The following is a 115,343-nucleotide window of genomic DNA, read 5'->3' on the forward strand; positions in this document are numbered from 1 at the left end:
TCAAGCAACGCCTGTTCGATGGTCTGCTGCAGCATCCGAATACGTTGTTCCATGCTCGCCGCGTAGTCACGCGTCTTCGCTTTTTCCTGAGCTAATTCATAGCTGATGTTCAATGCGGCAATGAAAACCAGCTGCTCAGTATTTGTGACTCTAGTGCGAACTTTTAGATCTTGCAACCGCTGATTAAGATCGTCCGCTGCCTGATTCAACGCATCCTTTTGTTCAGGCGGGCAATTCACTCGCAGTGAACGGCCAAATATTTGGATATCGACGGGTTGTGCAGACATGCCACCTTCCTGCTGATTGACTGCGCTGCCTTCGTCTCCGGACCCTGGGTCCGCGAAGGGGCGACACTATAGCTACCCTGGTATGAAGATACAAGCCCTTTTCTGGTTCACCAGGGTCCAAAGTGGTAGCATATCATGAATATCCTCCCTTTGATGACGAATGCTTATGTCTATACAGAACGAAATGCCTGGTTACACCGAAATGAACCAGTTTTTGAACCAACAAGGGGCAGGACTGACCCCAGCCGAAATGCACGGTTTGATAAGCGGGATGATTTGTGGCGGCAACAACGACAGCTCCTGGCAGCCGCTGCTTCATGACCTGACAAACGAAGGTCTGGCCTTTGGTCATGAACTGGCGCAAGCATTGCGTAAAATGCACGCCGCGACCAGCGATGCGCTGGAAGATGACGGCTTTCTTTTTCAGCTTTTTCTGCCTGAAGGAGACGACGTCAGCGTGTTCGATCGCGCCGATGCACTGGCAGGTTGGGTCAACCACTTTTTGCTCGGCCTTGGCGTCACACAGCCTAAGCTCGACAAAGTGACGGGTGAAACCGGCGAAGCGATTGACGACCTGCGCAACATTGCGCAGTTGGGTTATGACGAAGACGAAGATCAGGAAGAGCTGGAGATGTCGCTCGAAGAGATCATCGAATATGTGCGTGTTGCGGCGCTGCTGTGTCACGACACCTTTACGCGTCAGCAGCCAACTGCGCCGGAAGTGCGCAAACCGACCCTGCACTAAGAACGAAAACGCCAAGGAGAGTGTTATGAGCGAACTATCCCTGCAAGAATACCTGCGTCGTCGCCAGGCACTGCTGGCGCAAATGCCGCCTGGCAGCGCGGCGCTGATTTTCGCCGCGCCAGAAGCGACGCGTAGCGCGGACAGCGAGTATCCGTATCGCCAAAGCAGCGACTTCTGGTATTTCACCGGTTTTAATGAACCGGAAGCTGTGTTGGTGCTGATTAAAAGCGATGACACTCATAACCACAGCGTTTTGTTTAACCGGGTTCGCGACCTGACTGCGGAGATCTGGTTTGGCCGTCGTCTTGGGCAAGATGCCGCGCCAGAAAAGCTGGGCGTGGATCGTGCGCTGGCGTTCAGCGAAATCAACCAGCAACTCTTCCAACTGCTTAATGGCCTGGATGTGGTGTATCACGCGCAAGGCGAATATGCCTGGGCGGATGAGATTGTCTTCACTGCGCTGGATAAGCTGCGCAAAGGGGCACGTCAGAATCTGAAAGCACCTGCGACGCTCACCGACTGGCGCCCGATGGTGCATGAGATGCGCCTGTTTAAATCAGCGGAAGAGATCGCCGTAATGCGACGTGCCGGAGAGATCAGCGCGCTGGCGCATACACGGGCGATGGAGAAATGCCGTCCGGGCATGTTTGAGTATCAACTGGAAGGGGAGATTCACCACGAATTTACGCGTCACGGCGCGCGTTATCCTTCCTATAACACCATTGTTGGCAGTGGCGCAAATGGCTGCATCCTGCATTACACCGAGAATGAAAGTGAAATGCGCGATGGCTCGCTGGTGTTGATTGACGCCGGATGCGAATACAAAGGGTATGCCGGGGATATCACACGAACCTTCCCGGTCAACGGCAAGTTCACCTCCGCCCAGCGCGAGATCTACGACATTGTGCTGGCGTCGCTGGAAACCAGTTTGCGCCTGTACCGCCCGGGCACCTCCATTCAGGAAGTGACCGGCGAGGTGGTGCGCATTATGGTAACTGGCCTGGTGAAACTGGGCATCCTGAAGGGCGAAATCGATCAACTGATCGCCGATAACGCCCATCGACCTTTCTTTATGCATGGCCTGAGCCACTGGCTGGGGCTGGATGTGCATGATGTCGGCACCTATGGTAAGGATCGCTCCCGTCTGCTTGAGCCGGGTATGGTTCTGACCGTGGAGCCAGGTCTCTACATCGCACCGGATGCTGACGTACCGGAAGCGTATCGCGGTATTGGTATCCGAATTGAAGACGACATCGTCATCACACAAACCGGTAACGAAAACCTGACCGCCAGCGTAGTGAAAAAAGCCGACGACATCGAAGCCTTAATGGCTGCGGCGCGCCAACAATGAGCGTGATTATCGTAGGCGGCGGGATGGCTGGGGCGACGCTGGCGCTGGCAATCTCTCAATTGAGTCATGGCAAGTTGCCGGTGCATCTGATTGAAGCGACGGCGCCTGAAGCCCAGGATCACCCGGGTTTCGACGCCCGGGCGATCGCCCTGGCGGCAGGCACCTGTCAGCAACTGGCGCGGATGGGTATCTGGCAGGCGATCGCCGATTGCGCAACGGCCATCAATACCGTTCACGTTAGCGATCGCGGGCATGCCGGGTTTGTGACTCTGGATGCGCAAGATTATCGTATTGCGGCGTTAGGGCAGGTCGTTGAGTTGCACGATGTCGGTCAGCGCTTGTTCGGACTGTTGCGCAAAGCGCCGGGCGTGACGTTGCATTGCCCTGATCGCGTCGCCACGGTCTCGCGCACGCAGGAGCAGGTCAATGTCACGCTGGAAAACGGTGATGTGATTACCGGCGACGTCCTGGTTGCGGCTGATGGCACGCGTTCTGCGCTGGCAACGGCCTGCGGTGTGGACTGGCAGCAAACGCCATACGAACAGTTAGCGGTGATCGCCAACGTGGCTGTCTCTGTGCCCCATGAAGGGCGTGCGTTTGAGCGCTTTACCCAACATGGCCCACTGGCGATGTTGCCAATGTCCGGGGAGCGTTGCTCACTGGTGTGGTGCCATCCGCTTGAGCGACGTGATGAGGTGATGGCCTGGTCTGATGAACAGTTTTGCCGTGAATTGCAGAGCGCATTTGGCTGGCGACTGGGACGTATTACCCAAGCGGGGAAACGCAGTGCCTATCCTCTTTCGCTGACGACGGCGGTCAAAGCCGTCACCCATCGTACCGTGCTGGTGGGAAATGCCGCGCAGACACTGCACCCTATCGCAGGACAAGGGTTTAATCTTGGATTACGCGATGTGATGAGCCTTGCCGAAACGCTGACCCAGGCATGGCAAGCAGGCGAAGACGTCGGCGAATATCGCGTGCTGTCGCGTTATCAACAGCGTCGACAGGCAGACCGTGAAACAACAATTGGTGTGACGAACAGTCTGGTTTATCTGTTTGCCAATCACTGGGCGCCGTTGGTTGTCGGACGCAATGTCGGGTTGATGGCAATGGAATTATTGACACCGGCACGCGATGTGCTGGCGGAGCGGACCCTGGGTTGGGTAGCGCGTTAAATATGACCTGTAGGCCGGATAAGGTGAAGCCGCCATCCGGCAGGGTTACCCGCACAAATGCCTGATGGCGTTACGCTTATCAGGCCTACGGATTACAGGTTTCGGTTTCGAGGAGCAAACAGTGCAAAGTGTTGATGTAGCTATTGTGGGTGGAGGCATGGTAGGTCTGGCCGTCGCCTGCGGCTTACAGGGTAGCGGTTTACGGGTCGCCGTGCTGGAACAGCATGTCCCTCAGCCACTGGAAAATGATGCTCCACCGGCGCTTCGCGTGTCGGCCATTAATGCTGCCAGCGAAAAATTGCTCACGCGTCTCGGCGTGTGGTCAGATATTGTTGCCCGTCGGGCCAGCTGCTATCACGGCATGGAAGTCTGGGACAAAGACAGCTTTGGACGCATTGCGTTCGATGATAAAAGTATGGGCTACAGCCATCTTGGGCATATCGTTGAAAATACGGTGATCCACTATGCTCTGTGGCAAAAAGCGCAGCAATCCTCGGATGTTACTCTGATGGCCCCCGCAGAACTGCAGCAGGTGGCCTGGGGGGAAAATGAAACGTTTCTGACCCTGAAAGACGGCACGATGTTAACCGCTCGCCTGGTGGTTGGAGCGGACGGCGCGAACTCCTGGCTGCGCAGCAAAGCAGATATTCCGCTGACCTTCTGGGACTATCGCCATCATGCGCTGGTCGCAACCATTCGTACCGAAGAGGCGCATGATGCCGTTGCACGCCAGGCGTTTCATGGCGAAGGTATTCTCGCGTTTTTGCCCCTCGTCGACCCGCATCTCTGCTCTATTGTCTGGTCGCTTTCGCCACAAGAGGCTGAGCGGATGCAACATGCGAGCGAAGAGGAATTCAACCGGGCATTGAATATTGCGTTTGATAACCGGTTGGGGTTGTGTCGCGTGGAAAGCGAACGCCAGGTATTCCCGCTGACGGGGCGCTATGCGCGCCAGTTTGCCGCCCATCGTCTGGCACTGGTCGGCGATGCCGCCCATACCATCCATCCGCTGGCGGGGCAGGGGGTTAACCTCGGCTTTATGGATGCTGCGGAACTTATCGATGAACTGAAGCGTTTGCAGCGTCAGGGCAAAGATATCGGTCAGTATCTGTATTTGCGTCGTTACGAGCGCAGCCGTAAGCACAGTGCCGCCATGATGCTGGCAGGTATGCAAGGTTTTCGCGAGCTGTTTGCTGGGGAGAATCCGGCGAAGAAATTGCTGCGCGATATTGGTCTGAAACTGGCCGATACCCTCCCTGGTGTAAAACCGCAACTTATCCGTCAGGCAATGGGGTTGAATGATTTACCTGAGTGGCTTCGTTAACAAATCCCCCCGCTTCTAAGAGTTTGAGACCCGTCACACTTTCTTCTCCCGGCCTTCGCGCCGGGGGACTTACCTCATTTGAAATAATCTAATTCCACGCTGTTTTTCGCATTAGATTTTTTTATATCACTATTTTCTCTAGTCTCGATTTTTGACATTTTTTTAGAATTTAATATCGATTCAGTCGGTTTTTTTCGCCTGTGATTTGTGTGTTATAGGCGTGTTAATTATATTTTTGGTTTTTTGTTCTGTGGTCTGCTTTGCCATTTTTTGGCATAAGCTAATGTGATAGTTAATTTTACCTTATGGTTAAGCGTCAGTTTCGGTGGTAAGTTCAATGGAAAAGAGAACGTTTGCGTTGAGGCCATGACGTGGCTTCGATGACGGGTTTCGTGGCGTAAATTTCATCACGAAATGGTTGCAAGCCCTGCTTATTCAACGAGGAAAAGATGGCTCAACAGACTCCTTTGTACGAACAACACACGTTATGTGGCGCACGAATGGTCGATTTTCATGGCTGGATGATGCCGCTGCATTACGGTTCCCAGCTCGATGAGCATCATGCTGTGCGCACCGATGCCGGTATGTTTGATGTTTCGCATATGACGATTGTCGATCTGCGAGGCAGCCGCACCCGGGAGTTTTTGCGTTATCTGCTGGCAAATGACGTGGCAAAGCTAACGAAGAGCGGGAAAGCCCTCTACTCCGGTATGCTTAATGCCTCGGGCGGCGTGATAGATGACCTTATCGTCTACTACTTCACTGAAGATTTCTTCCGCCTCGTTGTTAACTCCGCCACCCGCGAAAAAGACCTCTCCTGGATTTCCCAACACGCTGAACCTTATGCCATCGACATTACCGTCCGTGACGATCTGTCGTTGATCGCCGTACAGGGACCAAACGGGCAGGCTAAAGCCGCCGCGTTGTTTACCGAAGAACAGCGTCGCGCAGTCGACGGGATGAAACCGTTCTTTGGTGTCCAGGCGGGCGATCTCTTCATTGCGACAACCGGTTATACCGGTGAAGCGGGCTATGAAATCGCCATGCCAAATGAAAAGGCGGCAGATTTCTGGCGTGCGCTGGTGGAAGCTGGCGTGAAACCGTGTGGTCTGGGTGCGCGTGATACGTTGCGTCTGGAAGCTGGCATGAACCTGTACAGCCAGGAGATGGACGAAAGCATTTCTCCATTAGCCGCCAACATGGGCTGGACCATTGCCTGGGAACCGACTGACCGTGATTTCATCGGTCGCGACGCGCTGGAAACGCAGCGTGAAAAAGGGCACGAGCAGTTGGTCGGTCTGATCATGACGGAAAAAGGCGTGTTGCGTAATGAGTTGCCGGTTCGTTTTATCGATGCGCAGGGCAACACGCAGGAAGGCATTATCACCAGCGGCACGTTCTCTCCGACGCTGGGCTACAGCATTGCGCTGGCGCGTGTGCCAGCAGGCATTGGTGAAACGGCGATTGTGCAAATCCGTAACCGCGAGATGCCGGTAAAAGTAACGAAACCTGTTTTTGTGCGTAACGGCAAAGCCGTCGCGTGATTCATCCTTTTTTGGAGATTGATTGATGAGCAACGTACCTGCAGAACTGAAATACAGCAAAGAACACGAATGGCTGCGTAAAGAAGCGGACGGTACTTACACCGTGGGCATTACCGAGCACGCTCAGGAACTGTTGGGCGACATGGTGTTTGTCGATCTGCCAGACGTCGGCAGCACCGTTAGCGCAGGCGATGATTGCGCGGTCGCTGAGTCCGTCAAAGCGGCCTCTGATATTTATGCGCCTGTGGGGGGCGAGATCGTGGCCGTTAACGACGCGCTCAGCGACTCTCCGGAGCTTATCAACAGCGAACCGTATGCGGGTGGCTGGATTTTCAAAATCAAAGCCAACGACGCGAGCGAAATCGACGCGCTGCTGGATGCCACTGCATACGAAGCCCTGTTAGAAGACGAGTAATGTTGTGCCGGATGGCACTGCGTTTATCCGGCCTACAGGTCACCGTAGGCCCGGTAAGCGTTAGCGTCACCGGGCAATTGAGTTAGAGACAATCACGATTCACTGCACGTTTCAGGAACCATCGCCCATGACACAGACGTTAAGCCAGCTTGAAAACAGCGGCGCTTTCATTGAACGCCACATCGGACCGGACGCTGAGCAACAGCAAGAAATGCTGAATGCCGTTGGCGCCGAGTCGTTAAACGCGCTGATCGGCCAGATTGTGCCGAAAGATATTCAGCTTGCGACCCCGCCGCAGGTGGGTGAAGCTGCGACCGAATATGCTGCGCTGGCAGAACTCAAAGCTATCGCCAGCCGCAATAAGCGCTTCACGTCTTACATCGGCATGGGCTACACCGCCGTGCAATTGCCGCCGGTTATCCTGCGCAATATGTTAGAAAATCCAGGTTGGTACACCGCGTATACGCCATACCAGCCGGAAGTCTCTCAGGGGCGTCTGGAATCACTGCTGAACTTCCAGCAGGTGACGCTGGATCTGACCGGCCTGGATATGGCCTCTGCGTCTCTGCTTGACGAAGCGACTGCGGCGGCTGAAGCGATGGCAATGGCGAAACGCGTGAGCAAGCTGAAAAACGCTAACCGTTTCTTTGTCGCCTCCGACGTACATCCTCAAACGCTGGACGTAGTTCGCACCCGTGCGGAAACCTTCGGTTTTGATGTGATCGTTGATGATGCCGCAAAAGTGGTTGATCACCAGGATGTGTTTGGCGTGCTGTTACAGCAGGTGGGCACGACCGGGGAAGTACACGACTACAGCGCGCTGATTACTGAGCTGAAGTCGCGCAAAATTGTGGTCAGCGTCGCCGCCGATTTTATGGCGCTGGTTCTGCTGACCGCGCCAGGCAAACAAGGCGCAGATATCGTTTTCGGTTCTGCACAACGCTTTGGTGTGCCGATGGGCTACGGCGGCCCGCATGCGGCATTCTTTGCCGCGAAAGATGAATTCAAACGCTCTATGCCAGGCCGTATTATCGGCGTATCAAAAGATGCGGCGGGCAATACCGCTCTGCGTATGGCGATGCAGACTCGCGAGCAGCATATTCGTCGCGAGAAAGCGAACTCCAATATCTGTACCTCTCAGGTGCTGCTGGCCAACATCGCCAGTCTGTATGCGGTTTATCATGGTCCGGTAGGGCTGAAACGCATTGCAAATCGCATTCATCGCCTGACCGATATTCTGGCAACTGGCCTGCAACAGAAAGGGATGAAGCTGCGTCATGCGCACTACTTTGACACGCTGTGCGTTGAAGTGGCTGATAAAGCTGCGGTGCTGGCGCGCGCGGAAGCGGCAGAAATCAACCTGCGTAGCGATATCCATAATGCAGTAGGCATCACGCTGGATGAAACGACCACCCGTGAAAACGTGCTGGCGTTGTTCTCCGTACTGCTTGGCGATCATCATGGCCTGAATATCGACACGCTGGACAAAGACGTCGCGTATGACAGCCGTTCTATTCAGGACAGCATGTTGCGTGAAGATGATATCCTGACCCATCCGGTGTTTAACCGCTATCACAGCGAAACCGAGATGATGCGTTACATGCACTCTCTGGAACGCAAAGATCTGGCGCTGAATCAGGCGATGATCCCGCTGGGCTCCTGCACCATGAAGCTGAACGCGGCTGCCGAGATGATCCCTATTACCTGGCCGGAATTTGCTGAACTGCATCCTTTCTGCCCGGCGGATCAGGCGGAAGGGTATCATCAGATGATCAGCCAGCTTTCTGAGTGGCTGGTTAAACTGACCGGTTACGACGCCGTGTGCATGCAGCCAAACTCAGGTGCGCAGGGCGAATATGCGGGTCTGCTGGCGATTCGTCATTACCACGAGAGCCGCAACGAAGGGCATCGTGATATCTGCCTGATCCCGGCGTCTGCCCACGGTACTAACCCGGCGTCCGCGCAAATGGCGGGGATGCAGGTCGTCGTTGTCGCGTGTGACAAACAGGGCAACATCGATCTGGCGGATCTGCGTGAGAAAGCGGAACAGCACGGCGACAGCCTCTCCTGCATCATGGTGACGTACCCGTCCACCCACGGCGTGTATGAAGAGACGATCCGTGAAGTGTGCGAAATCGTTCATCAGTTTGGCGGCCAGGTTTACCTTGATGGCGCAAACATGAACGCACAGGTCGGTATCACCACGCCTGGCTTTATCGGCGCAGATGTATCGCACCTCAACCTGCATAAAACCTTCTGCATTCCGCACGGCGGTGGCGGCCCTGGTATGGGTCCTATCGGGGTGAAATCGCATCTGGCGCCGTTTGTGCCAGGTCATAGCGTGGTGCAAATCGAAGGCATGCTGACCCGTCAGGGCGCGGTTTCTGCAGCTCCGTTCGGTAGCGCATCTATTCTGCCTATTAGCTGGATGTACATCCGCATGATGGGCGCAGAAGGCCTGAAAAAAGCAAGCCAGGTGGCTATTCTCAATGCTAACTACATTGCCAGCCGTCTGAAGGATGCTTATCCGGTGCTGTACACGGGCCGTGATGGCCGCGTGGCGCACGAATGCATTCTCGATATTCGCCCGCTGAAAGAAGAGACGGGCATCAGTGAACTGGATATCGCCAAACGCCTGATCGACTACGGTTTCCATGCGCCGACCATGTCCTTCCCGGTTGCGGGTACGCTGATGGTGGAACCGACGGAATCCGAAAGCAAGGTTGAACTGGATCGCTTTATCAATGCGATGCTGGCGATTCGTGCTGAAATTGATCGCGTGAAAGCGGGCGAGTGGGCACTGGAAGATAACCCTCTGGTTAACGCGCCGCACACTCAGAATGAGCTGGTGGCGGAGTGGAATCATGGGTACACCCGTGAAATCGCTGTGTTCCCTGCAGGCGTAGAGAACAAATACTGGCCGACAGTAAAACGTCTCGACGATGTTTACGGCGACCGTAATCTGTTCTGCTCTTGCGTACCGATGAGCGAATATCAGTAATTTTTCGCTTCAACTATCTTTTAAAGGCGCTTCGGCGCCTTTATTTTTGGGGGGAAGGGGATGGCAATCGCACTTGTAACGGGAGGCAGTCGCGGGATCGGGCGAGCAACCGCATTGCAACTGGCGACAGAGGGGTACACCGTCGCAGTCAACTTTCATCACAATATTCGCGCGGCAACGGAAGTGGTCAACACGATTGTCGCTGCGGGCGGTAAGGCATTCGCCCTGCGTGCTGACATTAGCGATGAAAGCCAGGTGATGGCGATGTTTGAATCTCTCGATCGTACCGGCGAACCGTTGACTGCGCTGGTGAATAACGCCGGGATTTTATTTGAACAAAGCACGGTAGAAAACCTGACCGCCGAACGGATTAATCGCGTGCTGGCCACTAACGTGACCGGTTATTTCCTCTGTTGCCGGGAGGCCGTGAAGCGGATGTCGCTTAAACATGGCGGCAAGGGCGGGGCGATTGTGAATGTCTCTTCGGCGGCAGCAAGGCTTGGCGCACCTTTCGAGTATGTCGATTACGCGGCGTCGAAAGGGGCGGTAGATACGCTCACTACCGGGCTGGCGCTGGAGGTGGCGGCGCAGGGAATCCGCGTGAACTGCGTGCGCCCAGGCCTTATCTATACCGACATGCATGCTTCCGGCGGTGAGCCAGGCAGGGTTGATCGCGTTAAGTCTACGTTACCCATGCAGCGTGGCGGGCAACCGAAAGAGGTTGCTCAGGCGATTGTCTGGCTTTTGAGTGAGAAAGCGTCGTATGTGACGGGCAGTTTTCTTGAGCTGGCGGGTGGAAAATAGTTTTTTGTCGGGTGGTGGCTACGCCTTACCCGACCTACAACTGGATGTGTAGGCTGGATAAGGCGGCAAAAAAATTAGCGCGTCTCGCCGTTGCTGGCAATCACCTCTTTATACCAGTTGAAGCTCTTCTTACGTGAGCGTGACATATCGCCAGTGCCATCGTCATGCTTGTTCACATAGATAAAACCGTAGCGCTTGCTGTACTGTCCGGTGGTGAAAGATACGCAGTCGATGCAGCCCCACGGTGTGTAGCCCATCAGATCCACGCCATCATGCGTTACAGCTTTCATCATCTCTTCGACGTGGGCACGCAGATAGTCAATACGGTAGTCATCGTTGATGCTGCCGTCTTGTTCCACTTTGTCGTAGGCACCAAACCCGTTTTCCACGATAAACAATGGTTTCTGATAGCGTTCATACAGTTCGCAAAGCGCGTAACGCAGACCCGTCGGGTCAATTTGCCATCCCCAGTCTGAGGCTTTCACGTGTGGATTTGGGACACTGCCTTCGAAGCCGGAAATCGCATCGCCACCGCCGCCTTCGGCCTTCACGGCGTTGGTCATGTAATAGCTGAAACCAAGATAATCACAGGTACCTTCACGCAGAACCGCGTCATCTCCCTCTTCCATTTTGATGTTAAAACCACGGCGTTCCCATTCGTTTAACACATAAGAGGGGTAGTAACCGCGAAGCTGAACGTCGGTAAAGACATAGCGCTCACGCATGGATTCCTGGGTGAACATGACATCTTCGGGTTTGCAGGAGAAGGGATAAAGCGGCACCATCGCCAGCATGCAGCCGACTTTCATTTCAGGATTAATACGGCGTGCCGCTTTCACTGCCAGGGCGCTGGCGACAAACTGGTGGTGCAGTACCTGATACAGGGTCTCTTCCGGGTTTTCATGCTCGGTGTAGACCACGCCGGAACAGCAGTAGCCAAACAGCGGCGCGCGCCAGTTCCGCTGATTGTTTATCTCGTTGAAGGTCATCCAGTATTTGACTTTGTGCTGGTAGCGTTCAAACACCACTTCAGCGAAACGCACAAAGAAATCCACCACCTTACGGTGAGTCCAGCCCCCGTACTGCTGTACCAGATGCAACGGCATTTCGAAGTGGGAGAGGGTGATAACGGGTTCGATATTGTATTTGAGTAATTCATCGAACATATCGTCGTAGAACTTCAGCCCTTCTTCATTCGGCTGGGTTTCGTCACCTTGTGGAAAGATACGGGTCCAGGCGATCGAGGTTCGGAAGCATTTAAAGCCCATTTCAGCGAAGAGCTTAATATCTTCTTTGTAGTGCCCATAGAAATCGACCGCTTCGTGGTTGGGATAGTATTTTCCCGGCACCACTTGCTGGGTGATTTCACGTGGAACGCCGTGTGCGCCGCCGGTCAGTACGTCACAAATGCTCGGTCCTTTGCCGCCTTTGTTCCAGCCGCCTTCAACCTGGTGGGCAGCGACTGCGCCGCCCCATAAGAAATCTTTCGGTAAGGTGAGTTTTTTCATCTGGGCTCAATCTCAAATTAATGATCTTCTGATTTTGAGTCTAACAAAGGGAAATGAAATGTCACGATATAACAAAATAGCCGTGATGTGACTTGTTACATCGAAAAAACAAATTGTTTTTTACGCTAATTTTTTCGCCAGTTTACGACCTAACGTCTCGAGAATATAAATAACAGGGATCTGCGTCGTAATATCATAAACACCGGCAACACGCGTTTGCGGCACATGCCAGGAGAGATTAAAGTCGGCCAGTTTTGCCAGTGCGGAGTGTTCATGGCTGGTAACGGACAACACTTTGCAGTTATGCAGGCTGAACTGGCTGGCAAAACGCAGGATCTCTGCGGTTTCTCCGGAAACCGAAAGCACGATCGCAAGGGCGTTTCTGGCCATATCATTGGTGACAGGGAAATAAGGGTCATCAATATGGTTACTGAATTTCCCGACGTTTGAGAAAAAGCGCGCGCCATATTTAGCTAAGGCCCCGGAGGTTCCGGCGCCGACGAATATAATTCGCTCGGAAGATAAAATAATCTCAACCGCGTGATCGAGTAATTTATCAAATTCGTCGTTATTCACACTTTTAAAAAAGCTGATAATTTCGCTGGCACCGAAATTAGCCTGTTGCGGTTCATTCTGCTCTAAATATAATTTAAACCGCACGCGAAACTCAGAGTAGCCATCACAGTTCAGTTTACGGCAAAAGCGCAGCACCGTGGTGGTCGAAACCCCTGCAGCATCAGCCAGTTCGCGAATGGTCATGTAGACGACGTTATCGCGGTTTTTGATGACATAGTTGTAGACCAACATCTCAAGATTGTTGAGACTGGCGATGGCAGCGTGGGAGAACATACTCACAATGGCAATACTCACTCATCAGACTTCATCTTCAGGAAATAATAACATGCAGCCAAACGACATTACTTTTTTTCAGCGCTTTCAGGATGACATTTTGGCAGGGCGGAAAACCATTACCCTGCGGGACGCCTCAGAGTCTCATTTTAACGTGGGGGATGTTCTGCGAGTGGGACGCTTTGAAGATGACGGCTATTTCTGCACGATAAAAGTCACAGGAACCTCTACTGTGACTCTGGACACGCTCAGTGAAAAACATGCGCAACAAGAAAACATGTCTCTTGATGAGTTGAAGCAGGTGATTACGGAAATATACCCGGGGCAGTCACAATTTTATGTGATTGATTTTAAATGCCTTTGATTATCAAGAACAACTGTTAGTTGAAAATATTAATTTAATTGTATGATTTATAACGATTATTTTAAATTGGAAATTTATTTGAGCTAACAGGTGTTCACTGGAACCATTCTCAGCTACGCTAGTGTGGCAATCACGAACGTGAACGTTTCTCCGGAGTAGCTCATGGTTGAAAAACCTTTAATAAAACAGGGATATTCTCTGGCAGAAGAAATTGCCAACAGCGTCAGCCACGGTATTGGGTTGGTATTTGGCATTGTGGGTCTGGTTCTGCTGCTGGTACAGGCTGCAGACAGCCATGCCAGTGTCACGGCGATTACCAGCTATAGCCTGTACGGCGGCAGCATGATTCTGCTGTTTCTCGCCTCTACGTTGTATCACGCAATCCCCCATCAACGAGCGAAAGTGTGGTTGAAAAAATTCGACCATTGCGCGATTTACCTGTTGATTGCGGGCACTTACACACCGTTTTTGCTGGTAGGGTTGGATTCACCGCTGGCGCGCGGACTGATGATCGTAATCTGGAGCCTGGCGCTGCTTGGCATTCTGTTCAAGTTGACCATCGCGCATCGGTTTAAAGTGCTCTCATTGGTGACGTATCTGACGATGGGGTGGCTGTCGCTGATTGTGGTGTATCAGCTTGCGGTCAAACTGGCGGCGGGTGGTGTGACGTTGCTGGCGGTCGGCGGCGTGATTTACTCACTGGGTGTGATTTTCTACGTCTGCAAACGTATTCCCTATAACCATGCAATCTGGCACGGTTTTGTGCTGGGAGGCAGCGTCTGCCATTTCCTGGCGATTTATCTGTATGTCGGACAGGCATGAGCCGTTGTTGCCGGATAACGCTTGCGCTTATCCGGCCTACAAAATTTCATCGTAGTCCGGATAAGGCGTAAGCCGCTATCCGGCATTAATGTCTTACTCTTCCAGCGAATACGGTAGCGGTTCGATGTGCAATGTGTTGGCATCGTCGCGGACGCGAAATACGCTGTCGGCTTCCATGTCGTTATTCATCACAACCTGTACCCGCAACCGGCCATCGTCTAGCTGTACTGCGGCGAGAACCGTACCGGTACGACGCCAGTTTTCACCCATCTGCAGTTCAAGATCTTCTCCCGCTTCCGGCACCCGACTGGCAACACCCACCAGAGACCACAGCGCGCGTTTGTTCGCGCCGCGGAATTTCGCACGAGCAACCATCTCCTGACCGGTATAGCAGCCTTTCTTAAAGCTAATTCCCCCCAGCGCCTGAAGGTTGGTTGCCTGGGGAATAAACTGTCCGCTATTTACCGTGTCAATGACCGGGATACCAGCTTCAATATCCAGCGCAAGCCACTGCTGGCTGTTGTTGAGAGCGGCTTCGCCACGTAATTTTTCGGTCAGCGTTTCTGCCGTGGCGACATCGGTTACCAGCAGGAAGCGCTCTGACGGATGTTCAAACCACAGCAAAGTAGAAGCCCCTTTCGTCACCACTTGGTTTTCGGCGTCCGGCAGTTCACTAAAGAGAGGTGCCAGCGCTGCGCGTGCCTGAAAACCAGCGACGCCAAGCAGAACGCGTTCATCATCAGGCGCTATGACGACTTTAGAGAACACGGCGTACTTTTTCAGTTCAGTCAGTTGGGCATCGCGCAGACTGCGGCGCTCAATCCAGGCAAATCCGTCGCCATCACGGAACAAACGAAGATTGCTCCACATCTTTCCTTTGGCGTCGCAATGGGCGGCCAGGACATGGTGATGCTCTGTCAGTTGACTTACGTCGGCAGTGACCTGCCCCTGGATATATTTTTCGCAGTCTGCACCGGTAATGGTGGCCAGCGCCCAGTCATCTAATGTGATCAACGTCAGAGGCAAACGCGCCGACGCTGAAGGCTGACGAGGAGGAAAAGGTGTAAAAGCCATAATAATGTCCTGATTTGCTTAACGCCGTAATAATGACTAATGGTAAAAGAGCTATTGCCCATTGCAAGCGCTTTAGACATTCCATTTGTGCCCTTTCGTCTGCTTTGCGAAGCGCCATGCAAAATGGATGAAGCATTTGACTCAATGTCTTTATATTTAGCGATCGTGCTTCCGATGATGGAGATTCCCGCAAAATAACATGAAAAACACGTTACAATAGCCGGGTACTTCATTTTCGCGAGACAGGAAGAAGAACATGGATATTAACAACAAAGCACGTATTCACTGGGCATGCCGTCGTGGTATGCGTGAGCTCGACATTTCCATCATGCCGTTTTTCGAACATGAGTACGATAGCCTCAGTGATGATGAAAAACGCATTTTTATTCGTTTGCTGGAATGCGATGATCCGGATTTATTCAACTGGTTAATGAATCATGGTAAACCGGCAGATGCAGAACTGGAGCAGATGGTGAGACTCATCCAGACACGGAATCGGGAACGTGGTCCTGTGGCAATCTGATTTACGCGTCTCATGGCGCGCACAGTGGTTGTCCCTGCTTCTTCATGGGTTGGTCGCCGCATTGATTTTGTTGATGCCCTGGCCATTGAGCTATACCCCTCTGTGGCTGATATTGCTCTCACTGGTGGTGTTCGATTGCGTACGCAGCCAGCGGCGTATCAATACTCGTCAGGGTGAGATTAAATTACTGATGGATGGGCGTTTGCGCTGGCAGGGGCTGGAGTGGGTGATTCAGAGAGCACCCTGGATGCTCAAAACGGGCATGATGTTGCGTTTGCGCTCGGATAGCGGTCGACGTCAGCATTTATGGCTGGCGGCGGACAGCATGGACGAAAAAGAATGGCGTGAGTTGCGTCGGGTAATGTTGCAGCAAACGGAACAAGAGAAGCACTGACGAACGGGCGGAATGCCTGATTCGTCAGTGAGAAGCGTCAGAAAGCGATCTTTTCATGGCGATGGTTTCAGGAATAGTGTTCAGCCATCTCACTGAGAATTTGCTCGCACCAGACCTGAATGCGCTCGTCGCTAAGATCGTACTGATTGGTTTCATCCAGCGCCAAGCCGACAAACAGTTGCCCATCGGCAATCACCGGTTTAGGGCTGGTGAACTCATATCCTTCCGTTGGCCAGTAGCCGACAAATTTCACCCCTTTGGTGGCGAGTTTGTCATGCAGCATGCCAAGCGCATCCAGGAACCATTCACCGTATCCCAACTGGTCGCCCATACCGTAAAGCGCGACGATTTTGCCTTCCAGATTGAGAGAGTCCAGCTGTTCCCAGACGGCTTCCCAGTCCTCCTGAATTTCACCGAAATCCCAGGTAGGGATACCTAAAATGAGCACATCGTACTGCTCCATTAAGGTGGGGGCGTCATCCTTGAGGTTGTGCAATGTCACCAGCTCTGGACCCAGAATATCGCGGATTTTTTCTGCCGCCATTTCGGTGTAACACGTGCTGGAACCGTAAAAAAGACCCATGTTCATTACGTAACATCTCGATTCTGCTGTAGCGTTGCGGGTAGTGTACCAGAATCGCTGCATTCACGGCACAATGAGGCATAATGCATCAAAAATGAGAGTGGAATAAGGGGCGAAAGTGGAACAGGATCTGGCACGCATCGAGCAGTTTCTTGATGCCCTGTGGCTGGAGCGAAATCTGGCGGAAAATACGTTAAGCGCGTATCGTCGCGACCTGTCGATGGTGGTCGAATGGTTGCATCATCGTGGGGTATCGCTGGCGACGGTGCAAAGCGACGATCTGCAAGCCTTACTGGCGGAACGGATGGATGGCGGCTATAAAGCCACCAGTTCTGCACGTTTGTTAAGCGCCATGCGACGTTTTTTCCAACATCTTTATCGTGAAAAGTTTCGTGAAGACGATCCGAGCGCGCAACTGGCGTCACCTAAACTTCCGCAGCGTTTGCCAAAAGATCTCAGTGAAGCGCAGGTAGAGCGTTTGCTGCAAGCGCCGCTGATTGAACAACCGCTGGAGCTACGCGACAAAGCCATGCTGGAAGTGCTTTACGCAACGGGACTCCGTGTCTCTGAACTGGTGGGGCTAACGATGAGCGACATCAGCCTGCGCCAGGGGGTTGTGCGGGTCATCGGTAAGGGAAACAAAGAGCGGCTGGTTCCACTGGGCGAAGAGGCGGTGTACTGGCTGGAAACGTATCTCGAACACGGCCGCCCCTGGTTGTTGAACGGTGTGTCGATTGATGTGTTGTTTCCCAGTCAGCGTGCGCAGCAGATGACGCGCCAGACGTTCTGGCACCGAATTAAACACTATGCCGTGCTGGCGGGGATCGACAGCGAGAAATTGTCGCCACACGTTTTGCGTCACGCCTTTGCCACGCATTTGCTCAATCATGGCGCGGACTTACGCGTTGTGCAGATGTTGCTCGGGCATAGCGATCTCTCGACGACGCAAATCTATACTCATGTCGCGACCGAGCGCTTGCGTCAACTTCATCAACAGCATCACCCAAGGGCGTGAATGCTGACAGTAAAGGATAGGTTATGAAAAAAAGTATTGTGATGTTCACCCTGCTGGCGACAGCGTTTACGGGTATGGCCCACGCCGACGACGCAGCGATTCGCCAGTCGCTGGCCAAACTGGGTGTACAGAGCACGGAGATTCAGTCGGCGCCGGTTGCCGGAATGAAAACGGTGATGACCAATAGCGGCGTGCTGTACGTTACCGAAGACGGTAAACACATCATCCAGGGGCCAATGTATGACGTCAGCGGCGCTCATCCGGTCAACGTCACCAATAAATTGCTGATGAATCACCTGAACGCGCTGGAAAAAGAGATGATCGTCTATAAAGCGGCGCAGGAAAAACACGTCATTACCGTTTTCACCGACATCACCTGCGGCTACTGTCACAAGCTGCATGAAGAGATGAAAGACTATAACGCGCTGGGGATCACCGTGCGTTATCTGGCTTTTCCGCGCCAGGGGCTGGCAAGCCAGGCCGAGCAAGATATGAAGTCCATCTGGTGCGCAAAAGACAAAAATAAAGCCTTTGACGATGCGATGGCTGGCAAGAGCGTCGCCGCCGCCAGTTGCGATGTGAATATCGCTGACCACTATGCGCTGGGCGTGCAGTTTGGCGTCAGCGGTACGCCGGCAATCGTGTTAAGCAACGGCTATGTCGTTCCCGGATATCAGGGCCCGAAAGAGATGAAAGCGTTTCTTGACGAGCACCAGAAACAGACCAGCGGTAAATAATTCGCGTGAAACAACAGATACAACTGCGTCGGCGTGAAGCCGATGAGACGGCGGACCTTCCAGACGATTTGCCGCCTTTGCTGCGACGTTTGTACGCCAGCCGGGGAGTGCGCTGCGCGCAGGATCTTGAGCGTAGCGTTAAAGGCATGCTGCCGTGGCAGCAACTGAGTGGCGTCGAAAAGGCCGTTGAGATCCTCTATAACGCATTTCGTGAGGGGACCCGCATTATCGTTGTGGGCGACTTTGATGCGGACGGAGCGACCAGTACTGCGCTCAGCGTGCTCGGAATGCGCGCGCTGGGCTGTGACAACATCAGCTATCTGGTGCCTAATCGCTTTGAAGATGGTTATGGTTTAAGTCCAGAAGTGGTGGATCAGGCGCATGCCCGTGGCGCGCAACTGATCGTAACTGTCGATAACGGCATCTCCTCCCATGCGGGCGTGGAACATGCGAAAGCGCTGGGTATCCCTGTCGTCGTCACCGATCACCACCTGCCGGGCGACACACTGCCCGCCGCAGAGGCCATCATCAACCCGAATTTGCGGGACTGTACATTCCCGTCAAAGTCACTGGCGGGCGTCGGCGTTGCATTTTATTTGATGCTGGCGCTGCGGACTTTCCTGCGTGATAAAGGGTGGTTTGACGAGCGCGGCATTGCGCCGCCGAATCTGGCGGATCTGCTGGATCTGGTCGCGTTAGGGACGGTGGCGGACGTGGTGCCGCTCGATGTGAATAACCGCATCCTGACATGGCAGGGGTTGAGCCGTATTCGGGCGGGCAAGTGCCGTCCGGGTATTAAAGCGCTGCTGGAGATCTCAAATCGCGATCCGCAAAAACTGGCTGCCAGCGACCTGGGCTTTGCTCTGGGACCGCGACTCAATGCGGCAGGTCGACTGGATGATATGTCCGTTGGCGTGGCGTTGCTGCTGTGCGACAACATTGGTGAAGCACGCGTACTGGCCAACGAACTCGATGCGCTGAATCAGACCCGTAAAGAAATAGAGCAGGGCATGCAGGCTGAAGCGCTGACGCTGTGCGAAAAGCTGGAGCGCAGCGGCGAAACGCTTCCCGGCGGTCTGGCGATGTACCATCCCGAGTGGCATCAGGGGGTCGTTGGGATTCTGGCTTCTCGCATTAAAGAGCGTTTTCACCGCCCGGTGATTGCTTTTGCCCCTGCAGGCGACGGCACCCTAAAAGGGTCCGGTCGTTCGATTCAGGGACTGCATATGCGTGATGCGCTGGAGCGTTTAGACACGCTCTATCCGGGCATGATGCTGAAGTTTGGCGGCCATGCGATGGCGGCAGGATTATCCCTTGAGGAAGCCCAGTTTGAACGCTTCCAGCAACGTTTTGGCGAGCTGGTCACTGAGTGGCTTGATCCCGCGCTCTTGCAGGGAGAAGTGGTATCCGACGGTCCGCTAAGCGCGGATGAGATGACGATGGAAGTGGCGCAACTGTTGCGCGATGCCGGACCGTGGGGACAAATGTTCCCTGAACCGTTGTTTGACGGACGTTTTCGTCTGTTGCAGCAACGGCTGGTGGGTGAGCGCCATCTGAAGGTGATGGTCGAACCCGTTGGCGGCGGTCCATTGCTTGACGGTATCGCGTTTAACGTCGACACGACGTGCTGGCCGGACAACGGTGTGCGCGAAGTGGAACTGGCCTACAAGCTGGATATTAATGAGTTTCGCGGCAATCGCAGTTTACAGATTATCATTGATAACATCTGGCCGATTTAGCATCACTTTCACTGTAATTAAAGGGCGAAATCCGCTACTATTCCGCCCTTATAACCGCATTTTGACTCGTCCAATAAAAGAAATCAGACCATGTTTGAAATTAATCCGGTAAATAACCGCATTCAGGACCTCACGGAACGCTCCGACGTTCTTAGGGGGTATCTTTGACTACGATGCCAAGAAAGAGCGTCTGGAAGAAGTAAACGCCGAGCTGGAACAGCCGGACGTCTGGAACGAACCTGAACGCGCTCAGGCGCTGGGGAAAGAACGTTCTTCCCTTGAGGCCATTGTCGATACGCTCGATCAAATGTTGCAGGGCCTGGAAGATGTTTCCGGCTTGCTGGAACTGGCTGTAGAAGCCGACGACGAAGAAACCTTTAACGAAGCCGTTGCTGAACTTGATACGCTGGAAGACAAACTGGCGCAGCTGGAATTCCGTCGTATGTTCTCCGGTGAGTATGACAGCGCGGATTGCTACCTCGACATTCAGGCGGGCTCCGGCGGTACTGAAGCGCAGGACTGGGCAAGCATGCTGGAGCGTATGTATTTGCGCTGGGCAGAAGCGCGCGGCTTTAAAACAGAAATTATCGAAGAGTCGGAAGGCGAAGTGGCAGGGATCAAATCCGTGACCATCAAGATCTCTGGCGATTACGCGTATGGCTGGCTGCGCACCGAAACAGGCGTTCACCGTCTGGTGCGTAAGAGCCCATTCGACTCCGGCGGTCGTCGCCATACGTCGTTTAGTTCTGCGTTTGTTTACCCGGAAGTGGACGATGATATCGATATCGATATCAACCCGGCTGACCTGCGTATCGACGTCTATCGCGCATCCGGCGCGGGCGGACAGCACGTTAACCGTACGGAATCCGCGGTGCGTATTACCCACATTCCGACCGGGACGGTCACCCAGTGCCAGAACGACCGTTCTCAGCACAAAAACAAAGACCAGGCCATGAAGCAGATGAAAGCGAAGCTTTATGAACTGGAAATGCAGAAGAAGAATGCCGAGAAACAGGCGATGGAAGACAATAAATCTGACATCGGCTGGGGTAGCCAGATTCGTTCATATGTCCTTGATGACTCCCGCATTAAAGACTTGCGTACCGGGGTTGAAACCCGTAACACGCAGGCGGTGCTGGATGGCAGCCTGGATCAATTTATCGAAGCAAGTTTGAAAGCAGGGTTATGAGGAACCAACATGTCTGAACAACACGCACAGGGCGCTGACGCGGTAGCCGATCTTAATAATGAACTGAAAACGCGCCGCGAGAAGCTGGCTGGCCTGCGCGAGCAGGGTATCCCGTTCCCGAATGATTTCCGCCGCGATCACACCTCAGACCAACTGCATGCTGACTTCGACGCGAAAGAAAACGAAGAACTGGAAGCGCTGAACATCGAAGTGTCTGTGGCGGGTCGTATGATGACACGTCGCATCATGGGTAAAGCGTCGTTTGTTACGCTGCAAGACGTCGGCGGCCGTATTCAGCTGTACGTTTCCCGTGATGATCTGCCGGAAGGCATCTACAACGAGCAGTTCAAAAAATGGGATCTCGGCGACATCCTCGGCGCGAAAGGTAAGCTGTTCAAAACCAAAACGGGTGAACTGTCGATCCATTGCACCGAGTTGCGTCTGTTGACCAAAGCGCTGCGCCCACTGCCGGATAAATTCCACGGTCTGCAGGATCAGGAAGCACGCTACCGTCAGCGTTATCTGGATCTCATCTCTAACGATGAATCCCGCAACACCTTTAAAGTGCGTTCACAGATCATGGCGGGTATCCGTCAGTTCATGGTGGGTCGTGGCTTTATGGAAGTTGAAACCCCGATGATGCAGGTGATCCCAGGTGGTGCCGCTGCACGCCCGTTCATCACCCATCATAATGCGCTGGATCTGGATATGTACCTGCGTATCGCGCCGGAACTGTATCTGAAACGTCTGGTGGTAGGTGGTTTCGAACGTGTATTCGAGATCAACCGTAACTTCCGTAACGAAGGGATCTCCGTTCGTCATAACCCAGAGTTCACCATGATGGAACTCTACATGGCTTATGCGGATTACAAAGACCTGATCGAACTGACTGAATCTCTGTTCCGTACGCTGGCGCAGGACGTTCTGGGTACTACTGAAGTGCCTTACGGTGATGAAGTCTTCGACTTTGGTAAACCGTTCGAAAAACTGACCATGCGTGAAGCCATCCAGAAATATCGTCCAGAGACGAATATGGCGGATCTGGACAGTTTCGATTCTGCTAAAGCGATTGCCCAAAGCATCGGTATTAAGATCGAGAAGAGCTGGGGTCTGGGCCGTATCGTGACCGAGATCTTTGAAGAAGTGGCGGAAGCACACCTGATTCAGCCGACCTTCATCACTGAATATCCGGCAGAAGTCTCTCCTCTGGCGCGTCGTAACGATGAAAACCCAGAAATTACTGACCGCTTCGAATTCTTCATCGGTGGCCGTGAAATCGGCAACGGTTTCAGCGAGCTGAATGACGCCGAAGATCAGGCACAGCGTTTCCAGGATCAGGTTAACGCGAAGGATGCGGGCGATGACGAAGCGATGTTCTACGACGAAGACTATGTGACGGCGCTGGAACACGGTTTGCCGCCGACGGCGGGTCTGGGCATTGGTATCGACCGTATGGTTATGCTGTTCACCAACAGCCACACTATCCGCGACGTGATCCTGTTCCCGGCGATGCGTCCGGTTAAATAAGCCTCACAGCGTCAGATAAATCCAACCCCGGCAAATGCGTCGGGGTTTTTTATTTTTGGCGGCTGTAATTTAATAATGCTTCACGCGCGGCTTCGTTCGATGCCTGCATCACCATCCACGGACTGAACGCCCACGGCGTGGCGCCAATCCCCTCCAGAACATTCTCCAGAGCGCTCCACTGGTACTCCATCACCTCATCGTTATTCACGCTGAGCTCGCTGACCATTCGCGCCGCATAGACCGGGCAAACTTCGTTCTCCACGATCCCGTTTGGATCGGTAGCGCGGTAACGAAAGGCAGAATAGACGGGGGTCAGGCTGGAGATCTCTACGCCCAACTCAAAACGGCAGCGTCGAATAATGGCGTCTTCAATGCTTTCTCCTTCCTGTGGATGGCCGCAAACCGAATTCGTCCAGACGCCAGGCCACGCTTTTTTCGATAGCGAGCGGCGGGTGACCAGAAGCTGGCCTTGCGTGTTGAACAACCAGCAAGAGAAGGCGAGATGTAAAGGGGTATTGAGGGTGTGCCCCGCATACTTTTCCAGCGTACCGGAAGGCCTGGCCTGCTCATCCAATAAAATAATGTGTTCCTGTTGCATAATGTCTCGCCGTGAATGTTAAGCACACACCATTATAGGGTATGAAATATCGCGACAGAATGATTTCTCAAGAATGTATGTGATGGTGAGGGATTCGGCACCCGCGTCATTTGACGCGGGTGTCGGGAGAAAAAGAGGATTTAGAAAAACAGCAGCATGAAATTGAACCGACTTTCAATGCCCAGAGCAATACCTTCAGAAATGGCGGGTATCGAGATCAGCATGAGCAGCAGAACACTCAGAATACAGCGCAATAAAATATGCATTTTATTCATCCTGCTGGTTTTTTTTCAGTTTGCGCATCAGCAACCACATACGGACGGTCCTGACCTTTAATTTTTTGTCGGAGATCGATTCTTGCGCCAGCTCGGTGTGATGCTGATAGCCGTTAAAGAAGACATTCAGTACGACAGCGCTGACCGTTGCCAGCATTATGCCGCTGTGGAGTAGCGGCTGGAGGACGGCGGGTAGCTGGGAGAAAAAGTTATGGGACAGCGTGGGAGTCATGCCGACGCCAAGGCTAATCGCCACAATGTAGAGGTTGTAACGATTGGTGGTGTAGTTACAGCGTGACAGAATGCGAATCCCGGTTGCCAGCACCATGCCAAACATCACCAGACCCGCGCCGCCGAGGACAAATTGCGGAATTGAGGCGACCAGTACTGCCATTTTAGGCACCATGCCAAACAGAATTAAAATGATACCGGAAGCAATGCAAACCCAACGGCTGTGCACGCGCGTCACGCTGACCAGACCGACGTTCTGCGAAAATGAGGTATGAGGGAAGCTGTTAAAAAGCCCGCCAATCATTGTTCCTACGCCGTCCACACGTAACCCGCGAATAATGTCTTGTGAGGAGAGTTTACGACCCACAATCTCCCCGAGTGCCAGGAACATCCCCATCGATTCAATAAAAACAATGATCAGTACTGCCGTCATCGTCAGAATTGAGACGGGATCAAAAACCGGTGTGCCAAAAGCCAGCGGTGTAACTATAGCGAACCATGAGGCATCGTGCAGGCCTGACAGATTAACTTCATTCATCATCCACGATAACGCAAAGCCAAATACAATGCCGAGTAAAACGGCAACGTTGGACATAAAACCTTTGGCATAACGTGTAATGAGTAAAATAAAAATTAATACGGCAAAAGAAATGCCTAAATATATCGGGTTGCCATATTCAGGATTTCCTTTCCCTCCCGCCGCCCAGTCGATGCCGACCTGAATAATACTCAGTCCAATAGAGGTAATCACCACGCCGGTGACCAGGGGGGGGAATAATGGCATTAAACGCCCGATAAGTGGTGCTAATAGCGTTGTGATAAAACCCGCCGCAATTGTCGCGCCAAAAATACCCAGCAAACCGATATCCGGATTCATACCGATAGCAATCATTGGTGTAACGGCGGCAAACGTAACCGACATAATCACCGGCAGGCGAATTCCCATAAAGCGACCGATGCCGATACATTGCAGAAGCGTTACGACACCACAACAAAAAAGATCGGAGCTAATGAGCAGAGCAATTTCCGCTTTGCTGAGCCCGAGTCTGTCGCCAATCATCAACGGTACCGCGACCGCGCCAGCGTACATGACAAGGACATGCTGGAGACCGAGTATGAAAAGCTTTCCTGGAGATAGTATGCGGTCAACCTCATCGCCAGGGCGGTTTTGACCCGAGGATGAGGGCAATTGAGAATCTATGGCGCTCATGCGTTTTTCTCCTTTAACTCGCCTGAGTAAAAAGCAACCGTTTACGTTTGCTAAAACAGTAAAAGGACATGCTCGTGGGATGCCAGTTTTAGTCTGTGCGGAAAGGTATAGGGTGGAAATGCGGAAGAAATCACACAATGACTAATTTGGGGAACATCTGGTAAAGAGATACGACCTGGATTTGATCTTTTGTTTTCTCATATTGATAAGTATTTAATCATTATGGAATGGAGTGATTCATTTTTTATTACCCTGTAAGCATATATTTCCAGACCTATCTCTATGAACTTTTAAGAATCAGCAATGAGGTTAATTAAAGAAGGCTTCACAGGCAGCCATTTTTTAGTTTGATGTAAGTCGCAAAATATCAAATAACTTTCCCTGCTTGCAAAGATATGCCCATTTATTGCATCGCGGTATCTGAAAAAATAACCAATCAGATGAAAAGGACGCAAATGAACACATTTATTGTTGCCGATGCGATGGAATGTATAGGCTGCCATGCTTGCGAAATCGCCTGCGTTTTGGCTCATCATCAGGAAAACTGGCCACAAAATCGGTGTGACTTTTTACCCCGAATCCATCTTGTGGGGAAAGGAGAGATCACCCGCACTGTTACATGTCATCACTGTATTAACGCCCCCTGTGTTGCATCCTGCCCGGTGGATGCGCTCACCTTTCACGCTGATAGTGTACAACTGGACGAGCGGCGCTGCATCGGTTGTAAAAGCTGCGCAATCGCTTGCCCCTTTGGGGTTATCGAGATGGTCGATGCTGTTGCGCAGAAATGTGACCTTTGCCATCAACGTGTTTCGGGTGGACAAGCCTGCGTTGAGGCATGCCCCACAAAGGCGCTGCGCTTGATGGATGACAAGGGATTGCTGCAATTGCAAAAGGTTCGACAGCGCAGGAGTGCAGAAGGTGATGTAGCGGGAGGCAGCAGGCTTTCCCGTCGTGAAATGTTACTTTCCGCTGAGCCACGTAAGGGGGCGGAGAAACGTTCCGCTGCGGAGCGGAAAACACATTTTGGCGAAATTTATTACGGTCTGGATCAGCAGCAGAGCGTTTATGAAAGCGGGCGCTGTGTCTATTGTGCTGAAAAAGCGAATTGTAACTGGCACTGCCCCCTGCATAACGCGATTCCCGGTTATGTGCGTCTTGTGCGTGAGGGACGCATCATCGAGGCGGCGGAACTCTGCCACCAGACCAGTTCTCTGCCGGAGATCTGTGGTCGGGTTTGCCCGCAGGATCGTCTCTGCGAAGGCGCCTGCACGTTGAAGGATCTCTCTGGCGCAGTCTCAATAGGCAACCTTGAGCGATACATTACTGACACCGCACTGGCAATGGGCTGGCGTCCCGATCTTAGCCGCGTCGCTTCTCGCCCGCAGCGTGTGGCGGTGATTGGCGCAGGACCCGCAGGTCTCGGCTGTGCAGACGTATTGACGCGTGCGGGCGTGCAGGTCGATGTTTATGATCGCCATCCGGAAATTGGCGGCATGCTCACCTTTGGTATCCCACCTTTTAAGCTGGAAAAAAGCGTTCTGAGCCAGCGGCGGGAGATCTTTAGTGCGATGGGGATCGATTTTCACCTGAATTACGAAATTGGTCGTGACATTCCCTTCCATTTTCTCACCGAAAAGTACGATGCCGTTTTTATCGGGGTGGGAGCTTACGGACTCATGCAGGCCAATTTGGCGCAGGAAGATGCCCCGGGCGTGATCCAGGCGCTGCCCTTCCTGACCGCGCATACCCGACAGCTTATGGGATTGCCCGAGGTTGCGGAGTATCCGCTTACCCCTGTCGACGGGAAACGGGTTGTGGTGCTGGGAGGCGGCGACACCACCATGGATTGCCTGCGTACCTCTATACGGCTGAACGCTGCCAGCGTGACCTGCGCCTACCGTCGGGATGAAGTCAGCATGCCAGGCTCGCGTAAAGAGGTGGTCAATGCCCGCGAGGAAGGCGTCGAATTTTTGTTTAATGTTCAGCCGCAATATATCGCGTGTGATGATGACGGACGGGTCGCCGCGGTGGGGTTGATTCGTACCGCGATGGGGGAACCTGGCCCGGATGGCCGTCGTCGGCCACGCCCTGTGGCAGGCTCTGAGTTCGAACTGCCTGCCGACGTTCTCATTATGGCGTTTGGTTTTCAGCCGCATGCCATGCCCTGGTTGCAGGGGAGCGGCGTTCAGCTCGATAAACATGGTCTTATCAAAACGGGTGAAGCAGGGCGTTTATCCACCCAGACGCATCTGGAAAACGTGTTTGCTGGCGGTGATGCGGTTCATGGCGCGGATCTGGTTGTTACAGCAATGGCCGCCGGGCGACAGGCCGCACGCGATATGCTGGCCATGTTCGAACGACAGGGGGGCTGACGGATATCTTCAGGGACAGGCTCCGCGCAGACTTGCGCGGAGCCTGTTTATTTATATCGCCCACCCACCTGCGTAAAATGCGACCAGTGCGACGGTGATGATGACGGTTCCGATATTCAGCTTATGCCACTCGCGTGCGAAAACGCGACCCACGACCAGGGTGACAAAACCGAGCATAATCCCTGTAACGATGTTGCACGTCAGGACGATAAAGACGGCGCAAACAAGTCCGGACATGGCATCAATAAAGTCGTTGAAATCCAGCTTCGATACGTTACTCAACATCAATAACCCCACATACATCAGCGCAGGGGCAGTCGCGTAACCTGGGATCAGGTACGAGAGTGGTGATAAAAACAGAATCAGCAGGAACAGACAGCCGACGATAGTGGCGGTCAGCCCGGTTTTGCCACCGGCAGCGGTGCCCGCCGCAGATTCGATATACACGGCGGCAGGCGCAGCGCCCACCAACCCGGAGAACACGGAGCTAATGGAGTCGCTGGTCAGCGCTTTGCCACCATTGATTATCTGGTTGTCTTTGTCTAACAGATTCGCCTGGCCAGCGACGGCGCGGATCGTACCGGTGGCATCAAACACCGCCGTCATGACCAGCGCCAGCACGCTGGGCAATACTGCTGGCTGTAATGCGCCCATGATATCAAGACTGAAAATCAGTGATTTTCCATCTGCATCGCTCAGACTGGGCATCGCGACCAGACCTTGGTATTTGACTGCAGGATCAAAAATCAGGCCGATAACGGAGATGGCGATAATGACCAGCAGGATCCCGCCAGGGACGCGACATTTCTCCAGACCGAAAATCACCGCCAGTCCCAGCAGACTCATCATGACCGGAAATGAGGTGAATGCACCGAGCGCCACCGGCAACCCTTCCAGCGGATTTTTAATGACCATACCAACACCGTTAGCCGCGATGAGCAGCAGGAACAACCCAATACCGATCCCCGTACCATGGGCGATCCCCATCGGCAAATTACGCAGGATCCAGGTGCGTATGCCGGTGACGGAGATGGCGGTAAAAATTACGCCCATCAGGAAGACGGCACCAAGGGCGACAGGAATACTGATATGTTGTCCCAGTACCAGACTAAACGCAGTAAAGGCGGTCAGAGAGATCGCGCAGCCGATCGCCATAGGCAGGTTTGCCCATAACCCCATCAGCAATGAGCCGAATCCAGCGACCAGACAAGTGGCGACGAATACTGCGGCAGGCGGGAAACCCGCTTTACCCAGCATTCCGGGGACAACGATGACGGAATACACCATGGCAAGAAAAGTGGTTAATCCGGCCAGCACCTCCTGGCGAACCGTGCTGCCCCGGGCTGAAATTTTGAAATAAGCATCCAACGCGCCGCGAGATTTCGGTGAGTCGGTGTTTTGCAGTAGATCTCCAGACATAATAATGTCCTCAGCAGAGAGTAAGTGTTAAATCAGGTCCGTTCGTAAACCAGACGACCGTCGACGTAGGTGCGATAAATTGAGCGGTCGTCGCCCAACGTCATCATCACGAACAATTTGTCGACCAGAGATACCGAGTTGTCATAGCGCAGCTGTTGGAGAGGCGTCGCCGTAGGCTCCAGCACCACGAAGTCCGCCTCTTTACCTGGAATAAAATTGCCGATCAGGTTGTCGAGCCCCAGCGCTTTCGCCCCGCCCAGCGTGGCAAGGTAGAACGCTTCATAGGCCGAGAGTCGATATCCCTGCAATTGCACGACCTTGTAGGCTTCGTTAAGCGTCTGCAGCATGTTGAATGTTGTTCCTGCACCAATGTCAGTGCCCATGCCGACTTTAATTTTCTTACGCCAGGCTTTTTGCAGATTAAATAAACCGCTGCCGAGGTAGAGGTTGGAGGTCGGGCAGAAGGCGATGCTGGAGCCGGTTTCACTCAGGCGATCCCACTCTTTTTCCTCCAGATGTATGCAGTGGGCAAAAACACAATTTTTACCGGTTAAACCATACTGGTGATACACATCCAGATAGCCGTCATGGTCGGGGTAGAGTGCGTTCACCCAGGCTATTTCGTCTTTGTTTTCACATAAATGGGTATGCACCCAGGTATCGGGATACTCTTCCCGCAGGCGCTGAGCCATCGCCATCTGCTGTGGCGAGGAGGTCGGTGCGAAGCGCGGCGTGATGGCGTACAGCAGGCGACCATTTTTGTGCCAGCGTTCAATCAGCGCCTTACTTTGCAGGTAGCTGCTTTCGGCATCATCCAGCAGATAATCCGGCGCGTTGCGATCCATCATCACTTTGCCGGCAATCATGCGCATATTGATATGACTTGCGGCTTCAAACAGCGCATCGACCGATTGTGGATGAACCGTACCGAAGACCAGAGCGCTGGTGGTGCCGTTACGTAATAACTGCTTGATGAAAAAAGAGGACATCTCGCGGGCGTATTCCAGATCCTCGTAGCGACGCTCTGTGGGGAAAGTGTGTTTATTCAGCCACTCCAGCAATTGCTCGCCATAAGCGCCCACCATTTCGCTCTGTGGATAGTGGATATGGGTATCGACAAACCCCGGCACGACCAGTTTTCCACGATAGTCGCGGATGCGGATGGAGTCAGGAATTAAATGTTTTCCCTTTTCCCACTCGCCAAACCACTCGACTTTCCCCTGTCGAATCAGCAACAGTCCGTCTTCAATAAACCGCAGCTCCGACGCGATCTCTTCGGGGTCTTCAACGGTACGGGCGACATCAATAAAGCTGCCTCGTACTGCTTTTAACGTGTGTTCTCCTGACATCGTATACTCCTTTACAGTTAATCCGTCTCTTCCACCGCAGCGATGCCCGATAAGACTTCTTCTTGTCGGTAGCCGCCGGGGAGGATGATATTCAGTAGAATGGCTGTCAGCCCGCCAGCGCAGATGGGGTTTTCCACTAACACGTAAATTGAGGCAGGCAATATTTTGAAAATTTCCGGGTCATAGGAGACACCCAGTCCAAGCCCTAGCGAGGTGGCGACAATGAGCGTTTCGCGACGTTTAAGCCCGTTGGTGATAATGATGCGGATCCCGGCGATGGCTATCATCGAGAACATCAACGTCATTGCGCCGCCAAGTACCGCCGAAGGAATGGTGGTAAAGAACCCGCCGATCATCGGAAATAGCCCGAGGATCACCAGCATCACGGCGATCGAGCGTCCGATATAGCGTGAGGCGACGCCAGTCATCTGAATCACCCCGTTGTTCTGTGCAAAGGTCGTTAACGGTAGAGAACCTACCGCCGAGGCGATGACCGATACCAGACCGTCTGCCAACACGCCTCCCTTCAGGCGCGACTGATACTCATCTCCCTGAATAGGGCGTCTGGACACCATCGCCGTCGCGGTGATATCGCCCACCGCTTCCAGCACGCTCAGTAAGTAGATGGTGCCGACGACCAGGAAGTGATGAAAATTGAACTGAAAACCATATTTGAAGGGGAGAGGTATGGTGACCAGCGGCAGGTTTTGCATACTGCTGAAATCCACCATGCCAAGACATAAGGAGACGATATATCCAACGCACAGCCCGATCGCGATACCGCCCATGCGCAGTAGCGGGCTGCGACAGCAGTTGAATCCGATGACCACGACCAGTACCAGCAAACCGACGCCAATATTTTCGTAATTCCCGTAGGTGCCGCTGCTTTTTGCCGCGAAACCGCCGCCAAAATCGATAATGCCAACCTTAATCAGGCTCAGGCCAATCATCAGCACCACAATCCCGCTGACGGTTGGGGTAATCACTCTGCGCAAATAAGGCAGGATAAAAGAGGAACCCACCACCAGAAAGGCGCCGACGAAAGAAACGCCGAGCAGAGACGACATGATCAACTCTTCATGAAAACCGTCGCTTTTCATACTGCTGCCAAGCGCAATCATGACAGTCACAAACGAAAAATTAACGGATTGAATGGAGAGTAAGCCGGACCCGACAATACCGTAACGGTTTACCTGTAGCCATGTGCCGATGCCGGAGGCGATCATCGCCATTGAGACCAGATAGGCGGTCGTTTCTGCAGAGAGCTGTAGCGCGGTGCCAACGATTAATGCTGGCGTGACCATCGGCACGAAGATGGCCAACAGATGGGTAATAGCGGCAATAATGGCCTGGTGAAAGGGAGGGCGATCCTCCAGTTCGTAAATAAGGTCTGAGCCTGCACGAGTTAAATCAGACATCCCTTCACTCCTTATAAGCAAATTTGATCATCTGAATCAGCAGGATTAAATTCTGCGAATTTAAGGCGTAGGACGCCCTGAGAACGGCTTATCTCATTTCCGCAGACGGCATTTAATCGTTATTGAATCATGGAAACGGGCCGCCGAAGCGGCCCACGTTGTTACATTTTTTCCAGTGCGGTCAGTATTTTCTCCGGTGTGAAATGCCATTCCCGCAACCAGACGCCACAGGCATCATGAATCGCGGTAGCGATAGCGGGTGCTGCACCGTTAACACCGATTTCAGAGATGGATTTGGCGCCAAAGGGGCCGACTTTATCGTCACTCGGCACCAGGACGGCACGAAAATCACGCGGAATATCACCTATTTTGGGTGCGCCGTAGCTGCGCAGATCGCGGGTCAGCGGATGGCCTTGCGTGTCATAGATAATTTCTTCGGTCAGGCTATGGCCGATAGCACGCATCGACGCCCCGTAAATCTGCCCCAGTGCTAACTCTGGGTTTACCGGTGTGCCGCAATCCAGCAGTGCGTAGAATTTATCCAGGCGGATTTCACCAGTACGCGTATTGACTGCGACTTCGGCAAAGTTTGCGCCATACGGGAAGGCGAAATCGGGGGTGATATAGCTGGCGGTGGCAACCAGGGTACCAAAGCCGGTGCCTGTCTCCGCTTTATGGGCGATTTCACCGTAGCTGACCTCTCCTTGTTTACCGCGTACGACGCCAGGCGCGGCCAGCTGAACGTCGGCCAGTGGCTCTCCCAGCATTTGCGCGCCGTGGAAGAGGATTTTTTCCCGCAGATTCTCCGCCGCTTTACGCGCCGCATTACCCGAGAAGCAGGTACCGGACGAGGCGTAGGCACCTTTGTCGAAGAGCGCATGGTCGGTGTCGCCTGAGATGACGTGAACCTCTTGCGGCGCGCAGCGCAGCACTTCCGCTGTCAGTTTCGTCACCACGGTATCGAGTCCGGTCCCAATATCAGCGCCACCGGAGTGAACGATAAAGGTGCCATCCGATTCCAGTTTGATCATGCAGTTGGCCTGATCGATATCCGGAATCCCCGATTTCTGCATAATGATGGCGACCCCACGACCTGTGTGCCAGTCACCGTCCTGTGGTTTGGGGGAAGACCAGTTAATCATTTCACGCCCCTGGCGCAGGATCTCCTCCAGTGCACAGCTGGCGGCGGAAGGGACAGAGGTCGGGGCTTTACCTTCACCGATCGCACCGAGTATTTTCAGTTCCTGCCCTTCGTGAACCCGATTGCGTTCAATAATCTCCAGTTGGTCTATTTGCAACTGTTCAGCCAGCTCCGCCAGCGCCATGGTCATGGCAAACGTGCCTTTTGGCGCGCCGTAACCCTGATAAGCACCGGTAGGGCAAATGTTGCTGTAGTAGGTGGTGACCTGGAAATCGACGTTGTCACAGGGGTACAGCGGCAGCGAAAGCGCAGGACCGTTACACGGTACGGTGAGCGAATGGTTGCCATAAGGCCCTGTATTGGCGCGGAAATCCATTTTTACCGCTGTCAGACGACCGTCTTTCTTCGCCCCCAGTTTCACCGTCACTTTCGCGACATGGCGGGAAGTATTGGCAATAAACTCCTCTTCACGGGTATAGCGGAAATAAACCGGGCGTCCGGTCACGCAGGTGGCCCAGGCGCAGACCTCTTCCAGCAGGATGTCCTGCTTGGAGCCAAAGCCGCCGCCCACGCGTTCCTTAATGACATGCACCTTGTGCTGCTTCAAGCCGACAAGACGCGCAACCTGACGGCGAAGGTGCCACGGAACCTGGGTTGAAGCGTGGATCACCAGGCGGTCGCCGTCCATACGTGTAAAGCAGATATGAGTTTCTGCCGGGCACTGTTGCGCCTGAGTGGAGGAATAGGTGCGTTCGATAATGACATCAGCATCAGCAAAACCCTTTTCCATATCGCCGATATGACCGTGAATGCTGGCCGCAATATTTTTTCGGGGACGTGAGCCAATCGGGAAGTTAATGATCATGTGCTCGCCGCGCTGCGCCGCGTGGCGGTTATCTTCTTCCAGCGTGTCTGGCGCACCGGCGACATACACGACCGGTTCATCGTGAACCACCGGCGCGTCTTCCGCCATGGCTTCATCAATCGACATGACCGGCTTGAGCACTTCATATTCGACGTGGATGAGCTTCAATGCCGCCAGCGCAATCTCTTCGCTTTCCGCGACCACTGCGGCAACACGATCGCCGACGTGACGCAGTTTCTTACCAAACATACGGCGGTCGAGAGGAGAGGGTTCCGGCGCGCTCTGGCCGCCCGGTGTGTAATAGATGTCCGGGCAGTTAAGATGGGTGATGACGTGAACCACGCCGGGCAGCGCTTCTGCTTTACTGACGTCCAGATGCGTAATGAGCGCGTGTGCGTGCGGGCTTCGTAACATTTTGATGACGCAGGCATCTGGTGTAATGCGGTCTTCCACATAACAGGGCTTGGCCTGCACCATTTTAGCGGCATCTGTTTTTGGAAAGAGCTTGCCAACCACGGCGAGGTCATCACGGAAGGTGGGCGCAATATTGATACTGGCCTGCGGGTCGTTTTTACGCGCCACCGCCAGTTCTATCACCTGATAGTATTGTTGCCAGCCCGCATCGCGGCTGAATAAACCGGAGAGCGCATCGTCGATCTCTTCACGGGTGGGGATGGCGATACGATCGAGCAGATCGCTGATAATCAGGGCGGCTGCCGGATCGTTGTACCCGGATTGCACTACGCCGGTATCCACCATTGCCTGTTGCACCAGGCTCAGTTCATTCCATTTACCCAGGGATTCTGTAGTGCGGATCTCTGCCTGGTCTAACTGAGCCGCTATCAGCAGGGAGGCGTTGACGATGCGACCGTTATAAAGAATCGCGTCGGAACCGGCGAAGCCGAAGCCGTCGTCACTGTTGCGTACTGAGTGCATGCCCAGGTTGAACAGCAGTGCTTGCGCGTTTTCGCCAGGATTCACTTTCATCTCCTGCGCCGCGCCGTTTAACGTAAAGTGAATCATCATACGGCTTCCTCCCCGGCCTGTTGGCAGTCGGCAAACAGATCGGCCACCAGGACTCCTGTGATATAGCGTTTATACGCTACGCTGCCTCGTACATCTTCCTGCGGGAATATTGCGTTAGCCACCGCGTGTTCCAGCGCGCTGCCTTCCAGTTTCTGCGTTTCCACATCGCGTAACCGCAGCGCTTTGTCCGCCACGCCATCCAACGCGATGCGCATGCCGTCGTGCTCTGTCAGCGCAACGGCGGCGGTCACGACGGTTAATCCTGCCTGTGAGCGGCTGATTTTGCGGGTAGCACAGGGGAGGTAAGGATCTTTAATGATAATTTCAGTCAACAGGCGATCGCGCGGATCGGCCAGATAGCTCTCCAGTGACAGGTTTTCGCCGTTACCAAAAACCAACTGCGTATCCAGAGCCAGCAGCACGGGGAGTAAAACGGATTCTTCCTGCAGGGCGGCGATCTCACCGCCGATTGTTGACTGGTTGCGTAAATGGCGGGAGTAGATAAAACCTAACGCCTCCCGTAGCGCTGCCGGGAGATAGCGGGCATCACGTAAGGGTTGCAGGCGAGTCATCGCCCCGATGCGCAATGCGCCGTTGTCCCAGTCCACCCAATCCAGCTCCAGATCTTGCAAGGAAATGGCAATATGTTTCTCGGTACGAGTTGGCGTGGCGTTGAGTTTGCTGCCCCCAGCAAACCAGATGGCATCATCCTGATAGCGGCGCTTAAGTTCCAGCGCCTGTTCTACGGAGTCGGGCCTGAAAAATTGATCAATCATCATCTTTCCTCATCAATCCCTCTCCTCAGAAGGAGAGGGCGTGGGCTATGCCAGTGCATCCATCCGGCGCCACATACTGGCGGCGACTTTTCTGGCCTGCGCATAAATTGAATCGCAATCGAAAGTGAACTGGCGGTCCTCATAGACCATCACGCCATTTACCATGACGCTATGCACGCTGCCTGAACCGAGACCGAAAGCGATATGCCCGGCGACGTTCTCCGCCACCAGCGGGGTGGGCGCTGAATAATCGAAGAGGGTTAAGTCAGCTTTGTAGCCTGCTTCCAGTCGACCAAAGTTCGCCCCGAAGTTACGACTCAACAGTTCGTTACCGTTAGCCAGCGCTTTAGCAAAACTGTCTGGCCAGAGCGGTCCGCCCGCGTCGCGATGCTTGAAGAAGGCAAATTTCATCTCTTCAAGCATGTCGGAGCCGATACCGTCAGTTCCCAGCGCCAGATTGCGGATGTGGGTAAGGTGATGGTTGTAGCCGACATGGTTATTCATGTTGGAACGGGCGTTATGCACCAGGAAGGCATCCTGCTGATTCAGCAGGGCGATATCCTCTGCAGACAGATACAGGCCGTGCGCCACCAGCGTTTTACTGTCGATAAGGTCGTATTCGGCCAGCCTGACCAGCAAATCTTTGCCGTACAGGTGGTGGCTGTGGGAAACGTCGTAAAGGTCTTCTGCGGCATGGATATGTAACCCACGCTTCGTCGCTTTGACCGCCTCGCGTAGCATCTCCAGTCCGGCGTCCGGTACCGTAAAGGGTGCGTGAGCGCCAATATGCGCTTCCACCAGATACGGCTCGGTTCCGGTTTTACGCGCGTCGTCTATCTGGCGAGCGAAACGAATATTCTCTTCGACGCCTTCCTGTAACTCTTTGATTCCATTGTTACGGTCAGTGGTTTCAAAGCAGGTCATGGCGCGCAGGCCAACGTTTAAAAATGCGCTGCGCAGCGTGGAGAGCGACCCGCCGATGTATGCCGGGGACGCATGGTGATCGATGACCGCTGAGCATCCGCTCTTAATGGCCTCCATTGAGCAAATCAACCCGCTGTAGTAGAGCGACTCCTCATCCAGCGCACGATCCAGTCGCCACCAGAGGTTTTTCAGCGTCGAGATAAAGTCCGGGCTGGGGGCGATGTTCGCCATGATCCCGCGTGATAAACCGGAGTAAAAATGGTTATGCGCGCAGACCAGTCCCGGCATCACAATCCGACCATGCATCTCTTTCCACTGCGCTGCAGGGTAGCGCTGCGTCAGTGCATCGCCGACATCGACGATAACGTCTTTTTCGATTGCAATATCAACGCCTTCCTGCACTTTTGCCGGGTGGAGCTGTACGGCGGTGACATTTTTCAGAATCAACATGATTACGCCTCCACGCGACCCAGCAGGTAATGATGATGCTGGTGGACATAGCTGATGATGCGACACATTTCATCCAGCTCTGGCGGTATGCTGGCGAACTGACCTTCGCTATTAATGTTTAATACCCAGTTTTGACTATTGAGCCGTACCCGCACCTGGTCATCTACCACCAGGAATCCCGGGTTGCTGCTGTTGTTGAAATCCTGTGGCAGACTGAAGACAGTGACCTTGTCCTGGTACGGTTTCCCTTGCCACGGGCAGAATTGAGCGCAGTTGCCGCATTCGTTGCAATACGCGTCCAGGTGCAGTGTCTGGAAGCGGTTCTGGAAGCCGGGAACCGGAATCGAAACGTTGGCGCGGTTCGGGCAGACGTCAACGCACTTGCTGCAGACATAGTTACATTCAAGGCAGCGTGCCGCTTCCTGTGCAACAAACGCGTCGCGATCGTCTTTGTCGACCATCGCCACGGATATCGCGCCTTTGCGTTGGTAGATCTCTGCGGGGCTGACGTTGCTCCAGCGCTTATCTCCGTGGTGGGAACGAATATTTTCCCGATAGAGGATAGTATCCGCAGCCCGACGTGCAGAGCCGATAGCCGCAACGATGGAAGAGGGACCGCGCTGGACGTCGCCAATCATAAAGACGTTGGTAAGACGTGTTTCACCGCTATTGTTGACCTCCGGCCAGCCATTTTTATCCAGCGGTACACCCATTGCATTCAGCGCCTCAGTATCCTGCTGTTCGCCAATGGCAGTGATCAGGCTATCAGCATGAAGGGTCAGGGTTTCGCCGGTTTCAACGGGACGGCGTCGACCTTTCTCATCGGGTTCGCCAAGTGACATCACACGCAGCGTTAGCGTGCCGTCGGCATCAAAACGTTCCGGATTGTTCAGGAAGCGGAATTCAACGCCATCATGCAGCGCTTCTTCGTACTCTTCGCGCCATGCGGGCATTTCCTGCAATGAACGGCGATAAACGACGGTGGCTTTTTCCACGCCGGGTACGCGTAGCGCGGCACGTGCGCAATCCATCGCGGTGTTACCTGCGCCGACGATCACCACATGTTTGCCCAGCGTCAGGTCTGCTCCCTGGTTGTATTCGCGCAGGAAGGGGAGTGATTTCCAGATGTGCGGATTATCCCCCTCTAGCTTCACGCCGCTGTTTTTATCCGTACCAGTCGCGATCAGGACATACTGGTAGCCCTGATTTTTTAACTGTTCAACGGTCAGATCCGGCGCGCAGCCATACTCAAACTTCACGCCGTGAGCGGCGACAAAGTCGATATCGTGCTGAATTAACTCCGCCGGAATACGGAACTGAGGAATGATATTTTTCACCACGCCGCCCGCATTTGCTTCACGTTCGAACAAGGTGACTGAATGCCCTGCCCGGGCGAGGAAGTAACCTGCAGCAAGCCCCGCAGGGCCCGCGCCAATCACCGCGACAGGATGACGTGAACCGGAACCGGCCGGTTTATGCCAGCGCTGTTTGTACTCTTCCCAGCCCTTCTCCAGCGCGACTTTTTTAAGTTCGCGGATATTCAGCGCGCTGTCATAGTCCAGTCGGGTACAGTTGTACTGACACTGGTGATCGCAGATATGGCCTGTGATGGCAGGGAGGGCGTTGCGTTGGTAGATGAGTTCCAGCGCGTCGGCATAGCGGTGCTCGCCGAGCAGGCGAATGTATTCCGGAATATCCTGTTTGATGGCGCAGGCTGTAATGCATGGCGCGACATAGCAGTCGGTAAGCGGTAAACCTTCAGCAACGTCGATACGCTCTTCCGGCTTCCAGTGTTTCTGCGTGTACTCCATGGTAATGGCGTCTTCCGCCAGCTTGTTCAGGCGTGCGACATCGACATGTTTCATCTCCCACGCATCTGATGATTCCAGTTCCCGCATGCATGCGCTCAGGCGCAGGTAACCACCGGGTTTCAGCAGGTCGGTTGCCATGGTGATAGGGCGAATACCGGTATCAAAGATATCGCGGATCGTCAGTTGACTTGCTCCGCCGGAATAGGAGATCGGTAATTTGCCGTCGAAGGCGCGGGAAAGTACGGCGGCCACATTGATGGAGAGTGGGAACAGCGCCCGACCAGACATGTACATCTCTTCGCCGGGAAGGGCGCCTTTGTTATTGATAGTCCCCAGCGTGTTAGTCAGTTTTACGCCGAAACCGAGCGATTTTTCTTTTGCCAGTACCATCAGCCGTTGCAGCATTTCCAGGGCCTGAGCCAGCTTAAGATCGTGCTCGAACGATTCCTCTTTCAGTCCAATGTAACCGAAGCCGCAGTTATCAAGAATTTCACGCACTCTCTCGTAGCCCAGTAGCGTTGGGTTGAGCTTCACGAAGGTATTCAGCCCTTTCTCTTCTAACATGTAGCGGCAGATGGCTTCGATTTCGTGCGGCGGACAACCGTGCATGGTCGAAAGCGTAACCCCCTGTACCATGCTGGCAGGGATGCGGGCAGGTAATGCCTGCAGATTTTCTCGTTGCTGGGTCAGGTCGTGAAGAGCCAAAAATGCGTCGTCATGCAGCCACTGGTGGAGCGTGTCGCGGTATTGCGCAAACTTAGGATGCGCCGATGCGTCCATCATATTGTCGATGAACTGTTGCATCGGCGGCTGTTTAATTCCGTCAAGGTTGTAGCCGACGCTCATATTAAAGATAAATGACTTACCCGCATCGGAGTCGGAAGGCTGCAGTAACTGTTCCATCAAGTGCAGGGCAAACCAGGCTTTGAGGTATTCATCCCAGGCTTTTAGCAGTGTGAACTCGGTGGACCATTCGGTGTTGAAGCACTCATCTTCAGCATCAATGCAGGGTTTTTCCAGTTCCAGACGATCCAGAATCTGGACTGTTTTGAGTTCAATGAAGCGACCACCGGTTAGCCAGGAGGTGATGATGTTTTGGGCAAGCTGAGTGTGCGGGCCAGCGGCGGGGCCGACGGGGGTGGCACAGGTTTCACCAAATACGCTGACCGACTTCCCTTTTACTGGCGAGTAAAACTGTTGTTCGGGAATACCAAAGATAGAGCGTTGTTGCTGGTATTCATCAAATATGCGCGTCAAAAGCTCCTCAAACGGAATGGGACGCATAATATCCCCCATAACCCTCTCCTTAGCTTATACAGATATCATTGGTTGACCGGTAGAGATAAATCCGGCGGTTTGGGGATATAGAGCAACATTCGCACCAGTCTGCCGAGTCAACGGCATAAAAATAAAATTTTGTGAGGGGGTTCTAATCTTAGTTGTGCTTTGTGAAATATCTCACAGATACCAAATGAGAATTAAAATCAGTCTTAGTGGATATTGGCTATGTGTGCTTCATTGGTTTGCTTTATTTTCTCAAAATTATCGAATTCTTATCATTATGATAAGAGAGAATAATGCGGTGAAATTATTTGAACGCAATCGTTTAACTCAGTTGGTTGGTTTTTTTATTGCTTTTTCTGTGCATTAATAAAATCCTCGGGGGTATCGATATCTAAAGTAACGCCAGCCTCTGTCATTTCAATCGTATAATGTTCGCCCAACAGTAATGCCTGGCGCATACTACTGACATTGGGTTGGGATATCGCCTGTATCAGACACGTTTTCGGTAATAAAACAGGGTGTCCTGGCCTGCCTTTATAGTATGGAATGAGTGCGCCATTGTTACGTAACGACCAGAGTTTACTAAAGATATTCGCATTCAGGTTGGGCATGTCACCGTGGGTGATAAAGCAGTATTCGCTGCTCACCGCGGTAGCTGCCGTTTGTATTGACGAAAATAATCCATGGGCATATTCTGGGTTGTGAGTAATAGTGATATTCGACAGGTTTGCATAACGATGATGAAGTTCATCGGCGCGATGGCCGGTGACTAAAATAATTCGGCTGCAAAATTGCAGCGCATTTTTGATACTTGCATCAAGAATTGTTCCCTCTTGCCAGGGTAACATCATTTTCCATTTTCCCATTCTTGATGATAATCCGGCGGCAGTAATTATGCAGTCGATATCTGGCATAGTGATTCCTTTATTTGGTTGTTATGGCATGACCAGAGAATGTCGTCACCACAGAGGCTCATGAAGGATAGTGAAGAGTATAATAACCCCCACATCTTTATTCTTTGATTTGGGTGTACAGAAACACCCGTCGATTATTTCGGTTGTCGGTGCGGGGGGAAAAACCAGTACCCTTTTCTGGTTGGCTCAACTTTTTCACGCCTGTGGTCGACGGGTGTTGATCACTACCACTACGCATATGTTTCTGCCCCAGATACCCTGGCCGGTTATCTTCTGCCACGAACCCGCGAAATTACCTCATCAACAACTTATGCAACCCATACAGGTTTATTTCCACGCGTGGAAAGCGCCGTTGGGGAAAGCACGTGGCTTTCAGCCCGCCGTGATTGATGCGTTGGTTGAACGGCCAGAATGTGACGTGATTCTCGTCGAAGCTGATGGCGCCCGTGGATTCCCACTGAAAGCGCCGGATGAGCACGAACCTTGCATACCTGAATGCAGTTGCAGTGTGATTGCCGTTATGGGCGGGCATACCCTGGGGAAAAAAACAGGGGCAGACAATGTGCATCGATGGCCGCAGTTTGCTGGGATCACTGGCCTGAGGGCAGATGTTCCCCTACAACTGAGGGATCTAATCCGGCTGGTTCAACATCCGCAGGGCGCATTTAAGAACGCACCGCCAACCAGTCGGCGGATCTGGTTCATCAACCGTTTTTCTCAATGTGAGAATAGCGTTGATGAAAATGAACTGATTCAACCGCTATTACAGGGAGATGTTGATGCCGTCTGGTTGGGGGATGCTCAGGAACGCCCTGCAATCACACGCAGATTTGTGAGATAGCGACCCCGGGAAACCGGGTTACCGAAAGGATATCCATTGAGGTTTTTATGAATATTTTCACAGAGGCTGCAAGACTTGAATCGCTAAATTGTCCATTTGCGCTGGCGCAAATTGTTGATAGCCGGGGTTCAACACCCCGCCATTCCGCACAAATGCTGGTACGTCAGGATGGGTCTATCATCGGTACCATTGGCGGTGGGATGGTAGAACGAAAAGTTATTGATGAAGCGCTACAGGCGTTGCAAGAAAGAAAGCCGCGTCTGTTTCATGGGCGGATGGCGCGTAACGGCGCTGATGCCGTGGGATCGGATTGCGGGGGCGCGATGTCAGTGTTTATTAGTGTGCACGGTCTGCGACCTCGTCTGGTATTAATTGGCGCCGGGCATGTGAATCGCGCAATCGCGCAGGGCGCAGCGCTGCTGGGGTTTGATATTGCCGTGGCGGATATCTATCGCGACAGTTTAAACCCGGATTCCTTTCCTCCTTCTGTCCACTTGTTGCATGCCGACTCCTTTGCCGCCGCAGTGGATGCACTGGATATCCGGGAAGATAATTTTGTACTCATCGCGACGAACAATCAGGATCGGGAAGCGCTGGATAAGCTGATCGAACGACCCATTGCATGGCTCGGCTTGTTGGCGAGTCGCCGCAAGGTCCAACTTTTCATGCGCCAGTTGCGGGAAAAAGGCGTCAGTGAAGAACACATTGCCCGCCTGCATGCTCCGGTGGGTTATAACATTGGCGCTGAAACGCCGCAGGAGATTGCTGTAAGCGTGCTGGCGGAGATCCTACAGGTAAAAAACAATGCGCCTGGTGGGTTGATGATGCGGGCGGCGCATCCGTCTGGACATCAACGTGTGGTGATTCGTGGTGCGGGGGATATCGCCAGTGGTGTGGCGTTGCGTTTGTTCCATGCCGGATTCAAAGTGATCATGCTGGAGGTGGAAAAACCGACGGTGATTCGCCGTAGCGTAGCATTTGCTCAGGCTGTATTCGATGGGGAGATGACGGTAGAAGGCGTGACGGCGCGGCTGGCAACCACCTCAGAGGACGCCATCATGCTGTCGGATCGCGGTTTTATTCCCGTATTGATTGATCCTGCCTGTACGCTGATTGATACGCTGAAACCTGTTTGCGTGGTGGATGCTATCCTGGCAAAACAAAACCTGGGTACACGCTCCGATATGGCGCCAGTGACGATTGCCCTTGGGCCTGGATTTACTGCGGGCGAAGACTGTGATGCGGTGATTGAAACAAATCGCGGGCACTGGCTTGGACAAGTCATTTACGCCGGTTGCGCGCAGGAAAACACTGGCGTTCCTGGAAATATTATGGGGCATACTTCCCGGCGCGTGATCCGTGCGCCAGCTGCGGGCATCATGCGAACCCACGTTAAATTAGGCGACCTGGTGGAAGAGGACGACGTGATTGCCTGGGTTGGCGAAAGTGAAATTAAAGCGCCGCTGTCGGGAATGGTGCGTGGATTGTTAAATGACGGTCTGGCGGTCGTAGGCGGTTTTAAAATTGGCGATATTGACCCCCGTGGCGAGACGGCTGATTTTACCAGCGTATCTGATAAAGCAAGGGCGATTGGCGGTGGTGTACTGGAGGCCTTAATGATGCTGATGCATCAGGGCGTGAAATCGACTAAGGACGTACTGGAAGTTGCCTGACGCCGAATCGCCGGCTGGTTCTGTGCTTATCTTATCGGACCTACAGCATATGTTCGCAATGTAGGCCCGATAAGACGTGTTAGAGTTGCTACCTGGCGAACGGGTTACTGGCAAATGACCGTGCCGGTTTTCCCTTCAATCCCTTCTTTCGCTTTGCTCAACACCGTAATCAAGGATTCGCGTCCTGGACGTGAACGGGCAAATGCGGCAGCTGCTTCGACTTTTGGCAGCATTGATCCTTTGGCAAAATGGCCTTCGTTGATAAAACGCTCTGCATCGTTTAGTGACAGGCGATCCAGCCACTGTTCATTTTCTTTACCAAAGTTGATAGCCACTTTTTCGACAGCGGTCAGGATGATGAGCATATCCGCATCGATAATCTCTGCCAGTCGGGCACTGGCCCAGTCCTTGTCAATGACAGCGCTGGCGCCACGTAGATGAAAACCTTCACGGATCACCGGAATACCGCCGCCGCCAACCGTAATGACGACATGACCCGCTTCCACCAATGCTTTGACCGTCTCTTTTTCGATAATGTCTACCGGTTTAGGGGATGCGACTACGCGGCGGTAACCACGCCCCGCATCTTCTTTCAGCGTATAACCTTGCTTCTCCAGTTGTTCTGCTTCCTGCTGAGTGAAGAACGAACCGATCGGTTTAGTCGGGTTGAGAAAGGCGGGATCGTTGGCGTCGACTTCTACCTGAGTTACCAGCGTTGCAACCGGATTGTGCATACCGCGAGAGAGCAACTCTTCGCGTAGCGCATTTTGCAGATCGTAGCCGATATAGCCCTGGCTCAACGCCACGCAGACGGACATCGGTAGCATGGGGGAATGCGCTTCAGTTTTTGCTGCGGCTTCAAAAGCCTGGTTGATCATTCCTACCTGAGGTCCGTTGCCGTGGGTGACAATCACCTGATGACCTTGCGCAATTAAATCCACAATGGCCTGGGAGGTAATTTTAACCGCCTGCATCTGCCCCGCCAGATCTTCTCCCAGCGCATTCCCACCCAGCGCGAGAACAATTTTCTTACTCATTTTTCCTCACTCATTTTATTCCGTTGTCTGTTTCATGAATCCCGGGCTGTGATGACATCGCGGGAGGCGTAAATGGTTTGCGTCGCAGGAATCGCCCGCGACCCGCTTTACCTGTAAAAACACCATCGCAGAAGAGGGTTTCACCACGGGAGAGTGTTCTGACAATCGCTCCCTGACAGTGGAACCCCTCCCAGGGGGAGTAACCGGCGTTATCGTGCAGGTTGGTATGGCGAATCTCCTGGCGCTGTCGCGGATCGATAATGACCACATCGCCATCAGAACCTGGCGCCAGCCGCCCTTTCTGCGGCCACAGACCGAACAGTTTGGCGGGCATTGCGCTGGTTAAATCGACAAAACGCTCGGGCGTAATACGCCCGCTCATAACGCCGTGGGAGAAAAGGAGCTGCATACGGTTTTCCACACCGGGTAACCCATTGGGGCAACGGCTGAAATCTCCGCCGGAGATCTGCTGGCGCTGCGCCATCGAAAATGTACAGTGATCGGTAGCCACCACATCGATCGCGCCGTCGCTGATGCCGCACCAGAGTTTGTCCTGCTCGCGGACATTGCGTAATGGCGGGCTGAGAATGAACTTCATGCCGTCTTCTGCGTCATAACGCCGCTCATCGAGCAGGAGATACTGCGGACAAGTCTCTACCCACACCGGTTGATGGTTGGCTCTGGCCAGACGTAAATAGTCCAGCCCTAATCCGTTGGACAAGTGGACGATATACAGCGGTGCGTTGCCGGCGAGCTGAGCAAGATTGATCATCCTGGCGATAGCTTCAGCTTCACACTCCAGCGGTCGACTCAGCGCGTGATAGCGTGGGGACGTTAACCCTGCTGCGATAAACTCCGCGCGTTTACTGGCGATAGCGGCGTCATTTTCCGGATGTACGGTGGTCAGCGCGCCGGACTCATGCAAACGGCGCAGCGCCTGCAGCGTTTCGTCATCGTTGAGTTTGTACTGATAGGTCAGATACAGTTTGAAACTGCTGATCCCCTCATCAACCATCATCGGGATCTCATCGAGGATGGCGTGATTGATATGCTGAATGACGCCGTGGAAGCTGTAATCGATCACCGCTTTGTGCGCGGCATAACCGTGATAAACCTCCAGTTGATGACGCAACCGGCATCCTGTCGGCCCAAATCCCATATGGTCGATAATGGTTGTTGTACCGCCACACGCCGCCGCGCGGGTACCGGTAAAAAAATCATCACAGCTACGGGCGAGTCCTACGTCAATATTGAAATGTGTATGCACATCCACGCCACCGGGGAAAACGTAACAGCCTGCAGCGTCAATAACTTCACAGGGGAGCTGCAGCGTAATTTCTGTGTCCAGTTGGCGTACGATGCCGCTCTCAATCAGTAAGTCTTGTTTTGCTTGTCCGTCAGCGTTAACGACAGTGCCATTTTTGATTAATACGCGCATAGCAGACTCCATGTTCCCCCCGGCGAACCGGAGGGAGACGCGAGAAGGATAATTATTGTGTTGCCAGCCAGCTCAGTGGAATAGCCGCGTACATTGCTGCGCAGGTGACCAGATGAGATTTCCAGGTTTTCTCGTTCGGCGCATGGGCTTCTGGTTCTTTGCCTGGTCCAAAGCCGATAACCGGGATTCCGTGACGTCCCATGATCGAGACACCGTTGGTGGAGAAGGTCCATTTATCAACGACCGGCGTTTTACCAAACAGCCCTTCATAGGCGCTGACAAGCGCTTTAACGGTGAAATGATCTTCTTCTACTTTCCAGGTCGGGAAGTAGCATTCGGTCGGGTAAACCAGCCCGGTCCAGGATGGACGGTCGTAGTTGTACATGGAGACCACGGCGTTTGCGCTCTTGACCGCAGGCAGGGCGCGGATTTCATCCAGCGCGCCTTCCCAGGTTTCACCCCAGGTCAGGCGGCGGTCGATAGAAACAGCGCAGCTGTCTGCAACGGCACAGCGACTGGGTGACGTGAAGAAGATTTCAGAAACGGTCAGCGTGCCTTTGCCGAGGAATTCGTCATAGCCCAGATGTTGTGAAAGATCCTGTAATTCGTTGAGGATCGGGCCCATTTTGAAGATGGCGTTATCTCCGCGTTCCGGTGCCGAACCGTGGCAACTGACACCCTGCACATCGATGCGAATTTCCATGCGGCCGCGTTGTCCGCGATACACCTGGCAGTCGGTAGGTTCGGTACTCACGACGAATTCCGGACGGATGCCTGACTGCTCGATGATGTATTGCCAGCACAGGCCGTCGCAGTCCTCTTCTTGCACCGTACCGGTGACAAGCAGCGTGTATTCATCTTCCAGACCGAGATCTTTAATGATCTTGCCAGCGTAAACCATTGACGCCATACCGCCTTCCTGATCAGACGTACCGCGCCCGCCGATCAGTTCATCGGTTTCCATCCCTTTATAGGGATCAAATTCCCAGTTTTTGATATTACCGATACCTACGGTATCAATGTGGGCGTCCATCGCGACCAGGCGTGGGCCGTGACCGATATAGCCGAGGATGTTGCCCATCGGATCGATTTCTACTTTATCGAAGCCGACTTTTTCCATCTCTTCTTTAATACGATGTATGACGCGTTTTTCATCACAGCTTTCGCTGGGGATGGCGACCATATCGCGCAGGAAGCGCGTCATATCGGCCTGGTAGTCTTTTGCTTTTTCCAGAATCAATTTGAATGGAATGTGCTTAGCCATTATTTTTCTCCAGTATTTAACCCCGTATCTCCTACGGAGTCTGTTCCAATAGGGTGATTACGGTGCGACCGGATGTTTGCCTTCCCAGACGACTTCACGATAGTGCTTCACATCGGTATCGCCTTCAGTACTGATAACCAGCACGACGGAGTCTTTATTCAACGCCAGTTTTTCCATCAGGGTCTGACGCAACGGGTGGTGGTGAACCGCCGCCAGAACGCCTAAGCCAACAGCGCCTGACTCGCCAGAGATGACTCGCGGATCGTTGCCCAATGGATTGCCCAACACGCGCATCCCCAGCGCGGCAACGCTGTCCTGGCAGGAGATAAACTGTGTGGAGCAGTTACGCAAAATTTCCCAGCCGAGCGGGTTCGGTTCACCACAGGCCAGACCGGCCATGATGGTGGCCATATCGCCGCCGACATTAACGATGTCGCCTTTTACGCCTGAACGATAAATGCAGTCGGCTTTATCCGGCTCGACGATGATGCTGCGTAGCTGTTGCGGAGTGTAGACATCCACCAGGTAGCCCAGTACGCCGCCCGCCATTGCGCCAACGCCAGCTTGCAGCAGAACGTGGGTAGGTGTAACGCCCATCTCACGCATCTGCTCCACCGCTTCATCAGCCAGAGTGGCGTAACCCTGCATAATCCAGGTGGGAATTTTGGTATAGCCTTCCCAGGCGGTATCCTGCACCACTTCCCAGCCATTTTGTTGGGCATGCTGCATGGTCAGGCGAACGGTATCGTCATAGTTCATGTCGGTGACAATACACTCTGCACCGAGGTTGAGAATGGCATCAACCCGTTCCTGGGCGGAGCCTTTAGGCATGTAAATAACCGCATTTTGCCCGAGTTGTTGGGCTGCCCATGCGATGCCACGACCATGGTTACCGTCAGTGGTTGTGGCGAACGTCATTTTTTCGCCAATGGTTTTTTTGAGCTGCTCGAAGGACAGCGTCTCTATATCAAGATGATATTTTTCGCAGAGCAGTCGGGCGATGGCGTAGGCACCACCGAGCATCTTGAATGCGTTAAGTCCAAAACGTTGTGATTCATCTTTGACGAGGATTTTTTTCACGCCAAAGAGGCTGGCAAGGCAGTCCAGCGCGCGGAGCGGCGTCGGATGATATCCTGCGATTTTCTGGTGGAACTGGCGTGCCACTCTGGCTTGTTTCTGCGAAAAGAGCGGTGACGTTTCGCCAGTATAAAAATGGTTATCGGCAATATCGATCTTCAATGAGAACACGGACATATCCTATCCTTTTGGCCTCCAGAAATGGAGAGCCGACCGGCAGGTCGGCTCGGGATTTTATTTCATGCGTACTTGTGCTTCTTTCAGCAATTGCTCAAGCAATGCGCCTGGTTTTGGATATTTACGGGACAGGATCATCGCGGCGATGATGTACGGTTTCCAGCTGGCTTCTTTGTAGGTGGCAATGCGATATTTTTCGAACACTTCCTCGGTGACTTCCCCCTCTTTGCAGGAGACGCCGCTGATATCTGCTGGCAGGCAGTGCATGTAAAGTGCCTCACCATCGCGGGTGAGCTTCATCATCTCTTCAGTGCAGTGCCAGTCTTTATGCTTCGCGTTCTGTTCCAGACACTGTTTTTCCAGATCTTTCAGGGCTGCGTGATCGTCAGCGCGCAGAAGTTCCGTGCGTTTTTCCATCACTTTGTACGGGGCCCATGACTTCGGATAAACGATGTCGGCGTCCTTGAATGCCTCTTCCATACTGGTGACCTGACGGAAACTGCCGCCTGAGGCATTGGCGTTGTTTTTCGCGACTTCGATAACATCTGGGATCAGGTCATAGCCTTCAGGATGCGCCAGCGTGACGTCCATGCCGAAGCGGGTCATCAGACCGATAATGCCCTGCGGTACGGAAAGGGGTTTACCGTAGCTGGGTGAGTAAGCCCAGGTCATGGCGATTTTTTTACCTTTCAGGTTTTCCAGCGAGCCAAAGTGTTCGCGCAGCCAGGCAAGGTCGGCCATCGCTTGGGTCGGGTGGTCGATGTCGCACTGTAAGTTGACCAGCGCTGGACGCTGCGGCAGGACGCCCTGTTTGTAACCGTCATCAAGCGCGGCGCCAACTTCGCGCATATAGGCGTTGCCTGCGCCAAGATACATGTCGTCGCGAATGCCGATAGCATCGGCACAGAAAGAGATCATGTTGGCCGTTTCACGCACGGTTTCACCGTGAGCGATTTGTGATTTTCCTTCGTCGAGATCCTGCTGAGCCAGACCGAGCAGGTTGAGGGCGGAGGCATAAGAGAAGCGAGTACGGGTGGAGTTATCGCGGAAAACAGAGATACCTAATCCACTATTGAAGACCTTCGTCGCGATATTCTCGGCACGCAGTATTTTCAGCGCCGCAGCAACATCCAGTACTTGTTTTAGTTCGTCCGGCGTCTGCTCCCACGTTAACAAAAAGTCCTTCTCATGAAGGTGTGAGGTCAGCGAATTGATATCCTTTATCAGCTCATTAACAGTTTTCATCGTAAGGTCCCGGTAGTGGAATGACAGGCAAAAAACGGTTTATTTTGTTTCACTGTGACTAAGCCTCCTGATTGGGGTTATCACAGCCATACCTGGGACTAACAATAAGTGTGCCAGAATTATATAAATGGCGGCGAAAGGATATTTTGTCAGACTATATGTGCTCCTGATCACAAATTATGCTGAAGCATCCTAAAGGAATGAATAAACGAAAACGTTTGGCTTTTAAATATTGCATTCGTCACTGTGGGTCGTCGTAAGAATTAATGTTGGTGCGTACGTTACGACTCGTCAGTTTGATAAACTAATGCCGGTAATTCTCATATTGATATGGAAATGTGATTTCTCTTCCATAATTTCATTAGAAAATGATAAACAGCCCGTGTTTCTATCAAAGTAAATTCTGTCTGAGTTAATATCATTATATTTTACGAACCATAAATGTCCTAAATGATCAGTCATTTAAGCGATTCGGAAGGTAAAACATGGTGCTTGCAACTACGCAGTCCGTTTTGATGCATATTCAACCGACAATTCAGCGTTTCGCCAGAATGCTTGCCAGCGTTTTGCAACTTGAGGTTGAGATCGTTGATGAGAACCTGTGCCGAGTCGCAGGTACTGGCGCTTATGGAAAATTTCTCGGTCGTCAATTGAGCGGGAATTCCAGACTTCTGAGCTATGTTCTGGAAACAAAAAAAGAAAAAGTCGTCACACATTCCCGATTTGATCCGCTGTGCGAAGGGTGCGACAGCAAAGAAAATTGCCGTGAGAAAGCCTTCCTGGGAACCCCGGTTATTTTACAGGAGCGATGTGTGGGAGTGATAAGCCTGATTGCCGTAACGCATGAGCAGCAAGAACATATCAATGACAACCTACGGGAATTTTCAGATTACGTTCGCCATATATCCACGATCTTCGTTTCGAAACTTCTGGAGGATCAGGGAGGGAGTGACAGTATCAGTAAAATATTCTCTACGATGATTGAGAATATGGATCAGGGCGTGTTGGTTATTGATGAAGATAACCGTGTGCAGTTTGCGAATCAAACGGCGCTGAAAATACTCGGTGTTGTACAGAATAATATGGTTGGCAAATCAGTCAGGTTCAGGCCGTTAACGTTTGAAAGTAATTTCACCCATGGACATATGCAACATATTGTCTCATGGGATGATAAAAGCGAGCTGATTATTGGTCAGTTACATAGTGTTCAGGGGCGGCAATTATTCCTGATGGCATTCCACCAGTCGCATACCAGTTCGTCCGTGGCGATTGCTCCGGACGAACCGCATATTGAGCAACTGGTTGGCGAATGTCGGGTTATGCGCCAGCTTAAGCGGTTGATTGGCCGCATCGCCCCCAGTCCTTCCAGCATTATGATTGTGGGGGAAAGCGGTACAGGAAAAGAGGTTGTTGCCAGGGCTATCCACAAACTGAGTGAGCGACGAAATAAGCCCTTTATCGCCATTAACTGTGCTGCTATTCCGGAGCAGTTGCTGGAAAGTGAACTGTTTGGTTATGTGAAAGGCGCGTTTACCGGCGCATCTGCTAACGGAAAAACAGGTCTGATTCAGGCGGCTAACACCGGAACGCTGTTTCTGGATGAGATTGGCGATATGCCGTTAATGTTGCAGGCGAAATTGCTAAGAGCTATTGAAGCGAGGGAGGTTTTGCCCATTGGTGCCAGTAGCCCGGTACAGGTCGATATTCGTATTATCTCGGCCACTAACCAGAACCTTGGGCAGTTCATTGCTGAGGGGAAGTTCCGCGAAGACCTCTTCTACCGCCTGAACGTCATTCCGCTCACGTTACCACCCCTACGCGAACGCCAGGAGGACATCGAACTGTTGGTGCATTACTTCCTGCATCTGCATACTCGCCGTTTGGGGCTGGTTTATCCGGGTATCGCACCGGATGTTGTGGCTCTGCTCAGGCACCATCGTTGGCCGGGCAACCTGCGCGAGTTGAGTAATCTAATGGAGTATCTGGTTAACGTTGTTCCCTCCGGTGAAGTGATAGACAGTACGCTTTTACCACCGAATCTTACCAGCAATGGTAAAGCGCCAGACACAGAAGGGGTTGTCACCAGCGCCACGCATCTGCTGTCTGATGATGCCGGAGGTACTGCGCTGGAAGAGATGGAAAAACAGATGATCCGTGAAGCGCTGTCCCGACACTCGAGTAAAAAGCAGGTGGCAGATGAGCTCGGCATCGGTATCGCCACGCTGTATCGCAAGATCAAAAAGTATGAGCTGTTGAACGTATAAATCTTTTACTATCCGGCCTGCACTCAGACCGGATAGTAGATTATTTCTGCTCTTCACAGCGTTGCACGGTATCGACGATCATCTGATAACCGGTGCAACGACACAGATTCCCTGCCAGGCCACGGCGGATCTCAAGAATGGTTAGCGGTTGAATACGCGGTTTAGCCAGCATCGCGGTTGTCGCCATGATCAAACCTGGCGTGCAAAAGCCGCACTGTACGGCGCCGGATTTCGCGTAAGCCATTTGAACGTGGGAAAGCTGACCGCCAACCGATTCGCCTTCCAGAGTGCGGATATGCTTTCCTTCCGCCCATGCCGCCAGATACAGACAGCTGTCGATGGCAGTTCCGTCGACAAGTACGGTACAAGCGCCGCACTCACCCACACAGCACCCTTGCTTCACGCTGAGCAATCCCTGTTCGCGTAACAGTTCGGAAAGCGGCATCCCCGGCATGATGCTTAGCTGAAAAGGGATGCCATTGATTTCGCATTCCATCGCGATTCTGTCGGTGTGGTTCATTGCAGTACTCCCCCCGCCGCGACGACGGCTTCACTGATCACTTTTTTCGTCATTGTCTGGATGAGATGTAGACGAAACTCCTTACTGGCACGCCAGGAAGAGCGCGGAGCGACGTCCTGTATGACGGCTTCGCTGATGGCGTCCAGCGTTTGCTGGGTTAATGGTGCATTTTGCGCTGTCTGTTCGGCATGCTGACAGCGGATTGGCGTTGGTGCAGCGACGCCAAAAGCCAGCCTTAACTCACTGAAATTACTGTTATCCAGTCGACAGAATGCTGCGCAACCGATGGTGGATATATCCATGGCGTCACGCATTGCATATTTAAAATGCGCGCTGCCGCTATGGGTTGCAGGCTGCGGTGGGAAGTGGAAGGCGACCAGAATTTCATCATGCTCAAGAGAAACCTTGCCAGGACCGGTGTGAAAACCGTTAATCGCGGCGAAACGCACCCCTTTTGGTGAGTGAATCTCAAGTGTGGCGTTATAGATTAAGGTTGGCGTCGCAGAGTCTGCGCTGGTCGCGCCGTTGCATATATTGCCGCCGTAGGTGGCGACGTTACGGATTTGCGGCCCGGCAATGGAGGCGGCTGCGGCGCACAACGCAGGGAGATGACGTTGCGTTAAAGGGTGTTCAATCAGTTCGTTAAAGGTGGTGGCGGAGCCTATTCGCAGTGCGCCATTGTCGTTAATCGTAATCCCTTTCAGCTCCGCCAGATTGTGAATATCGACAATATGGCGATAGCGGTCATTGTGATGATGAAGTTGAATCAGCACGTCGGTCCCACCAGCCAGCAGTTTCGCTTGCGGATAGCTTGTCAGCAGGCTGATGGCATCGGAAATAGCCGAAGCGCGGTGGTAAGAAGCAAAATCAAACATGGTGATATCCTCAAATCAAACCTGCCAGATGGAACTCCTCAAACAGACGTTTCGGCGTCAGGGGCAGCGTGTCTATCGCTACGCCTGTTGCCATTCTTACTGCATTGCGAATGGCCGCTGCGACGGGAATGATGGGGGGTTCACCCAGCGATTTATGTCCGTAAGCGGATTGCGGCTCCTGCGTTTCGACAAAGGCGCTTTCCAACTGCGGGAGGTCGGGCATGGTGGGCATTTTGTAATCCAGAAGGTTGGGATTACGCACAATGCCGCTGTCTGCATCGATGATCATCTCTTCAAACAGCGACCAGCCAATGCCCATCCCCATACCGCCGTGGACCTGACCTTTCGCCAGCAACGGGTTCAGGATGTGCCCGGAATCGTGGACGTTAAGGATTCGGTTGATGGTGACCTTGCACAACGCGATATCGACCGTCAGATCGACAAACGTGCAGCCAAACGCGGGCGGATTCGAGGTTGTCTTTACCGAGCATTCTGCCGATAGTTGACCGCCGCGTTCCGGATGATAAAACGTATCCATGGCCAGATCTTTTAATGACAGTAACGGATCGTCTGGACGATCGGTGAGGACGATATTGCCGCCCTTCAGCGTCAGACTCATGGCTGACTGGTGCACTATTTCAGCTGCATGCGCCAGGATCTTTTCCCGCAACTGCAATGCCGCTTTACGCAGTGCCGGAGCGGCAACATAACTCTGGCGAGAGGCGAATGCGCCTGGGTCGAACGGCGTAATATCGGTGTCCTGTGTTGAAATGACGTGCACATCGCTGACCGGTACGCCGACGGTTTCAGCCACCATCTGCGAGAACACGGTATCGGCCCCCTGACCAATTTCGGTAGCGCCGCTCTGAACGTTGATCGTTCCGTCCTGATTCATCAACAGACGGGCGCCGGAGATCTCGACCCCTACAGGCCAGGTGTTGGACGTATAACTAAAGCAGGCGACGCCAATCCCCCGACGGATATTACCCTGCGGATGGTTCTGGCATTCAGCGCGGCGCGTATCCCACTCGAACAGCTCGCGGCCTTTTTCCAGACATTCCGGGAGTCCTGCACTGTAGATGCGTTTTCCCGTTATTGGATTCGAATCTCCCTCTCGGGCAGCATTACGTAAACGGATGTCTACCGGATCGATGCCCAATGCGGCGGCGGCGTCATCCAACATGGATTCTACGGCGAATACCACCTGTGGCGCGCCATATCCGCGCATCGCGCCTGCGGAGGGGAGATTGGTGTAGCACGTCGTGGAGCGGTAAGCGTAAGCGCTGCGAGGATAAAGATACGCGACCTTATTACCACCGGCGGAAGCGATGGAGTGGCCGTGCGAGGCGTAGGCACCGGTATTTGACAGGACATCAAGACTGTAGCCTTTCAGCGTGCCGTCACGGTTAATGCCCAGTTGCCCGCTAATCGTAAACGCATGGCGGGTGCGCGAAGCGAGGAAACACTCTTCGCGGCTGAGAGACACTTTCACTGGAATGCCGCCGAGTTTGCTGGTCAGAAATGCCGCCATCGGTTCTTCCAGCACATCCTGCTTGTTGCCAAAACCACCGCCGACATACGGTTTGATAACACGAACGCACGACCACGGAATACCAAGCGCCTGACCAACTACCCGACGCACAATATGGGGGATCTGTGTGCTGGAGACGATTGAAATCCGGGAATCCTCTTCCATCCAGGCAAAAGAGGTCACGCTTTCCATATGGCAATGCTGAATGACGGGAGTCTGATAGCGGCCCTGAATCTTATAGTCCGCCGCATCAATCGCTTGCTGTACATTACCGGTTGTCATTTCGCTCTGTTTAAGCAGATTTCCACCGGCATGAATCTCGACGGCGTCAGGCGCCAGAGCCGCTTCCGGCGTGGTAATCACAGGTAGCGATTGCCATTCGACGCTGACCAGCAGCGCTGCTTTTTCTGCGGTTAATTCATCTCTTGCCACGACGATAGCGACAGCATCTCCGTGATGGCGGACGTGGCGGGTCAGCAGATAACGGTCGGCAACATCACGTTTCTTGTCATCCAGGCTCCATGCATGACCTGCTGTCGCAAACGGAATATCAGGCACATCCTCCCAGGTAAAGACGGCCAGCACCCCAGGCAAATTTTTGGCCTGGTCACAGTTGATGCTGGCGGCATAACCATGGGCAATAGGGCTACGAACGTATTTCGCGTAGCACATGCCCGCCATAACATAATCATCAGTGTATCGAGCCCGCCCGGTGACTTTCGCAATGGCATCCACGCGCATGCATGATTCCCCGGTTGCGGTTGCTTCCCGCGCTTCCATAGACGTCCCCTTGATTTGAACATTTGGTTCTTAAGGCCATGTATTCGTCAAATCAGGCAAGAATTACGCCAGAAGCCCAAATTGGCGGCAGGATGTCAGGGAAGTGTGATGATGTTAAAAATATAACGCTGCCATGATGGTAATAACCGCAGAATTCTGTCTACTCCACTTATCATTATGAGTTTAATCAAATCATTGTGATACACGGGCGTCACGTCGTGATACCGCTCATGGCGAGCCTTTCCGGACGCAATACATTGGGCATCCGGCTTCTGGCTGTTATTATAGGGTGTCTGGAAATATTGCGAGGAATGGTTTTGAGTGCGGGATGCCTGAACAAAAATAGCCTGAGTATTGCGATGTTACTGTGCGCGGGGCTGCTATTAGCCGGTTGCTCCAGCGATCAATCCTCTGATGCAGGCAGCTATTCTGGTTCTGTTTATACTGTGAAGCGCGGGGATACGCTCTATCGCATTTCGCGTGTGACGGGAACCAGCGTTAAAGAAATTGCGCGTCTTAACGGAATTTCGCCGCCTTATACCATCGAAGTAGGGCAAAAACTGAAAGTCAGCGGCGGAGCCAAAACCAGTACAGCATCCAGCAAAAAGACAACGAAATCCTCGACAAAAACGGCTGCTGTTACACCGTCTTCTGCGGTGCCGCAGTCTTCCTGGCCACCGGTGGGGCAACGTTGCTGGGTATGGCCAGCCAACGGTAAAGTTATTCTGCGGTATTCGACAGCGGATGGCGGTAATAAAGGGATTGATATTTCCGCCGCGTCTGGAACCCCTATCTATGCGGCGGGCGCCGGGAAGGTGGTGTATGTCGGCAACCAATTGCGTGGCTACGGCAACCTCATCATGATTAAACACAATGAGGAATACATCACTGCGTACGCGCATAACGACACGATGCTGGTGAATAACGGGCAAAACGTGAAAGCCGGGCAGAAAATTGCCACGATGGGGAGCTCTGACGCCGCTTCCGTGCGGCTGCACTTCCAGATCCGCTATCGCGCTACGGCGATCGATCCTCTGCGATATTTACCGCCGCAAGGGAGTAAACCAAAATGCTGACGGCGAATTAATCGCCAGTCAGTGTGCGAGTCCCTTGCTAACAAGAGCGTAAGGTTTATAATGCCTTACGCAATTCAAAGCGGGCGTAGTTCAATGGTAGAACGAGAGCTTCCCAAGCTCTATACGAGGGTTCGATTCCCTTCGCCCGCTCCATGACCATTCTTTCAGTACCTATCTCATTGAATCCCTTAGGGACGTGGCGTAAAGCCTCCCAACAGTAGCTGACTGTAACCTACTGTGTAACCCAAATCGGGCTACAAGCATGATTCAAATAATCCGTTTGGCTGGACTGCAAACGCTAAGTTTTAGCGAACGTTTGACAAAGCCCAGAAAGTAAGCCCAATCATTATGATGATTCCTATGATGTAAATCGCATTAACCGAATTCTTTGTTGCCTGGTTGTAGCCTTTTCCTCTACCAGTATTGGCATGACACCAATCACTGAAAGCCTGGTGATGTTTTAGCTGTGTTTCAGAGGCTGGCTTTGTGAATTGCCCGTTGCGGGGTTTATAGAGCAAAACCATGTCTTCTACGATCACAGTCGCATCAGGTGGGAAGTCTTGCGGAATATCATTCATCTTTTCGGGGAAGAGCTTGCGAAATTCTTCGGCTAACAACTTTCTTTCGCCGTAGGCATAGATTTCATTTTGGCTCCCATACTTTAGCTCAATGTCGCTGAAACCACGGCGCACCATGTCATCAAGTTTCGGGGCTATTTTCTCGTAAGTTTTAGTGATCGTGACCATTGCTGGCTCTTCCTGAGTATTTGACACTTGTTAATCTAACATTCAGCTTAATGTTTGAATATAATTACGGAGGGGAGTAGGTCAGTAAAATAGCTCGAAAAAGATTTGATTCGGCATTATCTAAGTCAGAATCGCTGAAAATAAATAGATGAAAAATTCTTTAAATGAAATCTCTGATAGCCCTGCTATCATTTTTCTCTGGTTACTGTATCTCTGCACCGTAACCATCCCGCATAATCGTACCATTCACATTTCGAGATCTTCCGGCATACCCAGTCTTATAACTCCAAATTCTGTACCAGGTAATCAATAAACTTGCGGCATTTAAGGCTGATCCGATGGTCACCAGCGTAGACAATAGTGATGTCCTGAACCGGCAGTTTATAATCGGGAAAGAGTTGTACCAGTTTGCCGCTGGCGATTTCAGATCTGACTAGCCATTCGGGTAATACGGCGATACCGAGTCCGGCGCAGGCCATAGATTTAATCGCTGTTGAGGTATTTGAGTGGAATCTGGCAACTGCGCGGACATCAAACGGTTGCCCTTTTTCATCTGTCAGCGTCCATTGTGTCGGGGCCTGTAAATTGCTGTTGGCGATCCACGGCGCGGTATTCATATCTTCTGGTGAACTGAGGGGATTATTTTCAAGCCAGCAGGCAGAGGCGACCAGAACAATCGGGTAACTTGCCAGTTTTCGGCTTTTCAATGAAGAATCGCGTAAAGAGCCCAGTCGAATTGCCAGATCAAGCCGCTCAGTCACTAAATCATTCATTGAAGAGTCGGCATAATAATTAATATTTAAATTCGGATTAAGCTGGCAAAACTGACTTATCATCGGCAACAAATAATATTCACCAAATTCAGTTGTTGAAGTAACACTTAGCGTACCTGAGAGCGAACGATGGCTGTCGGATATATTTTCCAACGAAGTCTGGATGTTGACGAAGATCTCGCGAAAATCGTTGTACAGCACTTCTCCTGCTTCTGTCAGCGAAATGCCGCGCGTATTGCGGATGAGCAATGGCACATTCAGCACTTCTTCAAGCGATTTCACATGGATACTGGCCATTGCCTTGCTGATGAACAGGCGCTCTGCGGCTTTGGTAAAGGAGCCACAATCTACAACGGAGATGAAAGTTTGAATTCGATTAAGGTGATTAAACATTAAGCGTTAAATTTTAGTAAACAACGTGTTTAATCTAGTTTAATCGACGCCGCTGGTCAAGCCAGTCTAGACTGCGCAGCGGAGGTCAAAATGACATATCGTTATCGCGTTGCGACGCTATTTTTAGCCGGTTTTTTCATCGATTGCATAAATATTTTTATGTCAGCAATCGCCTTGCCGGATATTTCCCGTCAGTTGCATGTCTCTGAATCCAGCGTGGCGTGGGTTGCCAACAGCTATATTTTAGGTCTGACCCTGATAATCCCATTAAGTACCTGGATCGCCAGCCATATAGGGGTGCGGATGACCATGATGGCCTCAATGGCGGTATTTACTGTGGGGGCGTTGTGCGCCGGATTATCAACCGACTTTAACGGGTTGATTATATTTCGCTTTTTACAAGGTGCAGGCGGAGGATTATTGATTCCGGTCGGTCAGACGCTGACATTTGGTTTGTTTCAAAAAAACGAGCGGGCCAGGATCTCAACGCTGATTATGGCCGTCGCACTGATCGCACCCGCGATCTCACCTGCGGCGGGCGGCACGATTGTTGATCACTTCTCTTGGCGCTGGGTTTTCCTGTGTAATATTCCGTTCAGCCTGCTCACTGCTGCTCTGGCATGGTGGTGGATTAACGCTGAGAAAACCACAGCCCAACGCCCGGATCTTGCCGGTCTGGTGCTGGTAAGCCTTGCTCTGGTGGCTTTGTTGATGGGGATGTCGCTTTATGCAGATGCGACAAATCCGGCGTTGCCGCTGGGGTTGGTGATAGTGGGCGTCATTTTTGCCGCGCTGTATGTGCGCCATTATCGTCGACAGCCTGATGCTATTGTGGATCTCAGTGTGTTGAGCAATCCGCGAATGCGCTTCTCTGTGCTGGTGTATTACGCCGTGCCGGGCATTTTTACGGGTGTGAACCTGCTTAATATCTTCTTCCTACAACAGGTGATGGGGTGGGGTGCCAGTGAAACCGGGCTACTGATGGTGTTGTACGCAGCCGGATCGTTCTGTGCTATGAGCGTCTGTGGTCGTTTCTATAACCGTGTTGGTGCGGCAAAACTCTTTCTCCCTGGTTTGATCTGCCATGCGGCGGGTATTGCGCTGTTGTCGCTGGTGGGTGCCGACTACGGGTTGCCTGTGCTGGTACTGGCATATTTGCTAATGGGTATAGGTGGCGGTATTGGCGCAAATACCGCACAAACTACCGCGATGATCGACTTCAGCGGCGAACATTTGTCCCGGGCCAGCACGGTCTGGAACCTCAACCGACAGATGTCATTTAGCGTTGGTGCTGCGCTTTTCACACTGTTGTTTAATCTGTTGCAGCAACACACTACGACAACATCTGCTTATCACACGGCCTTCCTTATTGCTGCGCTGCTTGGCCTGCTGCCCCTGCTTGCTCTTATGTCACTCAATAAACAACCGGAGTCGTTATGCAATCAAAAAGAGAATTAATTGCACATCAAAGCGTAGTAGAGCTGCATCAATGGATTGAAGAGGTGTTCGCGGGGCGCTCTGATTATCCCGCCGCGTTGAATCGCCTGCTCGGCAGTTTCAGCCCGTCGTTCAAAATGGTGACCATGAAAGGGCAGAATATTGGTTTTGCGGAGGTGGAAAACCTGTTTCGCAATAACACAGGTGGTCGCCCGAACCTGCAAATTGACATTGATAGCTTTGAAACCCTTCAGTTGTCGGCGTCTTCAGTCATTTGCCGTTACCGTGAAACTCACCGCAATGAGGGCAATGTGCACTCTCGCTGGTCGGTTGCTGTGATTGATATCCAGAATGAGCAACCCTGCTGGCATTATCTGCATGAAACAGCGATTGCGGACTGATGATGAAGTCATATTACCTTGAACAGTTCCGAAATCTGACTGACCACATACAGGAAAGGGCGTCCATCACATCACTACATTTGATGTTTCAAGGGCGGCTGTAGTTGCGATTTTTGAATGATATTATGTGGCGAGCATTAAATGCCGTTAGATTGCAGGGTGAGGTTAATTATCAGAATATCTCATCTTCGAATAACTCAGTATTCCGTAGCTATGTCATTATGAACTTAATTGCTGACAGGACGAAATACATTGAACATGCGATTTGTATTACCCGGAACCCCCATCTGACATAGCGCCATTGATGCCGTTCTCTGGCATCAGCCTCTGCAATAGCAGGGTCGCTATGCTCTTTTTTTCGCTTTGTCCTTAGAGCATCAACGGCCCACAGAACAAGGATCGCGGCAACGATTGTTTTCAGGAGAAGGCTGATATCCACGGTAAAGAGGTCCGGCTTATCTGTTTAAGAAACCAGACTAACCGAAAGGCCCTATTATAACCATGGTTAAATGTGATATTAGTTCATTGCAATTTTAATCATCCCGGTTATTAGTTTAGGTCAGAAGCGGAAAGCCCCTATCTCTGGGCGAATACATGACTCTGTCAGAAATGACGCGCTTAAACTGATCTGCGTCCTTGAGTAACACGGCTTTAAGCCTCCTGACCGTTTCACTTCCTTCTCATCGCCGTTATTAAATAGCGTGCAGCGGTCAACCAGACCCAGCCACAGAATAATCAGACTGCCGCATTTAAGTCAGGGGAGAATGAGGTCGCCTTTAAGGATAAGGAACTGGCACCTTACAGGTCGATGGTGGAAGAGGGATTGAGCGATTGTGCCAGCGTGTCCCTCATGGATGCTGCGAGGGTCGTCCCTCATCAACCGAGTAATGATCTAATCACAAATTTGCTGAGTACGTTACGATTTCCCTGATGCAGGAGTGGCACATCATCATGACTATCGTTGACCATACCATTGCTGGTTATCCCGATTTTGAGCTAGGTCTGAGCCCCCAGCGCGCTGTGCCTTATCGAATCTACCAACCCGAACGGGGAAGTAATGGGCTCGTCGTCTATTTACCGGGTTTTGGTGCTGATCTTGGTGGTTATACCCAGGCCTTCTGCGAAAAGGTTGCCGGGCGTCACGGCTGTGCGGCTCTGAGCATCGAATATTTTTGCATGCGTTCACGTCCTCAGGTCGGAGCCAAAGTCACGTTTGAACCTGAAGACCGTCGTCAACTCGAAGCGCATTTACCGCTCAAAATTGCCCGTTATGGCACAGATGAACAGGTGTTAAAGGCTGTTTGCGCCCTCAAACCAGACGTGCCTCTTACGCTTACCGCCTCGTTGACGCCACCGGATGGTTCCTACCAAAACTTTGGCATCATGGCCGCACTGGACATTGTGGCTGCCATTAACGACGTCCTGACTCGTTATCCGATCAATCGTGACAACATCATACTGGTGGGCGCATCCTACGGGGGATATCTTGCACAATTGGTGAATAAACTCAGGCCAGGCTTGGTTCGCGCGCTGTTTGATAACTCCTCCTGGGCTGAGCCTAACCTTACCTATGTCTTCGGGCGCGAAATAGGGGCATGTGAGTACTCCGCCGGGGCCAACGAACGGGTGACGCTGGCGATGAGCGTAAATTCTCCCTGGCGCAAAACCGCGGGGCACCCCCATTACTTCGGTCCGAGTGAATTTCTGATCCGGGGTTTTAGTCGTTCACAACTGGAGCAGATGGTCAGTCAGGGGGCTAATCAGACCTTCTGTCTGATGGTTCATTCTGCTGAAGATCGCAATATCGCCCCGCTGGCGGCTAAAGTGGAAATGGCGCAGACCATGCTGGAGCTGGGCTGGGCTGTTGAAATGCTGATCTATGATGCCAGCGACATTGATGGTAGCTACATCAAAAATACCGATCATGGCATGGGTCTTTCTATGTTTACCTTTTTCGAGCGCGGCTGTGAGATGCTTCACACCATAGCCCGCCCTTTCAAATACGCCGCCGCTGAGCACGTTATCTATCACGCCGGAAAGTATCGGTACGAATTTGACTATCGCCATGGCGATATCCGGGCCAGGCGCTGTTTACTCGACTGATCCGTGCCCAATAAAGCTGGTGATGAGAGCCTGTCAATCCATTACCAGCCCTGCATCGTCTCATCTTATTCAGGGGCATGCTGCACAAGAGGGGGATATCTCATCCCAGTTCAGCCTTAGAAAGCAGTGCCGGTGGTACTGGTTGGCCGGGCTGCCTTACCAGTTTTTTAGCGGGAATGCTGGAATTGAAGGATTTTGAAGTATTAAAAACACCGGTTTTGATAACGCGTGCTGGTCTCTGGGTTCCCCGTAAACAGCAGGCAGCCAAGGCCTCTCAATTATTTCATGCAAATACCTCAAGTTAGCTGCGTTCTGGCTAGTCAGGATTTCGTCTTTTAGCTATTAACGTAAATTTATACCCAACTGGGCTGATATGATTTTTACTGAATTCAAAAACAGTCTCATCGGCTAAAAAACCTTTCGTTTTTTTTTCGATAATCGGCATTGTTGGGTCGATCTTAAGTAAATTTGCCGTTTCTGTTGGGGGGAGTATGGGCGAGATTTCCTGCTCACTTCTGACGATGGTATAGTGCTTTTGGTTTTCGATATAATTGTACTTTGAGCCTTGCATAATCTGGTAGGTCAGGTCCGGGAACAGACTAAGCGGCATCCAGGTTTCTTCCACCGTAATCGGCGTATCATCAATAAAACGCACACGCTTTATGAAGTAAACCCTCTCCCCCTCATCAATATTAAGGTGTTCCGCAATCGTTAAGGTCGCTGGCTGTATTTCAAAAGCAATCACATCGCTATGAGTGACCTTATTCAGGTGATCCCATTTTTCTGAAAAACTGGTTTGCTGATTAATTTCGTAGTTAACCTTGCTCGCTTTCACATAGGTACCGCTACCCTGCACGCTTTCAAGCTCCTCGTTCTCAACCAGCAGTTTGATAGCCTGCCGCACAGTCACTCTACTGACTGAAAATGTCTGACGCAGCTGCTCTTCTGTTGGAAGAGCTTCGCCAACCTTGTACTCACCGGAGTTGATCTTTTCCCTGATTGCATTGGCAATCTGTCGGTACATTGGCAGCCTGACCATCATTACCTCTTATATCAATTTGCACAGGTTTTACCACTTCATCGATGATACTAAATTTCAATACCTTAGCAATCATTGCCTTTCATCTTTCTTTTGATGATACCAAATCAATACAAATGATAGTACAAATGAGATCGTTATCAACGTTTAGAATAGATGGCATAGGTATCATCGTTGTACTAGTAATGGTGATAATTTGAATGAGAACCTGGGACAAATGATGAAACTGACTTCTCTTACCAATCCGTCTCTGATAACGCTACAAACGACATTTGAAGATCGCGATGAGGCGATAACGGCTCTCGCAGACAAACTGGACCAGCAGGGAAAACTGCATGATAAGGAAGCATACCTGAAAGCTGTTTTTGCGCGTGAACAGCAGGGACCAACTGCCCTGGGAGAAGGACTGGCCGTTCCTCATGGCAAAACCAATGCTGTAAAGGACGCCGCATTTGCCGTCGCCACCTTAAAAAGATCGCTCAAATGGCAAGGTGTGGATGAAGACGAAGAAGATGTGAATCTTATTTTTCTTCTTGCCATCCCCGATGCTGAAGCGGGCTCAACCCACATGCAACTTTTAACGACGCTCACGACAACACTCGTAGATGATGATGTCAGGAATGCCGTGTTACATGCCACCGAGGTAAGTCATGTCATGGATTTACTTGATGGTCATGATAAAAAAGAGACGAAAAAAGAGGTTATAAATACCAATAGACCCACTATCGTTTGCGTCACCGCCTGCCCGGCAGGTATTGCTCATACCTATATGGCGGCGGAGTACCTTGAAAAAGCAGGCTATAAGCTGGGATATAACGTCTGTGTGGAAAAACAGGGCGCTAACGGTATTGAAGATCGTTTAACAGCAGACCAGTTAAACAGTGCCTGCGCCGTTATTTTTGCCGCTGAAGTCGCAATCAAAGAAGTTGAACGCTTCACAGGGCTTCCTCGTGTGGAGGTGCCTGTTGCAGAGCCCATTAAGCATGCAGAACGTATTCTGCTCGAGGCCGTTGAATCAGGTAAAAAAGGCTCTGGAGCCGAACGTAAACTGGCAACGGACAGCCCAACAAAAAAGTTACCACTCAAAACAGAGCTAAAACAGGCGCTGCTTTCAGGGATCTCCTACGCCGTCCCTTTGATTGTGGCAGGGGGGACGGTTCTGGCGGTTGCTGTCTTGCTGGCACAAATGTTCAATCTTCAGCATTTATATGGCGAAAAAGAGTCATGGCTGTGGATGTACCGCCAACTGGGAGGGGGATTACTGGGGACGTTAATGGTGCCCGTTCTGGCAGCCTATACCGCCTACTCTCTTGCAGATAAACCAGCATTAGGTCCGGGTTTTGCTGCGGGTATTGCAGCAAACCTTATTGGGGCTGGCTTCCTGGGCGGTGTTGCTGGCGGCCTGATTGCCGGTTATGTGATGCGCTGGGTGAAAACAAATATTCGCCTGAGCCCAACCTTCAATGGTTTTCTCACGTTCTACCTTTACCCGGTTATTGGCACTCTGGTTGTAGGTTCACTGATGTTATTTGTCATTGGTAAACCTGTCGCCTGGTTAAACCACGGGCTGACGGAGTGGTTAAACAGCCTGTCAGGCGCTAACGCACTTTTACTGGGTGCAGTGATCGGCTTTTTTGTTTCTTTCGACCTTGGTGGTCCGGTCAACAAAGCCGCCTATGCCTTCTGCCTCGGTGCCATGGCAAATGGTGTTTATGGGCCTTATGCCATCTTTGGCGCGGTCAAAATGGTTTCTGCTTTTACCGTGACGACTTCAACACTACTGGCTCCGCGCCTCTTTAAAGATTTCGAAATCGAAACAGGTAAATCGACCTGGTTGCTGGGCCTCGCGGGTATTACGGAAGGGGCGATTCCAATGGCGATTGAGGATCCCGTGCGTGTCATAGGATCATTCCTTTTAGGCTCAGTTGTCACTGGTGCCATCGTTGGCGCAACGGGTATCGGGCTGTCTACGCCAGGAGCCGGGATCTTCTCCATCTTCTTATTACATGACGCAGGCATAGGCGCATTTATGGCCGCCGCCGTCTGGTTTGGTGCTGCACTAATAGGTACCACGCTCTCCACATTGACACTCGTAGCCTGGAGAGCGCATGCGGTTAAAAAAGGGAAATTCGCCATAAGCACCGCAACACCGAAATAATCCTGATTACTCAACAGAACATTGGCCCCAGACCTTACGAGCCCTCAATTCGGCACAGGCGAAGAAAATACACTTTAACGGCAAATTTAGCCTAAGACGGTAAAAGTTATGACAACAACTCGAGTCCATATCACTCCTCATATGCACTGGGATCGTGAATGGTATTTCACAACTGAAGAGTCCCGTATCCTGTTGGTAAACAACATGGAAGAAATCATAGAGCGTCTGGAAAACGATCCTGACTATAAATATTACGTTCTGGATGGCCAGACTGCGGTGCTTGAAGATTATTTTGCTATCAAGCCAGAAAACAAATTGCGTGTCAGGGCGCTGGTGCAGGCAGGCAAACTGATCGTCGGCCCCTGGTATTCCCAGACAGATACCATGCAGGTCTCTGGTGAGTCGATTGTCCGTAATATGCTTTACGGTCTGCGTGACTGTCTGGCGCTGGGTGAACCCATGAAGATCGGCTATTTGCCTGATTCGTTTTCAATGAGCTCACAACTGCCTGCTATATATAATGGCTTCGGCATTACCCGTACGATGTTCTGGCGGGGTTGTTCAGAACGTCACGGTACAAACAAAACTGAGTTTATCTGGCAGTCTAACGACGGCAGTGCCGTAACCGCCCAGGTTCTGCCGCTGGGATATGCCATTGGCAAGTATCTACCGCTGGATGAAGCTGCACTGAGAGCGCGTCTTGATAAATATTTCCCGGTGCTCGAAAAAGCGTCAGTGACCAAAGACATTCTGCTGCCCAACGGCCACGATCAGATGCCTATTCAGAAAGACATTTTTGACGTTATGGCGAAACTGCGGGAAATTTATCCGGACAAAGAATTTATCATGAGCCGCTTCGAAGAGATATTTGAACGTGTCGAAGCACAGCGTGACCAACTTGATATCGTTAAAGGTGAGTTCAATGACGGCAAGTACATGCGTGTCCACCGTACTATTTCGTCAACGCGGATGGACATCAAACTTATCCATGCTGAGGTAGAGAACAAGATAGTCAATATCCTTGAACCGTTAGCCTCTATTGCCTGGACCCTTGGTTTTGAATACCACCACGGCCTTATTGAGAAAATGTGGAAAGAAAGCATGAAAAATCATGCTCATGACTCCATCGGCTGTTGTTGTTCAGATAAGGTTCATGCTGAAATCCTAAATCGTTATATCCTGGCTGATGACATGGCGACCAACCTGATTAACTTCTACAAACGCAAGATTGTTGACCATATGCCTGCCGGGGAAGGTTACGATAAGCTGGCGCTGTTTAATCTTTCCCCCTATGCCAGAGACGAGGTTATCAATACCACGATAACCATCAGAGCGGAGACATTCAGCCTCTTTGATGAGAATGGTCAGTCAGTTGATTATTACATCAGGGACCGCCGTACCATCGATCCAGGTAAGATTGATCGTCAAATCGTTCACTACGGAAATTATGATCCTTTCATTGAGTACGATATCCAGATAAAGCACCCTGTTCCGGCTATGGGCTTTACTACTTTGCACATACAGCCTAATAAAGAAGGGAGCCAGAAAACGGCGGAACAAAAGGCTCCCCTGCTGGAAAATGAATTTTACCGTATTGCTATTAATACAAACGGTACGCTTACTATCTTTGATAAAGAGACACAGTATTGCTTTGACCAGGTATTGCGTATTGAAGATGGTTCTGACGATGGTGATGAATACGACTATTCTCCATCCCGCCATGAATGGTTGCTTTACTCTGATCAATTTGCAGCCGATATAAACATTAAGCATGAGGGCTTCCAGTCTCTGGCTACTATCAATTTATGCATGGATTTACCCAAAGATCTTTCAGAGCGTGAGACCCGGGCTGGACAGAACGGTTATATCGATGTGTGTTACCAGGTCACCCTGAAACAAGGGTCACGCCATATTAACGTGAGTCTGGAACTGGATAATCAGGCGAATGACCATCGAGTCAGGGTTCTAATCCCAACACCATTTATTTCCAGCACCGTCGTGGCAGATAACCAGTTTGGCACGATTACTCGCCCAACCAGCGATCCGGAAATGGCGAACTGGGAAGACGATGGCTGGAAAGAAGCTCCAGTTCCTGTTTACCAACTGATGAATTTTGCGGCACTTGAAAATACACAAGGCGGCCTTGCCATCATGACCAATGGCCTGCGCGAATTTGAAGTCATTTCAAGTAAAGGTAATGGGGAGAAAGATACTTTTGCGCTGACCCTGTTACGTGGTGTTGGTGTACTGGGTAAGGAGAACCTGCTACTACGTCCGGGTCGCCCTTCGGGTATCAAGATCCCTACGCCCGATTCTCAGGTACGTGGCAAAATTATCTGTAATTTTTCGCTATACGGTTATACGGGTAATCATATCGATGCCAACGTTATGGCGGCGGCACGCGATAATGTGACACCCATTCAGTGCTATAACAAAATCCCTTATAACGCGATGAAGTTGAATGTGGGTGAGCAGAACCGGCCGCTTAGCTACAGCTTACTGAGTAAGTCAAAAACCGGGGCCGTCCTGAGTACGCTAAAAAAAGCAGAAGATGCTCAGGCGCTTATTCTGCGTGTCTACAATCCATCAGAACACACGGCAATTCAGGATAACGTCTCTTTCACGGGAGATGTAACGTCATGGAAAGAAACCCGGCTTGATGAGCAAGTATGCACATCAGCGGTTGAAACCACCTCGTTTGGCACTCTGGAACCCTGCCAGGTTAAATCGTTCCTCTTCACCCTGTAAATTTCTGCTACGAAACCCGCCTACAGGGCGGGTAGGACTACTCAAAAATGAAAGTCGTTATCGCACCAGATTCGTTTAAAGAATCGCTCTCTGCCTTGGAAGTTTGTCAGCATATTAAAGCAGGATTCAGCACAATATTTCCTGATGCACATTACGAATTTTTGCCGCTAGCGGATGGCGGTGAAGGAACGGTTGAAGTCCTTTTGCAGGCACTTAATGGTCAGAAAATGTTATCTCTGGTTGAAGGGCCACTGGGTGAACAGGTACAAGCCGAATGGGCATTATTAGAGGGCGGCAAAACTGCGCTGATTGAGGTCGCCGCAGCATCCGGGCTGGATAAAGTCCCGCCTCACCTCCGTAATCCGCTAGTAACTTCAACCTTTGGAACTGGGCAGCTTATCAAAGAAGCCCTGGATAGGGGCGTTAATAAAATTCTTCTTGGTCTTGGCGGAAGCGCAACTAACGATGCTGGAGCTGGCATTGTCGAGGCCCTGGGCGGGGTTTTTTACAACTCACATGGCGAGAAAATTTGCCGGGGCGGCCAGGCTCTCGCAGAAGTCGCGCACCTGGATCTAAGTCAGGTGGATAAGCGATGTGCGCAAATACAATTCGTTATAGCCTGTGACGTGACAAATCATCTTACAGGCGTTACTGGTGCCAGCCATGTTTTTGGACCACAAAAAGGGGCAGGCCCTGATGATGTGGTACGCCTTGATGCAGCTTTAGATCACTTTGCCCATCTGGTGCAAAAGCTCACAGGAAAAGATAACAGAAATAGCCCAGGCTATGGCGCAGCAGGTGGCACACCACTTGGGCTATCGCTAATATTCAAGACCAGGATTAAACCCGGCATTGAGATGATATTAGAAACACTGGATGCAGATAAAGTCCTCCAGGGAGCTAATCTGGTGATTACCGGAGAAGGGCAAATGGATAATCAAACTCTCCAGGGAAAAACACCATTTGGTATAGCACAGAAAGCGGCGGATCTGGGCATTCCTGTCATCGGCATTGCAGGCTCATTAGGGGCCGAATCCGAAGATCTAATGCATTACTTCGACGGGATATTTAGCACTGTACGTGCGCCCCAATCGTTAGACCAGGTGCTATCGGAAGCTGGTACAAACCTGCAACGTACAGCCAAAAATGTGGCTGCTATGCTGAAACTGGGTATCGCTATGCACCAGAAGTAGATTGACCAGCCAGGTGGGGCGTAAAACACACCCCACCAACTCTGAATCTACCTCATTAAATATAGGCGTAATTCGCTCGCTTATTTTCAATATTTTGCCAGAAACCATAAAGCAGTTTACTAATAGCTTCGGACATATTGATATTAATTTAAAGGAAGGACTCTCCACAAATCAATATGAGTTATTAGCTGAGCAGGTTATTGATTTAGGTTTCGTCCGTGCCATGGAGCAAAAACAGGAGGTGGATAATGATTTTTGTCGGGAGTTGATTCTTATCGATCCGTTATTTGCTGCCGTACCAAAGAATCATTATCTTACAAGGAATAAATTTATAACTCTGAAAGATTTTTGCAACTCGCCATTTATTACTTTTCCGGGTAATCAAAAAAGCGAGTTCTCAGATACCGTTGTTGAAAAAATCAAACAAAATGGGTTGTCCCCGGTGATTTCCTACAAAGCCAGAGAAATACATTCCGCGTTATCCTTCGTGGCCGCTGGACTGGGGGTTACCTTAGTTGGCAAAACCGTCATTGATAATAATCGACAGGATATTGCATTTCTGCCCATCTCGGACTTTCACTGTAATTGTTATATCTATGCAATTTACCGATCAAAAAATACCAACCCCAACATTCAACACTTCCTCAGTACGATGAAAAAGGTCGCATTGAATTAGTGCCTGCGTCATCTCGTCCCCTTGTGGACAGGGGGCAACGAGTGCTGCTGCCCTCTGTCCAACGTGCGGATGGACTCCATCTTCCTGGAACACCAGAATACAACGGCAACCGCGCCTTCCGGAGAATCGAGTACTGTTCATGGCTATCAACACCCTGGATACTCGATTCTGTTCCTGAAGCCACTACGTCACGGCATACCGCCTGGTCAAAACTGCAGTTGACGCAGATAAGCTATGCTGTCGCTCAGCGCTTCTCCCTGCAACTCCTCAACGATGATTGGGACCTGAGTGAGTCCGTGATTTGCCAGCATCGTAAGCACTTTCTCATAATCAATAAGACCCTCATTCAGACGAACTGGGATTTTTTGCCCCCCTTCGAGGACGAAATTTTTAAAGTGGAACAGACGAATGCGTGGTCCGTGCTGGTTAAGGAAATCTTCGAAGATAGACTCCCATGACGCCGCATTGTCAGCATTGAGCAAATTGGCAATATCGAAGGTCACACAGAAGTGTTCGCCGAGTTGAGTATTCAGGCGCATCAGGCTGTCGGCATCATAAATGACATGATCGTATACAGGCTCAACCAGGAAACGACATTGCGCATGTTCCAGATTGGGCTGCAACTGCTGGAAACTGGCCAATACGTGTTGAAAGGCAGGTTCTGAGTGGTTTTCCGGATGCCATGTCCATGCATCGTCATTCAGAGAGCCCGTTTCGCTGCCGATGAGCCCGATACCGCAGCGCAGACCCATGTCGATATTGAACCGTGCGCGCTCTATCTCACTGGCCAAAAATGAGGTGTTCGAATGGACCGGGTTGAAGTAACTGGCGAGCAGGAACACCGAAATTCCTGATTCCTGAATCTGCTTAATATTGCCGACAATCGTCTCAATATCGCGGGCTTTGTATGCCTCTTCCCAGCTTTTGTGGATTGCCAGCTGCAGGCCGTCAATGCCCAGTTCACGGGAAAAGGCCACCATTTCTGCCGGGGTCTGCCCACTGAGGTCATGTCCCCGGGCACCAATGTTCAATTTACGCATAACGACTCCGTTGAAGTTCCATGGAAAAATGCCAGACAGTGATGTCGTTAGCGTCTTTATCCACAGGTGAAGAAAGGGGGGATACTTGTATGTTGATGCTATGGCAATGGTATCAGCCGTTTTCATCGCTGAATAGCCACAGGTTTAACAGACACTTTAGAGTCATTAAAGATGGTTAAAGAGAGGTACCCATGCTGCCTTTCACCATACTGTCTTTGCTCATGGGGGGCTGCCAGTACCTTGGCCATAAACTGAGCTGAAAGCACAGGAAGGAAAGCACGGGTTATCTTGATACGCAGAGTCAGCGCTATGCCACATGTCTGAACCTATGGGGAAGGTTGGTTTTCATATCTGTTTTAGTGAACGTGTGTTTGATTTTATTTTTGAGCGGCGTATCCTGTCTTTACATTGAACAGGAGGAATGATGTCTCTGACTTCCCTACAACTCTTCAAAACTCTCTCCGATGAAACTCGTCTGGGCATCGTTTTGCTGCTCAGAGAGATGGGAGAACTGTGCGTGTGCGATCTCTGCACGGCACTGGATCAGTCACAGCCCAAGATCTCTCGCCATCTGGCAATGCTACGGGAAAGCGGTTTATTGCTGGATCGTAAGCAGGGAAAATGGGTTCATTACCGCTTATCTCCACATATTCCTTCCTGGTCTGCTCAGGTGATCGAGCAAGCCTGGTTAAGCCAACAGGACGACGTTCAGGCCATCGCCCGTAAGCTGGCATCGGCAAACTGTTCTGGCAGCGGTAAAGCGGTTTGCATCTAAAAAATTTGCCTGAACATATATGATTTTTCGAATGTGAGGTGTTGAAATGAAAACGTTAACGGTATTTGACCCTGCGCTGTGTTGCAGCACCGGCGTCTGCGGTACAGATGTTGATCAGGTGCTGGTCGATTTTTCTGCGGATGTGCAATGGCTGAAAGGGCGTGGTGTTCAGGTCGAACGTTACAACCTGGCACAACAGCCGATGAGTTTTGTTCAAAACGAGAAAGCGAAAGCATTTCTTGAAGCTTCCGGGGCTGAAGGGCTTCCGCTGTTGTTGCTGGATGGCGAAACGGTGATGGCCGGGCGTTACCCAAATCGCGCTGAACTGGCTCGCTGGTTTGGTATTCCACTGGAGAAGGTGGGATTGGCACCGACACGTTGCTGTGGTGGTGATACGTCCTGTTGTTGAAAATGTCAGGAGGACAGATGAAATTCTTACAGAATATCCCTCCCTACCTGTTTTTTACCGGTAAGGGGGGCGTGGGTAAAACCTCTATTTCCTGCGCCACGGCAATTCGTCTGGCGGAGCAGGGCAAACGGGTGCTGCTGGTCAGTACCGACCCGGCCTCAAACGTAGGTCAGGTCTTTGGTCAGGCTATTGGCAATACTATTCAGCCAATAGCCACCGTGCCTGGATTGTCGGCACTGGAGATTGATCCTCAAGCCGCTGCACAACAGTACCGGGCCAGAATCGTTGATCCCATCAAAGGTCTTCTGCCTGAAGACGTGGTCAATAGCATCAATGAGCAGCTTTCGGGAGCCTGCACGACAGAGATTGCCGCTTTTGACGAGTTTACCGGATTGCTGACCGACGCCTCTCTGCTGACCCGGTTTGACCATATCATTTTTGATACTGCACCGACCGGCCATACTATTCGCCTACTCCAGTTGCCTGGTGCCTGGAGCAGTTTCATTGAAAGCAATCCCGATGGCGCGTCCTGTCTCGGCCCGATGGCGGGGCTGGAAAAGCAGCGTGAACAGTATGCCCATGCCGTTGAGGCGCTTTCTGATCCGAAACGCACCCGATTAGTTCTGGTCGCCCGACTGCAAAAATCCACGTTGCAGGAAGTTGCGCGTACGCATGACGAACTAGCGGCGATTGGCCTTAAGAACCAGTCTCTGGTCATTAACGGCGTTCTGCCCGAAACTGAAGCGGTAAGCGACACATTGACTGCTGCAATAGGACGGCGAGAGCAGGAGGCGCTGGCTAATCTGCCCGCAGGTTTGTTGGCACTCCCCACGGACACGTTATTCCTTCAACCAGTCAATATGGTCGGCGTACCGGCACTGAGAGGGCTTCTCACCTCGCAGCCTGCGACGGCATCATTTTCTGAAGAAAGTATTCAGCAACGCCCTGAAATTCCATCGCTTTCTGCATTGATTGATGACATTGCTCGCAATGAACATGGCCTGATCATGCTGATGGGCAAAGGCGGTGTAGGGAAAACCACGATGGCGGCAGCCATCGCCGTCAGGCTGGCCGACAGGGGATTTGATGTCCATCTGACAACGTCTGACCCTGCGGCGCATCTCAGCACAACCCTTAACGGCAGTCTCAACAATCTGCAGGTCAGCAGGATCGATCCTCACGAGGAAACGGAACGCTATCGTCAGCATGTCCTTGAGACGAAGGGAAAAGCGCTGGACGACGCGGGGAAACGCCTGCTGGAAGAAGATTTACGCTCTCCTTGTACCGAAGAGATTGCGGTCTTCCAGGCCTTTTCACGGGTGATTCGTGAAGCGGGTAAGCGCTTCGTGGTCATGGATACGGCACCCACCGGGCATACGCTACTGTTGCTGGATGCCACCGGGGCGTATCACCGCGAAATTGCTAAGAAAATGGGCGATAAGGGCCATTTCACCACGCCAATGATGCAGCTTCAGGATCCGGAACGAACCAAAGTGTTACTGGTCACGCTGCCGGAAACCACACCCGTGCTTGAGGCGGCAAATTTGCAGGCCGACCTTGAACGTGCAGGGATTCATCCCTGGGGCTGGATTATCAATAACAGCCTTTCCATTGCGGATACCCGTTCGCCGTTGCTTCGTCTGCGTGCGCAACAGGAACTCCCGCAAATAGAGGCGGTTAAACACCAGCACGCCTCTCGTGTCGCGCTGGTCCCGCTACTGGCGTCAGAGCCCACGGGCATCGAAAAACTCAAACAACTCGCAGGTTAATTTTTTACGTATACAGGGTGGCGTTGCTGCCCTGTCAGGAGGTTTTATGTTACTGGCAGGAGCCATTTTCATCCTGACCATCGTGTTGGTTATTTGGCAGCCAAAGGGATTAGGCATTGGCTGGAGCGCCACGCTGGGTGCCGTACTGGCTCTGGCATCGGGTGTGATACACATTGTTGATATTCCGGTGGTGTGGAATATCGTCTGGAACGCCACGGCAACCTTTATCGCCGTCATTATCATCAGCCTTTTGCTGGATGAGTCCGGCTTTTTTGAATGGGCTGCACTGCACGTTTCCCGCTGGGGAAATGGGCGTGGGCGTCTGCTGTTTACGTATATTGTTTTGCTCGGCGCGGCGGTGGCGGCATTGTTTGCCAATGATGGCGCGGCGTTGATTCTGACGCCGATCGTTATCGCTATGCTGCTGGCGCTGGGGTTCAGTAAAAGCACCACGCTGGCGTTCGTGATGGCGGCGGGTTTTATTGCCGATACAGCCAGTCTGCCGCTCATCGTGTCAAACCTGGTCAATATCGTTTCGGCTGATTTCTTCCAACTGGGATTCGCGGAATATGCGTCAGTCATGGTGCCGGTGGATATTGCCGCCATTACTGCCACGCTGGTGATGCTGCATCTGTTTTTCCGCAAAGATATCCCGCCAACGTATGACCTGGGACGCCTTAAAGAACCTGCAAAAGCCATCAAGGATCCGGCAACATTCAGAACCGGCTGGATTGTACTTCTCCTTCTGCTGGTCGGTTTTTTTGTCCTTGAGCCGATGGGGATTCCTGTGAGTGCGATTGCGGCGGTGGGGGCGGTAATCCTGTTTGCGGTGGCCAAAAAAGGTCACGGTATTAACACCGGTAAAGTGCTGCGCGGCGCGCCCTGGCAGATCGTTGTCTTCTCACTGGGGATGTATCTGGTGGTCTACGGTCTGCGTAACGCTGGGCTGACGGATTATCTCTCTGACGTGCTGAACGTACTGGCAGATAAAGGACTGTGGGCCGCCACGCTGGGGACAGGATTCCTGACCGCATTCCTCTCTTCTATTATGAACAATATGCCGACCGTATTGGTTGGCGCATTGTCGATTGATGGCAGCACCGCGTCCGGCGTTATCAAAGACGCGATGATTTATGCCAACGTCATTGGCTGCGATCTGGGGCCGAAAATCACCCCTATTGGTAGCCTGGCAACACTGCTCTGGCTGCATGTACTTTCACAGAAGAATATGACAATCACGTGGGGATACTACTTCCGCACCGGGATTATCATGACCCTGCCTGTGCTGTTTGTAACGCTGGCTGCGCTGGCGCTACGTCTCTCTGTCACTTTGTAATGAGATACTGATATGAGCAACATTACCATCTATCACAACCCGGCCTGTGGCACCTCGCGCAACACGCTGGAGATGATCCGTAACAGCGGTATCGAGCCGACGGTTATTCATTATCTTGAGAACCCACCTTCACGCGATGAGCTGGTCAAACTCATTGCCGATATGGGGATCACGGTACGGGCGCTGCTGCGTAAAAACGTGGAACCGTATGAAACGTTAGCGCTTGCCGAAGACCGCTTTACTGACGATCAGCTCATCGACTTTATGCTGCAACATCCCATTCTGATTAACCGTCCGATTGTGGTGACATCGCTGGGAACGCGACTGTGTCGTCCTTCCGAAGTGGTTCTGGATATCCTGCCGGATGCGCAGAAAGGGGCTTTCGCCAAGGAAGACGGTGAGCAAGTCGTAGATGTTGCTGGTAAACGACTGAAATAAAGATTAAGGGGGCGTTTGCCCCCTTATTCATTACTTCGCCATTTTCTCCAGCAGATCTATTCCAACCGGCTCCTCGCTTTGCAAAGGCGTTAACGCAATACGCGTCGCATACTGTTCTTCTACATCAGAGATCAGCGGTAGCTCACTACTCGCCCTGGTCATCAGGAAGGGGGAGGACGGTATCGCAGCGGCAAGACTATTATTCACAACCCATGCCCACGGCGCGATCCCGGCCCGACGCAAATCGTTCTGCAGATTCGCCGCTTCCAGCACGGGCGTGGTTTCAGCCAGCGTCACGATAATCACTTTTGTTTTGTCCGGGTCCTGCAACTGCATCATTGGCGTAATCACATGGTCATGTGTTTTCCCCATCTGGCGCACCATTTCACGGTGATACGCCCCTGTCGCATCCAGTAGCAGTAGCGTGTGGCCTGTCGGTGCGGTATCCATAATGACAAACTGGTTATCGGCTTCTTTAATGACCCGTGAGAAGGCCTGGAAAACGGCGATCTCTTCGGTGCATGGTGAACGGAGATCTTCCTCCAGCACCGCCAGTCCTTCAGCGTCTAATCCTTTGCCCTGATTTTCCAATACAAAGCGGCGATAACGCTCTGTCTCTGCCTTCGGGTCGATACGGCTAACCTGAAGATTAGGCAGCGAGCCATCCAGCGTATAAGAAAGATGTGCTGCCGGATCGGACGTCGTCAGGTGGACTTTGTGGCCGCGCTTAGCCAGCGATACCGCCACTGATGCCGCGACGGTTGTTTTACCTACGCCGCCTTTACCCATCGTCATGACCAGACCTTTTCCTGCCTGGCTCAGTTCATCGACCAGCGAAGCAAGTTTTGGCAAATTGAGGGTGTTCAGAGCAGTGATGGGCGTCTCTGATGATGCGTTGCTGTCAGTAAATAACGCCCGCAGCGCATCCAGACCAACCAGATTAAAGGGCTTCAGATACAGCTGCGAGCGGGGGAGATTCGCCAGATTCTCCGGCATTGCCCGTAGCGCTTTCTCTTCCCGCGCCAGGATACTTTGCGCCAGTCGATCGTTTTTACCCGCGAACGGGGGCAGCACGCCATTGATGGCAAGATGTTGATGCTGCAGCCCTATTGCGAAGAGTTCATCGTGGGTATGTGAAACCTCTTTTAGCGTTGAAGCCTGGGCGCGGGCGACCAGTACCAGGCGCGTAAGCGTGGCGTCAGATAATGCTTTAACCGCATCTGCGTATTGGTGCTGCTGTTTCTCCAGTCCGACCAGTGGTCCAAGATTAGCTGCGGCATCGGGATTTGCTTCCAGATAGCCGCTCCACGCTCCCGGCAGCTCAAGCATGCGGATCGTATGCCCGGTTGGCGCGGTATCAAAGACGATATGGTCATACATCTCCCGCAACTCAGGGTTGGTCAACAGGCCGGTAAACTCATCGAATGCCGCGATTTCCGTCGTACAGGAACCCGAAAGCTGTTCCTCAATACTGCGCACCACGTCGGCTGGCATCATGTCACGAACCGGATCAAGCACTCTATCGCGATAGGCTTGCGCGGCAGCCATCGGGTCAACTTCCATCGCGGAAAGATTGTCTACGGCAGTCATGTCCGTTATCCGGTGACCGATGGTTTGGCTAAATACCTGACCGACATTAGACGCCGGATCGGTACTGACCAACAGTGTTTTCTTACCCTGATCGGCCAGCCATACCGCAGTGGCGCAGGCCAGAGATGTTTTACCGACACCACCTTTACCGGTGAAGAAAATGAACGGGGGGATTGCTTTTAAAAATGGCATATTCATCAGTGCTAGCTCCTCTGGAATTAAGGCATACGTGGAATGCTGCAGCAGCGCGGTTGCGCACTGTCTTCACTCCAGTCCTGAGTAAGCGGAATACCCGCCCAACGGGCGATATCATCCCGAGTGGGAAGTTTACCGGTCATCACCAGTTTGCCGTCGAGCAAGGTGGCCGGCAGGGACGCCATCCCTGATGTGTTCAGAAATTCGTTGATAATGGGTGTATTCAGGAACGGTTGTGGGTTCTTCGCAAGGCTGTAGCGCTGAATATCAACGCCATTTTTCTTCGCCCATTCTACGCTGGCGTTCCATTTAACCGCCTCGTCGCTAACCACGACGCTGCGGGTGGCACAGCAGCCAGCCGCTTCAAAGATCTCGATTTTTGACATGTGTTACTTACCTCAGTGTTAGTCATTTGCCTTTACACTGAGGTAAACGATGGTGGCGGGAAAAAGATGCGCGGTTACGTCATTTTTTTGTGGCAGCAGACGGGAGATGTGTCATCCGCCTCAATCTGGCAAAGCTCCGTCATCGCTTCTTTCAGGTGCTTTCTCGCCCGCAGCAAGCGGGATTTAAACGCAGTCAGCGAGATTCCCAACTCATCGGCTAGCGCCTGTTGGGGACGCCGGTTAAGGTCGGATTCTTCAATCAGCCATCGCTCATCTTCTGGCAACGCCTGCAGGGTTTCAGGCAGACAGACATTCAGCGTTGAAATGGCATCAGGAGATATGTCAGACAGCAGGGTATCTTCTTCCAGTTCGACAAACTCTCTGGCGCTGCGGTATTCGTCGATGAGCAGATTTCTCGCTGCACGATACAACCATGCACGCGGATTCTCCATCTCACAAAAATGATCGGAATGAGCGCGGGCACGGAGAAAAAGCTCTTGCAGAAGGTCAGCGGCTTTCTCCTCATCCCCTGTTTTGGATACCAAAAAACGTAAGAGTTCTGGTTCGTGCTGTTGCCAGAAAATGGTCATACATGCATTGAAATCACTCACATTACTCATGTCAGACCTCCGTGGTGAAAGTGCTTTTGCGATTCGACAACATAAGAAAAGTAAGGTTACACGATGAAAAGGGAATAGAAAAAAGACAGGTCATTATATACCTGTCTTTTTATAGAACAATAACAGAACGTCATTGTACATCGTGCAGGGATCGGCCGTAACTTATACCAATATGTATAAGATAGCCTCAGGATATTATCCTGCCTTGCATTATGGTTTATTCAATATCGACACTGTCGGGTAATAGCATGTTGCCGTAAAAATATAACAACGCGCTATAAATGATTTATTTTCCGACTGTTGGCTTAAAATAACCAATACCGATCGTTTTACGAAAACGCCAGTTTTGCCATTGTGGCCATAATACATCGGCGATCATCGCAATCGCTATCCAGCGGAACCAGGTGGCGAAGGTATTACTGTGTCCCTGAGGTTCTTTATATCCCTTCACCCAACCGTCATAACCCCGTTCGCCAAGCAAGGTATCCGGGAATCCACCGTCTGCATTCTGGAAGTCGAGCAATTTCACCAGCATACTGCGTAACCAGTGCTCAATTTCGTCCTTGCGCTGTGGGCAACGGGCATGGCCGTGCGCCAGAATATCGATAATATCGACATCAATGCAGCTGCTGCGAACAGCCAGGGGTTGCTCCAGACAACGGCTCATTGACTGGTTGAAATAGGGAATATTTTCATCGAGCGCATAAAAGACATGCAAATTATGTGTCGCACCGCAGAGAGCAAATAATAATGCCTCCTGACTGTACTGCTGGCCCGGTCCCCAGAAACCAGAATAGGGCTCGCTTTGCTGATTATGCCAGAAGATCATATCCTGCAAACGCTGAGCCGCAGGGCCGCTTGGATCTCTTTGCTGTTCGAGTAACAGAAAACTGCCCATATTGACGATATTGTTCCCTTCCAGCCAGGGATCGCGCATATCGCGTTGACCTAACCATGCCCAAAAATATTGTGGGTCGAGGTACGGTTTCAAAAACGGCAGTTCGAGGCGATCCAGTTGATCCAGAACATCCAGTGTACCCATACAGTAGTTTGTCGTATGGAAGCGCATGTACTGACGAGTGATATTGGCATCCGGCCCTTTCCAGGTTTCGCTCCAGCACAACCCCGGCAACTGGAAAAAACCTTCCTCTTGCTGATGGCCTAATACCCAGTCCGCCAGTGCTTTTTTCTCAGATATCTCATCGCCTAATAAAACGCGAGCCATTGTCCCATCGTAGGTGCCTGGCAACAGCATCTGCGGCCACTGTTCTGGCTGATGAAGTTCGCTGACGCGTAATACGCCAGGCGTTCCGTTAGGGAGTTGCATGCTGTTAAGCCAGAGGAGACTTTTCTCTTTGGCTGCAAGAATTCGTTCCTGTAACAGGCTATCGGTAAATGACATATTCAGTTCCTATACGATTAATTTTATTTAAATTTAGCCGCAGCCATTGTTGGAATTAAAAAATGCATAATCAGGAAACCCAGCAGATAGGCAAATCCGCCCATCAGGAAAATAGACCAATAGTTGCCTGTCGCTTGCAGGATATGGCCTGTTGCCTGTGTAAAGATAATTGAACCGAGAGAACCAATTAAGCAGCCAATACCGACAACGGCACCCACAGCCTGTTTAGGGAACATATCCGATACGCTGGTATAAAGATTGACTGACCAACCCTGATGCGCTGCAACAGCAAGTCCAATCAACGAAACCGCGACCCAAAGATTAGAAACATTCGAAACCAATAAAATAGGCAGTACGCAGGTGGCACATAGCAATAACGTTAATTTACGTGCCTTATTGACAGCCATACCGCGGTTCACCATCCATGCCGGGAGATATCCGCCAGCAAGACCGCCCATGGTTGCCAGAATATTGATTAGAACCAGTGGCATCGCCATATGAGCCATATCAATACCGCGGGCGTCATGCAGCCATTTCGGTAACCAGAACAGGAAGAACCAGAAGATCGGGTCTGTCAGAAACTTACAAATAGCAAATGCCCAGGTTTGCTTATATTTCAGCAGCCCCAACCAGCTGATTTTTTGCTGTGACAGTTCGGCACTGCCCGCGTCATCATCCTGATTAATCCAGGCTAACTCTTCTTCGTTTACTTTTTTTACCTTCTCCGGTTTTCCGTATAAAAATAACCAGAAAACAATCCAGATAAACCCGACAGCACCGGTTGCGACGAATGCTTCACGCCATCCCCATTGTAAGGCAATCCAGGGAATAATGATGGGTGCAAAAATATTACCGACATTGGAGCCCGCATTAAAAATACCGGTCGCAAATGCGCGTTCTCGTTTCGGGAACCATTCAGCTGCAACCTTTACTGCGGAAGGAAAGTTGGCGCTTTCCCCCAGCCCAAGGAATATACGGGCGTAAATGAAACCAATCACTGTGCCGACCATACCATGAGCCATCGCCGCCACACTCCAGAGCGCCAGAGCGATAGGTAAGACCAGGCGGGCACCATAAACATCAACGATACGTCCGCACAGAAATAAACCTAATGCATAGGCGGCCTGAAATGCCGTCACAATATTGCCGTATTCAATCTCGTTCCAGCCAATATCTTTTTGTAGCATTGGCGCGAGTAACCCTAAAATAGATCTGTCAAGATTATTTATAGTGACTGAAAAAAAGAGTAACGCGCAAATTGTCCATCGATATCGACTGGTTGTAGAACTCATCTTTACTGCTTGATTACTGACACCACTTTGCAACTGCCCCATCGTATTTCCTCCGTCACGATATGAGAACTTATCCAAACAGACCCAGCAAAAATTACGTTCAGCCAGTGTAAGTGACCTGGTCTGAGTCCGTGACGGGTTAGAAAGAGAATTGAGATCCCTGAAGTTCAGCTATAATTTTATGTGAGTAATATCGCTACCCAAGGTTGTTAATGTGATGCAGGTCACTACGATAAAATTTATTATGAGACACTGATCACACTGAGGCGCTCTGCATTTTAGACGGTTGTCACATTTACTTGTTTTTTCCTCTCTCTCAGTCTTGTGATCCCGAGGATCGCCATCAAGCCCGGTTTTTGAGCCGTTATTCTTCAGCAACACCTCTTTTATGAAGGATATCTCATGCTGGAAAAATCTGACCTGGCAGAAAATGCCGTTGAATGCCTGCACAACGAGCAATATGACCAGCCATACAACACGCAGAATCTTAACCATACCAATCTGTTGTTCACTGGCGGTCGCCAGTGCGAAAGCCTGAGCGGGGAGTGGCGATTTACGCTGGATCTTCACGACACAGGGTTAAGGCAAAAATGGCATCTCCTGGATAAACGCGATGCTGAAACGCGCCGGGACCCTTATGATTACGATCCTTTTGCCGGTGATACCGTTCCGGTGCCGGGATGCTGGCAGATGATGAATGAAAAATGGTTCTATTTTGAGGGGAGTGCGTGGTACACCCGCGAAATCGACTATATCGTTCAGGACGCTGATGAACGTATTTTTTTACGCGTTGGTGCTGCTAACTACGATTGCAAAGTTTTCCTCAACCATCAGTTCATCGGCAATCATTATGGTGGCTCAACCCCATTTTGTGCTGAGTTAACGCCGCTATTACAACCCGGCAATAATGTGCTGATGCTGTGTGTGAATAATAATCGCACCACCGACAGGCTTCCTCTGAGAAATAACGACTGGTTTAACTACGGCGGAATATATCGTGAAATCGATATTATTCGAACGCCGCAAACCTATATTCGGGATCTGTTTGTCTATTTAGTCCCCGATGGGAACTATAATCGAATCGCCGTGAGAATAGCGGTTGAAGGTGACGCGACGGAGGTCAATTTCACCCTCGCCGAATTGGGTATCTGCGTGAATCAGCCTGTGATCGACGGAGTTGCTGAAGCGACATTGTCTGCTGAGCCGCAACTCTGGTCTCCTGAGCATCCTAAATTGTATCGGGTCATGGCGATGCTGGGACGTGATTGTGTCAGTGACCGCGTGGGGTTCAGACAAATAGAGGTCGTGGGAACGGATATTCGTCTGAACGGTAAGTCGCTCTATCTTCGGGGCGTAAATTGCCATGAAGATGATGTCCTGTTAGGGAAAATGACCAACGAAGCGGATATCCGCCGCCGTTTTCAGGATGCCAAAGAGCTCAACTGCAATTACCTGCGACTGGCGCATTATCCTCACCATGAGCTGGCCGCGCGCATTGCGGATGAAGTGGGCCTGTTGCTCTGGGAGGAAATTCCAAACTACTGGGCGATCGATTTTAAGAATCCGGCAACCCAACGCGATGCGCATAATCAGTTGATGGAGCTTATTTATCGTGACCGAAATCGTGCCAGCGTAATTATCTGGTCCGTCGGTAATGAAAATGCCGATACCGATGAGCGACTGAATTTTATGACTTCGCTGGTAGATGCTGCCCGTCAGGCCGATCCTAGCCGTTTGATTTCTGCCGCTTGCCTGGTCAATCATGCCAAAATGAAAATTGAAGATCGTCTGGCTGATTATCTCGATATCATCGGACTGAACGAATATTACGGTTGGTATGAAGAGAATTTTGATGATCTGATTGTACTGGGAGAAAACTCGTCGCCCACAAAACCGGTGGTGATCACCGAAACGGGGGCCGAAGGTGTGATCGGCGATCATGCTCCCCAGTCAGGGCCGTTCTCGGAAAACTATATGGCGGATGTTTATCGCAAGCAGACCGAGTATTTGCCAAAACTTAATTATGTCCGTGGTTTTACCCCGTGGCTATTGTATGACTACCGTACAGAAAGACGGCAGAATCCTTACCAGAAAGGATTCAACTGTAAGGGGCTTATTACCGCTGACAAAATAACACGCAAAAAGGCATTTTATGTGCTGCGTGATTTTTATCAGCAGCTCAAAAATGCCGGGTAATAAGCTAACACTGTTAGTTTAAGACCGAGATATCCGGGGCGACCACCGGGTTTGGCGTCCCTCCGGGAACCAAATCCCGGTGTTTCCCCTAATTCATTGACTTAAGTGAACGGTGTTAAGTCATTAGCGGATTAATCTGCTGTTAGACTTTCTGCCAGGCTAAGCAGCCTGGCAGGATCAAATAACATGGCCAGATAATGGGGTTGCTGTTGTTCTTCTTTATCGAGCCATTCGGAAATTCGATGTGCTAACAGGCGCAGTTGATTAATCTCTTTGGTTAACTCAAATAAAGAGATGCCACTTTGATTTCCGTAGCGGTCTAACATCATTTTCATTGCGACGCTTCGAGCGACGTCATTAAACATTTCGGTGTAGTAGGGGACGCGTTCCCAGACACGTTTAAACAGATCTCTTTTCTCTTCCGACATCGCAATCGAATGTATTATTTGATGTAACCGATTACGAGAATCTTGTGCCAAAAAGATCGCCCGTTGCTTTTCTAATAATAATTGCTGGTATTGTTCGCGCCCGGTGTCCGGATCGTCCATCGGGAATAATACCGACATACTATAATCGTCAGAATGGCGTAAATGTAACTGAAGCTGTTTTACGGCCTGGGCATAGCTTTCAGGTATCTGACTGTAGTGGTGTAAAACATGCCCCAGTATATAGGGCGTTTTTCTCATCCATTCGTAGCTACAGGTATACAATTGATGAAAGGTGTTTAATTCAGCCACTCCCACTTTATGCTCTAGCATATCGGTGAGCCAGCAGTGAAATGCCTGTTTTTCAGACATAAATATTTCGCGGCCAAACATGGCTAAACCATGCAAATTCACCGAATTTACTGAGTTGATCAGAGAACTATTAGAGATCCACTCCCAACTGAGTCGACCCGTAATCGCTTCCAGATGCTCGCCTGCCATACTTTCGACCCAGCTCAATCGACCCTGAATTTCTTCTAATAAGTAACAGGGCAGCAGTGTCCAGCCGTACTCCAGTCCCCACATATCAAACTCAATCCACTTGATTCGCCCTTCCAGTTGAGTCAGTAAAGGATTATTCACAAAGCCGGGGCGATAACCATGAGCCACGGCCTTAATTGATACCCGCACATCCGGCGGTAATACCTGTAGCGCATTGACTAATTGCCATGATGCCGCCTCATCCTCCATATAGTCACGCAGGACCATTTTCTTTCCGAGGCTTCGCAGGGTTTGATAAAGGTAAGGGATTGTCGTGACCCAACTGGCTTTGTAGGGTTGATGTCGGGGAAGATTCACAATTATGCCATCAATACCGGATAATTGTTGTAAGGCTTCAAAGAGATCCTGCTGATAAAAGTTTTTCCAGAAAACTTCATCTGCACTACTATTTTCAATCAACGCATATTCGGGATATTTTTCTTGTATTTTTCCATCACGGGGTAGGGCTTCACCTTGTAACCAAACGCTAATGCCTGATGCCCGGCAATAACGGCATAAACGTTGCAGATATAATAAATGTTCCTGACGCTCGCGTAGCAGATTCTCACGGCCATGCTGACAATAAATGGAGGGTGAGACTAATAAAGATAATAAATTCTGCTGATTAATGACAAGACCATTAAATTGGTCCCGAACCATCACCGCAATGGCACTCTGCAAATATGGCCAGTGCCAGATCAGCGAAGAATTCACTTCTAATAAACGAAGCGGAATAGAAGTCTGCACTTAAAGAAACCACGCGAGCAATGTTAATCGTACCTTCTATTTTATAGCCGTTGCTTCTGTCGCACCAGAGTTAGTTAGGGCCAACAGCAGATTAAAACGCTGCGGAAAAGTCGAATGAAAATCAAAAATAGCGTGAGCCCCGGAGGATGTTCTCAAGTTTGATAATATCATTTTGGTGAATGTGTCGTAGTCACCAGACGCGCACAGGACTATGCTTTGTCTCGACACCCTAAAAACAACAGAGGCAATGTCATGGATAAAGAATTACTGGAAGCGGGGTACCGGGCTTATACCGGTGAGAAAATAGATGTCTACTTCAATACGGGGATTTGCCAGCACTCGGGGAACTGCGTGCGCGGGAGCGCGAAGCTTTTTAACCTGAAACGCAAACCGTGGATTATCCCGGATGAAGTGGATGTCGCTACGGTGGTCAGAGTGATTGATACGTGCCCGAGCGGCGCGCTGAAGTATCGGCAGAAATAAGCGAGGGACGAATGGAAATACTCGAAGGTCATAACAAATTTTATGTTAACGATGCTGAAGGCAATCAGGTTGCGGAGATTGTATTTGTACCCACAGGGGAGCATTTGAGCATCATTGAGCATACCGATGTCGATCCCAGTCTGAAAGGACAGGGGGTAGGTAAAAAACTGGTGGCGAAAGTGGTGGAAAAAATGCGCCAGGAAAACCGCAAGGTCATTCCGCTCTGCCCGTTTGCGAAACACGAGTTTGATAACACTCGTGAATATGACGATATCCGCGCCTGAGTACGGTTTCCCGCCGGATGGCGCTTCGCTTATCCGGCAAACCGTAGGCCGGATAAGGCATAGCCCCCGTCCGGCATATCACTCCCGGTGCAGCAGATCCTGATAAATTCCCGTCAGTACACCGTGTGGGCCAAACTCTTTTTTAATCCACTGGGTCACACGGCCTGTAGCCGAATGCTGAGTCGCCAGCAACATACGTGAGTCCTGACGAGGGTTGTGGATCTGACGGGTCACCAGCAGCGATTTTTCCATCGCTTCCCGCACCATGTAGTCTGGCAAAAAGCCAATCCCTTCCCCCAGAATCTGACATTGGCACTTGGTGTTGAAATCGGGCACCAGAATCGACTCCTGACCATGCAGCAGCCAGCCCACTTTTTTATTAATCGTGTGCGCCGTATCTTCGACCATGATGTTTGGGTACAAGCGCAGTTGGCTCTCGGAAATGGGCTCCGGCATAAAGGCCAGCGGATGATCCGGGGCGATTGCAAATGCCCAACGGATGGCGCCGATTTCGGTGTAGTCGATACCGCCGCCGTCGAGCAGCGTGTCCGGTGCGCCAATCGCGATGTTGGCCTGGTTATTGATAATGGAATCCCAGACGCCGTTGTACACCTCTGTCGTCACCGTTATCTGGCAGGTTGGAAACTGCTTTTTCAGCACCTGCAACAGTCGGGCGGTATGTTTTGGGGTATAGAGCAACTGGTTGATGCAAATGCGCACTCGCGCTTCGATGCCCTGGGCAATCGTGTCAATACTGCGCTTGATGGCGTGGAAGTCGTTCAGCAGATCGGTCGCTTTGCGAAAGAAATAGCGGCCGGACTCGGTTAACTCAATGCTGCGCGTGTTGCGGGTAAACAGAACAACATCAAGTCCCATTTCCATCCGCTTGATGGTGTAACTAATGGCTGAGGTGGTTACGCCAAGCTCCTCTGCCGCCTTACTAAAACTGCCATAGCGGGCAGCCATCGTGAAGGCCAACAGATTCTCCTCGGTAAAAATTGAATTCATCTTTCTCCCCCATGCCCTGCGTTTGTCGTCTGTCATGCAGCGATTGTTGAATGTATTTGTAATCCTTATGGCAGGCAATCAGTTTTGAACGAAATTTAACACTAAAGTTACATTTGATTTGAAGAGAATCACACTTCTGAGCTTTAGTGACAGGCCACACGCTGTGCTGCCTGGAGAGAGGGGGGCGCGCATTACAACCCGGGATAGAAAGGAGGCTAACCATAAGAGAAAGATTGCTCTGCCGCACATTTTGTCTTTATTGTGAAATTTATTTCAATAATCGACGCGCTTACGATGAATGAAATTTAAGCGGATGTTTTTCTCATCACTCTGTTGCTATTCTCAGGCTATCGGAATTGCAAGAAGTCTAAAAACTGCAGGAGAGGGAATATGTCTGAGAACGAACTCATCACAGAATTTCTGCTAGCAGCAGAGCAGGGCAATGCTGAAGGATTAAAATCCTGTCTGGAAAATAATGTGGATATTAACGCCACTAATCGTCAGGGACGAACTGCGATTATTATTGCCAGTCTGAATAAACACTACGAGTGTGTGTCTTTATTGATTGCGGCGGGTGCGGATATTAATAAGCAGGATCAAACCTGTTTTAACCCTTTCCTCATCAGCTGCCTGACCAACGATTTAACCCTGCTGCGTACGGTATTACCTGCCAACCCTGATCTCGACCGTCTGAGCCGTTTTGGCGGTGTGGGAATTACGCCAGCCAGCGAAAAAGGTCACGTCGAGATTGTCCGTGAACTGCTCACACGCACGAATATTAACGTCAACCACACCAATTTTGTCGGCTGGACGCCGCTGTTGGAGGCCATTGTGCTCAACGATGGCGGCGCAAAACAGCAGGAGATCGTCAAGCTGCTGCTGGACAACGGTGCGAACCCACACATGACGGACAAATACGGTAAAACCCCGCTGGAACTGGCGCAGGAGAAGGGGTATCACGAGATTGCCGGGCTGTTGATTGCCGCAGGCGCCTGACGGAGGAACACCATTATCGCATCGCCATTACGGCAATGCGTCAGGGCGTTAACGGCAGATAGCGCGTTTCTCGCACAGCGAATGGAGGGACGGGTTGAACAGGTTTTTTCCCGGGCGGTAAACCTGTTCATTCCCGGACAGCAGCGATTACTGACACTCCTCAGTGAACGCTGTGACAACGCCCCTAACAGCTGCCGTCTGGCGCTGACACATTGCAACCACCTGTTCCGCCCTGGTGAACAGGTCAGATTTACGGCGTCAGGGATCGCAATAGGCGATGATAAATGGATTGAAACCGTTGCCTGCACGCGCTGGTTGATGCCTGAAATATCAATGAGCGAGGATTGTTTTACCGCCATTCCCTGGCGACGCTGGGCCGGGACGCTGTATCAGCATCTCGGATGTGACGACACTCTGTTTTTGTATACCGGCGATAATCCCTTTTATCGCGAATTAGCCAGAGAACTGCAGCAGCGCCGCCAATATTTACTTTCTGCGCTGCAGCAACAACAAAATATGACGGATGCGATTACCCGCCTAATCGGTCTTGGAATCGGATTAACGCCGTCATCCGATGATTATTTAGTGGGTTTGAGCATTATTTTATTTATCCGCGGACATCCGCTGGAAAAATATCAGGACACATTTTTAACAGCCTTACGATACGCCGGAGAAAATACCACGCTGATCAGCAAAATAACGCTGGAGGAGGCTTTTCATCGACGGTATCGGGAAAGTATTACGCGACTGGTAAAAAATATTATTACCGAGTCAGATAATTTTTCTACCCATATTATTACCGACATTAAAAATATCGGTTCAAGTTCTGGCTGCGACATGCTTTACGGTATGGCGGACGCCTGCGCTTTGAGCCACTGGTCTGGAGGGAATTATGTCAATCAGGATAGTTGTTAAAAAGAACACGTATTTTGATTCCGTCTCGCTGATGTCCATCTCCACGCGCGCCAATAAGCTGGAAGGCGTGGAGCAGGCGTTTGTGGCGATGGCAACAGAGATGAACAAAGGCGTACTGAAAAATCTCGGTCTGCTGACGCCCGAGCTGAACGAGGCAAAAAGCGGCGATCTGATGATTGTGATTAAGGGCGCCAGCGACGCGGCGAACGAGAAAACCCTGGTCGCCATCGATGCGCTATTCACGCATAAAGAACAGGGCGGCCAGCATGAAGCGCGTTACGCCACCCTGGCCAGTGCGAAAATGCATGTGCCAGACAGCAACCTGGCGGTGATCTCGGTCAACGGGTTATTCGCAGCGCGCGAAGCCCGGCAGGCACTGCAAAACAACCTCAATGTGATGCTCTTCTCCGACAATGTTTCCATTGAGGATGAACTGGCGCTCAAGCAACTGGCACACGAAAAAGGGCTGCTGATGATGGGACCGGATTGCGGCACAGCCATCATCAATGGTACGGCGCTGTGCTTTGGCAACGCCGTGCGTCGCGGCAATATCGGTATTGTTGGCGCATCGGGTACCGGTAGCCAGGAGCTGAGCGTGCGTATCCACGAATTCGGCGGGGGGATTTCCCAACTTATTGGCACCGGCGGGCGCGATCTGAGTGAAAAGATTGGCGGTCTGATGATGCTGGACGCCATCGGCATGCTGGAAGCCGACCCGCAAACGGAGATTATCGCGCTGATCTCCAAACCTCCAGCACCTGCCGTTGCCCGCAAGGTGCTGGAACGCGCGCGCAATTGTCAGAAACCGGTGGTGGTCTGTTTCCTCGGTCGCGAAGAACCACCCGCAGACGAAAACGGCCTGCTGTTTGCGCGCGGAACCAAAGAGGCGGCGCTGAAAGCGGTGCTGCTGACAGGGGTGAAAAAAGAGAGCCTGGATCTCCATCCGCTCAACTGGTCGCTGATCGAAGAGGTGCGCGCCCGCCTGACGCCGCAGCAAAAATACATTCGCGGACTGTTCTGCGGCGGCACGCTGTGCGACGAAGCCATGTTCGCCGCGATGGAAAAACATGACGAAGTTTATAGCAATATTCACCCGGACCCGAGCCGCCGTCTGACGGATCTCAACCGCAGCGTGGCGCATACCTTCCTCGATTTTGGCGATGACGATTTTACCAACGGCAAGCCGCACCCGATGATCGACCCCACCAATCGCATCAGCCGCCTGTTACAGGAAGCGCGCGATCCGCAAGTCGGTGTGATCGTGATGGATTTTGTCCTCGGGTTCGGATCGCACGAGGATCCAGTCGGCGTCATGATCGATGCTGTCAAAGAGGCGAAGGCGATCGCCGCCGCAGAAGGACGCCCGCTGGAAATATTGGGCTATGTGCTCGGCACCGATCTCGATACGCCGTCGCTGGAAAAACAGTGCCAGATGCTGACGGACGCTGGCGTGATTTGGGCAAGCAGCAGCACCAATACCGGATTGCTGGCGCGTGAATTTGTTTGCAAAGGGGAGGAAGCCTGATGAGCCAGTCACTGTTTAACCAGCCACTCAACGTGATTAACGTCGGCATTGCCATGTTCAGTGATGATCTGAAAAAACAGCATGTGCCGGTCACTCAACTCGACTGGACACCGCCGGGTCAGGGCAACATGCAGGTTGTCAGCGCGCTGGATCAGATTGCAGATTCCCCGCTGGCGGAGAAAATTGCCGCCGCTAACCAGCAGGCGCTGGAACGCATTATTCAGTCCCATCCGGTACTGATTGGCTATGACCAGGCGATCAACGTCGTACCGGGGATGACCCGCAAAACCATTCTTCACGCCGGACCGCCGATTCGCTGGGAAAAAATGTGTGGTGCGATGAAAGGCGCCGTGACAGGGGCGCTGGTTTTTGAAGGGCTGGCGAGCGATCTGGAACAGGCCGCAGAGCTTGCCGCCTCCGGTGAAATTACCTTCTCACCCTGCCATGAGCACGACTGTGTGGGGTCGATGGCGGGGGTCACTTCCGCGTCGATGTTCATGCACATCGTGGAGAACAAAACCTACGGCAATCGCGCGTATACCAACATGAGCGAACAGATGGCGAAGATCCTGCGCATGGGCGCTAACGATCAGAGCGTCATCGACCGTCTGGTGTGGATGCGCGATGTGCTGGGACCGATGTTGCGCGATGCCATGAAACTGGCGGGTGAAATCGATCTGCGACTGATGCTGGCGCAGGCGTTGCACATGGGTGATGAATGTCATAACCGCAACAACGCAGGCACCGCGCTACTGATTCAGGCGCTGACGCCGTGGATTATTCAGACCGGGTATCCGGTGGCGCAGCAGCGTGAAGTGTTTGAGTTCGTCGCCAGCAGCGACTACTTCTCCGGCCCGACGTGGATGGCAATGTGTAAAGCCGCGATGGACGCCGCTCACGGCATTGAGTACAGCACCGTCGTGACCACCATGGCACGTAACGGCGTGGAGTTTGGTCTGCGCATCAGCGGTCTGCCCGGACACTGGTTCACCGGTCCGGCGCAGCAGGTGATTGGCCCGATGTTCGCCGGTTATAAGCCGGAGGACTCCGGGCGTGATATCGGCGATAGCGCCATCACGGAAACCTACGGTATCGGTGGCTTTGCCATGGCAACCGCACCCGCCATCGTGGCGCTGGTGGGAGGCACGGTGGAAGAGGCCGTCGATTTCTCCCGTCAGATGAGAGAGATAACGCTGGGCGAAAACCCGAACGTCACCATTCCATTGCTGGGCTTTATGGGGATCCCTACGGCTATCGACATCACGCGCGTCGGCAGTACCGGCATTTTGCCGGTGATCAATACCGCCATCGCGCACAAAGATGCGGGGATCGGCATGATCGGCGCCGGCATTGTCCACCCGCCGTTCGCCTGCTTTGAAAAGGCGATTCTGAGCTGGCGTGACCGCTACTGCCAATAACAACCACAGGGGCTAACACCGTTAGCCCTGGTGTCGCAAAGCTAACAACGTTGTTCACCTGCAGGGCCGGGCGATCGTCGGGATCGCAAATGATGCTTAACCTGTGAAGGATATTCCATGAACAGAATAAAACTAGAGTGGAAACGTGGTGACTGGGCCGCTTACTTCGGGCTGATGACCAACAATCTGACTAACCTGCTGACGATGATGGGACTCCTCATCTTTGTTGTGGGGATCCCCAAAGAGATCGTGTATGGCCGCATTGCGCCTGCTTTTGGTCTGGCGGTGCTGGTGGCGAGTATCTTTTATGCCTGGTTTGCCATGCAGATGGCGAAACAGACGGGGCGTACCGATGTGACGGCGCTGCCGTCCGGACCGAGCGCGCCGTCGATCTTTACCGTGACCTTCCTCGTACTGATGCCGGTTTACCAGCAAACCCAGGATGCCGACTTCGCCATTCAGATAGGCCTGGTCTGGTGTTTTGTTGAGGCGCTGATCCTGGCGGGCGGTTCCTTCCTGGGCGAAACCATCCGTAAGATGATCCCGCGTACCGTGCTGCTCTCCTGTCTCTCCGGACTCGGTTTATTGCTGCTGGCGATGAACCCGATGCTGCAGGCTTTTGAAGCACCAACGGTTTCGTTCATCGTCTTGCTGCTGATCTTCATTAACTGGTTTGGCAAAAAACCGATCTTTGCGCGAATTCCCACTGGTCTTTTGCTGCTGATTGCCGGTACTGCGCTGGCGTGGATTTCCGGTCTGCAAAGCCCGGAAGCGATTAAAGCGTCGATGTCTTCTTTTGGTTTCAACCCGCCGGAAGTCCATGTCGATAGCTTCCTGCAAGGGTTGCCGCATGCGCTGCCGTACCTGGCCTCGGCGGTGCCGTTGGGCCTGGCGAACTACATTTTTGACCTTGAAAACATTGAAAGCGCCCACGCCGCTGGCGATGAGTACAACACCCGCAAAGTGATGCTGGCGAACGGGCTCTCTTCCATGCTCGGCTGTCTGATGGGGAACCCGTTCCCGGTCACCGTTTACGTGGGGCATGCCGGGTGGAAAGCGATGGGCGCCAGCATTGGTTATACCCTGGCGTCGGGCGTCACCATGTTCCTCGTCCCGCTGTTTGGGTTGGGGGCATTTATGCTCGCCATTATTCCGATGACTGCCATCGTACCGATTCTGGTCTTTATCGGCGTAGTGACCGCCAACCAGGTGGTGCGCGAAACGCCAAAAATAGAGGTGCCGGTCATTTTCATCTGTCTGTTCCCGTGGATAGCGAACTGGGCGCTGACCATCGTGAATAGCGTGATGGGTGCCGCAGGGACGTCGGCGGCGAAGCTGGGCAGCGATCTGTTGCACAGTAAAGGCGTCTATTACGACGGACTGGTACATCTTGGCAGCGGTGCGCCGCTCGCCAGTATGCTGTGGGGGTGTATCGCCATCTTCGCGATTATCAATAAACCGCTGCGGGGCGCGGTGGCTGCCGCCTGTGGCGCGCTGCTGTCGCTGTTTGGGGTCATCCATTCGCCGATGGTGGGGATTGCCGAAGGCACTTCACTGATGTTCGTCCTCGCCTACCTGATGGTGAGCGGCGTGTTTGTACTGAAGCATTTTCTCGACAGTCGGGAAGCGGTGACTGATACCGCGCAGGAACCGACGAAAACCACCTGAATACGTTGATGGGATGAAGACACGATGAAAGAACTTGTGGTCGTTGCCATTGGCGGCAACAGCATTATCAAAGATAACGCCAGCCAGTCGATTGAACATCAGGCTGAGGCGGTGAAAGCAGTGGCGGATACGGTGCTGGAGATGCTGGCATCGGATTACAACATTGTGCTGACCCACGGTAACGGACCGCAGGTTGGGTTGGATCTGCGACGTGCGGAAATCGCCCATGAACGCGAAGGGCTGCCGTTAACCCCGCTAGCGAACTGCGTAGCTGATACTCAGGGCAGTATCGGTTATCTGATCCAGCAGGCGTTGAACAATCGCCTGGCGCGTCATGGGGAGCAGAAAGCGGTGACCGTCGTGACGCAGGTGGAGGTGGACAAAAACGACCCTGGTTTTGCCCATCCCACTAAACCCATCGGGGCATTTTTTAACGCCGCCCAGCGCGATGAACTGCAGCGGGCGAATCCGCAATGGCATTTTGTGGAAGATTCCGGTCGCGGCTATCGTCGGGTTGTTGCCTCACCGGAACCGAAATGCATTGTCGAAGCGGATGCCATTAAAACGCTGACCCAACAAGGCTTTGTGGTTATTGGCGCGGGCGGCGGCGGGATCCCGGTGGTGCGAAGCCCGCAGGGCGATTATCACAGCGTGGACGCCGTCATTGATAAAGATCTCTCTACGGCGTTGCTGGCCCGTGAGATCCACGCCGACATTCTGGTGATCACCACCGGCGTTGAGAAAGTCTGTATTCACTTTGGCAAACCTGAGCAGCAGGCGCTGGAGCGGGTGGATATCCCCACCATGACCCGCTACATGCAGGAAGGGCATTTCCCGCCCGGCAGCATGTTGCCCAAAATTGTCGCCAGCCTGGCGTTTCTGCAACAGGGCGGTAAACGGGTGATCATCACCACGCCGGAATGTCTGCCCGCCGCACTGCGCGGCGAAACGGGCACCCATATCGTCCATTCATAAAAGGAAGATGCGATGAAGGAAAACAAAAGCCGCCGTGAGTTTCTGAGTCAGAGCGGCAAAATGGTCACCGCCGCCGCACTGTTTGGCGCGGCGGCGCCGGTCGCGTATGCTGCTAATTCTGTCGGGACAACCGGTGACGCGAAAGGCGCTATGACCATCAACGACACACATTACTATCTGGATAACGTGCTGCTGGAAGCGGGCTTCGAGTACGAGAATGCGGTGGCGGTGCATACCCGAACCGAGCTGCAAACCGTTGAGATTCAGGACGGGAAAATGGTTGCGCTACGCGCCAATAAAAGCCATCCGGATGCGACGCTGGCGCATTACGATGCGGGCGGGAAGTTGATGTTGCCTGCGATGCGCGACATGCACATCCACCTGGATAAAACCTTCTACGGCGGGCCGTGGCGATCGCTGAATCGCCCGGCGGGCACCACCATTCAGGATATGATCGCGCTTGAGCAAAAGTTGTTGCCTGAGCTACAGCCGTATACCCAGGAACGGGCAGAAAAGCTGATTGACCTGTTGCAGTCAAAAGGGACCTCTGTGGCGCGAAGTCATTGCAACATTGAGCCAGTATCCGGGCTGAAAAATCTCGAAAATTTGCAGGCGGTACTGGCGCGCCGAAAAGCGGGCTTTGAGTGTGAAATTGTGGCCTTTCCACAGCATGGTTTGCTGCTGTCAAAATCAGAACCGTTGATGCGCGAAGCAATGCAGGCGGGGGCGCACTACGTTGGCGGTCTTGACCCAACCAGCGTGGATGGCGCGATGGAGAAATCCCTCGACACCATGTTCCAGATTGCGCTGGATTATGACAAAGGCGTCGATATTCATCTGCACGAAACCAGCCCGGCGGGCGTTGCGGCGGTGAATTACATGGTTGAACGGGTAGAAAAAACGCCGCAACTCAAAGGGAAGTTAACCATCAGCCACGCCTTTGCGCTCGCCACGTTGAATGAGCAGCAGGTCAATGCGCTGGCAACCCGGATGGCTGCCCAGCAAATTACCATTGCTTCGACGGTGCCGATTGGCACGTTACATATGCCGCTCAAACAGTTGCGCGACAAAGGCGTGACGGTGATCACCGGAACGGACAGCGTGATCGATCACTGGTCGCCGTATGGCCTGGGCGACATGCTGGAGAAAGCGAACCTGTACGCCCAGCTCTACATTCGTCCTAATGAGCAAAACCTGTCGCGGGCGTTGTTCCTGGCGACGGGGGATGTGTTGCCCTTGAATGATAAAGGCGAGCGCGTCTGGCCGAAAGCGCAGGATGAAGCCAGTTTTGTGCTGGTGGACGCCTCTTGTTCTGCCGAAGCAGTGGCACGGATTTCGCCGCGTACCGCGACATTCCATAAAGGCAAGCTGGTGTGGGGGAGCGTCGCCAGCTAATGTCTGCGCCTACCGTGGAACCGCATGTCCTGGATCCACGGTGGGCTTCTCCTGCCTCTCACAGCCCCTTATCTAACTGACGATACCCATATAGCCATGGATGCCCATATAGACGCCGACCAGGCCGATTAACAGGCTGGAAAAGTAAGGGGCTTTTCTGGCGAGGCGATTAAATCCGCTCCAGCGTTTAGCCGCTTGCTGGACACTGATTGCCGCTCCCACGCCAACCGTGACCAGCGTTAACGCCAGACCAACACTGAAGCAGAGCACCATTGTGGCGCCCAGGGTGAAGGCTTTAAGCTGGATGCAAATCAGCAGTACGGTGATTGCCGCAGGACAGGGGATAAGCCCGCCGGTCAGGCCAAATAATACAATCTGCCCGTTCGTCACTTCTCTGCCGTGAAAGCGGCGCTGGATGTCACTGGCATGCGCGAGTTCATGGGCGTCCTGATAGGCTTTTGAGCCAGCGGTTAATCCTTCCAGTCCTGCATGGTCATGATGGTCATGATCGTGGTGATGGTGTTCATGCTTATGGTGATGGTGGTGATGCTCATGCTCATGATGGTGATGATCGTGCTCATGGTGATGATGGTCATGCGCTTCCGTCAGCCAGTTTCGCTCACCTTGCCATGTGCGCCAGAACATCCAGGTCGCAGTGCCCAGAATAATGATCGCGGAAATAAACTGTAGCCAGGGTTCAACCGATTCTGCGGTAAATGCCCGGCTGATATACATGCCTCCAAGCGCGATAAGCCACACAACCGCAGTATGCGAAAGTGTGGCGGCAAGCCCCAGCATTACAGCCTGCCTGACGGTGCCTTTAATCGCGATGATAAATGCCGCCATCATCGTCTTGGAGTGTCCGGGTTCAAGCCCGTGCAATATGCCTAACAAAATCGCGCTGGGAATAAAAAACCAGGCGTTACCTTGCTGAAGAAGTGTCGAGAATTCGCCCATGAGAATGATTCTTAGTTTTTATACCTGTTTTCATTCTACTCCCCCCCAGTACCGAATACTACCCCCCAGTAGAAGCGCAATGCTATAATCCACAATGATTTATGTTAAGGAGGTATTGTTATGTCACATACAATCAGGGATAAACAAAAGCTTAAAGCGCGAACCAGCAAAATTCAGGGGCAGGTCGTTGCCTTAAAAAAAATGCTGGATGAACCCCATGAATGCGCGGCAGTTTTACAGCAGATCGCGGCGATTCGTGGCGCGGTGAACGGACTGATGCGGGAAGTTATCAAGGGTCATCTGACCGAACATATTGTTCATCAGGGCGATGAAGTAAAGCGCGAAGAAGATCTGGATGTGATCCTGAAAGTGCTGGATTCCTATATCAAATAGTCGGGGGCGCCACCCGACTATTGCTGTGTCATTAACAACAAACGAATGTTTGGTTCCGGTGCGTAATATAGCGTTCAACATGTCCAAAACGTTGTGGTTTCGGGCTCTCGGTCCTGAAAACCGCTCCTTGTTGATCTTACCGGTGCCTTTGCCAATGAATTAGCGAACGATCAAATTCTTTCTTTACCATTGGGAAGACTGATTTTCCCTGTGTAATAGGATGAGAATGGATAAATAGCGTATTTATTTTGCCGCCCATTCTTTTTTCGATTCGTTGCTTATACGCATACACGCTGCGTATATCCGTATTTAACGTTTGAGCTATTTGATGTGGGTTTTGCCCTGACACCATATTTCCCATAATGGTAAATTCCATCTGCGTGAGCGTATTCCCTTTCGAAAAAGACAAGTAGCGCCCAATGAACACTTGCCTTATTTTTTCGTTGGCGATCTCCAGTCCGTCGTCATGGTAGATGACAGCCGAAACTGCAGTATGATTTTTCCGCCAATAGTTCGCTAACGACTGCATATTCCGATCGCTGACCAGTATTATCCCCATTCCCGTACTGGCGAGATAGTCAATCCATTCGGTATTCAGAAACAGCCGCAGGTAGCTAATTGAAAAATCCACGAAAATATAGCCGCTTAATCTGGCATTATGGTTATTATTTAAAATACCATCCATGACCCCGCGATTAAAATAAACACTTTGTTCTGGCCACATGCAAAAACACGCATTGGCGCAGTACTGTAATCGAGGTGATTTCTCTGGTATGATATTACAACGTAAAGAACAACTGCTGCAGGTAATGTTTTTTAATTTAACATCCAGCCCCATAAAGAACCTCCCTATCCGTAGATAATTTCATAATTTCATCCGTTTTTAAACCTGTCAATACTCCACGTCATACCTTGTTACTGTCGTGAATTCGTTTAAATATCAAAAATTACTACTTTTCTTACTGGTCATATTTTTTGATTTTTCAAAAAATAATTGAATGCTCGTTAACGTTTGCACATCCAGGCGAGAGAGACTCATGCTCAGAACGTACGTACCCGTCGTCCAGGATTTTTATCTATGGCACCAGGAATAGTTATATTAAAAAAATGTATGAGATTTATCTCTAAATGGCATCAATGGTTAAAGGTTGTGATTTTGTTAATTTTAACCATTGGTTTGTAACGCGACTATTGAGTTATATAAATGGTAATTTATCTGTTTGTTCGGTTTTTAGTCGTGTCGTAATAATATCCAGGGAAGCGTGAATATTCATCAAAAAGAGTCTTAACTAAGAAAAAGTGATCTTATCAACAATGAAGGTGTTTGATTTATAACTATTTTTGATGAGGTTTTTTGATGCCAGTCCCATTAGTTAATATTTATAGTGATCTCAATATAAGAATTTTGTAGCATTACATTCATGATATCAATATGAAAAGGAATACCGTGCCTGACGTGTTAAAACATGCTGGATATTACACTATTAATCACCTGGTTTACTTTCATACTGGCAAGCGAACACTATCAAATAGCGTTACAGATGAAGTGGTTACCCTGCAAACGCCTGCGAGCCTGATTCTCTTATGTCTAATAATGAATAATGGGAGTGTCGTTTCGCAGAATCAGCTTATTGCTGCAGGGTGGGGGGAGAAGAACAGTGTGACATCCGCAAATACGTTTTATCAAACCATTCTTATTCTCAGAAATGCATTAGAAGGCATTGGCTTACCACGCGACATTATCAAAACAATTGCTCGCCGGGGGTTGATGATTTCAGCGGATATTCAGGTTCGCGATATCGCACAAACACCCCCAGCGGCAACGGTTTTAACACCACCGGTTGAAATACCGATTGAACCACCTGTTGTTGAACCGATTGTTACGCCGATGGTTGAAACGCAGAAGAGAGCGAAACGTCTGTCGTTTCGTTCACCTCTGTCTGGCCTGTTTCTTTCTTTATCGCTGCTGGTTGCCATTATTGGCGGGGTCATCGGTACCTTTCACCTGCGTCAGGAGTCCTTGTTATCGTCGTATGATATTTTGACTACGGATAAATTTCCCTCCTGCACTGTATTTCAGAAGGGAAATGATGCGCTAAAAAACCATTACCTGCGGTTTATGCAAAATCATAATGAATTATGCCGCGAGAATAACTATATCTTTCTCTCTGGAGTGAGCAGTGCCAAAAATATTGCCGCCGTGATTTGCCCACAGGACGTCAGGAAAAAGGCGTCCACCAAATGCACAACTTACTATTCGATTAATAATGAAAACTAAAATACTCTTGTTCGTAATTGTTGTATTGGTCTCTCTGGCCACAGGGGGAAGCATCTGGTATGCCAAGAAAACTAACCCAAAAATAGATTGCAGCGGTTATGCCGTTTGGGATATCGACCATGAGGTTTTCTCTGGTGATATTTCTTATCAAATGCATAACAGTCAGGGGATCATTACCCTTACCGGTATTTTGAAAACGTCTGACTCCCGACTTTATAAAGTGAGTCGCGTCATTTACTTCACGTATAAGAAAATACGTAAACACTATATTCTCACCAGCAGCAGGATTGTTCAGTTTCCTTCCGACAACCTAAAAGACGCCGGTGAGCGCAAAGCACTCCCCGCATTGTATTTAGCGAGTGGCGCTTCGTTTTCGCTTCTGATTAACAAGTATCGGGAAGGTTGGGCATTTACCACCGTGGGTTCGCCATCGTTGCTCTGTATGGATGCAAATTAACGAGAAGTGAGGGGGAAATTTAACGGCTCAACCCCTTCCGGTGTATGAGCCGTTAAGATTGTCGTTAGCCAAAAAACATCACAGAAACGCAGAGCAGGCCGACAATCAGGGTTATCAGATTACTCAATGAGCGGTAGGGTTTTAGCGCCGGGATTAGATAGGTCGACAGCGTCGGCATGATGAACAAAATCATGGCGATGAGTGGGCCGCTGATCGCGTAAATCATTGAGATTGCATTTGGGTTAATGCAGCAGACAATAAAGGTGATCACCGAAACCAGCATAATGGAAAGCGCGCGATAAAAGGCGCGGCTTTTCTTCACGCCAACCTGCTGTAAGCCGGTTTTCACCACCTCAGTTGCCCCTTCGATCACGCCGAAATAGGTGCCGAGGAATGACTTCGACATGGCGACAACGGCGACAATAATCCCGGAAATCGACAGCCAGGCGGGGGCATTTTGCATCATCGACAGCGCGGACAGAATGGTTACGCCCTCATGTTTGGCCGCTTCAATGTAAGCGGGCGGAATGGAGAGCAGACAGCTAAAGACGAAAAACAACACGCTCAGGCTGATGATCAGGTAGGCGACCTTCATGATTTTTTTGCATTTACCCATGGCCTGCTCGCCATATTTTTCACGTCTGTCGATGGCAAACGTGGAAATAATTGGCGTATGGCTAAAAGCGAAAACCATCACTGGAATAGATATCCATACCTGATTAAGCGTGTGCTGATCGAAAGACATCTGGCTGGTCAATAAAGAGGGTTGCCAGCTTCCGGTCAAATAGAACGAAAGAAATAAAAAGTACGCGATGAGCGGAAACACCAGAAATCCCATCACACGAAGTGTGGCATGGCGTCCCATCAGAAAAATCAGGTTCAGCGTCACCACCACACCCAGACTGACCAGCATACGGATGCGGAGGTCTACCTGCAGGTGTTTTGCCACCTGTTCGGTGAGCGAGTTGGTGATCGCCACGGCATAAATCAGCACGACCACAAAGAAGGCAATAAAGTACAGCGAGGTGATCAGGCTACCGATCTTTTTACCGTAGTAGTGTGTTACCGCGCCGGTGATCCCTTCTCCTGCTGAGGTTTTAGAAGAGAGGATGAACTGACACAGCGCCTTGTGCGGCCAGTAAGTCAAAGGCCAGGCGACCAGCGCGGTGATAAACAGAACAATCGCCCCCGCTGAACCCAACTGTATGGGGAGGAAGAGGGTTCCTGCACCTACGGCAGTTCCATATAACGCGAAACTCCAGAGAGTCTCTTCTTTTGACCAAATTTTCGACATTATCTGAACGTATCAACTATAAAATAAACAAAAAAGAAGCACAATTTACCATAAACAGGGGTTATTGAGGGAGGCTAATACATAGAGGGAGCGTACAGATAAAATGCCGGAATCACAGCGACTCCGGCAAATCAGAGCGTTATCAGGCAGTAACGCGCTGCTGGCGATGTTTGATCACACGATGGCGCAACGTATCGTAGGCCCAGTTATAGAGCATGGTGTAGGGCAGGAAGAACAGGAAGAAACCGATCTCCAGTGTGAATGCTTGTAGCAGACTGACACTCAGCACATACGCCACAATACTCACCCCAATCACGATAAAGCCGCTTTCAAATCCCAGGGCATGAAAGGCGCGGACTTTGGCGGTACGTTTGACCAGATGTGCAGGCCAAAAACGGTCAAACAGCGCGTTATAGATGATATTCCAGATCATCGCGGTGGTTGCTAGCAGCACGGTGAGACCGCCCATTTCGAGAACGGAGCGCTGCATTAACCATGCCGTCGTTGGGGCGAGAATAGCCGTTGCGATACCCTCAAAGCAGACGGCATGAAAAATACGCTCAGGTAAGGAGCGGCGTTGTACAGCATCGTGTTGCATAGCGTGAAACCTTCTTTTATGTTCGGAATAGTGTGGAATCCTGGGCATTTTATCGCTTAATGTGATATCTAAAAGATAGTATCCATCGATAAAGTAGATAGTTCATGCGCTACTCTCCTGAAGCATTAACGGCGTTTGTAGAAACCGTCTCCTGCGGCTCCTTTTCTGCGGCGGCGCGGCGGCTGCGTAAAAGCCAGTCCACCATCAGTACGGCGATAGCGCATTTGGAGGCCGACCTTGGTTTCTCGCTGTTTGACCGATCGTCGCGACAACCGGTACTGACGGAAGAGGGAAAGCGGGTGCTCAGTTATGTGCAGGCGATTTTGTCGGCGAGCGACCGTCTGGATGAAGTGGCCTTGTCGTTGTCCGGAGAAACGGAAGCGCGCCTGACCTTTGTCCTTTCCGACACTCTGCATCCGGATGTTCTCGAAGAACTGATGGTGCAGTTTGATCGGCAATTTCCGCATACCGAGTTTGAATGCCTGATCGGTGAAGATGAGGATGTCATCGATCTGCTGCAAAAAGGACGTGCCCAGGTGGGGCTGATAGAGGCCCGCGACGACTACCCGACCGATATGGGCGTCACGCGTTTGCCGATGCAAACCTGGATGGGACTGTATGCTGCCGAGACGCACCCGCTGGCGACGCAGGAAAAAGTCTCCTGGGATCAACTGCATACCTGGCGTGAACTGCGACTGAATACCTATTTTGAAAGCGGCGCCAATGTGGCGCGAGGACCGGTCTGGTCCGCGCCTAACTATTTATTATTGCTCAGTATGGCGGTGCAGGGATTCGGCTGGTGTGCGCTGCCCTGTGCGTTGGTCGAAGAATTTGCCGCGGAGAAACCGTTGGTTCAGCTGGATGTGCCCGGCTGGCCCAGGGCTATCTCTATCGATCTCCTCTGGAATAAGAAATCTCCCCCAGGGGCAGCGGGGAGCTGGCTCCGATACCATTTACAACAGGGGCGTGTCGCGTCGTAGCTACAACGATACGAATTTCCTTTGTGATAAAACTCACTTTTTTTAAACATTCAAGGCAACAAATTTTTAACAATCCTCTACTATTGCGGTGTTATTTTGCGCAGAGGTGGTAATGAAAGAGGTTGTGATAGTTGGGGCATTACGGACACCCATTGGCTGCTTCCAGGGAACGCTGGCGCGTCATTCTGCCGTTGAGCTTGGCAGCGTGGTCGTGAAAGCGTTACTGGCGCGCACGGGTGTTGATGTACATGCCATCGATGAAGTTATCCTCGGTCAGGTTCTCACAGCAGGAGCAGGGCAGAATCCTGCCCGTCAGTCCGCCATCAAAGGCGGGTTACCGAATACGGTTTCCGCTATCACCATCAACGATGTCTGTGGTTCAGGGCTAAAAGCGTTGCATCTGGCGACCCAGGCTATCCAGTGCGGTGAGGCGGATATTGTGATTGCGGGCGGACAAGAAAACATGAGCCGCGCGCCGCATGTTCTCACCGACAGCCGCACCGGAGCGCAACTGGGCAACAGCCAACTGGTCGACAGCCTGGTTCACGACGGTTTGTGGGATGCGTTCAACGATTACCACATGGGCGTAACCGCTGAAAATCTGGCGCGGGAATACGGGATCAGCCGCGAGTTGCAGGATGCCTATGCGCTCAGCTCTCAGCAAAAAGCGCGTGCGGCAATCGATGCGGGCCGCTTTAAAGATGAGATCGTGCCTGTTATCACTCAGCGTAATGGACAATCAAGGGTGATTGATACGGATGAACAGCCGAGGACCGATGCCAGCGCCGAAGGGCTGGCCAGGCTGGATCCCACGTTCGATCGTCTGGGATCGGTCACGGCAGGAAATGCTTCGTCAATTAACGATGGCGCCGCCGCCGTGATGATGATGAGTGAAGCCAAAGCGCAGGCGTTGAATTTACCCATACTGGCGCGTATTCGTGCTTTTGCCAGTGTCGGCGTGGATCCGGCGCTGATGGGAATTGCCCCCGTTTATGCCACTCGCCGCTGTCTGGAGCGGGTTGGCTGGCAGCTTGCAGATGTGGATCTTATCGAAGCCAATGAAGCGTTTGCCGCTCAGGCGCTTTCTGTGGGAAAAATGCTGGAGTGGGATGAACGCCGGGTGAACGTTAACGGCGGCGCGATTGCCCTCGGCCATCCCATTGGCGCTTCAGGCTGTCGAATCCTGGTTTCGCTGGTGCATGAAATGCTTAAGCGTAAAGCGCGTAAAGGGCTGGCGACGTTATGTATCGGTGGCGGGCAGGGCGTGGCATTGGCTATCGAGAGAGACTGAGCATCGCCTTGCCGCTGGCATAAAAAAGCCCTCCACACGGAGGGCAAGACCAGTTACAGAAACACTCGAACAAAGAATAATTTATCAAAACAATGTTTCAATATTTGTGATTCATGACGCAACTTGATGATAAAACGCGTCATAACCGCCTCCGCATTCCCTCTCTGTTTTCTGCACCTGGCCTCTCTGTTGGGCAATAATCGCAATATTTCAATTATCTCTTTGTTTTTAAATGAATTGTTTTTAATTTTTTTGATGCGCTGCGCCTGAGCGTGATCGGGACTGCATTTTTGACAATAATTATCGCAAAAATGAAACGTTGTTTTATTTATAATTGAAAACAGATTCACGGAGGGCTATCATGGCCTCATTAGGTAAAACGGAACAGCGTTTTGCTCTCCGTTCAGGAATTCACGGTCGATTTATCATTGGAGGTAAATATGGACGTAAGACAAAGTATCCACAGTGCGCACGCGAAAACGCTGGACACCCAGGAACTGCGCAATGAGTTTTTAGTTGAAAGCGTGTTTGTGGCTGACGAATACACCATGGTTTACAGCCACATCGATCGCATTATCGTCGGCGGTATTATGCCGGTGGCGAAATCAGTTTCTGTAGGCGGTGAAGTCGGTAAGCAACTGGGCGTGACCTACTTCCTGGAACGTCGCGAATTAGGCGTAATCAACATTGGTGGTCCGGGCACGATTACCGTTGACGGCCAGTGCTATGAAATTGGTCATCGCGATGCGTTGTATGTGGGTAAAGGCGCGAAAGAAGTGGTTTTTGCCAGCGTAGATACGGCAAAACCGGCGAAGTTCTACTACAACTGCGCACCGGCACACACCACCTATCCAACCAAAAAAGTGACGCCAGCCGATGTGGCTCCGGTCACTTTAGGCGACAACACCACCAGTAACCGTCGCACTATCAACAAATATTTTGTTCCGGATGTTCTGGAAACCTGCCAGTTGAGCATGGGGCTGACCGAACTGGCGCCAGGCAACCTGTGGAATACCATGCCGTGTCATACCCATGAACGCCGTATGGAAGTGTACTTCTATTTCAACATGGACGAAGACACCTGTGTCTTCCACATGATGGGGCAGCCGCAGGAAACGCGTCATATCGTGATGCACAACGAGCAGGCGGTGATCTCGCCGAGCTGGTCTATTCACTCCGGTGTGGGCACCAAAGCGTATACATTCATCTGGGGCATGGTGGGCGAAAACCAGGTCTTTGATGACATGGACCACGTGGCAGTAAAAGATCTGCGCTAGTCGCGAACGGCAATGATGCCTGTCCGTGACAGGTACTAAAAAATTAAGGGTTTACAATGATTCTGAATGCATTTTCTCTCGAAGGTAAAGTAGCGGTCGTTACGGGTTGTGATACCGGTCTTGGTCAGGGTATGGCGCTGGGTCTGGCAGAAGCGGGCTGCGACATTGTCGGGATTAACATCGTTGAACCAACAGAAACGATTGAACGCGTTACCGCGCTGGGTCGTCGTTTTTTAAGTCTGACCGCTGATTTGCGTCAGATCGACGGTATTCCGGCTCTGCTGGAACGTGCGGTGGCGGAATTTGGTCATATCGATATTCTGGTCAACAACGCGGGCCTGATCCGTCGTGAAGATGCGATCGACTTCAGTGAAAAAGACTGGGACGACGTGATGAACCTGAACATCAAGAGCGTGTTCTTTATGTCTCAGGCGGCGGCGAAGCACTTTATTGCTCAGGGTAACGGCGGCAAAATCATCAACATCGCGTCCATGCTCTCCTTCCAGGGCGGTATCCGCGTTCCGTCTTACACTGCATCAAAAAGCGGCGTTATGGGCGTAACCCGTCTGATGGCGAACGAGTGGGCGAAGCACAACATCAACGTGAACGCGATTGCCCCAGGCTACATGGCGACCAACAACACGCAGCAGCTGCGTGCTGATGAAGAGCGCAGTGCGGCGATCCTTGAGCGTATCCCAGCGGGTCGTTGGGGTCTGCCGAGCGATCTGATGGGGCCGATTGTCTTCCTGGCTTCCAGCGCGTCTGATTACATCAACGGCTATACCGTGGCTGTTGACGGCGGTTGGCTGGCGCGTTAATTCGCCAACCGTAAATGCCCGATACTGCGAACGCGGGTCGGGCATTTCCCTCTCCTTTTCCCTTCTTCTGTTCTTCTCTTCGTCTTTTCGCTGACCTGGCACACTCAGGCGCTCACCGCATAACAATTGAACTGGAAACTTAATCATAACTTTGTTTCACTGCCATCAGCTTTCAACGAAGGAGTGCGCAATGAAAACGATTGGTTTGCTGGGCGGAATGAGCTGGGAATCCACCATTCCCTACTACCGTTTAATCAACGAAGGAATTAAGCAACGTCTGGGCGGTTTGCACTCTGCGAGCCTGTTGCTGCATAGCGTTGATTTTCATGAAATTGAAGCGTGTCAAAGCCGCGGCGAGTGGGACAAAGCGGGCGATATTCTGGCACAGGCGGCACTGGGCCTTGAGCAGGCGGGCGCTGAAGGGATCGTGCTGTGTACCAACACGATGCATAAAGTGGCGGATGCCATTGAAACGCGTTGCCGGTTACCGTTTTTGCACATTGCTGATGCGACGGGGCGCGCCATTACCCGCCAAAACATGACGCGTGTGGCTTTGTTGGGAACGCGCTATACCATGGAGCAGGATTTCTACCGGGAAAGACTGGCGCAGCAGTTTGCGATTGAAACCCTGGTTCCGGAGGTTGATGCGCGTGACAAAATTAACCAGATTATTTTCGATGAGTTGTGCCTTGGCGAGTTCTCCGCGCGGTCACGCCATTATTACCTGCAGGTGATCGAGAGCCTGGCGGCGCAAGGTGCGCAGGGCGTTATTTTTGGCTGCACCGAGATTGGCTTGCTGGTCCCGGAAGCGGACAGCGCGCTCCCGGTGTTTGATACCGCTGCAATTCATGCCGCAGATGCGGTGGAGTTTATGCTTTCGTCGTCTGCGAAAGAATAGCGTCCAGCGGATCGATAAGGCGCGGTAACGAGGCCTGGAGATGTTCACTGAACGTGTCTACCAGTGCGGACGAAGGGCGGTGTAAGGGGCGGATCAGGCTGACGGTAAAGGGTACGTCGATACTGAAACGCCGCACGGTAACCCCGCTTGCCGCATAATCCAGGGCGGTAAACGGGTTGACGACGGAGATCCCGGCTCCCGCGTGCACCATCGCGCAGACCGAGGCGGCGCTGTGGGTTTCGATAACCATACGGCGCTTAACCTGATGCTCATTGAACAGTGTATCCAGCAGCTGACGGTAACTGTCAGTGCGTGACAGGCTAATGTAATTTTCCCCCTGAAAATCGTCAGGCGTCAGCACGGACTTTGCCGCAAGTGGATGACCTGACGGCAGGACGCACACTTCATTTCGCGTGAGCAACGCGGTGCGTTCAGTCCCCGCAGGTGCATGCAGGGTTTCGGTCAGACCAAGATCGTGACGCTGCGCGGAAAGCCACTCTTCCAGCAACGGCGATTCCTGCGGCACAATGTTCAGGCTGACATCCGGGTAACGGGCAAGAAAAGGCTGCAGCAGCGCCGGTAAAAAGGATTGCGAGAACACCGGCAGACAGACGATAGACAACTCCCCCTGGCGGAATTCACGTAAACTTTCCGCCGCGCTCACAATGCGATCCAGCCCATACCAGGAACGCTGGACTTCCTCGAACAGCCGCAGCCCTTGTACCGTTGGATGTAGTCGCCCGCGAGTCCGTTCAAAGAGTTTTAATCCCAGCACTTTTTCGAACCGCGCAAGTTCCCGGCTGACGGTCGGCTGTGAGGTATGCAGCAGCGCCGCCGCCTCGGTCAGATTTCCGGCAGTCATCACCGCATGGAAGATTTCAATATGACGAAGATTCACGGCGGGCATCGGTTTTCCTTAGTGGGGATAATCCATATCATTTTTGCATAGAGTCAGGATAAAACGATATTTTTTATTCTCTTCAGGTTGTGGCGTAATCATAAAAAATATCTTGCCCGGAGCCCGCTATGCCACATTCGCTGAACTGCACAGAGACCTCGCTTAACGCTGAAAATTTGCTTCACTTACCGGCTGAGTTTGGTTGCCCGGTCTGGGTGTATGACGCGCAGGTTATTCGCCGCCAGATCGCCGCCCTGCAACAGTTTGATGTGGTGCGTTTTGCGCAGAAAGCCTGCTCGAACATCCATATTTTGCGCTTGATGCGCGAGCAAGGGGTGAAGGTTGACTCCGTCTCGTTGGGCGAGATCGAGCGCGCGCTGGCGGCGGGGTACAACCCGCAAACGCATCCGGATGACATTGTATTCACCGCTGATGTGATTGACGCCGCCACCATCGCCCGCGTTAGCGAGTTGCGTATTCCGGTCAATGCCGGGTCCGTGGACATGCTGGATCAGCTCGGTCAGGTTTCTCCCGGGCATCGGGTCTGGCTGCGTGTGAATCCGGGGTTTGGTCATGGTCATAGCCAAAAAACCAACACCGGCGGTGAAAACAGCAAGCACGGTATCTGGCATACCGATCTGCCTGCTGCGCTGGCGGTGATACAACGCCATCAGCTTAAACTCGTGGGCATTCATATGCATATCGGTTCTGGCGTTGATTACGGTCACCTGGAGCAGGTGTGCGGCGCGATGGTGCGTCAGGTTATCGAATGTGGTCAGGATCTGGAGGCGATTTCCGCAGGCGGTGGATTGTCGATACCCTACCGCGACAACGAAGAATCTGTTGATACGCAACACTATTACGGGTTGTGGAATGCCGCGCGTGAGCAAATTGCGCGTCACCTTGGACATCACGTGGCGCTGGAAATCGAACCTGGACGCTTTCTGGTGGCGCAATCAGGCGTCCTGGTAACGCAGGTGCGCAGCGTAAAACAGATGGGGAGCCGACACTTTGTGTTGGTGGATGCCGGCTTTAACGATCTTATGCGCCCGGCCATGTACGGCAGCTATCATCGTATCAGCGCTCTGGCGGCAGATGGACGCTCGCTGGAAACGGAACCGCAGGTGGATACCGTCGTTGCGGGCCCGCTGTGCGAATCAGGTGATGTGTTTACCCAACAGGAAGGCGGAAAAGTGGAAACCCGCGCGTTACCGGCGGTGGCTCCCGGTGATTACCTGGTGCTGCACGATACGGGGGCGTATGGCGCATCCATGTCCTCAAACTACAACAGCCGTCCACTGTTACCGGAAGTGTTGTTTGATAACGGCGAAGCAAAACTGATTCGCCGTCGTCAGACTATCGAAGAGCTGCTGGCGCTGGAGTTATTCTGATTGGTAATACGGCCCGGTGGTGACGGAATCGCGGAGTACCAGGGTTCCCGTAAAGGGAGGGATGGGCTCCAGCGCCTTACCGCTGACCAGGCGTATGGCCTGATCGATAGCCGTGGTTATCATATTATCAATGGGTAGATAGACCGTAGAAAGCCCCGGCTCAAGCCATTTTGCGCTGGGGGCATCGTCAAAGCCAAACAGTGAAATATCCTGTGGGATCCGAAGTCCAGCCTGATGCAGCGCTTTCGAGGCGCCCAACGCCATATCGTCGTTACAGGCGAAAAGGGCGCTAAACGTCACACCTTCATCGAGCAATTCACGGCACGCATCGTAGCCACGCATCATGCTGGAGTCCCCGTATTTTACCTTTGCTGGATCCCAGGCAATGCCGTTCTTCTCCAGCGCTTTACGATACCCCATTAAGCGGGATTTTCCGGTTGGGGTGTGGATGGGAACGGTAATGCAGGCGATATCGCGATGGCCCTGCGAGATCAGATAATCCACGACCTGAAAGGCGGCGTCTTCTTGTTCGAAAAAGACGGCGCGATCCCGCGCCAGGCTGACGTCGCGATTGATCACCACCAGCGGCATGGCGATGGTATTGATAAGCGCCATGATCGCCTTTTCGCTCATATAGCGGGTATAGAGAATGATGGCGTCACATTGCCTGTCGGCAAGCATCTGTACCGCTTCCTGCTCGCGCTCCGGCGTGTCGTGGCCGTCGGTGACGATCAGTTGCTTACCGTGAGATTCCGTCTGGCGCGAGGCCTGTTGCAGCAGTCGACCGAAGTAGAATCCGTCAAATGTCGACACCACAAGACCAATGCTGTTACTGGTACGGTTCGCCAGCGATCGCGCCAAAAAGTTGGGGCGATAATCCAGAGCCTCCATCGCGTTAAAGACTTTTTGCCGCGTGCTCTCTTTTACCTGTCCTGTCCCGTTAAGCACGCGAGAAACAGTCGCCTTTGATACGCCCGCACGACGTGAAACATCCAGCATTGTTGTCATGACGCTATTCCGGTGATTCGTTTGACGAAGAATTCCCTGACTCCGTCGGCGTCGAAACAGAGTGTCGACGGACCAGAGTGGGGCTAAACACATGAGTGATGTCCGGCACAGGACGCTTTTCCGCCAACGCGAGCGCCAACTCCGCTGCCTGCGTCGCCATCGTCACAATAGGATAACGAACGGTGGTTAGCCGTGGGCGTACATAGCGGGAAACCAGAACGTCATCGAAACCAATCAGGGAAATCTTCGAAGGGACGTCGATGCCGTTATCATTTAATACCCCCATGGCACCCGCCGCCATGGAGTCGTTATAACAGGCGACAGCGGTGAAGTTTCGTCCACGGCCTAACAGTTCCGTCATGGCATGTTCGCCCCCGCTTTCGTCGGGTTCGCCAAAGGTCACCAGCCTGTCGTTACACGGCAGTTGACTCTCTGCCAGCGCGTCGTAGTAACCTTGCAGACGGTCTTCCGCGTCCGAAATAGTGTGGTTTGAACACAGATAGCCGATTCGGGTATGTCCTTGCTGAATAAGGTGGCGAGTGGCAAGCCAGGCGCCATAGCGATCGTCCAGGGCCACGCAGCGTTTCTCAAATCCTGGCAGGATCCGGTTGATCAATACCATGCCGGGAATTTGCTTCATGAGCGAGGCCAGCTCGGCATCCGGGAGCAGTTTGGCGTGAACAACCAGTGCGGCGCAGCGGTGGCGGATCAGCTGTTCAATCGCCTGACGCTCTTTGTGTTCGTTGTGGTAGCCGTTGCCAATCAGTAAAAAATTACCGGTGTGATAGGCCACTTGCTCAACGGCTTTCACCATCGCGCCAAAAAAAGGATCGGAAACATCGCCCACCACCAGACCAACAGTCTCTGTCGATTGTTGGGCGAGGGCGCGGGCATTGGCATTGGGGTGATAACTGAGAGATTCCATCGCGCTGGTCACCGCAAGACGAGACGCCTCACTGGCTTTTGGGGAATCATTGATCACGCGAGAAACGGTGGCGACTGAAACACCAGCCAGTCGGGCCACATCCTTTATGGTCGCCATGACACTAGTACCTATTGAGGGTAAACGCTTACATCCTGCCAGTGTTACGGAAAAAGAGGGGCTATTCAAGCAGATTGCCCATCCTGACCTCGCAAATGTGAGCGCACACCAATGAAGTAAGACAGAAAATAGAGAATACAAACCTTTAGTTACACTTTGCTAAAGGCTGTTTCGATTGTTCGCTGGTGAGGAATTAGCGCGAATTGATAGAGTCGAGATCCCAGAGGTATTGATAGGTGAAATCAGCTTTCGGGTTGATCACACGAATTACACCAACCTGCGCAGATGCGCAGGTTTTTTTTTGCCTCTACGCAATCTGTAAACAGTAACACATAATTTACACAACTCGTTGCATTTGCGTTCATTCCTTTGCGTTTTCGCACTGGCGCACATTCAGCGTGGAGACCACAATCAAGATCCCAGAGGTATTGATTGGTGAGATTATTCGGTACGCACTTCGTACCCTGTCTCTTGCACCAACCTGCGCAGATGCGCAGGTTTTTTTTTGCCTCTGTTTATGCTCACTGTCGCCCCCACTGCCCATCTCGTGTAATCTGCCTCCACTCATTTTTACCGAATTGATGGACAAAGGGAGTGGTAATGCTATTTGGATTTTTTCGTAACCTGTTCCGCGTGCTGTACCGTGTACGCGTCACGGGGAATGCCGGAGCGTTGCAGGGACAGCGTGTTTTAATCACCCCAAACCACGTTTCTTTTATTGATGGCATATTGCTGGCGCTATTTTTGCCGGTTCGCCCTGTCTTTGCGGTCTACTCCTCTATCAGCCAGCAGTGGTACATGCGGTGGCTCACGCCGCTGATTGATTTTGTTCCGCTTGATCCCACCAAACCGATGGCCATTAAACATCTGGTACGTCTGGTTGAGCAGGGACGCCCGGTCGTGATCTTCCCGGAAGGGCGTATTTCGACGAGCGGTTCGTTGATGAAAATCTACGATGGCGCCGGATTTGTGGCGGCGAAATCGGGGGCGACGGTGGTGCCGATCCGGATCGAAGGCGCCGAGTTAACGCGTTTTAGCCGCCTGAAAGGTCTGGTGAAGCAGCGCTTTTTCCCGCAAATTCGCCTGCACATCCTGCCGCCGACGCACTTACCGATGCCTGAAGCGCCGCGTGCGCGCGATCGCCGAAAGCTGGCAGGGGAGATGCTGCATCAAATCATGATGGAAGCGCGCATGGCCGTGCGACCGCGTGAAACCCTGTATGAGTCGCTCCTGACGGCTCAGTACCGCTACGGCGCAGGCAAAAACTGCATTGAAGATATCAACTTCACGCCGGATACCTATCGTAAACTGCTCACTAAGACGCTGTTTGTTGGCCGTATTCTGGAAAAATATAGCGTCGAAGGTGAGAAGATTGGCCTGATGCTGCCAAACGCGGGCATCAGCGCGGCGGTGATTTTCGGCGCGGTTGCGCGTCGCCGTATTCCGGCGATGATGAACTACACGGCAGGCGTCAAAGGGCTGACCAGCGCGATTACCGCCGCTGAAATCAAAACCATTTTTACCTCTCGCCAGTTCCTTGATAAAGGCAAACTCTGGCATCTTCCTGAGCAGCTGACGCAGGTTCGCTGGGTGTATCTGGAAGATCTGAAAGCGGATGTCACCACTGCCGATAAAGTGTGGATTTTTGCCCATTTGCTGATGCCACGTCTCGCACAGGTGAAACAGCAGCCAGAAGACGCCGCGATGATCCTCTTTACCTCCGGTTCTGAGGGACACCCGAAAGGGGTGGTTCACAGCCATAAGAGTTTGCTGGCAAACGTGGAGCAGATCAAAACCATTGCGGACTTCACCGCCAATGACCGTTTCATGTCAGCATTGCCGCTGTTCCACTCATTTGGACTGACGGTCGGATTGTTCACGCCGTTACTGACCGGCGCAGAAGTGTTCCTCTATCCCAGCCCGCTGCACTACCGCATCGTGCCGGAACTGGTCTACGACCGTAACTGTACCGTCCTGTTTGGCACCTCAACGTTCCTCGGCAATTACGCGCGTTTTGCCAATCCATATGACTTCTACCGTCTGCGCTATGTGGTGGCGGGAGCGGAAAAACTGCAGGACAGCACCAAACAACTTTGGCAGGACAAATTTGGCCTGCGTATTCTGGAAGGGTACGGCGTCACCGAATGTGCGCCCGTGGTCTCGATTAACGTCCCGATGGCGGCAAAACCGGGCACGGTTGGCCGGATCCTGCCTGGAATGGATGCGCGTTTGCTTGCGGTTCCCGGTATTGAAGAGGGCGGTCGTCTGCAGCTTAAAGGCCCCAATATCATGAGCGGATATTTACGGGTCGAGAAACCGGGCGTGCTGGAAGTCCCAACCGCCGAAAATGCGCAGGGTGAGACGGAACGCGGCTGGTATGACACCGGCGATATCGTGCGCATTGATGAAAATGGTTTTGTGAAAATTCAGGGGCGCGCCAAACGCTTTGCTAAAATTGCAGGCGAGATGGTCTCGCTTGAAATGGTGGAACAGCTGGCGCAGGGCGTGTCGGCTGAAAAAATGCACGCCACGGCCATCAAGAGCGACGCCAGCAAAGGGGAAGCTCTGGTGCTGTTCACAACCGATGGTGAGCTTACGCGTGAAAAACTGCTGCAGTATGCCCGTGCTCACGGCATTCCTGAACTGGCTGTCCCGCGGGATATTCGTTACCTGAAACAACTTCCGCTTCTTGGCAGCGGCAAGCCCGATTTTGTGACGCTGAAAAGCTGGGTGGATGAACCGGAAAAACATAATGAGTGAGTCAGTGCACACTAACACTTCAATTTGGTCGAAGGGGATGATGTCCGTTATTGTCGCGCAGTTTCTCTCTGCGTTTGGTGATAACGCGCTGCTCTTTGCCACGCTGGCGCTGTTGAAAGCGCAGTTTTATCCGGACTGGAGTCAGCCGATCCTGCAAATGGTGTTTGTGGGCGCTTACATTCTGTTTGCTCCTTTTGTCGGGCAGGTCGCGGACAGTTTTGCCAAAGGGCGGGTCATGATGTTCGCCAATGGCCTCAAACTGCTGGGTGCCGCCAGTATCTGCTTCGGGTTTAACCCGTTTGTCGGCTATACGCTGGTCGGGATTGGTGCCGCCGCTTACTCTCCGGCGAAATACGGCATCCTCGGTGAGCTGACCACGGGCGACAAGTTAGTGAAAGCCAACGGCCTGATGGAAGCATCGACCATTGCCGCTATCTTATTGGGTTCTGTTGCGGGCGGCGTGCTGGCTGACTGGCATGTGATTGCTGCGCTGGTGGCCTGTGTCCTGGCGTATGGCGGCGCGGTGGCGGCGAATGTCTTTATTCCCAAACTGGCTGCCGCGCGTCCGGGGCAATCCTGGCATCTGGGCAAGATGGCGCGTAGCTTTTTCCGTGCCAGTATCTCGCTGTGGCGCAATGGCGAAACGCGATTCTCTCTGGTAGGCACCAGCCTCTT

At 52.0% G+C, this 115,343-nt stretch carries 97 protein-coding genes and 1 tRNA gene (2 of these 98 only partly in view); 56 read left to right on the forward strand and 42 right to left on the reverse strand.

Annotation, left to right across the window (positions count from 1 at the left end; all coding sequences use genetic code 11):
* A protein-coding gene (gene zapA / locus AC07UY_RS01690) for a cell division protein ZapA (protein WP_162380175.1) crosses the window boundary here: on the reverse strand, nt 1-287 show its 5' portion. It extends 43 nt beyond the left edge of the window; only the first 287 of its 330 coding nucleotides appear in the window; it begins with the start codon at nt 285-287; its stop codon lies beyond the left edge, outside the window.
* Nucleotides 288-453: 166 nt separating this feature from the next.
* Between zapA and AC07UY_RS01695 the strand changes: the two genes are divergently transcribed.
* The 8 genes from AC07UY_RS01695 to AC07UY_RS01730 all read left to right on the forward strand — a co-directional run bounded on the left by AC07UY_RS01695 (nt 454) and on the right by AC07UY_RS01730 (nt 10,646).
* Complete coding sequence (locus AC07UY_RS01695; protein WP_203360057.1) at nt 454-1,032, forward strand: YecA/YgfB family protein; 579 nt, start codon at nt 454-456, stop codon at nt 1,030-1,032.
* A 25-nt stretch (nt 1,033-1,057) separates the two neighbouring features.
* Nucleotides 1,058-2,383 carry a Xaa-Pro aminopeptidase gene (gene pepP, locus AC07UY_RS01700; protein ID WP_494660716.1) on the forward strand — a complete coding sequence of 442 codons (1,326 nt, stop codon included), beginning with the start codon at nt 1,058-1,060 and terminating at the stop codon, nt 2,381-2,383.
* A complete protein-coding gene (gene ubiH, locus AC07UY_RS01705; protein ID WP_494660717.1) occupies nt 2,380-3,558 on the forward strand; it encodes a 2-octaprenyl-6-methoxyphenyl hydroxylase in 1,179 nt (392 codons plus the stop codon). The genes pepP and ubiH overlap by 4 nt, the downstream gene beginning before the upstream one ends.
* A gap of 121 nt (nt 3,559-3,679) precedes the next feature.
* Nucleotides 3,680-4,882, forward strand: coding sequence for an FAD-dependent 2-octaprenylphenol hydroxylase (gene ubiI, locus AC07UY_RS01710; RefSeq protein ID WP_203360060.1), 1,203 nt, complete (start codon nt 3,680-3,682; stop codon nt 4,880-4,882).
* Between the two features lie 449 nt (nt 4,883-5,331).
* Nucleotides 5,332-6,426, forward strand: coding sequence for a glycine cleavage system aminomethyltransferase GcvT (gene gcvT / locus AC07UY_RS01715; protein ID WP_494700632.1), 1,095 nt, complete (start codon nt 5,332-5,334; stop codon nt 6,424-6,426).
* Nucleotides 6,427-6,451: 25 nt separating this feature from the next.
* A complete protein-coding gene (gene gcvH / locus AC07UY_RS01720; protein WP_162380169.1) occupies nt 6,452-6,841 on the forward strand; it encodes a glycine cleavage system protein GcvH in 390 nt (129 codons plus the stop codon).
* A gap of 127 nt (nt 6,842-6,968) precedes the next feature.
* Nucleotides 6,969-9,842 (forward strand): aminomethyl-transferring glycine dehydrogenase, encoded by a 2,874-nt coding sequence (gcvP, locus tag AC07UY_RS01725; RefSeq protein ID WP_494660718.1) that lies wholly within the window; start codon nt 6,969-6,971, stop codon nt 9,840-9,842.
* A gap of 60 nt (nt 9,843-9,902) precedes the next feature.
* Nucleotides 9,903-10,646, forward strand: coding sequence for an SDR family oxidoreductase (locus AC07UY_RS01730; protein ID WP_203360062.1), 744 nt, complete (start codon nt 9,903-9,905; stop codon nt 10,644-10,646).
* A 74-nt stretch (nt 10,647-10,720) separates the two neighbouring features.
* Here AC07UY_RS01730 and bglA read toward each other — a convergent pair whose 3' ends face one another.
* Together bglA and AC07UY_RS01740 are read right to left on the reverse strand one after the other, a co-directional pair.
* Nucleotides 10,721-12,154: a 6-phospho-beta-glucosidase BglA gene (bglA, locus tag AC07UY_RS01735; protein WP_494660719.1), complete on the reverse strand. Its 1,434-nt coding sequence runs from the start codon at nt 12,152-12,154 to the stop codon at nt 10,721-10,723.
* A gap of 120 nt (nt 12,155-12,274) precedes the next feature.
* Nucleotides 12,275-13,003, reverse strand: a complete 729-nt coding sequence (locus AC07UY_RS01740) for a MurR/RpiR family transcriptional regulator (protein WP_203361212.1) — start codon at nt 13,001-13,003, stop codon at nt 12,275-12,277.
* 52 nt (nt 13,004-13,055) lie between these two features.
* Here AC07UY_RS01740 and yqfB point away from each other — a divergent pair, with 52 nt between their 5' ends.
* Together yqfB and trhA are read left to right on the forward strand one after the other, a co-directional pair.
* On the forward strand, nt 13,056-13,367 hold the full coding sequence (gene yqfB, locus AC07UY_RS01745; RefSeq protein ID WP_494660720.1) for a N(4)-acetylcytidine aminohydrolase: 312 nt from the start codon (nt 13,056-13,058) through the stop codon (nt 13,365-13,367).
* Nucleotides 13,368-13,529: 162 nt separating this feature from the next.
* A complete protein-coding gene (gene trhA / locus AC07UY_RS01750; RefSeq protein ID WP_494660721.1) occupies nt 13,530-14,189 on the forward strand; it encodes a PAQR family membrane homeostasis protein TrhA in 660 nt (219 codons plus the stop codon).
* Nucleotides 14,190-14,282: 93 nt separating this feature from the next.
* Here trhA and ygfZ read toward each other — a convergent pair whose 3' ends face one another.
* Complete coding sequence (gene ygfZ, locus AC07UY_RS01755; RefSeq protein ID WP_494660722.1) at nt 14,283-15,263, reverse strand: tRNA-modifying protein YgfZ; 981 nt, start codon at nt 15,261-15,263, stop codon at nt 14,283-14,285.
* A gap of 256 nt (nt 15,264-15,519) precedes the next feature.
* Between ygfZ and sdhE the strand changes: the two genes are divergently transcribed.
* Both sdhE and AC07UY_RS01765 read left to right on the forward strand, forming a co-directional pair.
* The gene (sdhE, locus tag AC07UY_RS01760) at nt 15,520-15,786 is read left to right on the forward strand and encodes an FAD assembly factor SdhE (RefSeq protein ID WP_162380161.1); all 267 of its coding nucleotides are present in this window, start codon (nt 15,520-15,522) and stop codon (nt 15,784-15,786) included.
* A complete protein-coding gene (locus AC07UY_RS01765; RefSeq protein ID WP_203360065.1) occupies nt 15,767-16,180 on the forward strand; it encodes a protein YgfX in 414 nt (137 codons plus the stop codon). Before sdhE ends, AC07UY_RS01765 begins: the two co-directional genes overlap by 20 nt.
* 67 nt (nt 16,181-16,247) lie before the next feature.
* On the opposite strand, the gene fldB is transcribed toward AC07UY_RS01765, so the two are convergent.
* Nucleotides 16,248-16,769: a flavodoxin FldB gene (fldB, locus tag AC07UY_RS01770; protein WP_192613405.1), complete on the reverse strand. Its 522-nt coding sequence runs from the start codon at nt 16,767-16,769 to the stop codon at nt 16,248-16,250.
* Between the two features lie 112 nt (nt 16,770-16,881).
* On the opposite strand from fldB, the gene xerD reads away from it, so the two are divergent.
* From xerD to lysS, 5 genes are all read left to right on the forward strand, one after another.
* Nucleotides 16,882-17,778: a site-specific tyrosine recombinase XerD gene (gene xerD, locus AC07UY_RS01775; RefSeq protein ID WP_192613404.1), complete on the forward strand. Its 897-nt coding sequence runs from the start codon at nt 16,882-16,884 to the stop codon at nt 17,776-17,778.
* 23 nt (nt 17,779-17,801) lie between these two features.
* Nucleotides 17,802-18,515 carry a bifunctional protein-disulfide isomerase/oxidoreductase DsbC gene (gene dsbC / locus AC07UY_RS01780; RefSeq protein ID WP_192613403.1) on the forward strand — a complete coding sequence of 238 codons (714 nt, stop codon included), beginning with the start codon at nt 17,802-17,804 and terminating at the stop codon, nt 18,513-18,515.
* Nucleotides 18,516-18,520: 5 nt separating this feature from the next.
* A complete protein-coding gene (recJ, locus tag AC07UY_RS01785) occupies nt 18,521-20,254 on the forward strand; it encodes a single-stranded-DNA-specific exonuclease RecJ (RefSeq protein WP_494660723.1) in 1,734 nt (577 codons plus the stop codon).
* Nucleotides 20,255-20,344: 90 nt separating this feature from the next.
* A protein-coding gene (prfB, locus tag AC07UY_RS01790; protein WP_203360068.1) for a peptide chain release factor 2 occupies nt 20,345-21,443 on the forward strand; the annotation gives its coding sequence in 2 pieces (ribosomal slippage) (nt 20,345-20,419 and nt 20,421-21,443; 1,098 coding nt in all).
* A gap of 9 nt (nt 21,444-21,452) precedes the next feature.
* Entirely contained in the window at nt 21,453-22,970 is a 1,518-nt protein-coding gene (gene lysS, locus AC07UY_RS01795; RefSeq protein WP_203360069.1) for a lysine--tRNA ligase, read from the forward strand.
* Between the two features lie 49 nt (nt 22,971-23,019).
* Here lysS and idi read toward each other — a convergent pair whose 3' ends face one another.
* The 3 genes from idi to AC07UY_RS01810 all read right to left on the reverse strand — a co-directional run bounded on the left by idi (nt 23,020) and on the right by AC07UY_RS01810 (nt 25,284).
* Nucleotides 23,020-23,568 carry an isopentenyl-diphosphate Delta-isomerase gene (idi, locus tag AC07UY_RS01800; RefSeq protein WP_494660724.1) on the reverse strand — a complete coding sequence of 183 codons (549 nt, stop codon included), beginning with the start codon at nt 23,566-23,568 and terminating at the stop codon, nt 23,020-23,022.
* 140 nt (nt 23,569-23,708) lie between these two features.
* On the reverse strand, nt 23,709-23,834 hold the full coding sequence (locus tag AC07UY_RS01805; protein ID WP_238929190.1) for a hypothetical protein: 126 nt from the start codon (nt 23,832-23,834) through the stop codon (nt 23,709-23,711).
* A 1-nt stretch (nt 23,835) separates the two neighbouring features.
* On the reverse strand, nt 23,836-25,284 hold the full coding sequence (locus AC07UY_RS01810) for a nucleobase:cation symporter-2 family protein (RefSeq protein ID WP_494660725.1): 1,449 nt from the start codon (nt 25,282-25,284) through the stop codon (nt 23,836-23,838).
* Between the two features lie 455 nt (nt 25,285-25,739).
* Between AC07UY_RS01810 and ygfT the strand changes: the two genes are divergently transcribed.
* Nucleotides 25,740-27,659 carry a formate-dependent uric acid utilization protein YgfT gene (gene ygfT, locus AC07UY_RS01815; protein ID WP_494700633.1) on the forward strand — a complete coding sequence of 640 codons (1,920 nt, stop codon included), beginning with the start codon at nt 25,740-25,742 and terminating at the stop codon, nt 27,657-27,659.
* A gap of 51 nt (nt 27,660-27,710) precedes the next feature.
* On the opposite strand, the gene ghxQ is transcribed toward ygfT, so the two are convergent.
* The 8 genes from ghxQ to mocA all read right to left on the reverse strand — a co-directional run bounded on the left by ghxQ (nt 27,711) and on the right by mocA (nt 41,036).
* Nucleotides 27,711-29,078, reverse strand: coding sequence for a guanine/hypoxanthine transporter GhxQ (ghxQ, locus tag AC07UY_RS01820; protein ID WP_494660727.1), 1,368 nt, complete (start codon nt 29,076-29,078; stop codon nt 27,711-27,713).
* 32 nt (nt 29,079-29,110) lie between these two features.
* A complete protein-coding gene (gene guaD / locus AC07UY_RS01825) occupies nt 29,111-30,427 on the reverse strand; it encodes a guanine deaminase (RefSeq protein ID WP_494660728.1) in 1,317 nt (438 codons plus the stop codon).
* 17 nt (nt 30,428-30,444) lie between these two features.
* Nucleotides 30,445-31,845, reverse strand: coding sequence for a nucleobase:cation symporter-2 family protein (locus tag AC07UY_RS01830; protein ID WP_494700634.1), 1,401 nt, complete (start codon nt 31,843-31,845; stop codon nt 30,445-30,447).
* Nucleotides 31,846-32,006: 161 nt separating this feature from the next.
* On the reverse strand, nt 32,007-34,877 hold the full coding sequence (locus AC07UY_RS01835; protein WP_494700635.1) for a molybdopterin-dependent oxidoreductase Mo/Fe-S-binding subunit: 2,871 nt from the start codon (nt 34,875-34,877) through the stop codon (nt 32,007-32,009).
* On the reverse strand, nt 34,874-35,653 hold the full coding sequence (ygfM, locus tag AC07UY_RS01840; RefSeq protein WP_494700686.1) for a molybdopterin-dependent oxidoreductase FAD-binding subunit: 780 nt from the start codon (nt 35,651-35,653) through the stop codon (nt 34,874-34,876). The genes AC07UY_RS01835 and ygfM overlap by 4 nt, the downstream gene beginning before the upstream one ends.
* Nucleotides 35,654-35,698: 45 nt before the next feature.
* Nucleotides 35,699-37,027: a putative aminohydrolase SsnA gene (gene ssnA, locus AC07UY_RS01845; RefSeq protein ID WP_494700636.1), complete on the reverse strand. Its 1,329-nt coding sequence runs from the start codon at nt 37,025-37,027 to the stop codon at nt 35,699-35,701.
* Between the two features lie 2 nt (nt 37,028-37,029).
* On the reverse strand, nt 37,030-40,134 hold the full coding sequence (ygfK, locus tag AC07UY_RS01850) for a putative selenate reductase subunit YgfK (protein ID WP_494700637.1): 3,105 nt from the start codon (nt 40,132-40,134) through the stop codon (nt 37,030-37,032).
* Nucleotides 40,135-40,466: 332 nt separating this feature from the next.
* On the reverse strand, nt 40,467-41,036 hold the full coding sequence (gene mocA, locus AC07UY_RS01855; RefSeq protein ID WP_494700638.1) for a molybdenum cofactor cytidylyltransferase: 570 nt from the start codon (nt 41,034-41,036) through the stop codon (nt 40,467-40,469).
* A 70-nt stretch (nt 41,037-41,106) separates the two neighbouring features.
* On the opposite strand from mocA, the gene yqeC reads away from it, so the two are divergent.
* Nucleotides 41,107-41,877: a selenium cofactor biosynthesis protein YqeC gene (gene yqeC / locus AC07UY_RS01860; RefSeq protein ID WP_494700639.1), complete on the forward strand. Its 771-nt coding sequence runs from the start codon at nt 41,107-41,109 to the stop codon at nt 41,875-41,877.
* A 47-nt stretch (nt 41,878-41,924) separates the two neighbouring features.
* Entirely contained in the window at nt 41,925-43,550 is a 1,626-nt protein-coding gene (gene yqeB, locus AC07UY_RS01865; RefSeq protein ID WP_494700640.1) for a selenium-dependent molybdenum cofactor biosynthesis protein YqeB, read from the forward strand.
* Between the two features lie 104 nt (nt 43,551-43,654).
* Here yqeB and arcC read toward each other — a convergent pair whose 3' ends face one another.
* From arcC to ygeW, 5 genes are read right to left on the reverse strand one after another with little or no spacing between them, the layout of a single operon-like run.
* On the reverse strand, nt 43,655-44,587 hold the full coding sequence (gene arcC / locus AC07UY_RS01870; protein WP_494700641.1) for a carbamate kinase: 933 nt from the start codon (nt 44,585-44,587) through the stop codon (nt 43,655-43,657).
* A gap of 10 nt (nt 44,588-44,597) precedes the next feature.
* Entirely contained in the window at nt 44,598-46,025 is a 1,428-nt protein-coding gene (gene hydA, locus AC07UY_RS01875; RefSeq protein WP_494700642.1) for a dihydropyrimidinase, read from the reverse strand.
* 52 nt (nt 46,026-46,077) lie between these two features.
* On the reverse strand, nt 46,078-47,289 hold the full coding sequence (locus tag AC07UY_RS01880; protein WP_494700643.1) for a YgeY family selenium metabolism-linked hydrolase: 1,212 nt from the start codon (nt 47,287-47,289) through the stop codon (nt 46,078-46,080).
* Nucleotides 47,290-47,346: 57 nt separating this feature from the next.
* Nucleotides 47,347-48,543, reverse strand: coding sequence for a diaminopropionate ammonia-lyase (gene dpaL, locus AC07UY_RS01885; RefSeq protein WP_494700644.1), 1,197 nt, complete (start codon nt 48,541-48,543; stop codon nt 47,347-47,349).
* 57 nt (nt 48,544-48,600) lie between these two features.
* Nucleotides 48,601-49,788: a knotted carbamoyltransferase YgeW gene (gene ygeW / locus AC07UY_RS01890; RefSeq protein WP_192613383.1), complete on the reverse strand. Its 1,188-nt coding sequence runs from the start codon at nt 49,786-49,788 to the stop codon at nt 48,601-48,603.
* Nucleotides 49,789-50,273: 485 nt separating this feature from the next.
* Between ygeW and AC07UY_RS01895 the strand changes: the two genes are divergently transcribed.
* Entirely contained in the window at nt 50,274-52,052 is a 1,779-nt protein-coding gene (locus AC07UY_RS01895) for a sigma 54-interacting transcriptional regulator (RefSeq protein ID WP_494660740.1), read from the forward strand.
* A gap of 40 nt (nt 52,053-52,092) precedes the next feature.
* On the opposite strand, the gene xdhC is transcribed toward AC07UY_RS01895, so the two are convergent.
* From xdhC to xdhA, 3 genes are read right to left on the reverse strand one after another with little or no spacing between them, the layout of a single operon-like run.
* Nucleotides 52,093-52,572, reverse strand: a complete 480-nt coding sequence (gene xdhC / locus AC07UY_RS01900) for a xanthine dehydrogenase iron sulfur-binding subunit XdhC (protein ID WP_494700645.1) — start codon at nt 52,570-52,572, stop codon at nt 52,093-52,095.
* Entirely contained in the window at nt 52,569-53,447 is an 879-nt protein-coding gene (gene xdhB, locus AC07UY_RS01905) for a xanthine dehydrogenase FAD-binding subunit XdhB (RefSeq protein ID WP_494700646.1), read from the reverse strand. The genes xdhC and xdhB overlap by 4 nt, the downstream gene beginning before the upstream one ends.
* A gap of 10 nt (nt 53,448-53,457) precedes the next feature.
* Nucleotides 53,458-55,758, reverse strand: coding sequence for a xanthine dehydrogenase molybdenum-binding subunit XdhA (xdhA, locus tag AC07UY_RS01910; RefSeq protein ID WP_494700647.1), 2,301 nt, complete (start codon nt 55,756-55,758; stop codon nt 53,458-53,460).
* Nucleotides 55,759-56,075: 317 nt separating this feature from the next.
* On the opposite strand from xdhA, the gene actS reads away from it, so the two are divergent.
* Together actS and AC07UY_RS01920 are read left to right on the forward strand one after the other, a co-directional pair.
* Nucleotides 56,076-56,834, forward strand: a complete 759-nt coding sequence (actS, locus tag AC07UY_RS01915) for an amidase activator ActS (RefSeq protein WP_494700648.1) — start codon at nt 56,076-56,078, stop codon at nt 56,832-56,834.
* 79 nt (nt 56,835-56,913) lie between these two features.
* Nucleotides 56,914-56,987, forward strand: a tRNA-Gly gene (locus AC07UY_RS01920).
* A 152-nt stretch (nt 56,988-57,139) separates the two neighbouring features.
* Here AC07UY_RS01920 and AC07UY_RS01925 read toward each other — a convergent pair.
* The gene (locus tag AC07UY_RS01925; RefSeq protein ID WP_494700649.1) at nt 57,140-57,580 is read right to left on the reverse strand and encodes a hypothetical protein; all 441 of its coding nucleotides are present in this window, start codon (nt 57,578-57,580) and stop codon (nt 57,140-57,142) included.
* A gap of 278 nt (nt 57,581-57,858) precedes the next feature.
* Nucleotides 57,859-58,746: a LysR family transcriptional regulator gene (locus tag AC07UY_RS01930; protein ID WP_494700650.1), complete on the reverse strand. Its 888-nt coding sequence runs from the start codon at nt 58,744-58,746 to the stop codon at nt 57,859-57,861.
* A gap of 90 nt (nt 58,747-58,836) precedes the next feature.
* On the opposite strand from AC07UY_RS01930, the gene AC07UY_RS01935 reads away from it, so the two are divergent.
* The 3 genes from AC07UY_RS01935 to AC07UY_RS01945 all read left to right on the forward strand — a co-directional run bounded on the left by AC07UY_RS01935 (nt 58,837) and on the right by AC07UY_RS01945 (nt 62,687).
* Nucleotides 58,837-60,204 carry an MFS transporter gene (locus AC07UY_RS01935; RefSeq protein WP_494700651.1) on the forward strand — a complete coding sequence of 456 codons (1,368 nt, stop codon included), beginning with the start codon at nt 58,837-58,839 and terminating at the stop codon, nt 60,202-60,204.
* The gene (locus AC07UY_RS01940) at nt 60,183-60,584 is read left to right on the forward strand and encodes a hypothetical protein (protein ID WP_494700652.1); all 402 of its coding nucleotides are present in this window, start codon (nt 60,183-60,185) and stop codon (nt 60,582-60,584) included. The genes AC07UY_RS01935 and AC07UY_RS01940 overlap by 22 nt, the downstream gene beginning before the upstream one ends.
* Before the next feature lie 951 nt (nt 60,585-61,535).
* On the forward strand, nt 61,536-62,687 hold the full coding sequence (locus AC07UY_RS01945; protein ID WP_494700653.1) for a DUF2920 family protein: 1,152 nt from the start codon (nt 61,536-61,538) through the stop codon (nt 62,685-62,687).
* A gap of 316 nt (nt 62,688-63,003) precedes the next feature.
* Here the strand turns inward: AC07UY_RS01945 and AC07UY_RS01950 are convergent, their stop codons facing one another.
* On the reverse strand, nt 63,004-63,726 hold the full coding sequence (locus AC07UY_RS01950; protein ID WP_494661361.1) for a GntR family transcriptional regulator: 723 nt from the start codon (nt 63,724-63,726) through the stop codon (nt 63,004-63,006).
* A 220-nt stretch (nt 63,727-63,946) separates the two neighbouring features.
* Here AC07UY_RS01950 and mngA point away from each other — a divergent pair, with 220 nt between their 5' ends.
* From mngA to AC07UY_RS01970, 4 genes are all read left to right on the forward strand, one after another.
* Nucleotides 63,947-65,884 carry a PTS 2-O-a-mannosyl-D-glycerate transporter subunit IIABC gene (mngA, locus tag AC07UY_RS01955; RefSeq protein WP_494661360.1) on the forward strand — a complete coding sequence of 646 codons (1,938 nt, stop codon included), beginning with the start codon at nt 63,947-63,949 and terminating at the stop codon, nt 65,882-65,884.
* Nucleotides 65,885-65,992: 108 nt separating this feature from the next.
* Complete coding sequence (gene mngB, locus AC07UY_RS01960; protein ID WP_494700654.1) at nt 65,993-68,632, forward strand: mannosylglycerate hydrolase; 2,640 nt, start codon at nt 65,993-65,995, stop codon at nt 68,630-68,632.
* A 47-nt stretch (nt 68,633-68,679) separates the two neighbouring features.
* The gene (locus tag AC07UY_RS01965) at nt 68,680-69,825 is read left to right on the forward strand and encodes a glycerate kinase (protein ID WP_494700655.1); all 1,146 of its coding nucleotides are present in this window, start codon (nt 68,680-68,682) and stop codon (nt 69,823-69,825) included.
* A gap of 1 nt (nt 69,826) precedes the next feature.
* Nucleotides 69,827-70,501 (forward strand): LysR family substrate-binding domain-containing protein, encoded by a 675-nt coding sequence (locus AC07UY_RS01970; protein WP_494661351.1) that lies wholly within the window; start codon nt 69,827-69,829, stop codon nt 70,499-70,501.
* Nucleotides 70,502-70,707: 206 nt separating this feature from the next.
* Here AC07UY_RS01970 and AC07UY_RS01975 read toward each other — a convergent pair whose 3' ends face one another.
* Nucleotides 70,708-71,541, reverse strand: coding sequence for a sugar phosphate isomerase/epimerase family protein (locus AC07UY_RS01975; protein ID WP_494661350.1), 834 nt, complete (start codon nt 71,539-71,541; stop codon nt 70,708-70,710).
* A gap of 421 nt (nt 71,542-71,962) precedes the next feature.
* Here AC07UY_RS01975 and arsR point away from each other — a divergent pair, with 421 nt between their 5' ends.
* From arsR to arsC, 5 genes are read left to right on the forward strand one after another with little or no spacing between them, the layout of a single operon-like run.
* Nucleotides 71,963-72,316, forward strand: a complete 354-nt coding sequence (arsR, locus tag AC07UY_RS01980) for an As(III)-sensing metalloregulatory transcriptional repressor ArsR (RefSeq protein ID WP_192613370.1) — start codon at nt 71,963-71,965, stop codon at nt 72,314-72,316.
* Nucleotides 72,317-72,362: 46 nt separating this feature from the next.
* The gene (gene arsD, locus AC07UY_RS01985; protein ID WP_494700656.1) at nt 72,363-72,725 is read left to right on the forward strand and encodes an arsenite efflux transporter metallochaperone ArsD; all 363 of its coding nucleotides are present in this window, start codon (nt 72,363-72,365) and stop codon (nt 72,723-72,725) included.
* A 17-nt stretch (nt 72,726-72,742) separates the two neighbouring features.
* Nucleotides 72,743-74,494: an arsenical pump-driving ATPase gene (gene arsA, locus AC07UY_RS01990; protein WP_494661348.1), complete on the forward strand. Its 1,752-nt coding sequence runs from the start codon at nt 72,743-72,745 to the stop codon at nt 74,492-74,494.
* A 46-nt stretch (nt 74,495-74,540) separates the two neighbouring features.
* The gene (gene arsB / locus AC07UY_RS01995; RefSeq protein ID WP_494700657.1) at nt 74,541-75,830 is read left to right on the forward strand and encodes an arsenite efflux transporter membrane subunit ArsB; all 1,290 of its coding nucleotides are present in this window, start codon (nt 74,541-74,543) and stop codon (nt 75,828-75,830) included.
* 12 nt (nt 75,831-75,842) lie between these two features.
* Nucleotides 75,843-76,268 carry a glutaredoxin-dependent arsenate reductase gene (gene arsC, locus AC07UY_RS02000; RefSeq protein ID WP_203360103.1) on the forward strand — a complete coding sequence of 142 codons (426 nt, stop codon included), beginning with the start codon at nt 75,843-75,845 and terminating at the stop codon, nt 76,266-76,268.
* Nucleotides 76,269-76,298: 30 nt separating this feature from the next.
* Here the strand turns inward: arsC and arsA (AC07UY_RS02005) are convergent, their stop codons facing one another.
* From arsA (AC07UY_RS02005) to AC07UY_RS02025, 5 genes are all read right to left on the reverse strand, one after another.
* Nucleotides 76,299-78,056 carry an arsenical pump-driving ATPase gene (gene arsA, locus AC07UY_RS02005; protein ID WP_304521082.1) on the reverse strand — a complete coding sequence of 586 codons (1,758 nt, stop codon included), beginning with the start codon at nt 78,054-78,056 and terminating at the stop codon, nt 76,299-76,301.
* A gap of 20 nt (nt 78,057-78,076) precedes the next feature.
* Nucleotides 78,077-78,439 carry an arsenic metallochaperone ArsD family protein gene (locus AC07UY_RS02010; protein WP_203360104.1) on the reverse strand — a complete coding sequence of 121 codons (363 nt, stop codon included), beginning with the start codon at nt 78,437-78,439 and terminating at the stop codon, nt 78,077-78,079.
* A 74-nt stretch (nt 78,440-78,513) separates the two neighbouring features.
* Nucleotides 78,514-79,059 carry a sigma-70 family RNA polymerase sigma factor gene (locus AC07UY_RS02015; RefSeq protein ID WP_494661346.1) on the reverse strand — a complete coding sequence of 182 codons (546 nt, stop codon included), beginning with the start codon at nt 79,057-79,059 and terminating at the stop codon, nt 78,514-78,516.
* A 286-nt stretch (nt 79,060-79,345) separates the two neighbouring features.
* Nucleotides 79,346-80,461: a hypothetical protein gene (locus AC07UY_RS02020; protein ID WP_494700658.1), complete on the reverse strand. Its 1,116-nt coding sequence runs from the start codon at nt 80,459-80,461 to the stop codon at nt 79,346-79,348.
* 23 nt (nt 80,462-80,484) lie between these two features.
* Complete coding sequence (locus tag AC07UY_RS02025) at nt 80,485-81,795, reverse strand: MFS transporter (protein ID WP_494661344.1); 1,311 nt, start codon at nt 81,793-81,795, stop codon at nt 80,485-80,487.
* A 360-nt stretch (nt 81,796-82,155) separates the two neighbouring features.
* Here AC07UY_RS02025 and AC07UY_RS02030 point away from each other — a divergent pair, with 360 nt between their 5' ends.
* Nucleotides 82,156-83,949, forward strand: a complete 1,794-nt coding sequence (locus AC07UY_RS02030) for a glycoside hydrolase family 2 protein (protein ID WP_494700659.1) — start codon at nt 82,156-82,158, stop codon at nt 83,947-83,949.
* 131 nt (nt 83,950-84,080) lie between these two features.
* Here AC07UY_RS02030 and AC07UY_RS02035 read toward each other — a convergent pair whose 3' ends face one another.
* Nucleotides 84,081-85,661, reverse strand: coding sequence for a hypothetical protein (locus AC07UY_RS02035; RefSeq protein ID WP_494700660.1), 1,581 nt, complete (start codon nt 85,659-85,661; stop codon nt 84,081-84,083).
* Nucleotides 85,662-85,913: 252 nt separating this feature from the next.
* On the opposite strand from AC07UY_RS02035, the gene yjdI reads away from it, so the two are divergent.
* Together yjdI and AC07UY_RS02045 are read left to right on the forward strand one after the other, a co-directional pair.
* A complete protein-coding gene (gene yjdI, locus AC07UY_RS02040; RefSeq protein ID WP_203360109.1) occupies nt 85,914-86,144 on the forward strand; it encodes a 4Fe-4S mono-cluster protein YjdI in 231 nt (76 codons plus the stop codon).
* Nucleotides 86,145-86,155: 11 nt separating this feature from the next.
* Nucleotides 86,156-86,428 (forward strand): GNAT family N-acetyltransferase, encoded by a 273-nt coding sequence (locus AC07UY_RS02045; protein ID WP_203360110.1) that lies wholly within the window; start codon nt 86,156-86,158, stop codon nt 86,426-86,428.
* Between the two features lie 78 nt (nt 86,429-86,506).
* Here AC07UY_RS02045 and AC07UY_RS02050 read toward each other — a convergent pair whose 3' ends face one another.
* Nucleotides 86,507-87,436, reverse strand: a complete 930-nt coding sequence (locus AC07UY_RS02050) for a LysR substrate-binding domain-containing protein (RefSeq protein WP_203360111.1) — start codon at nt 87,434-87,436, stop codon at nt 86,507-86,509.
* 390 nt (nt 87,437-87,826) lie between these two features.
* On the opposite strand from AC07UY_RS02050, the gene AC07UY_RS02055 reads away from it, so the two are divergent.
* From AC07UY_RS02055 to AC07UY_RS02085, 7 genes are all read left to right on the forward strand, one after another.
* Complete coding sequence (locus AC07UY_RS02055) at nt 87,827-88,432, forward strand: ankyrin repeat domain-containing protein (protein WP_494700661.1); 606 nt, start codon at nt 87,827-87,829, stop codon at nt 88,430-88,432.
* An 81-nt stretch (nt 88,433-88,513) separates the two neighbouring features.
* Nucleotides 88,514-89,347 carry an oxamate carbamoyltransferase subunit AllH family protein gene (locus AC07UY_RS02060; RefSeq protein ID WP_494700662.1) on the forward strand — a complete coding sequence of 278 codons (834 nt, stop codon included), beginning with the start codon at nt 88,514-88,516 and terminating at the stop codon, nt 89,345-89,347.
* Nucleotides 89,325-90,872 (forward strand): acyl-CoA synthetase FdrA, encoded by a 1,548-nt coding sequence (gene fdrA, locus AC07UY_RS02065; RefSeq protein WP_494700663.1) that lies wholly within the window; start codon nt 89,325-89,327, stop codon nt 90,870-90,872. The genes AC07UY_RS02060 and fdrA overlap by 23 nt, the downstream gene beginning before the upstream one ends.
* Nucleotides 90,872-92,290: a YlbE family protein gene (locus AC07UY_RS02070; RefSeq protein ID WP_276294025.1), complete on the forward strand. Its 1,419-nt coding sequence runs from the start codon at nt 90,872-90,874 to the stop codon at nt 92,288-92,290. Before fdrA ends, AC07UY_RS02070 begins: the two co-directional genes overlap by 1 nt.
* 117 nt (nt 92,291-92,407) lie before the next feature.
* Nucleotides 92,408-93,958 (forward strand): xanthine permease, encoded by a 1,551-nt coding sequence (locus AC07UY_RS02075; RefSeq protein ID WP_494661339.1) that lies wholly within the window; start codon nt 92,408-92,410, stop codon nt 93,956-93,958.
* Between the two features lie 24 nt (nt 93,959-93,982).
* On the forward strand, nt 93,983-94,933 hold the full coding sequence (locus AC07UY_RS02080; protein ID WP_494661338.1) for a carbamate kinase family protein: 951 nt from the start codon (nt 93,983-93,985) through the stop codon (nt 94,931-94,933).
* 12 nt (nt 94,934-94,945) lie between these two features.
* Entirely contained in the window at nt 94,946-96,328 is a 1,383-nt protein-coding gene (locus AC07UY_RS02085; RefSeq protein ID WP_494700664.1) for an amidohydrolase family protein, read from the forward strand.
* Nucleotides 96,329-96,400: 72 nt separating this feature from the next.
* Here the strand turns inward: AC07UY_RS02085 and AC07UY_RS02090 are convergent, their stop codons facing one another.
* Nucleotides 96,401-97,285: a nickel/cobalt efflux protein RcnA gene (locus AC07UY_RS02090; protein WP_494700665.1), complete on the reverse strand. Its 885-nt coding sequence runs from the start codon at nt 97,283-97,285 to the stop codon at nt 96,401-96,403.
* A gap of 120 nt (nt 97,286-97,405) precedes the next feature.
* Between AC07UY_RS02090 and rcnR the strand changes: the two genes are divergently transcribed.
* The gene (gene rcnR / locus AC07UY_RS02095; protein WP_192613352.1) at nt 97,406-97,678 is read left to right on the forward strand and encodes a Ni(II)/Co(II)-binding transcriptional repressor RcnR; all 273 of its coding nucleotides are present in this window, start codon (nt 97,406-97,408) and stop codon (nt 97,676-97,678) included.
* A 136-nt stretch (nt 97,679-97,814) separates the two neighbouring features.
* On the opposite strand, the gene AC07UY_RS02100 is transcribed toward rcnR, so the two are convergent.
* Entirely contained in the window at nt 97,815-98,516 is a 702-nt protein-coding gene (locus tag AC07UY_RS02100; RefSeq protein ID WP_494700666.1) for a helix-turn-helix transcriptional regulator, read from the reverse strand.
* Between the two features lie 594 nt (nt 98,517-99,110).
* Between AC07UY_RS02100 and AC07UY_RS02105 the strand changes: the two genes are divergently transcribed.
* A complete protein-coding gene (locus tag AC07UY_RS02105; protein ID WP_494700667.1) occupies nt 99,111-99,956 on the forward strand; it encodes a winged helix-turn-helix domain-containing protein in 846 nt (281 codons plus the stop codon).
* Nucleotides 99,946-100,413: a YqeJ family protein gene (locus AC07UY_RS02110; RefSeq protein ID WP_494700668.1), complete on the forward strand. Its 468-nt coding sequence runs from the start codon at nt 99,946-99,948 to the stop codon at nt 100,411-100,413. Before AC07UY_RS02105 ends, AC07UY_RS02110 begins: the two co-directional genes overlap by 11 nt.
* A 64-nt stretch (nt 100,414-100,477) precedes the next feature.
* Here the strand turns inward: AC07UY_RS02110 and AC07UY_RS02115 are convergent, their stop codons facing one another.
* A complete protein-coding gene (locus AC07UY_RS02115) occupies nt 100,478-101,707 on the reverse strand; it encodes an amino acid permease (protein WP_494700669.1) in 1,230 nt (409 codons plus the stop codon).
* 142 nt (nt 101,708-101,849) lie between these two features.
* Nucleotides 101,850-102,305, reverse strand: coding sequence for a multidrug/biocide efflux PACE transporter (locus AC07UY_RS02120; protein WP_192613346.1), 456 nt, complete (start codon nt 102,303-102,305; stop codon nt 101,850-101,852).
* A 104-nt stretch (nt 102,306-102,409) separates the two neighbouring features.
* On the opposite strand from AC07UY_RS02120, the gene AC07UY_RS02125 reads away from it, so the two are divergent.
* The 5 genes from AC07UY_RS02125 (at nt 102,410) to AC07UY_RS02145 (ending at nt 107,569) form a co-directional block, all read left to right on the forward strand.
* Nucleotides 102,410-103,285 (forward strand): LysR family transcriptional regulator, encoded by an 876-nt coding sequence (locus AC07UY_RS02125; RefSeq protein WP_203360124.1) that lies wholly within the window; start codon nt 102,410-102,412, stop codon nt 103,283-103,285.
* 112 nt (nt 103,286-103,397) lie between these two features.
* Nucleotides 103,398-104,576, forward strand: a complete 1,179-nt coding sequence (locus tag AC07UY_RS02130) for an acetyl-CoA C-acetyltransferase (protein ID WP_494661331.1) — start codon at nt 103,398-103,400, stop codon at nt 104,574-104,576.
* A 440-nt stretch (nt 104,577-105,016) separates the two neighbouring features.
* Entirely contained in the window at nt 105,017-105,853 is an 837-nt protein-coding gene (gene kduI / locus AC07UY_RS02135) for a 5-dehydro-4-deoxy-D-glucuronate isomerase (RefSeq protein ID WP_203360126.1), read from the forward strand.
* A 56-nt stretch (nt 105,854-105,909) separates the two neighbouring features.
* Nucleotides 105,910-106,671, forward strand: coding sequence for a 2-dehydro-3-deoxy-D-gluconate 5-dehydrogenase KduD (gene kduD / locus AC07UY_RS02140; protein ID WP_192613342.1), 762 nt, complete (start codon nt 105,910-105,912; stop codon nt 106,669-106,671).
* A gap of 190 nt (nt 106,672-106,861) precedes the next feature.
* On the forward strand, nt 106,862-107,569 hold the full coding sequence (locus AC07UY_RS02145) for an aspartate/glutamate racemase (protein WP_494661330.1): 708 nt from the start codon (nt 106,862-106,864) through the stop codon (nt 107,567-107,569).
* Here the strand turns inward: AC07UY_RS02145 and AC07UY_RS02150 are convergent.
* The gene (locus tag AC07UY_RS02150; RefSeq protein ID WP_494700670.1) at nt 107,541-108,476 is read right to left on the reverse strand and encodes a LysR family transcriptional regulator; all 936 of its coding nucleotides are present in this window, start codon (nt 108,474-108,476) and stop codon (nt 107,541-107,543) included. The two genes, AC07UY_RS02145 and AC07UY_RS02150, sit on opposite strands and share 29 nt — an antisense overlap.
* Nucleotides 108,477-108,595: 119 nt before the next feature.
* On the opposite strand from AC07UY_RS02150, the gene lysA reads away from it, so the two are divergent.
* Complete coding sequence (lysA, locus tag AC07UY_RS02155) at nt 108,596-109,858, forward strand: diaminopimelate decarboxylase (RefSeq protein WP_494700671.1); 1,263 nt, start codon at nt 108,596-108,598, stop codon at nt 109,856-109,858.
* Here lysA and AC07UY_RS02160 read toward each other — a convergent pair.
* Both AC07UY_RS02160 and galR read right to left on the reverse strand, forming a co-directional pair.
* Entirely contained in the window at nt 109,850-110,866 is a 1,017-nt protein-coding gene (locus AC07UY_RS02160; protein WP_494661327.1) for a LacI family DNA-binding transcriptional regulator, read from the reverse strand. The two genes, lysA and AC07UY_RS02160, sit on opposite strands and share 9 nt — an antisense overlap.
* Before the next feature lie 4 nt (nt 110,867-110,870).
* Entirely contained in the window at nt 110,871-111,908 is a 1,038-nt protein-coding gene (galR, locus tag AC07UY_RS02165; protein WP_494700672.1) for an HTH-type transcriptional regulator GalR, read from the reverse strand.
* A gap of 600 nt (nt 111,909-112,508) precedes the next feature.
* Between galR and aas the strand changes: the two genes are divergently transcribed.
* Together aas and lplT are read left to right on the forward strand one after the other, a co-directional pair.
* Nucleotides 112,509-114,668 (forward strand): bifunctional acyl-ACP--phospholipid O-acyltransferase/long-chain-fatty-acid--ACP ligase, encoded by a 2,160-nt coding sequence (gene aas, locus AC07UY_RS02170; RefSeq protein ID WP_494700673.1) that lies wholly within the window; start codon nt 112,509-112,511, stop codon nt 114,666-114,668.
* Nucleotides 114,661-115,343 carry the 5' portion of a lysophospholipid transporter LplT gene (gene lplT / locus AC07UY_RS02175; RefSeq protein WP_494700674.1) on the forward strand. Its footprint extends 511 nt past the window's final position, so only the first 683 of its 1,194 coding nucleotides appear in the window; its start codon is at nt 114,661-114,663; its stop codon lies off the right edge, out of view. The genes aas and lplT overlap by 8 nt, the downstream gene beginning before the upstream one ends.

The sequence above is a fragment of the Citrobacter sp. GW821-FHT02E08 genome, assembly GCF_059421685.1.

Bases quoted from the DNA above. Each gene is read 5' to 3' on its own strand.
- AC07UY_RS01695 (WP_203360057.1), top strand. From the start codon at position 454: ATGTCTATACAGAACGAAATGCCTGGTTACACCGAAATGAACCAGTTT.
- pepP (WP_494660716.1), top strand. From the start codon at position 1,058: ATGAGCGAACTATCCCTGCAAGAATACCTGCGTCGTCGCCAGGCACTG.
- ubiH (WP_494660717.1), top strand. From the start codon at position 2,380: ATGAGCGTGATTATCGTAGGCGGCGGGATGGCTGGGGCGACGCTGGCG.
- gcvT (WP_494700632.1), top strand. From the start codon at position 5,332: ATGGCTCAACAGACTCCTTTGTACGAACAACACACGTTATGTGGCGCA.
- gcvH (WP_162380169.1), top strand. From the start codon at position 6,452: ATGAGCAACGTACCTGCAGAACTGAAATACAGCAAAGAACACGAATGG.
- gcvP (WP_494660718.1), top strand. From the start codon at position 6,969: ATGACACAGACGTTAAGCCAGCTTGAAAACAGCGGCGCTTTCATTGAA.
- AC07UY_RS01730 (WP_203360062.1), top strand. From the start codon at position 9,903: ATGGCAATCGCACTTGTAACGGGAGGCAGTCGCGGGATCGGGCGAGCA.
- bglA (WP_494660719.1), bottom strand. From the start codon at position 12,154: ATGAAAAAACTCACCTTACCGAAAGATTTCTTATGGGGCGGCGCAGTC.
- AC07UY_RS01740 (WP_203361212.1), bottom strand. From the start codon at position 13,003: ATGTTCTCCCACGCTGCCATCGCCAGTCTCAACAATCTTGAGATGTTG.
- yqfB (WP_494660720.1), top strand. From the start codon at position 13,056: ATGCAGCCAAACGACATTACTTTTTTTCAGCGCTTTCAGGATGACATT.
- trhA (WP_494660721.1), top strand. From the start codon at position 13,530: ATGGTTGAAAAACCTTTAATAAAACAGGGATATTCTCTGGCAGAAGAA.
- ygfZ (WP_494660722.1), bottom strand. From the start codon at position 15,263: ATGGCTTTTACACCTTTTCCTCCTCGTCAGCCTTCAGCGTCGGCGCGT.
- sdhE (WP_162380161.1), top strand. From the start codon at position 15,520: ATGGATATTAACAACAAAGCACGTATTCACTGGGCATGCCGTCGTGGT.
- fldB (WP_192613405.1), bottom strand. From the start codon at position 16,769: ATGAACATGGGTCTTTTTTACGGTTCCAGCACGTGTTACACCGAAATG.
- dsbC (WP_192613403.1), top strand. From the start codon at position 17,802: ATGAAAAAAAGTATTGTGATGTTCACCCTGCTGGCGACAGCGTTTACG.
- lysS (WP_203360069.1), top strand. From the start codon at position 21,453: ATGTCTGAACAACACGCACAGGGCGCTGACGCGGTAGCCGATCTTAAT.
- idi (WP_494660724.1), bottom strand. From the start codon at position 23,568: ATGCAACAGGAACACATTATTTTATTGGATGAGCAGGCCAGGCCTTCC.
- AC07UY_RS01805 (WP_238929190.1), bottom strand. From the start codon at position 23,834: ATGCATATTTTATTGCGCTGTATTCTGAGTGTTCTGCTGCTCATGCTG.
- AC07UY_RS01810 (WP_494660725.1), bottom strand. From the start codon at position 25,284: ATGAGCGCCATAGATTCTCAATTGCCCTCATCCTCGGGTCAAAACCGC.
- ygfT (WP_494700633.1), top strand. From the start codon at position 25,740: ATGAACACATTTATTGTTGCCGATGCGATGGAATGTATAGGCTGCCAT.
- ghxQ (WP_494660727.1), bottom strand. From the start codon at position 29,078: ATGTCTGGAGATCTACTGCAAAACACCGACTCACCGAAATCTCGCGGC.
- guaD (WP_494660728.1), bottom strand. From the start codon at position 30,427: ATGTCAGGAGAACACACGTTAAAAGCAGTACGAGGCAGCTTTATTGAT.
- AC07UY_RS01830 (WP_494700634.1), bottom strand. From the start codon at position 31,845: ATGTCTGATTTAACTCGTGCAGGCTCAGACCTTATTTACGAACTGGAG.
- AC07UY_RS01835 (WP_494700635.1), bottom strand. From the start codon at position 34,877: ATGATGATTCACTTTACGTTAAACGGCGCGGCGCAGGAGATGAAAGTG.
- ygfM (WP_494700686.1), bottom strand. From the start codon at position 35,653: ATGATTGATCAATTTTTCAGGCCCGACTCCGTAGAACAGGCGCTGGAA.
- ssnA (WP_494700636.1), bottom strand. From the start codon at position 37,027: ATGTTGATTCTGAAAAATGTCACCGCCGTACAGCTCCACCCGGCAAAA.
- ygfK (WP_494700637.1), bottom strand. From the start codon at position 40,134: ATGGGGGATATTATGCGTCCCATTCCGTTTGAGGAGCTTTTGACGCGC.
- mocA (WP_494700638.1), bottom strand. From the start codon at position 41,036: ATGCCAGATATCGACTGCATAATTACTGCCGCCGGATTATCATCAAGA.
- yqeB (WP_494700640.1), top strand. From the start codon at position 41,925: ATGAATATTTTCACAGAGGCTGCAAGACTTGAATCGCTAAATTGTCCA.
- arcC (WP_494700641.1), bottom strand. From the start codon at position 44,587: ATGAGTAAGAAAATTGTTCTCGCGCTGGGTGGGAATGCGCTGGGAGAA.
- hydA (WP_494700642.1), bottom strand. From the start codon at position 46,025: ATGCGCGTATTAATCAAAAATGGCACTGTCGTTAACGCTGACGGACAA.
- AC07UY_RS01880 (WP_494700643.1), bottom strand. From the start codon at position 47,289: ATGGCTAAGCACATTCCATTCAAATTGATTCTGGAAAAAGCAAAAGAC.
- dpaL (WP_494700644.1), bottom strand. From the start codon at position 48,543: ATGTCCGTGTTCTCATTGAAGATCGATATTGCCGATAACCATTTTTAT.
- ygeW (WP_192613383.1), bottom strand. From the start codon at position 49,788: ATGAAAACTGTTAATGAGCTGATAAAGGATATCAATTCGCTGACCTCA.
- AC07UY_RS01895 (WP_494660740.1), top strand. From the start codon at position 50,274: ATGGTGCTTGCAACTACGCAGTCCGTTTTGATGCATATTCAACCGACA.
- xdhC (WP_494700645.1), bottom strand. From the start codon at position 52,572: ATGAACCACACCGACAGAATCGCGATGGAATGCGAAATCAATGGCATC.
- xdhB (WP_494700646.1), bottom strand. From the start codon at position 53,447: ATGTTTGATTTTGCTTCTTACCACCGCGCTTCGGCTATTTCCGATGCC.
- xdhA (WP_494700647.1), bottom strand. From the start codon at position 55,758: ATGGAAGCGCGGGAAGCAACCGCAACCGGGGAATCATGCATGCGCGTG.
- AC07UY_RS01925 (WP_494700649.1), bottom strand. From the start codon at position 57,580: ATGGTCACGATCACTAAAACTTACGAGAAAATAGCCCCGAAACTTGAT.
- AC07UY_RS01930 (WP_494700650.1), bottom strand. From the start codon at position 58,746: ATGTTTAATCACCTTAATCGAATTCAAACTTTCATCTCCGTTGTAGAT.
- AC07UY_RS01935 (WP_494700651.1), top strand. From the start codon at position 58,837: ATGACATATCGTTATCGCGTTGCGACGCTATTTTTAGCCGGTTTTTTC.
- AC07UY_RS01940 (WP_494700652.1), top strand. From the start codon at position 60,183: ATGCAATCAAAAAGAGAATTAATTGCACATCAAAGCGTAGTAGAGCTG.
- AC07UY_RS01945 (WP_494700653.1), top strand. From the start codon at position 61,536: ATGACTATCGTTGACCATACCATTGCTGGTTATCCCGATTTTGAGCTA.
- AC07UY_RS01950 (WP_494661361.1), bottom strand. From the start codon at position 63,726: ATGGTCAGGCTGCCAATGTACCGACAGATTGCCAATGCAATCAGGGAA.
- mngA (WP_494661360.1), top strand. From the start codon at position 63,947: ATGAAACTGACTTCTCTTACCAATCCGTCTCTGATAACGCTACAAACG.
- mngB (WP_494700654.1), top strand. From the start codon at position 65,993: ATGACAACAACTCGAGTCCATATCACTCCTCATATGCACTGGGATCGT.
- AC07UY_RS01965 (WP_494700655.1), top strand. From the start codon at position 68,680: ATGAAAGTCGTTATCGCACCAGATTCGTTTAAAGAATCGCTCTCTGCC.
- AC07UY_RS01975 (WP_494661350.1), bottom strand. From the start codon at position 71,541: ATGCGTAAATTGAACATTGGTGCCCGGGGACATGACCTCAGTGGGCAG.
- arsR (WP_192613370.1), top strand. From the start codon at position 71,963: ATGATGTCTCTGACTTCCCTACAACTCTTCAAAACTCTCTCCGATGAA.
- arsD (WP_494700656.1), top strand. From the start codon at position 72,363: ATGAAAACGTTAACGGTATTTGACCCTGCGCTGTGTTGCAGCACCGGC.
- arsA (WP_494661348.1), top strand. From the start codon at position 72,743: ATGAAATTCTTACAGAATATCCCTCCCTACCTGTTTTTTACCGGTAAG.
- arsB (WP_494700657.1), top strand. From the start codon at position 74,541: ATGTTACTGGCAGGAGCCATTTTCATCCTGACCATCGTGTTGGTTATT.
- arsC (WP_203360103.1), top strand. From the start codon at position 75,843: ATGAGCAACATTACCATCTATCACAACCCGGCCTGTGGCACCTCGCGC.
- arsA (WP_304521082.1), bottom strand. From the start codon at position 78,056: ATGAATATGCCATTTTTAAAAGCAATCCCCCCGTTCATTTTCTTCACC.
- AC07UY_RS02010 (WP_203360104.1), bottom strand. From the start codon at position 78,439: ATGTCAAAAATCGAGATCTTTGAAGCGGCTGGCTGCTGTGCCACCCGC.
- AC07UY_RS02015 (WP_494661346.1), bottom strand. From the start codon at position 79,059: ATGAGTAATGTGAGTGATTTCAATGCATGTATGACCATTTTCTGGCAA.
- AC07UY_RS02020 (WP_494700658.1), bottom strand. From the start codon at position 80,461: ATGTCATTTACCGATAGCCTGTTACAGGAACGAATTCTTGCAGCCAAA.
- AC07UY_RS02025 (WP_494661344.1), bottom strand. From the start codon at position 81,795: ATGGGGCAGTTGCAAAGTGGTGTCAGTAATCAAGCAGTAAAGATGAGT.
- AC07UY_RS02030 (WP_494700659.1), top strand. From the start codon at position 82,156: ATGCTGGAAAAATCTGACCTGGCAGAAAATGCCGTTGAATGCCTGCAC.
- yjdI (WP_203360109.1), top strand. From the start codon at position 85,914: ATGGATAAAGAATTACTGGAAGCGGGGTACCGGGCTTATACCGGTGAG.
- AC07UY_RS02045 (WP_203360110.1), top strand. From the start codon at position 86,156: ATGGAAATACTCGAAGGTCATAACAAATTTTATGTTAACGATGCTGAA.
- AC07UY_RS02050 (WP_203360111.1), bottom strand. From the start codon at position 87,436: ATGAATTCAATTTTTACCGAGGAGAATCTGTTGGCCTTCACGATGGCT.
- AC07UY_RS02055 (WP_494700661.1), top strand. From the start codon at position 87,827: ATGTCTGAGAACGAACTCATCACAGAATTTCTGCTAGCAGCAGAGCAG.
- AC07UY_RS02060 (WP_494700662.1), top strand. From the start codon at position 88,514: ATGGAGGGACGGGTTGAACAGGTTTTTTCCCGGGCGGTAAACCTGTTC.
- fdrA (WP_494700663.1), top strand. From the start codon at position 89,325: ATGTCAATCAGGATAGTTGTTAAAAAGAACACGTATTTTGATTCCGTC.
- AC07UY_RS02070 (WP_276294025.1), top strand. From the start codon at position 90,872: ATGAGCCAGTCACTGTTTAACCAGCCACTCAACGTGATTAACGTCGGC.
- AC07UY_RS02075 (WP_494661339.1), top strand. From the start codon at position 92,408: ATGAACAGAATAAAACTAGAGTGGAAACGTGGTGACTGGGCCGCTTAC.
- AC07UY_RS02080 (WP_494661338.1), top strand. From the start codon at position 93,983: ATGAAAGAACTTGTGGTCGTTGCCATTGGCGGCAACAGCATTATCAAA.
- AC07UY_RS02085 (WP_494700664.1), top strand. From the start codon at position 94,946: ATGAAGGAAAACAAAAGCCGCCGTGAGTTTCTGAGTCAGAGCGGCAAA.
- AC07UY_RS02090 (WP_494700665.1), bottom strand. From the start codon at position 97,285: ATGGGCGAATTCTCGACACTTCTTCAGCAAGGTAACGCCTGGTTTTTT.
- rcnR (WP_192613352.1), top strand. From the start codon at position 97,406: ATGTCACATACAATCAGGGATAAACAAAAGCTTAAAGCGCGAACCAGC.
- AC07UY_RS02100 (WP_494700666.1), bottom strand. From the start codon at position 98,516: ATGGGGCTGGATGTTAAATTAAAAAACATTACCTGCAGCAGTTGTTCT.
- AC07UY_RS02105 (WP_494700667.1), top strand. From the start codon at position 99,111: ATGAAAAGGAATACCGTGCCTGACGTGTTAAAACATGCTGGATATTAC.
- AC07UY_RS02110 (WP_494700668.1), top strand. From the start codon at position 99,946: ATGAAAACTAAAATACTCTTGTTCGTAATTGTTGTATTGGTCTCTCTG.
- AC07UY_RS02115 (WP_494700669.1), bottom strand. From the start codon at position 101,707: ATGTCGAAAATTTGGTCAAAAGAAGAGACTCTCTGGAGTTTCGCGTTA.
- AC07UY_RS02120 (WP_192613346.1), bottom strand. From the start codon at position 102,305: ATGCAACACGATGCTGTACAACGCCGCTCCTTACCTGAGCGTATTTTT.
- AC07UY_RS02125 (WP_203360124.1), top strand. From the start codon at position 102,410: ATGCGCTACTCTCCTGAAGCATTAACGGCGTTTGTAGAAACCGTCTCC.
- AC07UY_RS02130 (WP_494661331.1), top strand. From the start codon at position 103,398: ATGAAAGAGGTTGTGATAGTTGGGGCATTACGGACACCCATTGGCTGC.
- kduI (WP_203360126.1), top strand. From the start codon at position 105,017: ATGGACGTAAGACAAAGTATCCACAGTGCGCACGCGAAAACGCTGGAC.
- kduD (WP_192613342.1), top strand. From the start codon at position 105,910: ATGATTCTGAATGCATTTTCTCTCGAAGGTAAAGTAGCGGTCGTTACG.
- AC07UY_RS02145 (WP_494661330.1), top strand. From the start codon at position 106,862: ATGAAAACGATTGGTTTGCTGGGCGGAATGAGCTGGGAATCCACCATT.
- AC07UY_RS02150 (WP_494700670.1), bottom strand. From the start codon at position 108,476: ATGCCCGCCGTGAATCTTCGTCATATTGAAATCTTCCATGCGGTGATG.
- lysA (WP_494700671.1), top strand. From the start codon at position 108,596: ATGCCACATTCGCTGAACTGCACAGAGACCTCGCTTAACGCTGAAAAT.
- AC07UY_RS02160 (WP_494661327.1), bottom strand. From the start codon at position 110,866: ATGACAACAATGCTGGATGTTTCACGTCGTGCGGGCGTATCAAAGGCG.
- galR (WP_494700672.1), bottom strand. From the start codon at position 111,908: ATGGCGACCATAAAGGATGTGGCCCGACTGGCTGGTGTTTCAGTCGCC.
- aas (WP_494700673.1), top strand. From the start codon at position 112,509: ATGCTATTTGGATTTTTTCGTAACCTGTTCCGCGTGCTGTACCGTGTA.